Here is a 113,167-nt window from a genome sequence, read left to right as displayed (position 1 = left end):
AAGCGAATTGGCCAAGCCAACTGCAACCTTCCACGTTGCGTCTGGAGGAAATAGGTGCCGGCCCGTCCGGGACCGACATGGGGGAGTTGCGAATGGCGCTCGGAATAGAAGCCGATCTTATCCTCATCAATGGCCGGATCTGGCGCGGCCGGGAGGAGGGCATCAGCGAGGCTCTCGCCGTGTGGCAAGGCAAGGTTCTCGCAACCGGGAGCGATGCGGACATTTCGGGCCTGAAGGGGCCGCGCACCGAAGTCATCGATCTCGAAGGCCGCTTCGCCACCCCCGGCCTCATCGACAACCACCTGCATCTCATCGCAACCGGCATGGCCATGGGCTGGGTCGACGCGACGCCCGCCAGCGCGCCGACGCTTGCCGCCCTGTTGGGCCGGATTTCCGACCGCGCAGCCACGACGCCGAAGGGCGGCTGGGTGCGCGCCCGCGGCTATGACCAGGTCAAGCTCGACACCGGGCGGCACCCGACGCGCGACGATCTCGATCGCGTGGCCCCCGATCACCCGGTCCTGCTGACACGGGCCTGCGGTCATGTCTCGGTCGCCAACTCCCGCGCTCTGGAGCTTGCCGGCATCACCGAGGCGACGGCCGTGCCGGAAGGCGGCGTAATCGGCCTCACGGAGGGCCGGCTGAACGGCTTCCTGGCGGAGAACGCCCAGAGCCTTGTCAGGGCCGCCATGCCGGCGGCAACGACCGAGGACCTGATCGACGGGATCGAGCGGGCAGGGCGATATCTGCTCTCCTTCGGCATCACCAGCTGCATGGATGCGGCCGTGGGGCAGGTCTCCGGTTTTGCCGAAATCCAGGCCTATGAGATGGCCAAGCTTTCCGGCCGGCTGCCAGTGCGCGTCTGGTTGACCCTGCTCGGCGATCCCGGCGTTTCCATCGTCGACGATTGCTGGCGCGCGGGCCTTCTTTCCGGCGCCGGTGACGACATGCTGCGCGTCGGCGGCGTCAAGGTCTTCCTCGACGGCTCGGCGGGCGGGCGCACCGCCTGGATGACGAGGCCCTACAGGGGCGAGCCGGACAATATCGGCGTGCAGATGCTGCCGGATGCGGAGGTCGAGGCGGTCGTCAAGGCGTGCCACGACCGCGGCTATCAGATGGTCTGCCACGCCATCGGCGACGGCGCGATCGAGCAGCTCATCACGGCCTACGAGAAGGCGCTTGCCGCAAATCCCGATCCCGATCGCCGCCATCGCGTCGAGCATTGCGGCTTTTCCACACCGGATCAGAATGCGCGCATGAAGGCCGCCGGTATTCTGCCTGCGCCGCAGATGGCCTTCATCCACGATTTCGGCGACAGCTACATATCCGTGCTCGGGGAGGAGCGCGGCCGGTCATCCTACCCGATCGGCACCTGGATGCGCATGGGCCTGAAACCGTCGACCGGCTCGGATTCACCGGTCTGCTCGCCGGATCCGTTCCCGAACCTGCACGCGATGCTCACGCGCCAGACGGGCAGGGGCACGGTGTTGGAGGCATCCGAACGGCTGAGCCGCGAGGAGGCATTGCAGGCCTACACCGAATACGGCGCCTATTCGCAGAAAGCCGAGGGGGTGAAAGGGCGGCTCGTGCGCGGTCAGTGGGCGGACATCGCCATCTTCGACAACGACCTTCTGGCCGCCGCGCCCGAAACCATCCTTTCGGACACAAAGTGCGTGCTGACCCTGCTTGCGGGCCGCGTCGTCCATGATGCGCGCTGACGGCCTGCCGGACTGAACCGAAACGATGCCGAGAACGGCACGAGAGGGAGAACGAAATGCTGAAGAGATTGACACTGGCCGCAATGCTCAGCCTCGGCGTGGCTGCCGGGGCGCTTGCCGCGGGCGAGCGCCATGGCGGTACGCTCGTCTTTACCGCACCCTACGGCTCGAGCTTCGCCACGCTTGACGTGCAGTCGAGTCCCAACACGCAGGAAGAATTCATCACGCAGGCCATCCACCGTGCGCTCTACAGCTGGGATTCGAACCAGAACAAGCCCGTCCTGGAACTGGCGTCCTCGGAGGAGGTTTCCGAGGACGGCAGGGTCCACACCTACCACCTGCGTAAAAACGCCGTGTTCCACAACGGCAAGCCGCTGACGGCCGACGACATCATCTACAGCTACAAGCGCATCGCCAACCCGGAAAACGCCTTCCCCGGCGCAAGCTTCATCGCCGTTATCAAGGGCGCCGAGGACTATATCGCCGGCAAGGCCGACGAGATTTCGGGGCTGAAGAAGATCGATGACCATACGCTGGAGATCACCTATGCCGGTACGATCAATCCCGGCTTCCCGCTGATGCAGAACACGACGGTCATCTACCCTTCGAATGTCGAGGACGAATCGACCTTCGGCAAGAATCCGGTCGGCCTCGGCGCCTTCGTCTTCAAGGAGCACGTGCCCGGTTCGCAGGTCGTCGTGGAAAAATTCGACAAGTACTACGAGGAGGGCAGGCCCTATCTGGACCGCATCAACATCGTGCTGATGGCCGAGGACGCCGCGCGCGACGTCGCTTTCCGCAACAAGGAAATCGACGTGTCGATCCTCGGCCCCACCCAGTACCAGGCCTATCAGGGCGAGGAGGGGCTGAAGGATCACCTTCTGGAAGTCGCCGAGGTGTATACCCGCAACATCGGCTTCAACCCCGCCTTCGAGCCCTTCAAGGACAAGCGGGTGCGCCAGGCGATCAACCATGCCATCAATGCGCCGCTGATCATCGAACGCCTCGTCAAGAACAAGGCCTACCCGGCCTCCGGCTGGCTGCCGATTTCCTCGCCCGCCTTCGACAAGGACAAGGCGCCCTACGCCTACGATCCGGAGAAGGCAAAGGCGTTGCTCGCCGAGGCCGGCTATGCCGACGGCTTCGAATTCGAGGTGACGGCGAGCCCGAACGAAAGCTGGGGCGTGCCGATCGTCGAAGCCATCCTGCCGATGCTGAAGAAGGTCGGCATCACCGTGAAGCCGAAGCCGGTCGAAAGCTCCACGCTTGGCGAGGCGGTGACGACCAACAACTTCCAGGCCTTCATCTGGTCGAACCTCTCCGGCCCCGACCCGCTGAACGCGCTGCGTTGCTACTATTCGAAGACGGCGCAATCGGCCTGCAACTATACCAGCTATGCAAGCCCGGAATTCGACAAGCTCTACGAGGCGGCACAGCAGGAACGCGACCCGGCCAAGCAGAACGACCTCCTGCGCCAGGCCAACAACATCGTGCAGGACGACGCTCCGGTCTGGTTCTTCAACTACAACAAGGCGGTGATGGCCTACCAGCCGTGGATCCATGGCCTCGCTCCGAACGCCACGGAACTGGCGATCCAGCCCTATGACGAAATCTGGATCGACGAGACGGCGCCGTCATCGCGCCAGTAAGACCTTGAGGGGGAGGGGGTAGCTGCGGCTGCCCCCTTATCGATTGTCGCCGCCCGTACGGGCGGCCAGAACGGGACCGCTCATGCTTCGTTTTACCCTGCGCCGCGTCCTGCAGATAATACCCACGGTCGTGGTGGTGGCGTTGCTCATCTTCGTCATCTTCAGCGTCGTACCAGGTTCCTTCGCCGCAAGCCTCTTCGCCGATGGCAGGCGTGCCGCCGACCCGCAGATGATCGCCCGCCTCAACGAGGAATTCGGGCTGAACAGGCCGTTGATGGAGCGCTTCGTGACCTATGTCACGGACCTTGCGCAATTCGATCTCGGCACCAGTTTCCGCACCCGTCAGCCGGTGATCGATCTCATCAACGACCGTATGTGGGCCTCGCTGCAACTGGCGCTCGCCGCCATGGTCTTCGCCCTCGTCATCAGTGTGCCGCTCGGCTTCGTTGCTGCGCTAAGGCCCGGCTCCGTGCTCGATACGGTGACCATGATCGGGGCGGTGTCCGGCCTCTCCATGCCGCAGTTCTGGCTGGGTCTCCTGATGATGTATCTCTTCGCACTGCAGCTGAACTGGTTGCCGAGTTTCGGTTACGGCGACGGGTCCTTCCGGAACCTGATCCTGCCCGCTGTCACGCTCGGGGTCACGCCCCTTGCACTTCTCGCGCGCACCACGCGGGCCGGCGTCCTCGATGTCCTCAACGCCGACTTCATCCGCACCGCCCATTCCAAGGGCATGAGCGAGGCCAAGGTGGTGCGCTGGCATGTGGCGCGCAACGCGCTGGTGCTGATCGTCACGACCGTCGGCCTGCAATTCGGCTCGCTGATCGGCCAGGCTGTCGTGATCGAGAAGCTCTTCGCCTGGCCCGGCATCGGTTCGCTTCTGGTCGATAGCGTGGCGAGCCGCGACATTCCCGTGGTGCAGGGCACGATCCTCGTCATCGTGCTCTGGTTCCTGGTCATCAACACGGCCGTCGACCTGATCTATGCCGCGATCGATCCGCGCATCAAGCAGGAGTGACGGGAATGCGCCTCGGTTTCAACTTCTGGCTCGGTGCCGGACTGACGACGCTGGTGATCCTCGCCGGCATCCTCGCCCCCTGGATTGCGCCCTTCGACCCCGTGCTCGACGCGGACCTGATGAACTCCGAACTGCCGCCGGACGCCACCTTCTGGTTCGGCACGGACGGGCAGGGGCGGGACGTCTACACCCGCATCCTCTACGGCGCGCAGATCTCGCTGACGGTCGGCATCGTCTCGCAGGTGATCAACTCGATCATCGGCGTCACGCTCGGCATGACCGCCGGTTACTGGGGCGGCTGGTGGGACGATCTGGTGAATGGCTTCACGAACGTCATGCTCGCCATTCCCTCGCTGATCTTCGCGCTGGCGGTGATGGCGGTGCTGGGTCCCGGCCTGCCGTCGCTGCTCATCGCGCTCGGTCTCACCAACTGGAGCTGGACCTGCCGCATCGCCCGCTCTTCCACACTCTCCCTGAAGTCGCTGGGCTATGTGCAGGCGGCGCAGACGCTCGGCTACGGGGACCTGCGCATCATGTTCACGCAGATCCTGCCCAACATGATGGGACCGATCCTCGTCATGGCGACGCTCGGCATGGGCTCGGCGGTGCTTTCGGAAGCCGCACTCTCCTTTCTCGGCCTCGGCATCCAGCCGCCGTTCCCGAGCTGGGGCTCGATGCTGACGGATGCGCGCCAGCTCATCCAGCTCGCGCCCTGGGTGGCCATCTTCCCCGGCCTTGCCATCTTCCTCTCGGTGCTCGGCTTCAACCTTCTCGGCGACGGCCTGCGCGACAGCCTCGACCCGCATATGAGGACGCGCACCCCATGACCGCGCTTCTGAACATCAAGGAACTCCACTTGGGCGTCGCGGTCGGCCGCTCCGTCAATCGTCCGCTCCTCAAAGGAGTCTCCTTCCAGATCATGCCGGGCGAGGCCTATGGTCTCGTCGGCGAGTCCGGCTCGGGCAAGTCGGTGACTTCGCTCGCCGTCATGGGGCTTCTCAAGAAGCCGCTCGCCGTTTGCGGCGGCGAGATCCTGTTCAAGGGGCAGAATCTGCTGGCGCTGCCTAAGCGCGAGATGCGGCGCCTGCGCGGCAACCGCATTGCCATGATTTTTCAGGAGCCGATGACGGCATTGAACCCGCTCTCGACCATCGGCCGGCAGATCGCCGAGATGTTCGTGCTGCATCAGGCAAAGAGCTGGGACGATGCGCAGAAGCTCGCGGTCGACGCGCTCGCCAGCGTGCGCGTGCCCAATCCCGACCGGCGGGTGCGCAACTATCCGCACCAGATGTCGGGGGGCTTGCGCCAGCGCGTGATGATCGCCATGGCGCTCGCCTGCAATCCGGACCTCCTGATCGCCGACGAGCCGACCACGGCGCTCGACGTCACCGTGCAGGCCGAGGTGCTGCGGCTGATCAAGGAACTCTGCGCCGAGCGCGGTACGGCGGTTCTCTTCATCAGCCACGATCTTGGTGTGATCGCCAGCATCTGCCAGCGGGTCGGCGTCATGTATGCCGGCTGCCTCGTCGAGGAGAACGAGACACGGGCGCTTTTCGCGGCACCCCGGCACGAATACACCCGTGGGCTCCTCGGCGCCCTGCCGCGCTTCGGCAGCCGCGGTCTGCACGGCCGCCAACGGCTGGTCGACATCGATAGCATCATTGCCGACCGCTCGAAGCTCACCGAGACCCGCTTCATCGCGCCGCGCAGCGCGGAAGAGGGGGGTCAGCCATGACCGACCCTCTGCTCGAGGTGGACGACCTGCATGTCCGCTTTTCCGTTGCCGGCGGAGGGCTGCTCGGAACCGGGCGGCGCATGCTGCATGCCGTCAACGGCATCGGCTTCTCGCTCGCCAAGGGCGAATGCCTGTCGATCGTCGGCGAATCCGGTTGCGGCAAATCCACCACGGCGCTCTCGATCCTCGGTCTTCAGGAGCCGACCGAAGGCACGATCCGCTTCCGCGGTCAGCCGCTTACCGGGCCGGGTGCGCCCGGACGCATGCAGCGCGCCAAGGCGGTGCAGATGGTTTTCCAGGACCCCTATGCCTCGCTGAACCCGCGCCAGTCGGTACGCACCTCGCTCGCTGCGCCGCTCAGGCTGCACGGCATCACGGCCGCATCGGAGATCGCCGACCGGATCGAGATCATGCTCGCCAATGTGGGGCTGACGCCCGAGCAGGCGAACCGCTATCCGCACGAGTTCTCCGGCGGTCAACGCCAGCGCATCGGCATTGCCCGCGCCCTCATCCTCGAACCGGAAATCGTCGTGCTGGACGAACCGGTATCCGCCCTCGACGTGTCGATCCGCGCACAGATCATCAACCTGCTGCTGGACCTGCAGGAAAAGCTCGGCCTCGCCTACCTGATGATCAGCCACGACCTGAGCGTGGTGGAGCATATGAGCGACCGGGTGCTGGTGATGTTCTTCGGACAGGTCGTGGAGGAGGGCGGCTGGCGGGAGATCTTCGAAAGGCCCGCCCATCCCTATACGCGCCGGCTCATCGCTGCCATTCCCGATCCGGATGCGGCGCTGAACCCGCGGACGAAAGACCACTTTGCCGATGTGCCGCTTCCTGCCGGTCGCCGCGTCGCACTTGACGGCAGCACGGCACCGGACGTCTTTGCCGCGCCCCCGCCCTCCGAACTCGTCGAAATTGCGCCCGGCCATCGGATGAGATTGGTGCCAGTCGTCTAGAGAAATTCCGGGAAAGCGGAAATTCTCTAGTCCAGCGTAAAGCCCTGTCGCCCAAAATTGCGACGCGACTGCAAAAGAACTAGATTGCTATCATTGAAAGCGAATGCAAGGGTTTGACTATGGCGATCCTGACGGTTCGGAATGTGCCAGATGAAGTGCATCGCGCATTGCGCGTGAGAGCGGCGATGCACGGCCGCAGCACCGAGGCGGAAGTGCGGGAGATTCTGGAAAGTGCAGTGAAGCCCGAGCAGCGCGTTCGCATGGGCGATGCCCTGGCTGAGCTCGGCCGGCGACTGGGCCTGACCAATGACGATTCCGCAGTGTTCGACGAGGTACGTGACAAGGCGCCGGCGCAGCCGATGAGATTTTAATGATCTCGTCTCCGAGGCGATGAAGCCGGCCGCCGATCCGGCCGTGCGCTCCTGGTTGAACGAGCAGGTCGCTGAAACCCTTTATCTGGCCAGTGTGACCTTGGCCGAACTGCTGTTCGGCATCGGTGCGCTGCCGGATGGTCGGCGCAAGAAGGCTCTGGCCGAAATGTTTGAGGGCGTGCTCGAACTGTTCGGCGATCGCGTATTGCCGTTCGATATCGGAGCTGCTCGCTACTATGCCGGGCTTGCCGTGACCGCTCGAGCCGCCGGCAAGGGATTTCCGACGCCCGACGGATATATTGCCGCCATTGCCGCCTCCAGGGGATTCCTCGTCGCGACGCGCGATATCAGCCCGTTCGAAGCGGCTGGACTTACCGTGGTAAATCCTTGGCACCACCGATGAATCAGAAACCTCATCCACTGGTGCTTCGGATCGTTTCAGGCGGCGGCTAGAGAGCAGCAGATTGGTGAGCCGGGGGCCGTCGCTTTCAGCGGTGAGCAGAGCGTCTGCAACGCGTGGAAAGTTCGTGTGCGCCCACCGGCTCTAGCCTCCCCGTGTCGATACCTGCGTTTACTGTCCGATCGGAAGGCCCTGGAATTGCTCTACCGTTTCATCGAGCTGCACCCACTTATGTTTCGATTGCACGAATACTGACATGGCAGGCGGGGCGAAGTTCGGGTCGGCAAATGACCCTACCGCCACCCCGATCCAGGACGGCGAAGCATCGGCTTTCCAATAGAGGGTCGAGCCGCAGCTTGGGCAAAAATGCATCCGGACCTTGCGACCGCTCTCGGCAGTACGAATGTATTCCGTAGACACGCCAGATATTTCGACACAGTCAATCGAGTAGAACGCATTCGCGCTGAAAGGTGCACCAGTTCTTCGCTGACAGGCGAAACAGTGACACAGCGCGGTCAGTCGTGGCGGTTCGTTAAGCATCAATCTTAGAGCGCCGCAGGCGCATTGGGCAGTGGCCATGGAAACTCCTCCCGCTTGCACGGTGAGATTGCGTTTATTGAGGGCTGAAGCGCGGGCCCGAACCGCAATTCATTGCGGTGGACGATGCGAAGGGCTGGACCTGATGCAATTTCAGGATCACAGAAACTCGACTGTAGATCTCTAAAGCGCCGCGGTCTAGATGTGAGCTTTCGATAGGGTGCAGGAAATGGGGGCGGTCAACGGTACCGCCTGGATGACGTGGCCAGTCCGAGAATGTGCGAGTCAAAAATGTCGGGAACAAAACCGCGTCCGGTGCGTTGATGTCGGTTAAGCAATTTTGCGCACCTGGGGTCGCGCGTCGAGCAGAGTTGTCCCTCCATGACTCCGGCTGAGATTCAATCGATCCCTTGAAGAGCCGCGAGGGACTTGTTTTCATGTCGAATGTCGAAGAATTTCCGCTTACCGGTCGCGTATTGACCGAATACGAAGCGCTGATCACGTCAGCTCCAACTGCGCTCGATGCTATCCCGGGAGCCGTTTATGTCTGTGATCACGAGGGATGGCTCGTGCGCTACAACGCCGAGGCAGCCGAGCTTTGGGGTAGACAGCCATCGCTTAGCGCACCGCGAGAGCGGTTTTGCGGGTCCCAACGTCTTTTCCTTCCGGACGGCGCGCTCTTGGAGCATCAGGACTGCCCTATGGCTAAGGCGGTCAAGAACGGTGTCTCCACGCGCAACGCCGAGGTGATCATCGAAAGACCTGACGGATCCCGCATCTTTGCGCTCGTGAATATTCGCCCGCTCAGAGACCATCGGGGAGCAATTCAAGGGGCGATCAATTGCTTCCAGGATATTTCGCAACAGAAGCGGATCGAAGCGGAGGTCATCCGCAAGAGCAAGGACCTGGAGGACTTCTTCGAGAACAGCGCGATCGGGCTGCACATCGTCAGCGCCGCGGGGATCATCCTGCGGGCGAACAAGGCAGAGCTGGAGCTCCTCGGATATCCGGCGGACGAGTATGTAGGCCGGCACATCGCTGAATTTCACGCAGATCCGCCTGTCATCGGCGACATTCTTGACCGCCTGTCCTGTGGCGAAAAACTCGATCGCTATCCCGCCCGCTTGCGCGCACGCGATGGCTCGATCAAGCATGTGCTGATCACATCCAACAGCCGCTTCGATGACGGAAAATTCGTCAACACCCGATGCTTCACGACCGATGTTACCAGCCTGTACGAATCGGAAGACGCACGACGTGAGAGCGAGGAACGACTTTCAGCCACCTACCAGGCGGCGACGATCGGGATCGCTGAATCCGATGCGAATGGCCGCCTGCTGCGGGTCAATGACGCATTCTGCACCATGCTGGGCCGCTCGCGCGAACAACTCCTGACTATGACGTTCCTCGACTATACGCATGAGGATGACCGCGGTGAGGAAGCCCGCTCCTATGCGCGGCAGGTCAACGGAGAGATTGATACTTATGCAATTCGCAAACGTGCCGTGAAGCCCGACGGTACGGTCGTTTATCTCGATGTTTACAGTTCGACTGTCCGCGATCACGCCGGTCGTTTCCGTTATGGCGTGCGGGTTCTGCTTGATGTCACCGAAGCGAAACGCATGGACGACCGTCTTCGCGAAAGCGAACAGCATATGCGTGATTTGCTCGAGGCGCTGCCCGCCGCCGTCTACACCACAGATGCCGAAGGTTGCATCACTTTCTTCAATAAGGCGGCTGTCGAGATGGCCGGCCGCACCCCACAGATCGGAGATAAATGGTGTGTCACCTGGCGTCTCTACAGACCGGACGGCACCTACCTGCCGCACGACCAATGTCCAATGGCCGTGGCGCTCAAAGAAGACCGACCGGTCCGTGGCGAACAAGCCGTGGCGGAAAGGCCGGATGGGACCCGTGTGCCGTTCATACCGTATCCCACTCCGCTGCATGATGTCGCCGGCAAGCTCGTTGGGGCGGTCAACATGCTGGTGGACATCTCCGATCGCGAGAAGGCTGCGGAATATGCAGAACGGCTCGCGGCCATTGTCAGGTTCTCGGACGATGCGATCGTAAGCAAGGACACGCAAGGCATCATCCAGACTTGGAATAGAGGTGCCGAACGCCTGTTCGGCTATTGCGCCGAGGAAGTGATCGGAAAGCCTATAAACATCCTCATTCCGCCCGACCGCCAGGACGAGGAGCCCGGCATTCTTGAAAGGATTCGGCGAGACGAGCACATCGACCATTATGAGACGGTACGGATTCGAAAGGACGGAACCCTGATCGATGTCTCCTTGACGGTTTCCCCTTTGAAAGACGCCCGCGGTCGCGTCGTCGGCGCGTCAAAGATCGCGCGCGATATTACAGAAAGGCGACGCAGCGAAGAACACCGCAAGCTCCTGGTCAACGAACTGAACCACCGCGTAAAGAACACGCTCGCCACGGTGCAATCGCTGGCTGCGCAAACCTTCCGTGGTCTAAACGCAAGCCAGGATTTTGGCCGGTTCCAAAGCCGGCTCGTCGCATTGGCGAGGGCGCACGACGTGCTTACTCGGGAGAGCTGGCAGGGTGCGGATCTTCAAGAGGTCCTGCTCGCGACGATCAATCCAATCTGCGTGGAACCCCAGCAGCGCGTTGAGGCCTCCGGTCCGCCAATCCGGTTGCGGCCGAAAATGGCACTGGCATTGTCGATGGCTTTTCATGAGCTTTGCACAAATGCTGCAAAATACGGGGCGCTCACGAACGACGGCGGTCTCATCAAGGTCAGCTGGCATGTCAGCGATATTGAGAGTGCGTCTCACCTGCATCTACAATGGGAGGAGATTGGTGGTCCATCTGTCATAGTCCCAGCGCGGACGGGTTTTGGCACCCGCCTGCTCGAACGTGCTTTGGCTCGCGAACTCGGCGGCAAGGTCGATCTTGTGTTTGCGCCGAGCGGCGTGCGCTTTCACATCGAGGCGCCACTGGCATGACGTTCAAGCTTCTACAGGCCTGACGCATGACAGCGCGCAGACTTCGGGTACTCGTGGTCGAAGACGAATCCATGATCGCCATGCTGATTGAAGATAGTCTATGCGAACTCGGGCATGAGGTCGTCGCTATAGCCTCTCGGATGCAGGAGGCGCTCGATATCGCGCGGAAAGGTCAGTTCGACATCGCCATCATCGACGTCAATCTGGACGGGGAGCCCAGTTATCCGGTCGCGGACGTTCTGGCGGAACGCAACGTACCCTTCATTTTTGCCACGGGCTATGGCAGCAAAGGCCTGGATACAAGGTACTCGAACATCCCCTTGCTCACGAAGCCGTTTCTGGACAGCGAACTGGAAACCGCGCTGGTGCAGATTTCAAAGGAAGTCTAGCGAGCAGAGGCCTGAAGATGTTGACGCGCAGCTTGCCGCAGCCGCGCAGTCGACGTGCACGTCAAATTGGTGGAGGTGATCGGTGACTGACGATCCCTATCAGATACTCGGCGTTCCGCGTACCGCCAAACCGGATGAGATCCGCAAAGCCTACCGCAAGCGCGCAAAGGAGCTGCACCCGGATCTGCATCCAGGCGACAAGCAGGTGGAAGCCAAATTCAAGGCGCTTTCCGCAGCCCACCATTTGCTGAGCGATCCCGAGCAGCGGGCCCGGTTCGACCGGGGCGAGATCGATGCATCGGGGGCAGAACGGCCGCAGCAGCACTTTTACAAGAACTACGCCGATGCAGACCACGCGCGGCGGTATGGGTCAGCGGGCGGAACCGGTGAATTCGAGGATGTGTCGGACATCTTCGCGGATGTTTTCGGGCGGGGCGGGGCAGGGGCTCGTTTCAAGGCGCGTGGGCAGGACCGTCATTATCACCTCGAAATCGAATTCCAGGACGCGGCAAACGGCGCCCGCCGCCGCATCACCTTTCCCGACGGGAACACGCTCGACTTGGCCATTCCTGCCGGCACACGTGACGGCAGCACGCTCAGGCTGAGGGGCAAGGGGACACCGGGGATTGCTGGCGGGGAACCCGGAGATGCCTTGATCGAAATCAGCGTCCGTTCCCACTCCGTCTTCCGTCGTGAAGGCAACGACATCGAAATGGATCTGCCAATTACGCTTTATGAAGCCGTGCTTGGTGCAAAGATCGAAGTGCCGACGATCTCCGGCCGCGTATCGATGACCATCCCTAAGGGTTCAAATACGGGCGACATCCTGCGTCTCAAGGGCAAAGGGGTGAAGTCTCAACACGGCCCCGCCGGGGATCAGCGTGTTACGCTGAAGGTCGTTCTGCCGACGACGACCGATCCCGATCTCGAGCGTTTCATGGAAACGTGGCGGCAGAGCCACGCTTATGACCCGCGCGAAGCTCTACGGAGGGCCACATGAAATTGACGGAGAGGCAAGTCCTTGAACGGTGCGACGCTGTAACCCTCAAACAGCTGCGCCAGTGGGTGCACAGCGGCTGGATCGTGCCGGCTCAAGGCGAGAGCGGGCTCTCATTTGACGACGTCGACGTCGCTCGAATCCGCTTGCTTTGTGAGCTCCGGCGCGACATGAACGTCAACGATGACGCTGTGCCGATCATCCTTGCGCTGCTGGATCAGCTCTATGGTCTAAGGCGGGAGCTTAGAACAATTGCAACGGCGCTGTCGAAGCAGCCTGATGAGGTACGCCAGCAATTGAAGCAGTCGCTCTTTTCGCATATTGGCCAGCAGCATTAGCCTGCGGCATCGCGATTTGTTGTCGCAAAGGCGCTGCAGACCGCTGGCCCAGGAGCGCTCTACCGGCCGCACTTTCCGAGAAGGTCGTCGCCGAATGGTGCGACCTCCGTCAGGCTGAACCACATAGAGGTTCGGCGATCTCCCGATAATTCGAAATGGCTAATATATAGGGCAACTCCGTTATGATATTCAGTTTGCTTCAGCAGCGAACCTCAAGGAGGCAAGCATGTTTCGGTTGGGCATTGGGTTCGCATGTTTCGCCACCTATGCTTTTGGGCTACAGCCGCTCGGGGCCGCTGCTGCCGACGATCCCGAAATTGCGCGGGGGGAATATCTCGTCACGATGGGCGGCTGCAACGACTGCCACACACCGGGATATTTTTTTGGAAAACCGGACAGCTCACGCTTTCTCGGCGGGTCGGATGTAGGCTTCGAAATTCCCGGAGAGGGTGTTTTCATCGGTCGCAACATCACGCCCGACAAAGAGACCGGCATCGGCAGCTGGACCACGGAGCAGATTGTGACTGCCATTCAGACCGGGCAGCGCCCCGACGGCCGCATGCTGGCGCCGATCATGCCGTGGCACGCATTTGCGCAACTCACAAAAGAAGACGCAGGCGCAATTGCAGCATTCCTTCAAAGCCTGAAGCCGGTAAGTCATCAGGTGCCGGGCCCGTTCAAGCCAGGGGAAAAGGTATCAACCTTTATGTTCAGGATCTTGCCGCCGGGCGAAACCGCGGCCGCAGCGCCAAAATAGCCGTTGCACGCGGCTCCGAAGTCTTCCAGCGCCCCCGCCGTTCCCTTGGGCTCAGCCTTTGTGTTTACCACCCTGTGGGCTGCTCTTCTCGGCATTCTTGAGCTGATTGGTGAAGCTCGTCTCTACCTTCACCGGCGCCTTTTCCTTTTTCGGCTTCCGCGCCTCGCGGTTGCCTCTCACTTGTCCTTTAGCCATCGATGCGATCCTCTTGACGTTGAATTTGATGAAGCCGACCCGCCATATGGGCGGCCCCAATGAGAAACAGGCCGTGGCGTCCTATATGCTCTCAAATGAGCCGGTCGTCATCAGCCGCTTGAGGCGCGCGACGCCGCGCTCCCGTTGTGTCCGATTTCTTGTTCTCTTCCTTCGCGGCTTCGCTTATTTGCTTGGTACGATTGGTTTCGGCTTCCTTCAGTGAGGGCTGCGGGTCGGGCTTTCTCTCGAAACGGATCATTTGACGTTCTCCTGATCTGGCAGATTGAAGCGCTCCAAACAAACACGGGAGCGCTTTTCAGATTTTGCGCTCAGATGGCGAGAGCGGTGGCGCAACCTTGAACGCTGCGGCTGTCGGGTGAGGTTTGGCCGGGCATCGTCGCCCAACCGCCGGCCTCTACGAATTGACGCTTCTTGTAGCCGTCGGTGATTGCCTTGAACTCGATCAGTTTTGCGGCCGCGTCCGGCGCGGCGTTGAACCGCTCGACGCATATGGCGGATGCCAGTTCACCGCGCGCGATGTCGGCTGCGGCCGCTGCCGCCGTGCGAGACGTGCCGCCTGTCACCCAGCCGCCCCAGTTGAAGCCGACGATCATCGTTGCGGCCGCCGTCGCGGCGCACGCCCATACGAGGATCGCTTTGGATGGCTTGTAATTGTCGAATTGCTGGGTGATTGACGTCTTGCTGCTGTTCTGCATGGCCATTGGAAGCCTCCCCCTCCGTCGTTGTTCGCGTTTCGCCGCCTGACCACCGGGCCGAACGGTTCAGGCACTGCTCTCAGTATCCCATACTGCCCATGGCGCCGTTTCCGGTGCCTTGGGGAGACTCCCTCTCGGGAATATCGGCGATCATGGCTTCGGCGGTGATCAGAAGAGCCGCGATCGAGCCGGCGTCCCGCAAGGCTGTCCGCACGACCTTGGCGGGATCGACGATGCCGGCCCTGATCATGTCGACATAGGTTTCCGTCTGCGCGTCGAACCCCTGATTGTGATCGCTGCCGTCGATAAGTTTTCCGACAACGATCGAACCCTCGACGCCGGCATTGTCGGCGATCTGGCGGATTGGTGCTTCCAGTGCCCGGCGCACGATCGAGATGCCTGCCGCTACGTCGGCGTTCTCGTCGGTGAGACCGACAAGAGCCGATTTTGCCCGTAGTAGCGCCACTCCGCCGCCGGGAACGATGCCTTCCTCGACCGCCGCGCGCGTAGCGTTCAGGGCATCGTCGATGCGATCCTTCTTTTCCTTCACTTCAAGCTCGGTCGCGCCGCCGACGCGAATGACCGCGACGCCGCCGGCGAGTTTCGCCAGCCGCTCCTGCAGCTTTTCCTTTTCGTAGTCGGACGCCGTCTCCTCGATCTGCGCCTTGATCTGGCTGACGCGCGCCTGGATGGAGGCTTTGTCGCCGGAGCCGTCAATGATTGTGGTCGTGTCCTTCTCGATCAGCACCCGCCTGGCGCGGCCAAGCATATCCAGCGTAACGTTCTCAAGCTTGATACCCAGATCCTCGGAGATCGTCTGGCCGTCCGTCAGGATGGCAATGTCTTCCAGCATGGCCTTGCGGCGGTCGCCGAAGCCGGGAGCCTTGACGGCCGCAATCTTCAGGCCACCTCGCAGCCTGTTGACGACGAGCGTCGCCAGCACTTCGCCTTCGACGTCTTCGGAGATGATCAGCAACGGTTTCCCGGTCTGCACCGCGGCCTCAAGGATCGGCAGGATAGCCTGCAGACTGCCGAGCTTCTTCTCGTGGATGAGGATATAGGGATCCTCCAGTTCCACGCGCATCTTCTCGGCGTTGGTCACGAAATACGGCGAGAGATAACCGCGATCGAACTGCATGCCCTCGACGACGTCGAGTTCGGTATCGGCCGTCCTGGCCTCTTCGACGGTAATGACCCCCTCGTTGCCCACCTTCTCCATCGCCCTTGCGATCATTTCGCCGACGCTGGCGTCGCCATTGGCGGCAATCGTGCCGACCTGCGCGATCTCGCTCGACGAGATGACCTTCGTGGCGCGCACCTTGATTTCCGCGAGGACGGCGGCAACGCCAAGATCGATGCCGCGCTTTAGGTCCATTGGGTTCATGCCCACCGAAACCAGCTTAGCACCTTCGCGAAAGATGGACGCGGCGAGCACGGTGGCCGTCGTGGTGCCGTCGCCGGCAAGGTCATTGGTCTTTGAGGCTACCTCGCGCACCATCTGCGCACCCATATTCTCGAACTTGTCTTCAAGCTCGATTTCTTTGGCGACGGACACGCCGTCCTTGGTGATGCGTGGAGCGCCATAGGACTTGTCGATGACGACATTGCGGCCCTTCGGGCCGAGCGTCACCTTGACGGCATTGTTGAGCAATTCCACGCCGCGAAGCAGGCGATCGCGGGCGTCAGTGGAGAAGATGATTTGTTTGGCGGACATTGTCTTTGGCCTGTTCGGGCTTGAGATAAGGGATCGAAATTCGAGGGATCAGGCAGCATTGGCGGTTGCGACGGTATTTGCTGCGACGATGCCCATGATGTCGGATTCCTTCATGATCAGTAGGTCTTCGCCATCGATCTTGACCTCTGTTCCGGACCGTTTACCGAACAGGATCGTGTCGCCGATCTTGACGTCGAGCGGGATCAGCTTTCCACTTTCGTCGCGGGAGCCGGGACCGACGGCGATCACTTGGCCCTCTTGGGGCTTTTCCTTGGCGGCGTCGGGGATGATGATCCCGCCCTTGGATTTGATGTTACGTTCGGCGCGTCGGATGACGACGCGGTCGAGGAGCGGGCGAAATGTCATGGGATTCTTTCTGCGACCGGCGTATAGGGCGGCTGCAACTCCTAAATAGCATCGACGGCAATCGATTAATAGGAGTGCCAAGAAATATTATTCGAAGCTGAATATGACCTGAAATCGGTGTCTGCAATTACGCGAATTGTTTTCCGGGAGAAATGGAATTAATATTTTGAAATACCTAAATTACCCTTTTCCGCGGCAAGATAGTATTCAGGATGACTAGGAGACTGTGCGTTCGTTAGTTAAAAACACTTCGAGGCGTACCGGTGTACTCACTCATTTGGCCTAGCGGCGGGTGCACCGGTATGGAAAGAAACGCGACCACCTAGAGTTATCTACCAAAGGTTGTCTTCGATTTTTCTGAAAACAAAAGGTTGACGCGGTCGCCGCTCTCGTCTATGAGAGGACATCGATACTTTGTTTGCCGATATTTGTTTTGCTGCGCTGTGCGCGTCTCTTGACGAACTTCCCTCTCTCAAAAGTCGAAACCCCGCTGTGCGTCGCCCAGCGGTGATCTATGTTGCTAAGAAAGGGTTCGTTATGACCACTGGCACAGTTAAATGGTTCAATTCCACCAAGGGCTTCGGCTTCATTCAGCCCGACGACGGCAGCGCCGATGTGTTCGTTCACATCTCTGCTGTTGAACGCGCGGGCATGAATTCGATCGTCGAAGGTCAGAAGCTCGGCTTCGAGCTCGAGCGCGACAACAAGTCGGGCAAGATGTCCGCAGGCCAGCTCCGCGCTGCCTAATGCTTTTTCGCCGCTGATGACCACGGATGTACTGGCATCGCGGCAAGAGGTTCGAAGAGGCCAGGCGAATGTCTGGCCTTTTTCCGTTGAGGCGGTCTTCGCGACCAAACGATATCAAAGGAACAACGATTGAGACACCCGAACGACAACGGCTTTGCCGAACGACGCAATGCCGCGGCAGATGCAAAGCGCCAGCTTCTGACAAAATTTGCATCCGCTCCCAAACCGACCGACCCTGAAATGCAGGAAAAACTGGCTGCGCGCGAAGCGGCCAACCGTGCCAGGGAGGCCCGCCGCGCCGAGCGCGAAGCGCTGAAGACAGCCGAGAACGAGCGAATCCTGGCAGAAGCCGCTGCGTTGGCCGCGGCTGCCGAGGCCGAGCAAAGGGCTGAAGCCGAAGCCCGCCAGGCAGAAATTGCCGATCGGGTCTCGCGCGTCGTCGCCGACGAAGCGGCCCGCAAGGCTGAACGCGACCGCCGCTATGCGGCCCGCAAAGCCCGCCGGGCGTAACACTTCAACACCTGCTCCCGTTCCACGGGCGCAGCCCATTGCCCTGGCGGATGATCACGGGGCGAGCGAAAAACGGACCGGTTATAATGAGCGCACATGTCTATCCACCCGCTTCACTTGTTGAGGACAATGCTGGAGCGTGGTTGAAGACGCTGGCGAAATACCGGCAGCCCCGTCTGGGGCGTAGCGCCTTCGAACTGTTCGTCACTCTCGTTCCTTTCGCCATCTTCTGGGCAGCGGCCTCCTTTTCCCTGGCCAACGGCTTCTGGCCCGGGCTGATCGCGATCCTTCCTGCCAGCGCCTTCCTGCTCCGATTGTTCATGATCCAGCACGATTGCGGCCACGGCTCGTTTTTCGCCCGTCGGGGGCTCGATGACTGGACCGGCCGCGTGCTCGGGGTCCTGACCCTGACCCCTTACGACTATTGGCGGCGTGCACACGCCGCCCATCATGCGACTGCGGGCAATCTCGACCAACGCGGGGTTGGTGACATCACCACGCTGACCATTGCCGAGTACCGAGCCCTTTCGCCGACGAAGCGCCTCGGCTACCGGCTGTACCGGCACCCGCTCGTCATGTTCGGCATCGGGCCGGCCTGGCTCTTCCTGTTCAAGCAACGCCTGCCGTTCGGGATGATGAACTCGGGTGCTCTGCCTTGGATTTCGACCATGGGGACGAATCTTGCGATCGTTACGCTGGCCGGCTTGATGGTGTGGGCCGTCGGGTTGGGACCTTTTCTCCTGATCCATCTTCCGGTCGTGCTGCTCGCAGGTGCAGCCGGCGTTTGGCTCTTCTATGTGCAGCACCAGTTCGAGGAGACTCACTGGTCGGCGGGCGAGGATTGGCGGTTTCCTCAGGCGGCGCTGCATGGCGCCTCCCATTACGATCTTCCGCCGGTGCTGCGGTGGCTCACCGGCAATATAGGCATTCATCACGTGCACCACCTGTCCAGCCGGATCCCCTATTACCGTCTGCCGGAAGTACTGCGTGACCATCCGCAACTTGCCGGCATCGGACGGATCACCTTGTGGGACAGCCTCAAATGCGTCCGGCTCGTGCTCTGGGACGACCGGCGCCGGAGGCTGGTTTCATTCCGCGACGCCGCAGGGTCGCTGCGCCGCTCCCTTACCGAAGATGTACGAAAGACGACGACATGATTGAATTGACGCCAACGCAGATCCGGGGCCTTAAGCTTGCCAAGGACGGTGACGTGCATCCCCAGGGTGGGAAGAGGTGGACGCACCTGAATGCCCAGGTCACCTATGCAAGGAAGGACCGGTTCAAGGAACGGCCGCAGAAGATCAAGTTCCTGACGACCGCGACCCTGAACGAGCTGCGCGAGCACAACCTCGTGAAGGCGCTCGATACGGATGTTCCGCCCGAGGAGTCGGCTCACGGCATTACCATGGCCGGCAAGATGCTGCTTCTGAAGATCAAGTGAGCACGCCCCAGAAGAAGCATGGGGCGCGTGCGTGCGCTACCGATTTTGCTCGACGGCCGTGGAGATAGCTGCGAGGGCCGCCGCGCTTGCAGCCCCCGCAGCGGCGGACGTCAGCCTGCCGTTAAGGCATCATGCCGCGGTACCGCTCACGCTCCCGTTCGACCTGATCGAGCGTGTACGGATCGGCATTTTCGTCGAAACGTGACCATCCTTCCTGGGCATAGATGCTTCTGCGGGCCGCAGGATCCACGATTTTGCGCTGTTTCAGGATCGCTTCTGCTCGGGGTGCGACACTGTCTTCGACCCTTGCCGTGACCAGAGTGCCCCCCCTGCGAACGCCTTCGGCGTAGACATGGGCGTCTTCTTCATCGACGCCGGATTCCGTCAGCGCACCTATCAGGCCACCAGCTGCGCCCCCGGCGATTGCGCCGGCGGCCGCACCGGCCGCGGTGGAGGCAAGCCAGCCGGCAGCCACCACTGGGCCAACTCCAGGAATGGCCATAAGGCCAAGCCCCGTCAGAAGGCCAACGACGCCGCCTCCGGCAGCGCCGAGGCCAGCTCCGGCACCGGCCCCTTCGGCCGCGTTCGAGCCGTCCGTCGAGTAGCGATCTCCCGTGTTGTTCGCGACGATGCTGATGTTGTCTGAAGGAACGCCTGCCGTTTCCAGATCGCTTACGGCCTCGCGAGCATCTGCATAGTCGTCAAAGAGCCCTGTTACGGTTCTCATATTCGTTCTCCCTTTCCTTTGGTGTCTGTGGACTACTGCGCCGTTACGTTGCCCTGATAGTCGAGAGCGACCGAAACGGATTTGCCCTCCTTCATCGCAGTTGCCTGCCACACACCCTTGTCATCGAGCTTCAATCCGCTGACCTCGGTGTATCCGGCCTCTTCGATCCGTTCCTTCGCTTGCGCTTCAGTAAAGCTGTTCGCGCCTTCGACCGGTGCCGTCGGGTTCTCAGAATCGGGCGTTGCGACAGCAGGCGTTTCTCCTTCCGCTGAAGGCGTCGTCTGCGCGAGTGAAGTCGTGGCCACGGCGCTCATCAGTGCTGCCGCGGCAATGATCATATTTTTCATGTGGTTACCTCTTCAGAAGACCGCGATTGATCCCCCGTCGCAGAAACACGCCGGGCGCAGAATGGTTCCCGGCGCGATGCTCCGGCCGCCATGCTGGTGGGCGGCTTGGCTTTGGCACCGGAAATGGCAACTGCTGCGGTTCCATGCAACGGAGCATCTGCTGGGCGGCGCCAAACACTGCCCTACCTACTTGCGAACAAGGTTCTTGCCTGCTGGTCGCAACCAGGTCGACCGCCGGGTGATGTGGTGGAGGGTGTGGTGCTGAAGTTCTCGCGTGGCGTTGACCAGGATCGTGCAGCCGCCGCAGGCGGCCTGCAGCAAATCGCGTTTGCGCGCAGCGCAGCAGCCGCGGCGCAGCCGTCACGTCTACCGACCCTCGTCGCAACCGCTGCCACGGTTGCCGTCCTCTATTTCGCCCGGGACGTCTTCCTGCCGCTGGCCATCGCCATTCTGCTCACCTTTGCGCTCGCGCCGCTGGTTTCGAGGCTGCGTCGAGTCGGTTGTCCCCGTTCGGTGGCCGTCGTCGGGACGGTGACGACGGCTTTTCTGTTCCTGTCCGCATTCGGCGCGGTCATAGCGATGCAAGTGAGCGAGGTGGCTCAGAACCTGCCGACCTATCAGTACAACATCGTCGAGAAGGTCAGGACCCTGAAGGAGACCGGATCGGAAAGCCAGATTTTTGAACGGATTGGCCGCGTCATAGAGAGGATCAGCACGGAGATCAGCCGGCCCGAACCCGAGGTGCGCGCCTCACCCGAACCGGCGCCGGAGACCCAGCCGTTGCTCGTGGAGATTTTCTCTCCGCAGCGGCCGGTCGAAACACTGAAGAATATCATCAATCCTCTGCTTGGGCCCTTGGCGACGACCGGCCTCGTCATCGTCGTGGTCATCTTCATGCTGTTCGAGAGGGAGGAGCTGCGCGACCGTTTCATTCGGCTGGTCGGCTACGGCGACCTGCATCGAACGACCGAAGCACTTCAGGACGCGGGCGCTCGCGTCGGCCGGTACCTGCTCATGCAGTTGGTCGTGAACATCACCTACGGCATTCCGCTGGCCATCGGCCTCTCGCTGCTCGGTATCCCCAATGCGGTCCTCTGGGGGATGCTCGCCATCGTGTTGCGCTTCGTCCCCTATATCGGGCCGGTCATCGCTGCGGCTCTGCCGTTGTTCCTGGCGTTTGCCGCGGCACCTGGATGGAGCCTGCTCGTCTGGACGGCGGCCTTGTTCATTGTCCTCGAGCTCGTGAGCAACAATGTCGTCGAGCCTTGGCTTTACGGTTCCCGCACCGGTTTGTCGCCGCTTGCGATCATCGTCGCGGCGATCTTTTGGGCATGGCTCTGGGGGCCGGTCGGACTGGTGCTGTCGACGCCGCTCACCGTGTGCCTTGTCGTTCTCGGTCGCCACGTCCCGCAATTCGAGTTTCTGGAGATACTGCTGGGCAACGAGCCCGTGCTCGATCCGAAGGAGCGCCTCTATCAGCGTCTGCTCGCCGGAGATCCGGATGAGGCGACGGACAATGCGGAAGACATGCTGGAGGAGAAGTATCTCGTCGAGTTCTACGACACGGTTGCTATTCCCGCACTGCTCCTGGCGGAGCGGGACCGCGCACGGGGCGCCCTGACGAACGCCCAGGCGGCTCAGATTGCCCAGAGTGCGAACACCCTCATCGCCAATCTCGAGGAGATTGCCGGCGAAGAGGAGGAGGAGGAGGAGGAAACGGGCGCGGAAGCGCAGGAAAATGGTGATGATGATGCGGACGAATATGATCTTCCCCTCGGCGACGGCAAGTCCGTCCTGTGCGTCGGAGGGCGCAGTGATCTCGATGACGTTGCCGCATCGATGCTCGCCCAGACCCTATGGATCCAGGGCGCGGAGGCGGCTCACGCCGGTCACGACGTCCTCAAGGCGGGCAATATAAAGGCTCTGAAGCTCGAGGGGCGAAACGCCGTCGTCCTGAGCGTTCTCGACCAGGATTTCATGAGACATGCCAAGTTTACCGTGCGTCGGCTGAAACGCATGGCCCCTGCGGCGCGCATCGGGATCGTTCTGTGGCAAGAGGATGGCCGGCCGGAAACAACAGAAAGAGACCAGCTCGTTGAATCGCTGCAGGCGGATTTCGTGGTATTCGGGATGGGCGACGCCGTCCGCGAGGCGCTTTCAGACGAATTGCCTCGGTCTTTGAAACTCGCCCATCCGAAGATCGCACCCGGATACGCCATGCGGAGAAGCAAGCGTGCGGATAGGGAAAGCACGGTCAAAGCGGACTAGATCGTGAGATGCCGAAGGGCACGTGCGAAGCTTACGCCGTTTTAAGACGTTCAGCTCAATGATGAGCAGCCCTGTCAGGAGGAGTGCGGATGAGGTTTGTGGCTGGCAAAGTCGCGGTTTTCAGGTGGATGCTGCCCTTGGCCATCGCAATGGCGTTGATGGGAGGCATATACCTGGCCGTCCGCTGGTCGGCGCAGCAATCGGACGCTGTGGCGGTGAAGCGGCAGCAACACCTCGTCGAGCTTGTCATCTCCAAGATGCAAGGCAGCATCGCCCATGATCAGGAGAGCGTCACCGTCTGGGATGACGCCGTCAGAAAAGTTTCGCAGGAATGGGATTCGCGGTGGGTTGATTCCAACCTGGGCAGCTGGATGAACAGCTATTTCCGACACGACGGCGCATTCGTGATCAGTCCGGACCGTAAACCGTTATACGCCTTTCTTGCCGGCCGGACTGACGAAGCTTTCAGCAACATAGAACCCGAAGCAATGCCGCTAATCGCCAAGCTGCAAGAGAGGCTCGCAGCAGGCGACGAGGAAGGAACGAGCGAGCAGGTGCTGTCCATCGGCGAGAGCGATCTCGTACGCATCGGGGGCCGCCCGGCGATTATCAGCGTGAAGCCGATCGTGTCGGACACCGGTGATATCGTTCAGGAGCCCGGCAGGGAATTTCTGCACTTGGCCGTCCGCTTTCTCGACGGCGATCTCCTGACCCATCTCGGTGAGGATTATGGTTTCGAGGACCTGCGCTTTTCTGTTTTGCCGGAACTCGGTCGGCAGCGGTCCTATGCTCCTATCGTTTCATCGTCCGGAGAAACGATAGGGTATTTCTCCTGGCTCCCGTTCAGGCCCGGTGCCGATGTGATGAAGGCCACGGCGCCGGTGCTTCTGGTCGCCGGCGCCCTCCTCTTTGCCCTCACCAGCGCGCTCAGTATCGTATTGCGGAGGCGGTCGAGACGTCTGCAGGAAAGCCAGGCGGAGCTCAACCATCTGGCGCGTCACGATCCGTTGACGGGCCTCGCCAACCGTGCGTCTTTCAACGGTCTGCTGGCGCGCGTCGTCGCTACGTCGACAATCGATCAAGCCAATGCTCTCCTGTACCTCGATCTCGACCGCTTCAAGCAAGTGAACGACACACTCGGCCATCCTGTTGGCGATCGGCTGATGGTCGAGGTCGCGAAACGGCTTAAGGAAACCGCTGCTGGTGCCGCCATTTCCAGAATTGGTGGCGATGAGTTTACCATCATCGTCGAACGCACCCGCCAGGATCAGGTGGAGAAGCTCTGTGACTCGCTGATCGCTTCGATCCGCCGGCCTTTCGAGATAGACGGACAGCCGATTCTCATCGGACTTTCGATAGGTGTGGCCGTCGCGACCGGGAATGGCGCCGACCCCGTCGAGATCACGCGGAAGGCCGATATCGCGCTTTACCACGCCAAGTCGGCCGGGCGGAACCGATACGCAGTGTTTGGCCCTCACATGGACGAACTGATCAGGACGAAGCGGGATCTGGAACAGGATCTGCGAGCGGCCCTGGATGCCGGCAATCAGCTCGAGGTCTTCTACCAGCCCGTATATTCGGCGCAGTCCCATGAGATAAGCTCGCTGGAAGCTCTTATTCGCTGGCGGCATCCGAGCAAGGGCAACATAGCACCGGATGCCTTCGTTTCGCTTGCGGAGACTGCCGGCCTCATCGATCGGCTCGGCGCTTTCGTGCTGAAGGAAGCCTGTTCTACGGCGCGCGAATTTCCGGGCCTCGACATCGCAGTGAACGTCTCCGCGGTCGAGCTTGGACAACGGCATTATGCCGCCCAGGTTCTCTCACTGCTGCGGCAGTTCGGGGTCGAGCCGTCGAGACTGGAGCTCGAGATCACCGAAACGGCTCTCCTCGACGAAGCCGGCGTCTGCGAAAAAAACATCACGGCGCTACGCGAGTTCGGCGTCAAGTTCGCACTTGACGATTTCGGTACGGGCTTCTCGTCATTTGGGCGGCTGCAGCGCCTGGAGGTCGACCGGATCAAGATCGATCGCTCTTTCGTCCACGCCTTCGACCGGCCCGGTGGCGGCGTGGCGGTCGTGCAGTCCATCGTCGGTGTCGCACATGCGAAAGGCCTGCGCATCACCGCCGAAGGCGTGGAGACCGAGGAGCAGAGCGAAATCCTGCGCAAGCTTGGCTGCGACGAATTGCAGGGCTTTCATTTGTCCAGACCGATGCCGAAGAGTTCACTTCGTCAGCTTCTTGGGACAGACAAGGCTCAAGGAACCTCCTTCTAGAGCACTTCCAGGAAACGTGTGTAACGGTTTTCCGTCCGGAAGTGCGTTGGACCAACGGGTTAGAGCATTTCAACGTTTCCATAAAACAGTGAAATGCTCAGCTAACGGCGGTCCGAGCGTCTGCACAGGGACGGAGACGCTCTTGCCGCAAACCGGGCCGCAGTCCGGTGGAGCCTCAACCGCGCCGCGCCGCCTCGATTGCAGCGACGTCTATTTTTTTCATGTCCATCATCGCCTCGAACGCTCGCTTTGCTTCGTCGCCGCCGGCCGCCATCGCGTCGGTCAGCACGCGCGGAGTGATCTGCCAGGAAATTCCCCATTTGTCCTTGCACCAGCCGCAGGCGCTTTCCTTCCCGCCATTGCCGACGATGGCATTCCAATAGCGATCGGTCTCTTCCTGATCGTCGGTGGCGATCTGGAAGGAGAAAGCCTCGTTGTGCTTGAATGCGGGCCCCCCGTTGAGGCCGATACAGGGAATGCCCGCAACGGTGAAGTCGACCGTCAGCACGTCGCCCTCTTTGCCCGCGGGGTAGTCACCGGGTGCGCGGTGCACGGCACGCACCGCGCTGTCAGGAAAGATCTCACAGTAGAAACGAGCGGCAGCCTCGGCGTCCTTATCGTACCATAGGCAAATCGTATTCTTCGCCATTGCGTGGTCCTTTCGCTTGGAAACATTCGGATTTGGGCCGCAAGCGGCCGACATTGGGAAATCACCTGCCCGGCCGCCAGTGAACGTAGAGCTACCTCACGGAAGAGGCTCCCATTATGCGCTTCGAAAGTCGCACGGGATCACCAAGTATTCAATGCGCCCGCAAGAAAAGCCGGGCACATCGGCCTCGCAACGCTGCAGCGTCTTCACACAGCGCCGATGGCGCGGCGTTGTGAGTGGCCGGTCGGTGGGCTTGGCCCTTCCCATGCACGTCTTACACCGGACGACGCTGCTGAGCTCAGGACTTCGTCTTGCAAATCGCTCGCGCGTTCAACAGACCCCAGCCGAAGACAGGATCCTTTCCCGGTTCTCCGAGATCTTCGGCGTGTCCGGTCAGCCTGTCGCGGAGCAATTCCGGAGCGAGGTCCGCTTCAGATGCTTTCATCATCGCCACCGCCGCGGTCACGAACGGGGCGGCGAAAGAGGTTCCCGTCTTCGGACGCGCGCCGCTGACCGAAGCTGCTGTCCAGACCGCCACGCCAGGGGCGGCGAAGTCGATATGCTCCCCGCGTCCGGCGCGCCGGTAGGGCCGTTTGCGCCTGTCGGTCGCGGTGACGGCAATGACCTCTTCATAGGCAGCCGGATAGACGGGCTTGGCTCTCGGACCGTCATTGCCCGCGGCGGCGACCATGATGATTCCGCGCTCCCCCGCCTTTTTGACCGCCTGTTCGAGCAGGAGATTGGGCGGGCCGGCAAGGCTGAGATTGATCACCTGAACCTGACGCCCAACGAGGAGGTCGAGTGCGCGCGCCAGATCGAAGGCGGCGGAGCGGTCGTCTTGCCGCCCCGCCCGGTGAAACGCGTCCACGGCGATGAGCTTTCCACCCGGTATCAAGCCCGGCGTGCGGCTCGTGGCTGAGCCCACGAGCAAAGCCGCGACCGCCGTGCCGTGCTGCCTGCCGGACTCCGGCAGTTCTTCGTCGACGAGGCGGACGATCTCTACGTTGCGAGCCTCGAATGCGATGTGATCGGGGTTGATCGCCGTATCGACAAGGCCGATACGCACGCCGGCCGCGCAAGTGCCAGGCCAGGTTTGAGCCGAGGGCCAGCCGATCACGTCGCGTGCCAGGCAGTCGCTTTCGACGCACGGGGCATCGGGATGCTGTTCCGGCCGGAAATAATGGTTGAAGTCGATCACCGCTTGAGGCGCCAGGGCGCGGGCCTGCTGCCGAGCGGCTTCCAGTGTCAGGCCTTGGGGAATGCGAAGCTTGATCACCTCGGCGTTGAAGGAAGCCATCGTGTTCCGTTCGAGGAGCTCGAAGCCTGCGGCCGCCAACCCGCCGAGTTCCGTCGAACTGAAACCCAGCCCGACGATCTCATCGGGCGCTCGTATCGGTGCGGCGGGTGCGGCTGCGCGCGAGCGCCGCGGGGCGGTCCGACGTGGCAGGAACTCTCGGAATGGAAACAGGCTCTTGCCGCCACTCCATCCGGCGCCGGCGCCGTAGGAGCCGGAGCGGCCGGAACCGCGCGAGCCGCGGTTGCCGTCATTCCCACCGTCATCGTCGTCGTCATCGTCGGCCAGGGCAAGACCGGTTCCGAGCACGTCACGCACGATCATGTTCCCGGGAGCCAGGACGTCGCCGGATAAGAGTGCGATTGCAGCAATGGGCGCGAGCAGCGCCAGTTTCGACGTGGTCAGCATCTGAAAACCTCAATCGGCTAGGTCAGGCGGATAGGAGGATAGCGCATTCCTTTGGACGGTGAGACCGCTACCTGTAGATTGTGTCAGAACGGCTGAGTCGTCGGTCTATTCCCTCTTCTAGCCAATTACGGAGTTTCGGGACATGAGCAGTGCGGTGAAGGATGTCGGCGAACGCCTCATGGCGTTCCTGCCCAATCTGCGCCGCTTCGCCATCTCGCTTTGCGGCTCGCGTGATGTCGCCGATGATCTTGTGCAGGCGGCCTGCGAGCGGGCACTGGCCAGTGCCGAGCGCTTCGAGCCGGGCACGCGCTTCGACGCTTGGATATTCCGCATCCTGCGCAATCTCTGGATCGACCAGGTGCGCCGGCAGAAGACCGCAGGCGTGCAGGACGATATCACCGAGCGTCATGACATCGCCGGTTCATCCGGCGAGCGTGAAGCCGAAGCGCGGCTGACCCTCAAAACCGTCGCGGAGGCGATCACCGAATTGCCGGACGAGCAGCGGGAGGTGGTTCTTCTTGTCTGCGTCGAGGAGCTATCCTATCGCGAAGCGGCCGATGTGATGGGCATTCCCATAGGCACGGTTATGAGCCGACTGGCGAGGGCACGTAAGAGTTTGGCCGAGGCTGCCGGAATAACACAGTCGACCGGACGTTCTCAGTCAATAAAGGGCACAAACGAATGACAGGAACGGACTTCTCCGACGAGACACTGATGCGGTTCGCCGACGGCGAGCTCGACGCCGGGACGATCGCCGAAGTAGAACGAGCGATGGAATCGGATGACGAGCTGGTCGCGCGTGTGGCGCTCTTCATCGAAACGCGCCACGCTGCCAAGACCGCTATGGAGCCGCTGCTCGATGAGCCGGTACCTTCCGGCCTTAAGCGTGCGGTCGAAAGAATGGTGACGGAGAAGACGTCGCCACCTCCTGTATCGGGCGCGGGCATCCTGCCTTTCCCACGCCGCGTTGCGAACGAATCTAACAGAAGGCGATGGCTCGCTCCCGTCGCTGCCTCGCTGGCGGCTGTCGTTGCGGGATTCGGCGGATATTGGCTGCGGGGAAGTGTCGAGGCACCGATCGAAGGTGGCTTGCGCGTTGCCGCCATAGGCAGTCCTGCGCTTGATGAGGCGCTCGCCACGGTCGCCGCAGGCGAGGAACGGCGGCTGCCGGGTTCCAAGCAACGCTTCCGGGCGATTGCGACATTCCGTGACAATGCGCAGGCGCTGTGCCGCGAGTTCGAGCTGGACTCGGCCGATGGCTCAACAGTGGTTTCGGTTGCCTGCCGCACCGGGGCCGAGTGGCGTGTGACCTTCGCCGTCATCGCACCCGTAGCGAGCGGCGGCTATGCTCCTGCATCTTCCACGGAAACGCTCGACGCCTATCTGACAGCGATTGATGCAGGGGCGCCGCTCGAGGCGGCGGAAGAGGCTAGAGCTCTCGGCGAACTCCGAGGTGCGCAACGGTGAGTGCATCAAAAATCGCGATCATGGAATAGAGGCGCGCACCGCCCGTTACTCCTGCGGACCGAAGAAGCGGTCCGGTTTTCATAAGGAGTAGATGAGATGACAAAGAACTGGACGAACAAGGCAATCGCCGCCGGCTTGGCGGCACTCGTGGGCTCTGCCGCCGAAGCAAGGGAATATACCTCCTCATTTCCCGGCGTGGAGCGCGCTTCGACGCAAACCTCCCAGACGACCGGCCGAACCGACGGCGAGATCAAAGTCGCCGGCAACAGCTCATCCAATTCGAGTTCCAACTCCTCGAGCAATTCGAGTTCCAACTCGTCGTCCAACAGTTCCTCGAATTCGAGCTCCAATTCATCCTCGAACAGCTCGTCGAACTCATCCTCCAACCGTTCGTCCAATTCGAGCTCGAACCGGTCCGACCGGTCGTATCGTCCGGGCAAGCTGTGGCACACAGGGCGCTGAGGTTGCGGGAAAGCTGACGGTGCGACAAGAGAGCGGGGGCCGGACATTCCGGCCCCCGCCTTTTTTACCGGACCTTTCAAAGCGTTTTAGGGTCTCGTTGGAAACGGTGAAACGCTCTAACCTCTGAAGCTGCGCACTTCCGGACGGCAAACCGTTACACACGTGTTCTGGAAGTGCCCTAGCGAGCGGCGCGCGCGGACTTTCGATACCAGCCTTCTGCGGCGATGGTGTTTCGGTGGACCGTCTCGCGCTCAACAGCTTCCACGCGGGTTTCGGCGCGGATTTCTGCTGTGACTGCCGCATCGGCACGGCGGAAGGGTATCACCTGCACAAGCGGCGTTCCCTTTTCGACGACGTGAAGGCCATCCGGTGCCGTCGCGAAGAACGGAAAATGGATATGAGCGCTATAGCTGTCCGTATCGACAATCCCGGCCACGCATTCAAAAGGCTGTCCCGGGCGGTTTAGCGGCGGCAGAAACAGGCAACTCCATCCGGGCGGCGTGCGGATCGACCAGTAATTGTGAAACTTGCAGGGCGGGGAGGGCTCTTTCGGATTTCCCGCCACCTGATGGGCGCCGTGGTTGCTGACCATTACCCGGTCGAACTCCCAGCCGGCCTCGACGCTGCGGCCGTCATCCTTGATGTCAAGGCGCACCGTCGCGGCGATCGGCAGGATCCAGCCAGTGGTCATGGCATCGAGAAAGGGCATGCAGCGTTTGACGGTCAGACCGTTGTTGATTGCCGACAGGTGCCCTTTGTCGACCGCCGGCAGCCGGCGGAACCAATCAGGCAGAACCGATTTGGCCGGTACCGGCCGCGCGATGACGCCGTCGTCTTCCGGATGGCAGACAAACTGAATGACCCGCGGATCTTTCTTTAGGAAACTTAACATCCCGCTTCTCCCGTTGAATGGCCCGGGAGTAACGGAACGGCGAGGCTTCTATTCCGTCGGGGAGAGAATGAGCAGAAACTCGATGTGTCGACACTGTCCGTTCCTGTCATCGCCCTATATAGTTCCGAGAAAACAGAGTGCGATCGCTCCTAAGGAGAGAGTGCCTCGTCCAAGCGGAGTTCGCCGGTGAGCGTTGCCTTCATCAAGGAAGAAAGTGCCGAGACGGCCTCGGAAACACTGCTGCCTGACCGGCCGGTCTCACCCCATCCGAACCTTGTCACCGCAAAGGGATTGAAGGATCTGGAATTGCACCTCCAACAGGCTCGCGAAGCCTACGATGCCGCAAGCACGATCGAGGACGTGAACGAACGGCGGCGACAGGCGGCGGGCCCCTTGCGGGATCTGCGCTACTTCGCGGAAAGAGTTCGAACGGCTCAACTCGTCTCCGATCCGGCTTCATTCGATGTGGTCGCATTTGGAAGCACGGTTACCTTCAGCCGTGATGACGGACGGGTGCAGAAATATCGGATCGTCGGAGAGGATGAAGCCGATCCCAAGGCCGGTTCGATCTCCTACGTGTCCCCCGTGGCAAGGGTTCTTATGGGCAAATCTGTCGGGGACATCGCGAGTGTCGGCGATCAGGAGCTCGAAGTGCTCGCCATCTCGTAGAGCGGGATGAGGAAAGTGTAACGGTTTTCCGTCCGGAGGTGCTTTGGATCAAATGGTTAGAGCATTTCAGTGTTTCTGTGAAACGTTGAATGCTCTGACCGATTAGAAGCAATCTCTCGGCGTGCGCGCGATGCCTACGCGCGCGCCTCGGCTCCTGCATAAAGACGCGCATATGTTTCGCGAAGGACGTTCTTCTGAACCTTGCCCATCGTATTGCGCGGCAGGTCGTCCACGAAGATCACCCGTTTCGGTTGCTTGTAGCGCGCCAGCCGGCCTTCCAAACCATCGAGAATGGCGCGCTCGTCGATCGTCGCACCCGGCTTCCGGACGACCACGGCCGTGACGCCTTCGCCGAAGTCCGGATGCGGCACGCCGATGACTGCCGTTTCCACGACCCCCGGCATTTGGTCGATCTCGGTTTCGACTTCCTTGGGATAGATGTTGTATCCGCCGGAAATTACGAGATCCTTGCCTCGCCCGACGATATGGACATAGCCCCGCTCGTCGATCTTGCCGAGGTCGCCGGTGATGAAGAAGCCGTCGGCGCGGAACTCCGCCTGCGTCTTTTCGGGCATGCGCCAATAGCCCTTGAACACGTTCGGGCCCTTCACCTCGATCATTCCCGTCTCGCCTTTCGGGAGTGGCCTGCCGCTCTCCGGATCGGCGACGCGAAGCGAAACACCCGGCAATGGGAAGCCGACGGTTCCGGCGATGCGCTCGCCGTCATAGGGGTTGGAGGTGTTCATATTGGTTTCGGTCATGCCGTAGCGCTCTAGAATGGCATGTCCGGTCATCTGGGCGAAAGTCCTGTGGGTCTCGGCAAGCAGCGGAGCCGAGCCAGACACGAAAAGCCGCATCCCGGCGGTTGCCTCGCGCGTCAGCCCCGGATTCTGAACGAGACGCACATAGAAGGTCGGAACGCCCATCATTGCGGTTGCTTGCGGCATCAGACGCAGGACTTCGTTGGCGTCGAACTTCGGCAGGAAAAACATGGAGGCGCCGGCCAGAAGAACGACGTTCGATGCTACGAAGAGGCCATGCGTGTGGAAGATCGGCAGGGCGTGGATCAGCCTGTCGTCGGCCGTGAAGCGCCAATGGTCGCGAAGCGTGGCGGCGTTCGAGAGGAGGTTGTCATGCGTCAGCATCGCGCCCTTGGACCGCCCGGTCGTGCCCGACGTGTAGAGGATGGCGGCGAGGTCATCCGGACCGCGATCGGCGTTGCGGAAATCCGGTGCATTGCCCCGGGCAAGGTCGATCAGCGAGCCGCCACCTTTCTCGTCGAGCGTCTCGACCTTGGCGCCGTGATCGGCGGCAAGCTTCGAGATCCCCTCCTTTGCAGCCGGCCCGCAGACGATGAGCCGAGGCTCGGAATCTGCGAAGAAATAGTCGAGTTCGGCAAGCGTATAGGCCGTGTTGAGGGGAAGATAGACCGCGCCCGCGCGCAGGCAGGCGAGATAAAGCATCAGCGCCTCGGGGCTCTTCTCCACCTGCACCGCCACCCGATCGCCAGGCCGCACACCGAGGCTGTCGAGCGCGGAAGCGATGCGGCCCGAATGCTCCAGCATGTCGCCATAGGTGCAGCCGCGGCCGTCGGCCGTCAGGATGAAGGCGGAGTCGGGGCGCGCTGCCCGGCGTATGGCGTCGAACAGATGGTTGCTCATGAAGTGAACTCCTTGTTGCCTTTCCTTCCTGGTGCGTCGGCTGATCGGACGTTCGGGGGAAAGGCGTCCGGACCTGGAACGAGGCTGCGTGAACTCCTGTCGGCCGGCACCAGCCGGCGGATGGCGGGTGCGGCGACGACCTCGCCGCGGGTCGCAAAGACCTCGTGGTTGGTCTCGATGTCGTCGAGCTTGTAGAGATAGTTGACCATCAGCCCGTGGGCCTGGCGCATTGCCCGTTCGGACCGGTCGCCCAGGAAATTGATGCGTTCGAGCCGTGCGCCGTTGCCGAGATGGAACCGGGCGACGGGATCGACTGTCTTGCCGTTGCGGTTGCGAGCCCTGAGGAAATACCAGGCGGCCGCAGCCGTCAGGCTTGGCTGGATGGCCGCCGCGGTCTCCGGCTGATCGGCCCAATCAGGCTCATCGAGCACCGCGAGCCTGCTGCGGTCGGTGGCGGACAGGGCGTTGGACGTTTCGGCCCGGAGTTCGCGCGACAACCAATCGGCAAAGCCCGGCACCGGCGACAGCGTCACGAAGGTGTCCAGGCGAGGGAGGTCGCGCCGCAGATCCTCCACCACCTGTTTGATCAGGAAGTTGCCGAAGGAGATGCCCCTCAGGCCTTCCTGGCAGTTCGAAATGGAATAGAAGACGGCTGTCGTCGCGTCGGTAGCGCGGATCGGAGCACGATCCTCCTTCAGCAGGTCCGCGATGTTAGAAGGCATTTCGCGTGTCAGCGCCACTTCGACGAAGATCAGCGGATCGTCGACCAGCTGCGGATGGAAGAAGGCGAAGCAGCGCCGGTCCTCCGGCGCAAGCCGCCGGCGCAACTCGTCCCAGCCGCCGATATGATGGACGGCCTCGTAACGAATGATTTTCTCCAGAATGTCGGCCGGCGTCGACCAGCTGATCGGCCGCAACACGAGGAAGCCCCGATTGAACCAGGATCCGAAGAGATGCGCGAAGTCCGTATCGACCGCCTCCAGATCGGGGTTTTGGGCTTTGAGCTCGAGCAGGTCCGCCCGCATGCGGACGAGGGTCGCGATGCCGTTCGGCGCAAGATTGAGCCTGCGGATCAATTCCTGGCGACGCGGTTCTGCCGCCATGCTCATCTCGAGCAGCGCCTTCGGCGTCGGATCGGCGCGATAGGCGTCGATCGCCCGCTCCAGCCGTTCGATATCAGGCCCGAAACGAGACAGCAGCGCCAGCATGAAATCGCGCCGCTTGTCCCGATCGAAGCCTTGCCAGCGATCCAGAATGTTCTTGGCCAGCGCCATGCCCGACGCCTCGCCTCGGCTCGACAGCAGCGTGTCGCAGAGCGCTTCCATGGTGCCGACCGGATTGACATCGCCGTTCCGGGCCGGACCGAGCGACAAGAATCGCCGGCCGCGCTCGGCAATGCTCTGCAGCATGTCGCTGAAAAATGACGTCGTGCTCATTGGACGGTTCCCAGCATCTGGTTCGGCAGCCACGTCGCGATGTCCGGAAAGACGCAGAGGAGAATGATCGCCAGGAACATGACGAGCACGTAAGGCAGGGACCCCCAGAGAATGTCCTTCGTCGGAATCTGCGGCGCAATGGCATTGATGACGAAAAGGTTGAGCCCGATCGGAGGCGTGATCAGGCCGACCTCCATGTTGATCGTCAGCACGATCGCGAACCAGTAGGGGTCGAAACCCGCCTGGGTGACGATCGGGAAGAGCATCGGTGAGGTCATCACGATGACGGCGACGGGGGGCAGGAACATGCCGCAAATCAACAGAAAGACGTTGATGATCAGCATCAGCACCCAGCGGTTGACCTCCATGTCCGCAATCGCAGCCGCGACAGTCTGCGTGATGAACAGCGACGACAGCGCGAAGGCGAAGAGCTCGGCAGCAGCCATGATCATCATGATCATGACGCTTTCCTTCATCGCCGACCCGAAGATGCCGGCGACCGGCCGAAACCGGAAGAGGCGATAGGCGACGATCACGACTGCCAATGTCAGGAATGCGCCCGCACCGGCTGCTTCAGAAGGCGTGGCGATACCGCCATAGAGTACGTAGAGCGTGCCGGCAATGATCAGCAGGAACGGCAGGATGCGCGGAAGGGCGGCCAGCCGTTCCTTCATCGAGTAGCGAACAAGGCGTGCATCGAATTCATAGCCCTTGCGTTTGCAATCGATGACGGCCCAGATCATGAACATGATCGTCAGCAGAATGCCGGGGACGATGCCCGCCATGAACAGCCGCCCGATGGAGGTCTCGGTCGCTATTCCGTAGACGATCAGCGTGACCGAAGGGGGAATGAGAATACCCAGCGTGCCGCCGGCGGCGATGGAGCCGCTCGCGACCGAAGCGGGATAGCCGCGCCGCATCATCTCCGGAATGCCCATCTTGCCGATCGCCGCGCAAGTCGCGGGCGACGAGCCCGTCATCCCGGAAAAGATGGCGCAAGCACCGATGTTGGACAGAATGAGGCCCCCCGGGATGCGGTTCAGCCACCGGTCGAGCGAGGTGTAGAGGTCAGATCCCGCCGGAGACGAGGCAACCGCCGCGCCCATGAGGACGAACATCGGGATCGACACATAGGCCAGATTGGCGATACCGGAAAACATCGTATCGCCGAGCACGTAGAAAATGCCGGCGCCGCTTTGCATGTAGAGGGCTGCGAAGGCGGCAAGACCTAAGGCGAAGGCGATGGGCATTCCCGTTGCCAGCAGCACGAAAAGACATGCAACGATCATCAGTCCAGAGACAGTCGGGCTCACTGAATGATCTCCTGTGGATGGCGGTCGGCGCCCGGGGCCGAACCCGGTTCGGCCGCGCCGGGGCCTATGGCTTCCGGGACTGCCGGGGCGGTGAGGAGCGTCAGAATCTGCGCGACATATTGCAGGCACAGCATGGCAAAGCTGACGGGTAGGGCAGCGAGCGGCACCCAAAGCGGCGGCGCCCAGACGCTGGAGTGTTTCCAGTTTCCCGCCCACGCGTCATGGAACTGAATCCACGTCGCAATCAGCATGACGACGCAAAACAACAGTCCGAGCAGGCCGGCGAGGATTCGCAGGACGTAGCGCGTGCGCTCGCCGACTAGCATCTCGACGACGTCGATGCCCACATGGCCGCCCTTGAGCAAGACGTATGGCGCGCCGAGAAACATGGCTGCGGTCGCGGAAAACACGACGAAGTCCGTCTGCCAGATCGTCGCCTGACGAAATACATAGCGCTGCATGATCATCTGGCAGACGACGAGCATCGCCGCAATGAGCAGGGCCGTCGCAATGGCCGCAAGGCCACGCGAAGCATTGCCGACAGCCTGTGTATAGGCTTTGAGCATCAGATCATCCCCGAGTTGCGCTGGAAGGAACGGCGCGCCGGAGCACGCCGTTCTGTCGGTCCGCCTTACTTCACGGCGAGCGCCTTTTCGATCAGCTTGTCGCCGCCGGGAACGTTGGCGGCGAAGTTCTTGTAGGACGATGCCTTGGCGAGTTCGAGCCAGGCATCGTAATCCTCCTTCGACATCTCGACGACTTCGACGCCTGCCTTCTTGTAGGTGTCGATCATGACCTGATCGCCCTTGCGGACCTCTTCGTTGAAATAGACTTCCGCTTTCTCGCCGGCAGCGAGGATCGCCTTCTGCTGCTCTTCCGTCAGGCCATCGAAGACGCGCTTCGACACCAGCACCGGTTCGTACATGAACCAGAGGGCGTTTTCCCCCGGCGCAGTGAGGCACTTGGCCTGTTCGAACAGGCGATAGGACACGAAACTCGCCGACGAGGTGTTCGCCGCATCCAGGACGCCGGTCTGCATGCCGGTGTAGATTTCCGAAGAAGGCATGGATGAGATCGAAGCACCGGCTTCCACGAGCATCTCCTCGAAGGCCGGCCCGGCGGCGCGGATCACCTGTCCCTTGATCGTGTCGGGGGAAGTGATGCAATTCTTCTTGGAGGCGAAGGCGCCGGAGAGCCACGCATCGGCGATCACCAAGGCGCCGGCATCCTCGATGACCTTCTTGATGTCCCCCATGAACTCGGAATCGTTAAGCCGCATGGCGCGATCGAAATTTCCCACGAGGCCGGGCATCAGGGTCGCGGAGAATTCCGGGTGGCGGCCCGAAGCATAGTCCAAGGGGAACGAAGTCATATCGAGCAGGCCCCGTGTGACCGCATTCCACTGATCGTTCGGCTTGTAGAGCGACGACCCCGGGAACACCTGGATTTCGAGGCCGACATTGGCGGCGGCGACCTCGCGGGCGATGAGTTGCACCATTTCGTCACGAATGTCGCCCTTTCCCCCGGGGAACTGGTGTGACGCCTTCAATACGGTCTGGGCACCCGCTGTGGAAGCGATCAAGCTGCAGATGGCCGCGACAGCGGAAGTCGTCAACTTCCGTCGAAAACTGCTCATTTCTTCCTCCCTGACATGCCGGCCTCCCGCCGGCTTTGTAGTAAGAGTGGATGCATCTTGCGTACCGTGTCAAGATTTTTGTATACAAGAGAAATGGTTGTTGCATACGGGACCGGATAAGGAATGAGCGAAAATATTTTCTACAAGCTGCGGGACGATATCGAGAACGGCATCGTAACGGGCGAGTTCGAGCCGGGTGAACGCCTGGACGAGACGCAACTCGCCATGCGCTTCGGCGTGTCCCGCACCCCGATCCGCGAAGCCTTGATGCAATTGAGCGCGATCGGGCTCGTCGAGATCAGACCGCGGCGCGGCGCCGTCGTCGTGGATCCAGCCCCGCAGCGCGTCTACGAAATGTTTGAGGTCATGGCTGAACTGGAAGGCATGGCCGGTGCTCTTGCCGCGCGCCGGCATACGGAGGAAGACAGCGCGGCTCTGTTGGCTGCCCACGAGAAATGCCGGGAAGCGGTCCTCAGCGAGGAGACCGATCGCTACTATTACGAGAACGAGATTTTCCATCGCGCGATATACACGGCGAGCCATAGCGGCTTTCTGGAGGAGCAATGCACGACCCTCCATCGCCGCCTTCGCCCCTATCGCCGCCTGCAGCTCAGAGTTCGCAACCGCATGAAGGTCTCGTTCAGGGAACATGGAGAGATCGTCGAGGCCATTCTCTCCGGCAATGCGGATGGCGCGCGGGAGGGATTGCGCAGCCATGTGGCGGTCCAAGGCGAACGCTTCGGCGACCTTGTCGCAAACCTCTCGAACCGTGACCGGCGGAGCGGTCGGCTCGGATAGGAACCGGACGATGAGGCATTCCGATCCCAATACAGTACCTGAGAATACAGGCTGCGCGGGCCACTAAAAATTGCCGGTTTTATTTAAAATTCCTGGGTGTTTATTGTGGGTTGGGGGGATTCTTGGTTGACCTTGGGGCAGGTTCTCGAAACACTCCCGGCGGTTACGGCCAACACGTAGCGTCACGAAAGTGCGACATTGTGCCGAGTGTCGTGGAGGAACACAGGAACCATGACAAGGTCAAGAGGCTCCCTTTTTGCGTTCTTCTGCTTCGTTGTGGCTCTGTGTACGGGCATTGGCGCCAGTCCCCCGGCCTCGGCAAACGGCGATTCGGTCGAAATCTCGTCGAATTTTTCCCGGTCGATCAAGGTTGCGAAGGGCAAGACGGTCACGATCAGGGCCGTGCAGCGATTCGATGAGATCGTCATCGGGGATCCGGAGATTGCGACCGTAACCCCTCTGACCGATCGTTCCTTCTATATTCTCGGCAATGAACTGGGCTCGACAAGCCTCACCATTTTCGATGCGGAAAAGAATCCGGTCGGCATTATCGACATAGAGGTGACGCTCGATACGAAATTGCTGTCCTCGACGATCCGACAGTCGGTGCCGGGCTCGAGCGTAAAGGTAACCTCGGCGAACGGAAGGATCGTTCTTTCCGGCTCTGCCACGGACGCGGTTGCGGCTACCCAGGCTGAGCAGATCGCATCGCGCTTTGCCGGCGACGAGGAGGTCATCAATTCCATTAAGATCACGTCGTCCCAACAGGTACAGCTGAATGTCAGATTCGTGGAGATCAACCGCGACGTCGGCAAGGAGCTTGGAACCCAGATCAGTGCCGCCTATGCCTGGTCGAACGGGAGTGTCGAGTTCAACTCCTCCCCGCGCGCGACATCCAATACGCCGGCCGGCTCGCTTATCGGCAGCCTCATCGGAGAGGGCTACTCGGTCGATGTGGCGATCGATGCGCTCGAAGACAGGGGTATGGCCCGGCGCCTCGCCGAGCCGAACCTGATAGCGCGTTCCGGTGAGACTTCGAGCTTTCTGGCCGGCGGCGAATTCCCTATCCCCATCTCGGAGCAGGACGGAACCATCACCGTCAGCTATAAGAAGTTCGGTGTCGGTCTGGATTTCACGCCGACCGTGCTCAGCGATGGCCTTATCTCCCTCGACATCGAGCCGGAGGTATCGGCGATCGACAACACCGCCTCCTACCGGGTGGGAAACATTGCGATCCCGGGCTTCTCCGTCCGCCGTGCCCGGACGTCGGTCGATCTCAAGAGCGGCCAGAGCTTCATGATCGCCGGCCTCCTGCAGAGCGAGAACAATCTCATCACCCAGCGCGTGCCGGGCCTCGGGCAACTTCCCATTCTCGGCGCGTTGTTTTCGTCCAAGGCTTACCAGCGCCGCGAGACCGATCTCGTGATCATCGTCACGCCTCATCTCGTCAAACCGATCGATCCCCTCAAAAAGGTCGCCAGCCCGTCGGATCGAACGAAACGGCCGACCGAAGCTGAATTCTTTCTCGGCAATATCGATGAAGTGGAGGTCAACGGCAGGGGCCGGTCTGCGTCGAGGCAGGCGCGTGTCGTCCGCGCACCGAGTTCCGGCCATTTTCTGGAGCTCCAATGATCCGCAGAAGCAGCAGGCCTAAAGGCTTTCACGGCTTTCTTTTTCTTGCGTCGATCCTGCTTTCCGGGTGCCAGAGCTACGAATTCGTCCGCAGCGAAACGATAGCCCTGTCCGCAGGCGATGCAATCGCGGCCAATAGCGCGATGCAGATGGTCGATCCGTGGCCGCCAAGGGTCAAGCAGACCAGCTTGGTCACGCCGGCCGACCTGGAACAATATAAGCCGCAGGACGCGGAGCAAAACGGGACGAACGGGGGAAATGGTGAGCCTTATCCGAACGACACCACGACGCAGTAGCAAGAGGGCGGCGATCAGCGAATGGAGATGACAATAGGCGAGTCCGGCCGGAGTGTGCTGGGCCGTCCGGGAGGAGAACGCCGGACCACGGAACTGGCCATGGCGATCGTCGCCGCTGTGCTTCTTTCGAGCTGTCAGACGTCGGAGGTGTTGTCGGGTGCCGAATTTGACCCGACATCCGCTCTGATGTCATCCGGAGACGTGAGCAAGTCCGATCTCGATCAGGGCAAGCTTCAATTCATGAACGGCAATTATGGGCTCGCCGAGAAGCACTTTCGAAAGGCGGTAGAGCTGCGGCAGGACAACGCCGAGGCGCTGATGGGATTGGCGGCCTGCTATGACCGCCTCGGCCGGTTCGATCTGGCGGACCGCGCCTATAGCCAATTGCTCAAGGTGGCCGGGCGCCAGCCACGCATCGTCAACAACATGGGCTACTCGCACTATCTCCGAGGCGAGAAGGCAAAAGCCCGCAAATTGCTGCTCGAAGCTCGTGCGGCATTACCGGGGGACGAGACGATCGAGGCCAATCTTGCCTTGTTGGACCGCAGTTGAGGGCATAGCGTCAGGCTCCCGCCGTCGGGCGATGTTGATCGGCTTCGCCTTCGCAGCTAGCTTCGACGGTCAGCAACTGGGTGACCGCCATGGCCAGTGACGTCCTTGCCCGTTCCTTCGGCAAAGAGGCATTCGGGCTCGACCCGCAGAATTACCACACGGCCCGGCCGCCCTATCCGGAGCTCGTCTGGGATGCGCTACGAAAGCGCGCAGGACTCCGAAGCGGTATTTCCATCCTCGAGATTGGAGCCGGAACCGGGCTGGCCACCGAACGCCTTCTTGACGATCGGCCCCAACGGCTTCTGGCTGTAGAGCCAGACAGGCGGCTAGCAAAGTTTCTTCGCGATCGATTGGACGAGGAAGAGCTCGAAGTGGTGGAAACTCCCTTCGAAAAATTGAAAGTTCCGGAAAAGAGTTTCGATCTCGTCGTCAGTGCGACGGCGTTTCACTGGATTGATGCCGTTCCCGGCCTGCGGCGCATACAGCGACTGCTGCGAGACGGCGGTAGCGTCGCTCTCATTTGGAACGTGTTCGGGGACGGTGTCAGGCCCGACCCATTTCATCGAGCAACGGCACACCTGTTCTCGGGCCATCGTACGAGCCCGTCCGGTGGCGGAACGACCCAGACGCCATACGGCCTCGATGTCGGAGCGCGACTGGCCGACTTGGAGGAGGCTGGATTTACGTCCGACGAGCCAGAGCTCATAGACTGGACCCTGTCGCTGGACCCGTCCGCTGTTCGACGCCTCTACGCGACCTACTCGAATGTCACGGCACTGCCGGAGGACGAGCGGGAAAGATTGCTCGGCGGACTGGAGAAAGTGGCCGAAACCGAGTTCGCAGGCGTTGTCACCAGAAACATGACCACGTCGGTTTACACGGGAAGACGAGAGTAACGGGGTGCAGGGGAGGGAGGATCAAACTCCCGGACCAGCCCTCACAAAGAGAGGGAGTGCTATGGCGTTGGATCGTGCCGACTTTTACGACGCAGAATTGGCGCGACACAATCGCCACCTGCGGGTTGCTGCCGACTTTGGCGCAGATGATCGGGTGCTCGATATCGGCTGCGGTGCAGGACAGACGACGCGCGAGGCCGCCCGCGCCGCGTCGCAAGGCGAAGCGATCGGTGTGGATATTTCCGCGGAGATGCTTGAGGAGGCAAGGCGACGGAGTGCCGCTGAGGGTCTGCGGAATGTGATGTTCGAGCAGGGCGACGCGCAATTTCACGGATTCCCGACCGGCAGTTTCGACCTTTGCATCAGCCGGTTTGGCGTGATGTTCTTTGCCGATCCGGCGGCGGCATTTGCCAATATCGGCCGGGCCATGCGCCCCGGCGCGCGCCTTGTGTGGATGGTATGGCAGAGCCGGGAGCGTAACGAGTGGTCGCGCGCCATCCGGCAAGCCCTGGCGCCGGCAATTGCGGTTTCCGCAGGTGCTGCCGACCCGTTTTCACTTGGCGATCCTCCGGTTGCCGCGGACCTTCTGAGATCGGCCGGCTTTACTTCGATCGACTTTGCGGACGTGCGAGAGCCGGTCTTCTATGGATCGGATGTCGATGCCGCGTTCGATGCACTCACCAGCCTTTATCTTGTGCAGGACGCTCTCGCGGCCGCAAATGAACCGCCGGACAAACCACTGCAGCGGCTGCGCGGCTTGCTTGAGGCGCATATGACCCCGAAGGGCGTATTTTTCGACTCTCGCGCGTGGATCATGACTGCCCGCCGGCCAGGCGGCGGAGGCTGACTACGCCAAGAAAGTCTGCGATCAGCAAGTGGTCTGCCAAGTGGACACTGTGTCGGTATCCGATGTCGGGAATGAGTGAGACGGCGAAGCGCGGTTGCCCGTTCCTTCGGCGATCTGGCGTGCCAAGATTTCGACCCCCCTGTACTATGAAAGAGACCACCGCTTCTTGACGTCTGCATTGTATAAGCTACAACTTGTCCTTGCGGCGTGACCACCTCTCCTCCTGAAGCGGGATGATCGTCATGTGTCAAAAATCCTCTGGATCGCAGCAGTCGACGCAATGTAAGGCTGCCGTGCATGCGGCGTCCCGTCCTGCAGCGTTGTTCCTTCTTGCGCATCCCGTTTTCACCTTGCTGCGCTCTGGCAGAGAAATGCTTGCGGCGGCTCTCGTGCTCGGACTTTGCGCGACCGCCAGCGCCGATGACGTGCTTTTCGAAAACGTCCACATCTTCGACGGAAAAAGTGCTGCTCTTTCGGCGCCGTCGAATGTTCTGGTCCAAGGCAATGTTATCGCGGAGATTTCGGTAAGCCCCATCGAAGCCGAAGGCGCTGAGCGCATTGCCGGCAACGGGCGAACGCTAATGCCGGGCCTGATCGATGCGCACTGGCATGCGATGTTGGCTGCTTCCACCCCGGCAGAGGCAATGGGCGACGTCAGCTTCGCCAGCATCGTGGCCGGCGATGAGGCGACGGATACGCTGATGCGCGGCTTCACCACCGTTCGCGACGTGGGCGGGCCGGCGTTCGGCCTCAAGCGGGCCATAGACCGGGGCATCATCCCCGGACCGCGCATCTATCCGTCCGGTGCCATGATCACGGTGACCAGCGGGCATGGCGATTTCCGCCAGCTCACCGACCTGCCAAGGAGGACGGGCGGCCTGCTCACCCCGATGGAGACGAGCGGGGGTGCCATGGTCGTGGACAGCCCCGACGAGGTGCGTCTGCGCGTCCGCGAGCAGTTCATGCAAGGCGCCGTTCTGATCAAGCTGACGGCGGGCGGCGGGGTGTCTTCACCCTTCAGCCCGCTCGACGTCACCACCTTTACCGAGCCGGAATTGCGGGCCGCCGTGGAAATCGCCGAGAATTGGGGCAGCTACGTCGCCGCGCACGCCTTCACCCCTGATGCGATCCGGAAGGCTATCGCTGCTGGTGTGAAGTGCATCGAACACGGCTTCCTCATGGATGAGGCCACTGCCAAGCTGATCGCCGAAAAGGACATTTGGCTGAGCTTGCAGCCACTTCCGGAATTGATGAGGACAGGCCTTCGCGAGGGTTCGGTCGAGCGTGCCAAGGCCGATGAGGTGTGGCCGGGTATCGGCAGGACGTACGAACTGGCAAAGAAATACAAGATCAAGACCGCGTGGGGCACGGATGTCCTGTTCTCCCGTGCACTGGCGAGGCAACAAGGAGCAATTCTTGCCTCACTCGTGCGTTGGTACACGCCTTCCGAAGCGCTCGTTATGGCAACGGGGACCAATGCCGAACTGCTGGCGCTGTCGGGCCAGCGCAACCCCTATCCGGGAAAGCTCGGCGTGATCGAGGAAGGCGCGCTCGCGGACCTCCTGCTCGTCGAAGGCAATCCGCTGGAGAATATCGACCTGGTGGCCGATCCCGCCAACAGCTTCAAGATCATCATGAAGGACGGCATGATCTACAAAAACACACTCGCCCAGTGAGCAACGACGGCCTGATGGCACCACCGAAGACTGCTGTCGTCGCATGCTACTGATGGACTGAGCAGATCGTCTGAGAGGTAGGTGCATGCCCGCCGCAAGAATGAAGATAATCTACACTACCCAAATTCTGATAGCGACTCTGCTCCTCCTCGCAATGCTCTCGATGGCAAGTTCGATATTTGCCCCAGTAGCTTTTGCGCTATTTATCATCGCGCTTGTGTGGCCGACGCAGTGCCGCTTGCAGGCTATGCTCCCTCGCCACTTGGCGCTCATCATCAGCTTCCTCTTGGTCGTGCTCGCCATCGTCGCGTTCGGCTGGCTCATAGCCTGGGCATTCGGGCATGTCGGCCGGTGGTTCATCGCGGATGCAGCGCGTTTTCAGCAGCTCTACGATCAGGTTCGCCTGTGGCTCGAGGAACACGGCGTAGCGGTTGGCATGCTCTGGTCAGAGAACTTCAGCGTTGGCTGGATCGTGCGTACTGTACAGGCCGTAAGCGGCCGGCTTAACAGCACCTTGAGTTTCTGGCTGATCGCGCTCGTCTATGTCCTGCTCGGGCTGATGGAGGTGGAGGCTTTCGGGCGCAGGCTCGAGGCCATGCGAAACCGGACGGGCAGTACATGGTTTCTTCGTGGCAGCCAACAAACCGCTATGAAGATTCGCCGCTACATGATGATCAGGACCGTGATGAGTGTCGTCACCGGGCTTCTGGTTTGGATTTTCACCCGCGCTGTCGGGCTGTCTCTCGCCGAGGAATGGGGCTTTATCGCGTTCGCTCTCAACTACATCCCCTTTCTTGGGCCGCTTGTGTCCACCCTGTTCCCGACGCTCTTTGCTCTTATCCAGTTCGGGACTGTGGAGACCGTCTTGATTGTCTTTACGGGCTTGAACCTCATTCAGTTCGTTGTGGGCAGTTATATCGAGCCACGAGCCTCAGGCAGCGCGCTGTCAATGTCCCCTGTCATGGTCCTGTTTTCCGTTTTCTTGTGGGGTTACTTATGGGGGATCTTCGGCGCCTTCATCGGCGTGCCGATAACGATCGCGTTGCTGACCTTCTGCAACCAGCATCCGTCCAGCAAGTGGCTTTCAGAATTGTTCGGTCTGGAGATCGCAACCGACGCTTCGACGCCCAGCGGATAATGCGGTCGTCATCGTCGGCCATGCTATGTGGGTCAAGCGATTACGATCGCGCCGATACCGTCCCGGCAGTCAGGTGGGTGGCGATGCCTGATTGTTTCCAGTTTTGTCCGGCCGGGGGAAAAATGCAAATCTCAGCCAAGCCACGCCATGCGCCAGAAAATCGATCCCCAGCAAGAGTGCAAGGAGCCAAAGGCCCGTCTTCGGGAACTCGGCCAGGACGACAAGTCCCGCGCCGGCCCCGAACGCTCCCGACAGCATCATAGGCCATCCTGCCTCACGCCAGTGGCTAATGCTGAGCAAGATCCTGACGGCGCCCGAGAGGATGAACAGCAGGCCGACCGTGTAGGTTTGCAGCAAGTCTTGTGTGCGCCCTGAGCGGGCCACCATGTTCGTGAGGACTTCCATCACGCCCGAGCCGGCGACGTCGGTTAGCATTAAGCCGAGGGCGATATATAAAAATCCGAGCAGCGTTTGCCATGACAGGCCACCCCACCGTCTCGCCCAGAAGGCATATACGATTTCGAACACGCCAACCAAGATGGCGGCGGTTCCGACGAAGGCCGGAGTGACGACTGGTGCAAACGCCACATCCCCCAGGACGACCAGTCCCGCCAGAAGCATTACGCCGCCAAGGACGACCCGAACAGAAGGCGGGGGGCCGCTCGGGTCGCCACCTGCATTGACCGGCATGGTGTCGTAAGATGCCATGGCTTCCTCGTGACTCCGGCTGCTCGTTGCAAACACTATGCTCCGAGAAGCGGTGCGATCGTCGGCAAACCTTCAAAGGCGTCGGCGCATCGATCCGCGGGCGGACTGACCGTCTGTATGGACCTTGCGCCTGCAGGCAGTGCCGGGCGGCAGATCGCACTATCGCCGTTCATTTCGGCGAAGGACGTGGCCCGCGATGAAAGCTATACCGATGAGCAGAAGGACTACTCCTGCCAATCCGATTCCGAACGAGCCATATCGGTAGCCGGACGCCGCGAGGAGGAAACCAATAATGATACTCCCGAATCCGATCAGCTTCATTTTCATCAGGTTGAAGTTTTCGCCGTATCCTGCCATGTGAGTATCCAATTTCTGCGCGTCCGGTTCAGTCGTCACCAACGCGAACGGCGTCTAAGCAGCGCTCGCTTTCTGCAAGGCGTCCCGCAGCAGTTGCTCCTTGCTTTCATCCAGTGAGGTTTTCAGGATGGTGCCGCCAAATGGCGATATGTCCTTCAGAACCTTGTCCTCAGTCATCTCCTTCACCAGCACGAACAGCGCCGCATTGCCGGGCTGAAGACCTCTGGCAAGTTCCTTCATGAAGTCGTCGTTGATGCCCACATCGCTCAGCGCGCCCCCGATTGCTCCGGAGGCCGCACCTACGGCCACCCCGATCAGCGGGTTGAGGAACAGCACACCGACGAGCAGTCCCCAGAAGCTTCCTGAAGCGGCACCGGCCGCAGTGAGGTTCATCAGTTGATTCAACTTGACCTTGCCTGCGTCAGTCTTTGTCGCGATCACGGCGTCGCCCAATGTGAGCAAGTATTCTTTCTGCAGTCCAATCAGGCGCTGTCGGACTTCTTCGGCTTTGTCTTCACTGGGATAAATAATGGCAATCAGGCTGGACATGACTAACTCCCATTTACGTTAGTTGCGAAGCTTAGCGGCAACCTGGCGCGCACCCTGAATGCCCAATGGTGCCGGTCGCGCAGGCGTTCACGGCCGTCCGGGAATAAGGTTGCAGGGGGCGCCAGGCGGCAGGTTTCATCGGCACCTTGCGATGATGATTGTCCCGTCGGGCTGTCTGTATCTGCAGTTGCCACGGTTGTAGGACGGAGTCGTTGCAGTTCCGACCGCGGCCCCGACCAGAGCTCCGCCAGCCGCACCCGCGACAGTGCTCGTTGTGTTCCCTCCAATCAACTGGCCCGCCACCGCGCCTGTTCCGGCGCCTATCAGAGCTCCGCCCAGGCCACGTTGGTTCTGTTCGGTGGCGCACCCACCGGCAAGCGCGGCCACAACCGCAAGCGAGAGAGGGAGTATCGTCCTTCGGGCCATGGCATTTCTCCTTGTGCGAGAGCGCCAATCTCTGGAAAATCGGGCTGAGAGATCAGACGATTCTCAGGGCAGGGCTAGAGGCGCTCCGGGCCAGCGACCACCGATCTTGGTCAGTAATCCACCGCATCACGGGTAATTGGGCAGGTCATGCAATGGCCACCGCCGCGTCCGCGACCGAGTTCGGCGCCCGTAATGGTGATCACTTCAATGCCGGCTCTGCGTAGAAGCGTATTGGTGTAGGTGTTGCGGTCGTAGGCCAGCACGACGCCGGGCGAGAGGCAGACGAGATTTGCGCCGCTGTCCCATTGCGTCCGTTCGCGCACATAGGCGTTCCCGCCGGTCTCGACCACGCGCATTTCCTTGAGACCCAGGGCGTCCCGCACCGTTTCGACAAACGAGCCACGATCCCTGTGCAGCTCGACGGAGCCCGGCTTCTCACCCGGTCTGTAGGAGAATGCCTCGATTTCGTTGACAATGTCGGGGTAGATAAGCACGCAGTCGCGGTCGGCGAAGGTGAAGACCGTGTCCAGGTGCATAGCCGCACGTAATTTTGGCATTGCGGCGACAATCACGCGCTGCGCGGCGCCTTTTTCGAACAGGGTTGCGGCGAGCTGGCTGATCGCCTGCCGCGACGTTCGCTCGCTCATGCCGATCAACACGTTACCTTTGCCGATCGGCATGACGTCGCCGCCCTCGAGTGTGGCGAGCCCCCAGTCCAGGGTCGGGTCGCCCCACCAGACATTGACCTTGCCGGCGAAATCCGGATGGAACTTATAGATCGCAGTGGCGAGAATAGTCTCTTCGTGACGCGCCGGCCAGTAGAGCGGGTTGAGGGTCACTCCGCCGTAGATCCAGCAGGTGGTATCACGCGTATAGAGCGTGTTGGGCAGCGGGGGAAGGAGATACTCTGCGACTCCAGCAGCGTCCCGGATCAAATCCAACATTTCGCCGCCAATAGCCTCGGGGAATTCATGGGTCGACAGTCCGCCTATCAGGGTTTCCGCAAGCTCCCGGTCGGGCAGCCCTTCGAGGTAGCTGCGGATCTCGTCAACGAGCTCAAGCCCGACCTGGTTGGGCACGACCTGGTTATCGAGTATCCACTTCCTGGCTTCGGGAAGTGCCACGGTCTGGGCCAGCAGGTTGTGCATCTCGACAACCTCGACGCCGCGGTCTCGCATCTTGGTCATGAAGTCGAAATGGTCGCGCCGGGCGTTGTCGACCCAGAGGACGTCGTCAAACAGGAGGGCGTCACAATTGCTCGGCGTGAGCCGTTGATGAGCACGCCCCGGCGCGCAGACCATGACCTTGCGTAACTGGCCGACCTCGGAATGCACGCCGAAAGTGTGCTGGGTCGAGCTTTCAGAAGACATGGCAAATCTCCTTTTCAGATCGTCAGGTAGCCGGTGGACAATCCGATGATCGCGGCGATGCAGCCGATGACTGCAGTCGCGAAAATCAGCCAGTCGATGGATGTGTTGAAAACGCGCTTGCCCCGCTCCCGTCTTGCCCAGAAATAGAGGATCGTGCCAGGGGCATACAGAAGAGCCGACAGCAGGACGAACTTGATGCCGCCCGCGACAATCATGAAAAATGTGTAGACGGCGGCGATGCTGGCGATGATCAGGTCGCGGGTGCGTTCACGCGGCCGGACCTCGTAAGTCTCGGCGCGTTGAGCCAGCATGAAGCCGAAGGCAGCCACGAACATGTAGGGGATCAGCGACATTGCGCTCGTCAAGTTCAGCATCAGCGCGAACGCATCCCGCGACCAATAGGTGCTGATGACGAACAGTTGGACGATGATGTTGGTAAGCCACAGCGCCGCTGCGGGCACCTTGTTTTGATTCTCGGTGCCGAAAAGACGGGGCATGTCGTCCGTGCGCGCGGCTACGTAGAGCACTTCCGCGCACACCAACGACCAGGCGAGATAGGCGCCAAGCACCGAGACGATCACCCCGATGCTGATGAAAACCGCACCCCAGGGGCCGACGACGGCAGCAAGCACTCCGGCCATCGAAGGCTGGCTCATGGCGGCGATCTCGGGGCGCGTCAGGGCCGCATAGGGCAGCAGCGTGACCAGTACCATCAGCGCGCTGACGCCGATGAAGCCCATGATCGTGGCCGTTCCGATATCGGAGCGCGTCTGAGCATAGCGCGAATAGTTGCTCGCCCCTTCGATGCCGATGAAGACGAAGACCGTCGCCAGCATTGTCGCCTGGATTTGTTGGAGGAGGCCTGCCTCCGACATCCCCTCGCCACCCCAGAAGTTGAGCCGGAACAGGTCGAGCTTGAAGAAAAAGAACAGGATGATGATGAAGGCAATAATAGGAATGACCTTCGCGACGGTCACGACGGTGTTGACAAACGCCGCCTGCTGGATGCCTCTCAAGATCATGAAGTGGAAGAGCCAGATACCGATCGAAGCGACGAGTATTGCGACGACAGTATTGCCGTCACCGAAGACCGGGAAAAAATTGCCAAGCGTGGACTTGATCAGTACCCAGTACGACACGTTGCCGATGCAACTGCCGATCCAGTAGCCGAAGGCGGATAGGAAGCCGGGATAGTCGCCAAAACCTTCTTTGGCATAGGCGAAAACGCCGGCGTCAAGATCGGGCTTGCGTTCCGCCAGCGACTGGAAGACGCGCGCCAGCATGTACATGCCGCCCCCTGCAATGCACCAGGCGATGATTGCGCCGAACGGCCCTGTTGCGACGCCGAATGTTCGCGGGAGCGAGAAGATGCCTGCGCCGACCATGGAACCGACGACCATGCCAGTCAGAGCAAACAGGGAAAGCTTCTGCGCCATCGCATTACTCCCGGATTCGCCGGTGAAGAGGCGTCTGCGGAGGTGCGGACGCGCGAACAACTCTGGAGATCGCTTGCTTGACAGGTGAAATTACGGATATTGCATGCGGCGTGGATTTTTGAAGATGCTATCTGCTTCTGGCGCCGCTTTATAGCGTACTTGAATTAATCACAATGTTAACGTGTAATACTCAAAATTGCAAGAGCGAAACGCTTTGCTGATGAAATCCTTACCCAAGGACATGAGATCTACATCGCCGCGCGTGACTTTCATACGGTTAAAGAACACTTCAACGTTTTGTGTTACTTCATTTTTTCTCAATCTATATAGTGATGCGGCCGGTCAGGAGACTGTAGATGCCGGCAAGGCATCCGGCCACTGCAGCTATGAAGACGAGCCATTCCCGAGGGCCGAACACCGGCTTCTTCTGTTCTCGCCTTGTGTAGACGAACAGGACCGTTCCAAGCGCGTAGAGAATGGCGGAAAGCAGCAGGAACTTCAGGCCGCCGGCATAGATCATAAATGCCGTGTAGACGGTGGCGGCACCCGCGAAGATCAGATCGCGGAACCGCTCTTTAGGTCGGATGTCATAGGTCTCGCCGCGCTTGGCGACAAGGAAGCCATAGGCTGCCACCAGCAGGTATGGAACCAGAACCATTGCGCTCGTCAGGTTTACCATCAATCGAAACGCATCTTCGGAAAACAGGGTGCTGATGAGGAAGAGCTGGATCACGCCATTGCTCAGCCAAAGAGCCGCCGCCGGAACCTTGTTGCTGTTCTCCCTGGCGAGTACGCTCGGCATGTCTCCGTTTTTGGCGGCGCAGAAGAGCACTTCGACGCAGATCAGCGACCATGCGAGATACGCTCCGAGCACGGAAACGATCAAACCGGCACTGACAAAGACGGAGCCCCATGGCCCGACGACGGATTCCAGAACGGAAGCCATCGATGGTTGGCGCATGCCCGCGATTTCGGGTCGTTCCAGGACTCCGTAGGGCAGTAGGGTTACCAGCACCATCAGTCCCAATACGACTACGAACCCCAGTGTCGTGGCCACGCCCACATCGGAGCGCTCGCGCGCGTAGCGCGAATAGACGCTGGCGCCCTCTACGCCGATGAACACAAAAACGGTGACCAGCATGGTCGCACGAATCTGCTCGAAAAGGCTCGCCTCGGGCATGTCCGCGCCGCCCCAAAAATTGGTGCGAAAGAGGTCGGTCTCGAACGCACCGAGCAGGATGACTATGAAGATCAGAATGGGCACGATCTTTGCCACGGTGACGACAGTGTTGATGGCCGCGGCCTCTCTGATCCCTTGCAAGATCATGAAGTGGAAGCCCCACAGCGCGACAGAGGAGACAAGCACGGCCGCGATCGTGTTGCCGTCGCCGAAGATCGGGAAGAAGGCGCCCAGAGTGGCCTTGATCAACACCCAGTACGACACATCGGCGATGCAGCCGACCAGCCAATAGCCGAGAGCCGAAAGGAAGCCGGCATAGTCGCCGAAGCCGGCGCTCGCATACGCGTAGACGCCTGCGTCGAGGTCCGACTTGCGTTCCGCGAGCACCCGGAACACGTGAGCCAGAGTGAAGATGCCCGCCCCTGCGACGCACCAGGCCACGATCGCACCGAACGGACCAGTCGCACTGCCGAAGGTGCGCGGCAGTGAAAATATGCCCGCTCCCACCATGGAACCGACGACGAGTGCGGACAGCGAAGCGAGCGAAAGTTTCTGAGCAGTGCTGGTCATGCGGCTCCGATTGCGTCACGGTTGCCTGATTAAAAGCACTTACTGATGAGCTGACCCTACGTGTTAGGGCCGAAAGGTTGTACCTCCTGCTTCAAAACTTCAAGCTGTAAAATCTAGGGGACCCGGCTGGAGATAGTTGTGATAATCTGCGTCTGTCGCCAGTACCCAATGATCCCGGGTGGTCTAGCGGATTAGCGGCTCGTCAGTTCCGGTCCCTTCGCGGCGGTGGATCGGCGTTGTCTCCTTTTTGCGCCTCCACAAAACGAATGATGTCGTCGACCATGCGGGCGTCCCACAGATCGTTATGGCCGGCGTCGTAGATGAGCATCTGCTTGGGCTCGGGAGCGATTTGATACAGAGCTTCGCCCGAAGACAAGGGGATGATGGTGTCATGCCGGCCGTGGATAAACAGCTTCGGTTGCCTCACCTCTGCGATTTTCAGATCTGAGCGGAAGGGATCTTTGGTGAGGAGCGCAACCGGAAAGAACGGATAGTAGGTCTGAGCGAGCGAGAGGACCGACAGGTAGGCAGACACGAGGATAGCCGCGACTGCCGGCCGTTGCCCAGCCGTATTGACTGCCACACCGCTTCCTAGCGACTGGCCCAGCACGACGATCTCGTTTCCCGAACGTTCAGCAAGCCAGTCGAAAGCGGCAATGCCATCAATCAATAAGCCATGCTCGTTCGGCGTCCCAGTTGATCCCGGATAGCCGCGATAGGAAAGCGCGAGCAAGCCGATGCCGCGTGCGGCAAGAGCCTGGGCGAAGAAGCCATAATTGCTGACCCGGTCGGCATTTCCGAGGAAGAACAACACCGACGGCTGGCCGGGCTCGCTCTGGCTATAGAGGCCATGAAGCGTTTCTCCATCGCTCGTTTGGATGTACACGTTCTGCCCCCAGCTCGCCCGCTCGGGCGCCAAACTTGCGCTTGCACCGGGGAAAAGGAGCGCGCGCTGGGACAGATACGTCACGCCGACAAGCGAGATGTATGCGAAAGCCGCCAACAGCGGCAAGATCAGCAGGAGTTTAGTGGCATTCACAGTTGATGCCCGCTTGCTCGTCCGCTCCATTGAGATCGTCGGGTTAGTATGCCCAAATGGGACCTGCCATCACAACGTTCTTGTGTCGCCGGTGAGTCTCGACCCTGCTTACGCCGGCGGATGCGTCCTGGGGAATGTAAAATTTCCTTCACTCCGACATGGAATAAGCCATTCTTGCGATCAACTGTTGGCGTGAACTGCGGAGGCGTGACATGAGTAAGTCGAAAGACGAGGTAGAACGCATCGATTGGCTCGAAGCGGAGCTTGCTGACACAATCGACGAGGATTACGAGCTCGAGCTTTCAGAGCCGGCCTTATCCGAGGAAATACGCAAGATTTACCGTAAAGCGCACCCTCCGACGCTTCCCCGCATGGACTATTTCCGCGCGCTCCTGGCGTTGCAGGCGGAGCTAATCAGGCTGCAGGACTGGGTCGTCTACCACAAGGAGAAGGTCGTCGTAATCTTCGAGGGACGCGACGCGGCTGGAAAGGGCGGCGTCATCAAGCGCATCACCCAGCGACTCAATCCGCGCATCGTGAGAACGGTGGCACTGCCGGCGCCGTCCGATCGCGAGAAGACTCAATGGTATTTCCAGCGTTATGTGCCACATCTTCCGGCCGGCGGCGAAATCGTCCTCTTCGACCGCTCCTGGTACAACCGCTGCGGCGTCGAACGCGTCATGGGCTTTGCGACCGAGGAGGAGGTCGAGCAGTTCTTCGACGACGTGCCGGAATTCGAACGCATGCTGGTGCGCTCCGGCGTTCGGCTGGTCAAATATTGGTTCTCGATCACCGACGAGGAACAACAACTGCGCTTTCTGACGCGCATCCACGACCCGCTGAAACAGTGGAAGCTCTCGCCGATGGACCTGCAATCGCGCGTGCGTTGGGAAGCCTATACCAAGGCCAAGGAAGAGACCTTCGCCCGTACCAACATTCGCGAAGCGCCATGGCACATCGTCGAGGCCAACGACAAGAAGCGGGCGCGGCTCAACTGCATCGACCATCTCTTGAAGCAAATCCCTTATGAGGATGTGCCGCACGAGGATATCACCTTGCCGGAGCGCATTTTCAATCCCAACTACGAGCGGAAGGTCCTGCCTCCGGAGCTTTATGTTCCCGCGAAATACTGACATCCCGGATATAAACGCGCGAAAACATCCGGCGAGTCGGCGGGGATGGTCGCAAACCCCGCGTGGGGAAATTCACCGCAAATTGCTCTTCGGAAACAGAACGCGATCGGGTTCTGCGTTCATTCGCGCCAGCATTTCCTTGATCAGGCGTGTTTTGGTGCGCCCCGCTTCCTTCGGCGGCACGAGATAACGCACGATGGCCTCGAGCCAGGTGTTTTCGCTGACGCGAAAATGAACCACGGGATGCTCCTTCACCTCGAGTTCGTCCACCGGCGTATTCGAGAGGATGTGCTTATAGATCTTCACCTTCTGGCTCATGATGTCGCCGACCTGCTCTTCCACGACCTCTCTCATGGTCAGCGCCACGAACTCCAGATCGCTTTCATAGGCGAGCTGGAACTTGATTTCGTTCCAGACGTACGGAAACAGCGGCCAGGAATAGTTGAAGACCGGCGTCTCGAACACGGTGGAGTTCGGAAACTTGATGATGCGTCCGCTCGGATGATCGGTCCAGAGGTACTCGCCGCCGAATTCCCACAGCGTCGTATCGAGATAGCTGACATCGATGACATCGCCATGGGCATCGCCGATACGAATTCGGTCGCCAACGCGATATGGCGCCCTGGCCAGGATATAAATCCAGGCGATGAAACTGGAGATCGGCATTTGCAGCGCAAAGCCGAGAATGAGTGAAATCAGGCCGAGCGAAACGACCGCGGCGTACCAGTTTACGAATAAGACCGAAATCGCCACGAAGACGATGGCGACCACGACGACCAATCGAAAAATACGTTTCAGGTTGAAACGCGAGACACGGTTGGGAATTCGGCCAATGAGAAAGACTTCAATTAGGTTCGCAACGGTCAGCATAATAAAAATGAGAAGGCCGCCCTTGACGTAATTCATCACGCGGAGGCGTAAGGGCGCGTCAAACCAATCCAGGCGCCAATTGATCAGGACTTGGACGCCAAAAAGCAGCAAGGCAGCGGCCGCGAAGCCAACCGTCCACCAGACGTCTTCCTTGCGAAGGCTGAAGCGAAATTTTTCCTCGGGCCTTTTCGCCTTCTGTTGCATGGTTTTTGGATCAGCGGTCTGTTGCGCGACCCGTTCGAGCCGGGAAAGGTTCTCCTGTTCCTTGTCGCGTCGTTCCATGGGTTCACCCCGGTGTCGCCATCCCCGTCCACACAGTCTAAGGCAGCGAGCAACCCATTATATCATCATTGAACGCCGAAGTGGGCACCATCCATGTTCAGCACTGGCCGAGCCGATGGCTGCAGTCCGCAATGACACGCAAGCTGCCATCGAAGGCGGCAAGGTTGGAGCTATTCGCAGGCCGATCCCGAACGTTGGAAATGACTCGCGTTCTCTGGGGACCGGGCGTTAACTGAGTTATCGTGACAGAGGAGGCTGACATGGCCATGTATCTCACGCGCTTCAGCTACACGCCCGAGACGTGGGCGCGAATGATCGAAAACCCGGAAGATCGCCGTGAGGCGGCACGTTCGTATATCGAATCCGTCGGCGGAAAGCTCCATGGGTTCTGGTACGCCTTTGGCGAGCATGACGGTTGGAATCTGTGGGAGGCGCCCGATAACGTATCGATGGCGGCCGTCTCCCTTGCCATCGGCGCAGGAGGCGCGCTCAGCTCTATCGAAACCACTGTCCTCCTCAGCGTCGAGGATACGATGGAAGCCCTTGGAAAGGCAAAGTCGATTGGTTATCGTCCCCCTGGAGCCTAGGCGTGGTGCACTCTTCCCACCCATATTGAAGGTGAGTGGCGCTTCGTGACTTCTCCGTTCGCCGTCCGAGTTCTCGTTGAAGTGCCGCCAGTTCCACGGCGTTGATGCACGGCAGCATGCTTAGTGCCTGACAGGAGATTGCCATGCCCTCCATGCTGAAAAGCATCAGCCTAGCTGTTTTGCTTTTGTCGTACACACTGACTGCCAACGCTGCTTCGCTCGTCATTTCTCCGACCTCGGTCGAGCGTGTTGCACCGGATCGAGCGGCGGTTTTGCATCTTAGAAACCAGGTGAGCCGCCCGGTCGACATCGAGGTGCGGGTACTTCGTTGGAGTAAGGAAGGCGGAGTAGAACAACTGAAGCCGACCAACGATGTCGTTGCAAGCCCGCCATCAGCACGGCTGCCGCCGCACGGCAACCGCATCGTCAGTGTGGTACGCGTCAGCAAGGAGCCGCTACGCTTGGAGGAGAGCTACCGGGTGTTGATCGACGAGTTGCCCGATCCAAAGGGGAGTAGGTCGGGCGCCGAAAGCGTGGCCGTGCAACACGTTCTGCCAGTCCTTTTCCGCACTCCGGACCCTTCGGCGTCGGAAGTTGATTGGAGTCTGGCACGGTCGCGCGGCTGGCTCATGCTCGTGGTTGAAAATAATGGGGCCAGGAGGCTCAGGCTGTCTGATGTGAAGCTGATGCAGGGCGGGGAAGTCATCGCCCGACGTGACGGGTTTGTCGGATACGTGCTGCCGGGCCTGACGAGGCAATGGCGAGTCGGCACGGAGGACAGTTATTCGGGCGGCCTTGTGACGCTTTCAGCGAAAAGCAACGGCAGCGCGATCGATGCACAGCTTGGCGTCAGCGGTCGCTAGGAACTTGATTCGAGCTTGTTCATCTCGATGCGCGGCAGCGGTCAAGGACGAGCCGCGAGGCTCACGGTAACCGGTCTGGGCTGAGGATGAGCTGCGGAAAAGCAGTTCTGAAACCACGTCCGAAGTGCTGCGATGTCATTGCGCTGTTCCAGCCCCAGGGCGCAGGCAAAATGATAGGCGTCGCCGGCAAGTGTTTGCGAGAATGGGGCTTCCAGCAAACCAGCAGCAAGTGCATCGGCGACAAGGACTCGACTGGCGATGACCACGCCCTGGCCGGCAATGGCCGCCTGGACGGCCAGCATGCTATCGGGAAATCGGGGGCCGGCACTGGTATCGAGGTCGGCGATGCCGGTCTGTTCACACCAGCGATTCCAATCGGGTTTCGGCGTCGGGCGACTTCGCCCGTCGATGTGGATCAGCGTGACGCGCCGCAGGTCCTCAAGTTGCGACAGACCGAGTCCTGGGCTGCAAACCGGCGTCATCACATCGCTGCAAAGTTGCGTGCTGGCTGCGCCGGCGAATGGACCACGCCCGTAACGTATCGCGGTCTCGATGCCCCCGGCGCGCAAGTCCTCGATCGTGTTCGACGTGTGCAGCCGCAGGTCGATCGTCGGAAGGGCTTGGCGCAGCGCATCCATTCGCGGCACCAGCCAGTGACTCAGAAATGCTGTCGTCGACGTCAGGGTGACTGTTGTCGGCGCCGATTCTGCCAGCAGTCGTGCGACGGCCCGTTCGATTTCGCCAAAACCGGAGGCCGTCGCCTCGTAAAGCGTCTTACCCGGCGGCGTCAGCGTCACGGCTCTGGGCGTCCGGTCCAGTACGCGCAGGCCCATATAAGCTTCGAGCTGTTTGACCTGATGGCTGATTGCCGTAGGCGTGACCAAAAGCTCTTCGGCTGCGGCCTTGAAGCTGGCGCGGCGCGCGGCGGCTTCAAAGGCGCGAAGTGCGGACAAGGGAGGCAGGCGCAAACGTTGCATGCTGAATCCAGTTCATCTTAGAGCTGAGAATTTCGATTTTTATCCTTCAATAAGAAAAAGCTACAGTGATGAACGCTACGCTACACTAAATCTAGCTCATTCAAGTCGGGGTACAAAATGGTTGAATTGGTCGCAGGTCTCATCGATGTATTTGCGGATGTGCCGCTGTCGGGCAATCCGCTGGCCGTGGTACAGGACGCCGACGACCTGACCGACGACCAGATGCGACGGATCGCACGCGAATTCAATCAAGCCGAGACCACATTCCTCATGCGGAGCACACGGGCGGACTGGAAGTTGCGATCGTTCACTGCGAGCGGTGCAGAGGTGTTCGGTGCGGGTCACAATGCCCTTGGGGCGTGGCTCTGGCTCGGGGAGAATGGCGATCTCGGTTCGCTGACCGCGGCCCGGACCTTTCAGCAGCAGATCGGCAGAGATGTTCTGCCGATCGAGCTCGAGTCGGTCGGCGGTCGCATCCATGGCCGCATGCGCCAGATGCCCTTGAGCCTGTCGGACCCGCTCGAAGACGTCGCACCTCTGGCTGACGCTCTCGGCCTGGATCCCGGAGACATTTTGCCCGACCCTCCTGCACGTCCGGCCTATACCGGAGCCACGCACCTTATGGTGCGCGTTCTGAATGCGGATTCCGTAGACAGAGCGCGGCCGATCGCCGACAAATTGCTCGCCGTTCTCGAGAAGACGCCTGCGGAGGGCTGCTATATCTATGCACTCGATACCGATGCGCCGGATACGGCTTACGCTCGGTTTTTCAATCCCTCCGTTGGTCTCTGGGAGGATGCTGCGACGGGAACCGCGGCTGGCCCGCTGGCGGCCTATCTTGCCGCCACGGGAAACCTTACGAACGACGAACTGGTCATCGAGCAGGGCACCAAAATGGGCCGCCGGAGCATTCTGCGAATCCGGCTTGCTCCCGTGCCGGAACTCTCCGGCGCCGGGGTCGTCGTGGTCAAAGGAGTGATCCGGCTTTAGGGCACTTCCAGGAAAAGTGTGCAGCGGTTTCCCGGACACGGCGAAGCGCCATCGACAGAGCGCCTCCGTGTTTCAATGAAACAGGGAGGCGCTCTGAACCTGCCGGAAGTCTGCCGTCAAAGCACGGATACGTTTTCCGCCTTCGACTTTCCGGTCTTGCGATCTTGACCGACCTCGTAGCTGACCTTGTCACCCTCTTTCAGCGAACCGCCGTGCTGCAAGGCAGACACGTGAACGAAGACGTCCGTTCCGCCATCCTCAGGCGTGATGAAGCCAAATCCCTTGTCGTCGTTGAAAAATTTAACAGTACCTGTAGGCATGATAGTCCCTCCTAGCTCGCGCACTTTTGGCTCGCGTGCCGAACCTACAGCGCGAACGCTTTCCGATCAACGTCAGCAGCCGTTCTGATCGTTTTCACATGTGACTACATCACGGAATGGAGAAAAATCCCGCGGAGGTAGACGTGATGGGGCCCTGCGAGCGTCGGCGAAGTTGCGGGTTACCGTTACTTTGCCGCTCAAGGGCCGGAGCGGTGCGCAAGGCTCGCACGGCTGGCTGGGCCTTGTTCCGTCGGAAACAGCGCCGATACGAGAAGCGATGCTAAGAATAGGGAATGTCACCGACTAGGAGCCCGGGCAGAAACGCCAGTACGCGTTGGCGATCGGCCTTTGACATCCTGTCCTAGTAGCCACGAACTACAGCTTGCGGGACACAACGCGATTGCGGGTGCAGTCCGGGTCTTGTCGGCTACTCGAAGTAGGCAATCAGCTCAGGTGCAGAACTCGCTTGAAAAAGGAGTGTTCGTGCGATGGCCAGCAGCGCTGACAACAGTTTGTTTCGCTTCACGCATCTTCGTGCCGCGAAAAGTCGACTCCGACACCCTCAGTCCGGCGAGTCGCCGACAACATGGGCGCCGACCATCCACACGCCTGCGCCGACCTCCGTACGGCCAAAGCCACCCATCGGTTTGCCGACGTTCGATCCGGTACGCGAGTCCAGAGATCTGGTGAGCGCCAAGCGCGAATTCGAAAAGCTCGATCCGCTCCGCGATCTCAATCTGTCGGTTGACCGCGGTCTGTTCACGTTGCAGGCCAGTGCCATCGATCGTCTGTCTCCAAGGACGAAGTCGACGCTGGAAAAGCTCGGTCTGTCTTCGGCGGGCACCCACATCGGCGAGCTTGTCGCCGCGATCGATGGCGCGCTGACGCCGCCTCAACCGACGGATCTGCCCGGAGATCCGCCTGCCCCGAGTCCCGGTCCTGCCGAACTGCGCGCGGTCGGTGTAGCCGATCTGCTGGTGGTGAAGCAGCAAATCAAACGTTACGAAGCCGGCGAAATCGCGCACATCGAAAACGTTCTCAACGGCGAATCCAAGCTCCGTACGCACCGCCAGCTCAACCGAACCGAAGAGGTGATCAGCGCGCTCAAGGAACAGGAGCACGAAAAGGAGACGGAGCTGCAGACCACCGAGCGCTTCGAGCTCAATCGTGAAACCACGCGGACACAGAAGGCCGATCAGAAGGTCGGCTTCGGGCTCTCACTCTCCGGCAAGTACGGCCCGACGGTCGAGTTCGAAAGCAAGCTCGATGTCAGTAATCAGACCAGCGAGGAAAATGGCCTTAAGAATTCCGTCACCTATGCCAAAGACGTCGTCGAGCGCTCCAAGGAACGCATTGTCGAGCGCGTTCGCGAAGAACGGCGACTCACCATCCTGCGCGAGGTCGAAGAAGTCAACGAGCATCGCCTCACCAATGAGAGCGGCGAGCATAGTGCCGGCATCTATCAGTTCGTCGACAAGATCTATGAGTCGCAGGTGTTCAACTATGGCCTGCGCCAGATGTTCGACTTCATGATTCCAGAGCCTGCGTCGTACCTGTGGCACCTCGAGCAGATGCCGCAGCCAGATCCGGAGTTGCCGATTCCGCCGATCAGATTGGAGGTCGAAGCACCGGACGCGAGCCACATCGATGAGGGCAACTATCTGCGCCTTGGCGCCCGTTACGGCACAAGGGGACTCAAGGCGCCACCGCCGATTTTTCTCGTGAGGAGTGCGAGCGTCACCCAAGGCATGGGCAACGACTCAGAGGAGGATCAGCCTCGCAGCCGCAATCAAATCGAGGTCCAGATTCCAAAGGGCTATCGGCCCGTCTGGGCGTTGACGACGGTAATGGGGGTCACGGACGAGGACCCTCACTTCTCGCTCAGTGTCGGCAACGAGCACGATTACTGGCGTCCGGCTGCACAAGGCGAGCGGATCGATGTTGAAGAAGGCGACCTTCGCTTCTATCGGCCCAACGCCAACCGGGTAACGCTGTTCCCGAGCGACGGCGGAATTTACGCCGACGACGACAAGCTATACATCCACATTTTCGCGCACGAGACCGCGAACTACAGCGTGCACACCAAAGTCACCTTCCAGCGCAAGTCTGAGGCGCTGCGCGAATGGGCCACGTCGACCTACGACATGATCGCCGAGGCGTACTCCAATGTCTTGCTTGGGTATCAGCAAGAAGTCGAGACACTGAAACAGAAGAATGAAGCGGAAAAGGGCCTCGCATTCGAGTTCGGGAATCCCCCGTCCGTCAACGAACGAATTATCCGGACGGAGTTGAAGAAGCATTGCCTCGCGTTTATCCGCAACGAACACGCCGGCTTGTTGAGCACCGCGCACACCACTGGCGGCTCGGTATACCCTCCACTCTTCCACATCGAGGATGCCAAAGCCGACGGAGCGATGGTTCGCTTCTTTGAGCACGCCTTCGAGTGGGATCAGATCCAATACGTGTTCTACCCCTATTTCTGGGCACGACCGGGGGGATGGGCCGACCGATTCCGCGCACGGAACATGGATCCCGAGCTCGAGGAGTTCCTGAAGGCAGGCTATGCGCGCGTCGTCGTGCCGGTGCGAGTCGGGTTCGAAGCGGCTGTTTCCTATTTCATGCAAAAGGGCGACGTGTGGAACGATGAGGGCGAGCCGACGATCGATCATCCCCTCTACAAGCCGATTGTCGATGAAATCAAAGAGCGCACGGGAGGCAACCTCGGCGAAGTGCCGGTCGGCGATCCATGGGAAACGCGGCTGCCGACGACTGCCGTCCTGGTGCGCAAGGGTCACACACTGCCCGAATGGGAACGCGTTTCGCCGACTGAGTGGAACTGGAAGCCCAAGGTCTAGAGTTCAAGGCAACGACTGCAGTGTGCGGAAGGCGCGATTATGGTGAAGGGCTCGAGCGCCATCACTTTCTACAGGGAGGTGGACGACGCGATTGCGAGAAATCCTCCGAACGTGGGCGATCTCGTCGTCCTTAAAAAGCTGTGCGAAGCCGTCGAGGCCGACGACAAGTCGGCTGTCGCGCGATTAACGCGGGAGCTCGTCAATCTGTCCGGTGTCGAGGATCCTCTACATGCGATCTCTTACGAGCTTTTTCACGCGGTAATGGCCCGCATCCTCCTGAGTGGATGGTTCGAAGAGCTCGATCTCCTCATCAATTGGCCCCAAACCCGGTTTGGCACTAAGAACGAGCGAGTCGCGGATAACTGGAACGGCATCGTCACGATCGTGAAGGAGCAGCCTCGATCAGTGGGGCTCTTGACTGAACAGAATCGCGAGAAGGAGTGGCAGCGAAGTTTGAACGGCCTCGACGGTGCGATGCGACACTTCGCCAAGGTAGACTTGCCCCCGGCCGCCAGGATGGGTGCGCCGCCAGAAGGCCTCACCCTCTACGAGAGGATTCTCCCTGAGCAACTGCTGGAGACGATAGAGCAGTTCTATCGCATCTTGCAGATACTTTTCCAGCAGATGCTCGAACTCGCAGTGGTGAAACTGGAGAGAGATAATAATGACGCGGCCGGGCTGCGCAAGTTGCAAGATCTTCAACTGTCGCTGTGGATTCTTCTCAGTCCAAAGGACATTCAGAACGACGTGAAAATCAAGACAGTGCTTGATGAGCAGAAGGTTCAGAACAACCGCCGCACCATGATTCTCAACAAGATGATACGCGTGGCCGAATTCCGCTATGGACGTAGCGGCGCAAGGCCCCACCGCTTCCTGGACGCGTTTCCACCGCACGACTCTCGCAGCGTGATCTTCAATTCACTGGACCGTGAAGATAGGGAGGAGCCGTACGTCCGAGGCGAAAGGATCGGCAGCATCCAGGTGTCGAGGGATCGTCAACTTGCTTACTTCCTGGTTACTTACGGACACACATGGGATCCGAACCAGCGTCTGACGCAGGCGCACTTGTTTCGCCGCGCGCTGATCAAAGGTCGACATGGCGGGAGGCTCAGGCTCGTGGAAAACGACGAGTTGATCGCGTTCTTGTATAGCTTCTTCGCAGAGACACTCGCTGAGTTCACGCGCCAAGCCCCGACGGCAGTGGACAAGAGCAAGGCAGGCGTCAATGCTTGGCGTGCGACCGTCGACATGGCCAGCGTGTATTTCGGGCAAGTAACGACTCACTCCAGACTGAATCTGACTGAAGGTCCGCCGAACTATCTGACACATACGTTCCCGCGGAACCTCATCGGCCGATTGCTTCAGGACTGCGGTGTTCATGCTGTGAGATCAGCTTACATTTTGTTGTCAGTCTTGAATCGGATCAACGGGGTACATGCGGAGCTTGCCGGTCCGATTCGTGCGCGTTGGGTGCGTCTGCCGCTTCACGTCGGAATGCTGATTCAAACCGGCAATTTCGGGGTCGTCGTACAACATAACGAGTACGCCTCGGTGACCGACAACGATGAATTGAGCAGCATCAGGACTGCGTGGGAGCGGCAGCCTCACGAGAGCGACCCCTCGGATCCCAACGATGCTACGCTCAAGTTCCACGAGGATCTCACGGCAAATGGTTTCAGCAGCGATCTCGATATGCCGATCAGCTCGATTCCGATCCTTGAGGCTGGAGAGCCTGTTACGACGCACACCATCTGGAACTCGTATCAAAAGAAGGTTGTACCGTCACAACTGTTCACGCGTCTGGTTGGTGCGAGCAACGCTCCGCAGTACCAGTTCGACGTTCGCTACTTACGGCTCTCAGAGCTGGAGCGTGAGTGGTACAACAGGCATGTGCTCCGGTTCTGGAACACGGAGTGCTTCGCCATTTGGGAGAGCTGGGCGAGCGTTCTGACCAGTACCAAGATCAGTGACAAAGAATACGAAAAGCACAAGCAGGCATATATGAAGGGGCTGAACGAAGCATTGGATAGAGTTGAAGACAGCTACGAGCAGCAGATTCGACCCAAGAAGGACGAACTGAGCGACGCCCTTCGCGCCGACAGCAGGCTCCTGCTGCCAAGAGTGCGCATCGTCTCGGCGGCGCGCCTGGAAACCGTTTTGCCGGCGGTCGAGAAAGTCGTGGATCATTTAAACGAGATCTCGCAGCCGGGTTTCAGGCTCAAGCCGGATTTCGCTCCGCCTTTCGCGAGGAAGGAGGAAGTGCTTTTAGAGGTGCCATAGGGCGGGTGCGCGGCACCCCGCCAACTCAGTTCGAGGTCAAATGCCTTGCCTGGCTTAATCATGCCGGCGGGGAGCCGATCCACAGTCGTGCCTCCGCAACGCCGGCAGGTCCTGTTACTCAATGCAAGCCATCTCGCTCGATTCCAGCGACCTTGGATCAAAGCCGCCCGTCCTGGAAATTGATACTTGTCAACGGCTGCGATTCGGGGAAATCTCCGCCGGCTTCCCGGAGGACGACCATGGCCGAGACTAGTCACACGCCTGAGCAGGCAAGCCGCCGTGAGTGGGTTGGCCTGTGCGTCCTGTCGATCGCATGCCTGATCTATTCGATGGACCTGTCGGTGCTGTTCCTCGCGGTGCCGGCGATCGTCGCGGACCTCGATCCTTCCGCATCGCAACTGCTCTGGATAAACGACATCTATGGCTTCATGGTCGCGGGCTTTCTCGTGACCATGGGAACGCTGGGAGATCGAATCGGGCGGCGACGGGTATTGCTGATGGGCGCTTTTGCTTTCGGCGTCGCATCGGCCTTCGCGGCTTTTGCAAACACGCCGGAGCAACTCATTCTGGCAAGGGCTCTGCTTGGCATCGCGGGTGCGACGATCGCGCCCTCCACTCTGTCGCTGATCGTCAATCTCTTCAAAAACGAGGCGGAGCGAAACAGGGCGATCAGCATCTGGGGCACGGCCTTTGCGCTGGGCGGCCTCGTTGGCCCCCTCATCGGCGGAATTCTGCTACAGTATTTCCACTGGGGATCGGTATTTCTCATCAACATACCAGTCATGCTCTTGCTTCTGGCCGTCGCCCCGTTTCTGCTGCCGGAATACAGGAACAATGATGCCGGCCGACTGGATCTGTTGAGTGTCGTGCTTTCGCTCGCCACGGTTCTGCCGATCATCTACGGCTTCAAGCATATGGCTGCCGACGGTTTCCAGCTTGCCCAGGTCGTCTATATCGGACTGGGGCTTCTGGTCGGCCTCCTGTTTGTGAGGCGCCAGCGGCGCCTCAGCGACCCATTGGTCGACCTCGCACTCTTCCGGGTGCCAGCCTTCACGGCCTCGCTGATGGTAAACCTCGCCGGTGTCTTCTTCGTCTTCGGCGTCTTCCTGTTTCAGAACCTCTTCCTGCAGCTTGTGCTCGGTCTGTCGCCATTGAAGGCTGCGCTCTGGTCCGCGCCATCGGCCTTCGTCTTCGCAGTCATGTCTTTTCAGGCCTACCGTTTCACCAACCGCTTCGGACCCGTCAGAACCGTGCTTGGCGGGCTTTTGATCAATGCGGCGGGAGCTGCTGCTATGGCTGTCGCCGCCTACGCCGAGAGCTTGATCGGGATCCTTGGCTCCAGCATGATCATCGGCTTCGGCTTCGTTCCTGTCGTCCTGACCACGACCGGCTTGATCGTGGGAACTGCACCGCCCGAACGGGCAGGCTCGGCTTCGGCCATATCGGAAACGAGCGCAGAATTTGGAGGCGCACTGGGAATCGCGGTGCTCGGCAGCTTGGCGACCCTGGTCTATCGTATGGCGATGAACCGCGCCGACCTGAGCGGCCTCGATCCCGTGCAAGCCGAGGCCGTTTCTGCTACCCTTGCCGGCGCAGTCGAGACAGCTCGGTCGATGCCGGGTTCAACGTCAGCCGTCTGGCTTGAGACTGCGAAAAGCGGCTTCTCACTTGGTTTCTCCATATGTTGCGTCGTCGCAACGGTGACGCTCCTTCTTCTCGCGATCGTCGCCCGGCGGGTATATGCCAGCGCACAGATCGATGAGAGCACATTGGCCTCTCATTAGGTCCCGATGATTTAGGAATGGCGAGGATGCGGTCTCGCCCAAACCTTTTGGCCTCGGCGGCGTTTATCCTCCTCAATCGAAGGAGGCATCAATGAAATCCGAAACCGGGCAGAAACAGCGCGACATCCAGAAGCAGGTTGAAGAGGCCGACAAGAAGGAAAAAGCGAAGGCCTCAGGAGCCATGCAGGCGGGCGCTCGCCGTTATCCGGAGCCGCCATTTCCGAAGGTGCATCAGGACAAGCCGGGCTCAGAGGCTGATCTTCCCGTCGCGCCAATGTACGATGCCCCGTTTTACAAGGGTTCAGACAAGCTGAAGGACAAGGTGGCGCTGATCACGGGGGGTGACTCCGGCATCGGTCGGTCGGTGGCGGTCCTCTTTGCCCGTGAAGGGGCGGACGTCGCCATCGTGCATCTCGACGAATCTCAGGACGCAGACGAAACAAAGGCTGCTGTGGAACAGGAGGGGCGAAAGTGCCTTGTGATCAAAGGCGACGTCAAGGATGCGAGCTTCTGCCGAAAGGCAGTGGAAAAAACGGTCATGCAGCTTGGACGCCTCGACATCCTCGTCAACAACGCCGCCTTCCAGGTCCACACGCGTGACATCGAGGATCTGACCGACGAACACTTCGACGAAACGCTGAAGACGAACCTCTATGGCTACTTCTACATGGCAAAGGCCGCTATTCCGCATTTGAAGAACGGCTCGGCGATCATCAACACCGGGTCCGTCACGGGCCTTACCGGCTCGAAGGAGCTGCTGGACTACTCCATGACCAAGGGTGGAATTCATGCCTTCACCCGCGCTCTTTCGGGACATCTCGTTCCCAAAGGGATCCGCGTGAACGCCGTCGCGCCCGGCCCGGTCTGGACGCCTCTCAATCCATCGGACAAAGAGGCTGAAGATGTGGAGAAGTTCGGCTCCCAAACGCCGATGAAGCGTGCGGCGCAGCCAGAGGAAATTGCTCCGGCCTACGTCTTTCTCGCCTCGCCGCAAATGTCGAGCTACATCACCGGCGAGATTCTTCCGATCGTCGGCGGTTACTGATCTCGCCCTGCAATTCCAGCGCTGCGGTCGCCGCCAAATCTCTTCTATACGCTGCCGTATTGACGTGGCCGCGGCGGCATAGTATACGCTACCGTATACTGAATATGGATCAGCACCATGAGAACGGATGCAGGAGTCAATCGCCTTCAAGATGGACGCGCCGGCCGTAATGCACTTCTCATGGCATCCGCCCTCAATGCAGTTGCCGCCATTTACCACATCATTGGCGGGACGCCCGAGGTGATGTACCCCGTCTACTCGGCCAATCTGCCACCCGCCTCGGCCGGTGTGCTCGACATCTTGTGGTACCAGATGGCGGCGCTGATAGCGGGCGGTGCCGTGGCCACGTTGGTGGCGGCATTCCGTAGCGACTGGCGCTGGCCGGTAGCCTGGATAATCGGAGGCCATTTCCTGGTGGTCTCGGGTATTTGCCTGTTCTTCACCTTTGTCTGGTTCGGGAACCCATGGGGCCTTATTCAATGGGCGATCTTCGGCCCCGTAGGCCTCATCCTATTTTGGGCGGCCGCCCGGCCGGCGGAAACCGGAGCCGGCGCTCCAACCCTTTGAAACGACGCCCTTCCGGGCGGAAAAGCGTTACACACCTTCCTGGATGTGCCCTAGCTTCGGCAGACGGGACGAAGCGTGAGGCGGGTCGAATGGCAGATAGACGAGATGGTCCAACAAAGGCCGATTGGGTCGCAGCCGGATTATCTGCTCTGACAGCCGGAGGCATTGAGGCGGTCAGGGTGGAGCGTTTGGCCGTGATTCTTGGCGTGAGCAAAGGCCCGTTCTACTGGCGCTTCAAGAATAGAGGTGAGCTTCTCCAGGCGATCATAGAGTTTTGGAAGCGTGACTTCACCGCCAATCTAATCGAACAGACAAGTCACTTCGATACACCGCGTGAACGCTTGGAGGCGTTGGCAGAACTCGCCGTCGTATCGACGTCTGGTGCTTTGGACGTCGCGAAAACAGAGTGCGCGCTTCGGGCGTGGGCGGCACGGGACCCCTTGCCGAGGGCGGCAGTGCGGGAGGTGGACGCGATGCGCACAAAACACCTCACGGAGGAGTTCAAACTTCTTGGTGCGCCGCACCCACTGGCGGAACAACTTGCAAAAGCCATCTACCTGGCACTCTTGGGGCTTTATACGGTTCGCCAATACACGCCAGAGCTCGCCGACGAGCAATCATTTCTGACCGGCGTGAGGATCGCGCTCGACGCTGCACAGATACAGTCTCATTCGACCGACGTCAGCGCGGCGGAAAAACAGGCTTGAGCCAGACATGTAAACATAATTTTCCTTCTCTGACCGCCAAATCGCCTTCTGGTCGTCGACCGAGATAGCTCAGGCAGTTGCGGGCCAGCCCGACATGGTGATCCGCGATCAAAGGTCTACGGGCCACGCCCTTGTCTCTTCCAGCGGGTAGCCCGTCTCAAGAAGGGATTTGACGCTGGCGAAGAGATGAGGCCATCCCTTTGACATAGCAGCGATAGCAACGGAGTTTTCCACTTCGGATTCTTGGATGACCGTCAGCTTTACCGACGTGCCGATCTCTTCGAGGACGTAGCTAACCTTGGAATGCCCCTCCTGGCGGAGCTCCTCATGAAGTTCGTCGCGCCAGGAAATCACAAGCTTGTTCGGCCGATCCGCCTCAAGGACCTCTCCCGAATCTGCTGTCCGCCCATCCGGAGCAACCAGCCGCCAAGGAGAGCCCCGCGACCAGTCGCTTTCTTGCCAAGTGCCCGCCCAATACTGCCTGGTAACCTCCCTGGCAGTAAGGGCTTGCCAAAGAACGTCGGGGCTGCAGCGGATGTAGGTGGAATATGTGAAACGTTCTTTCATGGCCCGGTTCCTTTCGGTGGTATTCAGCGAGAGCCGGAAGTCGTCACGCCTCAGAACCGAGCGCCCTTTCCATTTCACGCTGAGCTTCGGCGTGAAGGGCCCAAAAATCAGGGATGCTTATTCCAGCGAGCCGTTTCTCAAGAACTGCAAGATGCGCGTGCCAGCCGCCACCGAAGTCGAGCGCGTCCTTAGAGCCACGAAGGCCGGTGTGGGTCAGGACTAGGCGCGTTGTTCCGCTGTCAATCTCGGTCAGCTCGAACGTGACTTCCCCCGCCTTGCCGTCCTCCCATGTGAAGGCCAGGAGCCGAGGTGGTTCATAGCGAATAATGCGTTCCTGCCAACGATGGCCAACATATGGCTTGTACCGGTCCGGCGTAGGAACGACCTCGTCCGAGAGACGGTCGTGATCCATCGTCAGCCCGAAGGCGCCGCCAACCTGCAGGTCCGTTGGACCCGACATGAACCAGCGCGCGCGCAGGTCTGGATCAACGAGGTACTGCCAAACGGTAGCGGCAGGTGCCGCCAGGATTCGTTCAAAGCGAAGCATGTCGGGCGAGATCTTGTCTGCAGTCATTGATTCTGCTCCTCCTTCAGGGCCTGTTCAAGCGCGTCCAGGCGAACGTTCCAGAACCGCTCCCACTGGGCGAGCCAGTCGTTCGCCTCTTTCAGATTTCCGGCGTTTAGCCGGCACATATTCTGGCGGCCAACCTTGCGCCGTTCGATGAGGCCGGCCCGCGTCAAGATCGCGACATGTTTTGCCGCGCCGGCGAGCGTCATCTGGTAGGGCCGGGCGAGTTCGCTGATAGGCTTCTCACCAGATGCCAAAGCGGCAAGCATTCCCCTCCGGGTGGGATCCGCAAGGGCAGCGAACGTCAGAGTCAGCTTTTCGTCAACCATATGGTTTAGTATTGCTGAAATAGGGTAATGTCAACCGATTGGTTGAGTATCACAGGTTCGCATCTTCGCGGAAAACAGTTCCTTCGACAGGAAAGGCCGTTCGACGGTCTGCCGCAGGCGGCACCGATAGTCGGCCGAAAATCTCGAGGAAAACCGGTAACGGGTATCGCTCTAAGGCACCTGGGAGCCCGCCACGGCGACATAAAGTGAATAAAGCGAGCGGGTTGCCGCAATGAACAGGCGATTGCGCCTTGGTCCGCCGAATGTGAGATTGGCGACCGTCTGCGGAACCAAGATCTTGCCGATCAGCTTGCCGGCAGGATCGAAACAGTGCACTCCATCTCCGGCGCTCGACCAAACGTTTCCGTTAGCGTCCGTCCGGATGCCGTCCGGGATTCCTTTGTCGATGACGCAGAAGACGCGTCCGTTCGCGAGCCGTCCGCCGTTGGTCAAGTCGAAGGCGCGTATGTGCCGAGGGAGGCGGTCATCGTGGCTTGCCGATGAATCCGCCACGTAGAGGGTCTTTTCGTCGGGCGAGAAGGCGAGGCCGTTCGGCTGGATGAAGTCCGTCACGACTGCGGAAAGCTCGCCGGTCTCCGGATCGAGCCGGTAGACGTTGCGCGTCGGCTGCTCCGGGTCTGCGCGATAGCCTTCATAGTCGGACATGATGCCGTAGGTGGGATCGGTGAACCAGATCGTGCCGTCCGACTTGACCACCACATCGTTCGGCGAATTGAGCCGCCTGCCTTCGAAACGATCGGCGAGCACGGTGATCGAGCCGTCCACCTCGGTGCGCGTGACGCGGCGCGTGCCGTGCTCGCAGGAGATGAGCCGTCCCTGCCTGTCGCGTGTATGGCCGTTGGTAAAATTGGACGGCTCACGATAGACGGAAACGCCGCCCTCCGGCGTCCATCGCAGAATGCGCTGATTGGGAATGTCGCTCCACAGGAGTTGGTTCGCATCGTTGAACCAGACGGGACCTTCCGCCCAGCGGCAGCCGGAATGGAGCTCGTCGAGACCGGCGCTGGTCACGATCATCTGCCGGAAGCGCGGGTCGTGGATTTCGTAGATGGAGGCCTCGGCCATGACAGTCTTTCCGTTTATCGCATGCCCCGGCGACCGCCGGCGAGCATGATGACGCTGATGATGATGAGGCCGGTCATGATGAGGCGAATGCCTGCGCCGAGCCCATAGGTGTTGAGCATGGAGACCACGAGGAACATGAAGAGCGACGCGCCCCAGATGCCGGGTACGTTGGAATCGCCGCCGGCGACCGCTGTGCCGCCGATCACGACGACGGCAATCGACATCAGAAGATATTCCGCGCCCATGTTGAGCGCCGCACCGCCGGAGAAGCAAGCAAGCAGATAGCCGCTGATCGAAGCGAGCACGGCGCAGAACAGGTAGGTGACGAAGCGCGTTCCGTCGACCGGTATGCCTGCCATGCGCGCGGCCGGCATGCTCTGTCCGATCGCCGAGATCCAACGGCCGTAGATCGTCTTCTCAAGCAGGATCCAGGCGAGGACGGAGATCAGGAAAGCGACGATTGCCACGTTCGGCACGCCGAGCGTACTCGTGGTGGTGAATTCCGCAAGCACGCTCGGGGGCTTGATCCGAAGACCGCGGTTCGTCCAGATCGCGCCGGACTGGACGATGAAGCTCATGGAGAGCGTTGCGATAATCGGCGGGATGCGCAGCGCCTTGATAAGCGTGTAGTTGCAAAGACCGACGCCAAGACCAATGAAAACGGCAAGGAGAAGGCCGGGCAGGATCATGCCGTTTTCGACATTCATCAACTTCAGTGCCACCGTACCGGCGAGCGTCATGGTGGCGGGAACCGAGAGATCGATGTTTCCGGGGCCGAGGGTGATGACGAACATCTGCCCGATGCCGACGATCACCGAGAAGGCCGCAAAGGTAAGCGCTGCCTGCGACAGTCCGAGCGTGCCGGCGCCGCCCGTCACCATGATCGTCAGGAACCAGACGACGAAGGCAGCAAGCCACGACCAGACCCAGGGTTTGCCGAACTGGCGGACGAGCGCGTTCATCGGCGTTTCTCCCGCTTCTCGAAGCGGTTCAGCATCAGGCGGAGCGCGAGCACGATGATCAGAATCGCGCCCTGGGCGCCAATCTGCCAGTCCGGGGAGATGCGCAGGAAGGAGAGGAACGAGCCGGCAAGCGTCAGCGTCAGCGCCCCGATGACGGCGCCGACGGGAGAGACGCGGCCGCCGATGAATTCGCCGCCCCCGAGGATGACGCCGGCGATCGACAGCAGCGTGTAGCGCAGCGCGATGTTGGCATCGGCCGAGGTGGTCAAGCCGACGAGGGCGATGCCTGCCAGGACCGCAAAGAGGCCAGCGAGGGCGTAGGCGGTCGCGCGCGCCGCGACGATCGACCAGCCGGCGCGCTCCACCGAGCGCTGGTTGCCGCCGACGCCACGGATCAGAACGCCGAGCGAGGACCGCTTGACGATGAAATGCGCAATGACGGCGATGATGATGCTGGCGACGATCGCCATCGGGGCCAGGGGCGGCTTGACGGTCATCAGCCACCGCACCCAGTCGGGCGCCTGCCCCCCCGGCGCCGGCAGCAACAGCACCGCAAGCCCGCCCCAGACGAAGCTCATGCCGAGGGTGACGACAATGGACGGCAGGTTTCGTAAATGGATGACGACGCCGATCGCCGCATAGGCTGCGACCGCGCCGGCGAGGATCAGGATGCCTATTGCCGGCGTGTCCCGCAGGAAAGTCGCGGCCACGCAGGCGACGAAGCTCACGAAGGCGCCCATCGAGAGATCGAGATCGTTTACCGCCATCACGAGCATTTGCGCGATCGTCGCGAGCGCGATCGGCACGGCCAGGTTGAACAGCAGGTTTAGGCCGATATAGCTCATGGCGCGTGGTTGAAGCCAGAATACCGCAGCCAGCAGCAGCGACAGCGATAGAGCGGGAATGACAAGGCGAATGGCCTCGGAGGACAGGCGAAACGTCATGCGGCTCCCTCGAAGGAGGCGGAGATAATGTTTGTCTCGTTGACGGCATCGCCGCCGAGTTCGGCCGTGATGCGGCCCTCGCGGAACACACAGACCCGGTCGCAGAGGCAAACCTCGTCCATTTCCGTCGAATACCAGATGAAGGTGCGGCCGCGCGCCGCCTCCTCGCGGATGATCGCGTAGACTTCCTGCTTGGTACCGACGTCCACGCCGCGCATCGGATCGTCCATCAGGACGATCGATGCGCGCGTGGCGAGTGCGCGGGCGAAGAGCACCTTCTGCTGGTTGCCGCCGGAAAGCGACAGGATGGGTTTGTCCAAATCGGGCGTGCGGATTTCGATCCGTTCTTTCCAGGTCGTTCCCCTCGTCTTTTCGGCGGCCTCGAGGACGAGGCCGCGGCGGGACATGTCACTGAGTGAGGCGATGGAGAAGTTTCGCAGGATGCTCCACAGTTCGAAAACCCCGTTGAGGCGGCGGTCGCCGGCGACGAAGGTGACGAGCGGATTGCGCTGCGGCAGCCAGTTGCCGGACCGGGCGGCATGCAGCGCGAGGAGGAGCTCGGTCTGTCCGTGGCCAGCCAGGCCAGCGAGGCCGATGATCTCGCCAGTGCGCGCCGTGAAGGGAATACCCGCTGCCGGATGGGACAGAACGACCGGCGCCGCGGATTGGTCGCGCACCGGACGCTGTCGGGTTTCCGCCTTCGTGACACTCCCCATTGCCTCCACCAGGCCGTGATGGTCGAAGCGGTGCGCCGGACGTTCGGCGACGACGCGGCCGTCCTTCATGACGACGATACGGTCGGCGGTTTCGAGGATCTCGTGCAGGATATGCGAGATGAAGATGACGGATCCGCCACCGGCGATGAAGCGGCGGACATGGTCGAGCATCTGACGGGCGAGGCTTGCATCGAGCGACGATGTCGGTTCGTCCAGGATCACCAGCCGCGGGGGAGTGCCGGCATCGGAAAAGGCTAGAGCGATTTCGACCATCTGCCGTTCGGCGATCGAAAGATCTCCCACGGTCCGGCCGCTGTCGATGCCATGGCCGGGGAAGACGGCGTCGAGGCTCTTCTCGATGATCTTCGCAGCCCGCGAACGCCAGCCGAAACCGCCGAGAGCGCGATGTACAAGACGGGTGTTCTCGACGATGGAGAGGTTGGGGCAGAGGGACAGCTCCTGAAAGACGCAACGCACGCCCCGGTCGCGGGCGGCATTGATGCCGTAGCGTTCCTGCCGCTCGCCGTCACTCGTGACGGTTCCCTGGTGTGGCGTAAGGCCGCCATTGATCACGCTGACGATCGTGGACTTGCCGGCCCCGTTATGTCCGACGAGCCCAACGCATTCGCCGGGCATGACACGAAGCGTGACGCCGTCGAGCGCCTTGACTGCGCCGAAGCTTACTTTGGCGCCGTCGACCGCAATGATCGCCTTCGCTACGTCGTCCATACTGCTCGCCATCATCTGCTCAACAAGACTGCCGCGCGGTCATCTACGGCCGCGCGGCAGCCCCCGGGAGATTTACTTTGCCGACTCGATGACCTTGATCGCGTCTTCCTGCGTGTACTCCACATTGGCGACGCCACCGGCCTGGGTATTGGCGAGGTTCGCTTCGAGATTGTCCTGATCTATGCGCAGGAAGGGAACGACGAGGTCCTTCTTGACCTCCTTGCCGTCTAGGATTTGCTGGGCGACCCAGAAGGCAAGGGTGGAGACGCCGGGCGCGATCGAGACCGACATGGTTTCATAGCCGTTCGCATCCTTCTGCTCCTTCCACCACTTCAGTTCATCCTCGCGATTGCCCATCACGATGATCGGCATCTTCCGGTCGGTCGCGGCGATCGCCTGCGCGGCACCGTACCCATCTCCGCCCTGCGTCACCACGCCGGCAATTTCAGGCAGGCTCGGCAGGATGCCGGCAACGGCCTTCTGCGCAACGTCCTGCGCCCAGTCTCCGTGCACGGAGCCGGCGATCTTGAACTGTGGGAACTGCTTGACGCCCTCATGGATGCCGGCCGAGATCTCGTCGTCGACGAATACGCCGGCAAGGCCGCGGATCTCGAGCAGATTGCCGCCGTCCGGAAGTTTGTTCGAAAGATACTCGACCTGACTGCGGCCCATTTCCTTGAAATCGACGGCGATGCGCCAGGCGCAGGGTTCCGTCACGATGCCGTCGAAGGAGACGACGGTAATGCCGGCATCGCAGGCCTCCTTGACCGCGCCGTTCAGCGCCGTCGGTGAGGCGGCGTTCAGCACAATCGCGTCGTAGCCCTGCAGGATCATGTTCTGGATTTGCGCGGCCTGTTCCGTTGCCTGGTTCTCGGCAGTGGTGAAGGCGTCGGCCGAAGCGACGACGCCGGCCTTTACGGCTTCCCCCGTCACCTTTTCCCAGCTCGTCAGCATGGCCTGGCGCCACGAATTGCCGGCATAATTGTTCGAAAGGGCGATCTTCTTGGCCGAGGTCTCGGCAAATGCGGAAGCCGGCATCGCGGCGCAAGCGATCGCGGCGGATGCCAGAAGCATCTTACGGATGGTCATGTCTCTCTCCCTCATGATCGCCTGGCAGGCGATCGCTTCACCCGCCCGGCCAATCGGGGTCGAGTGAGATTGTTCTTGCACTGAGCTTCCTCCTCTCAGTAAGGGCAGGATGCGGGAGATCGACGGGCCTGTACAGGCGCAAGGCGGCAAGATGTTTGCGGGTTTTGCGAAACAAGCTGCGGGTTTACGCAAGACGGCGGCGCTCCCGCGGGCGCTTACTGGCGAAGCGACTGCGGCGGGTTGAGGAGCCTGCCGCTTCTGGAGGAAACCACGATGCTGCATCCTGCACCCGCAGCCATGTTCGATCATTATCTCGGAATTTCCCGGTTGCTTGCGGGCCAGCTCGACTTTCGCTCGGCCATTCGCTCGGTCGCGGCAGAGGTCGCGCACATCATCCCGCACGACCATCTCGATGTCTGCGTGCTCCTCGAGGACGGCAACTATCACACCGCCTATGAGACGGGCATCGAGACCGCCTGGGGCGACCTTGCCGGCGCACCTGTCGTCAACAGTCCGATCCGCTCCCTCCTATGGGGCGACGTGGACTTCCTGCTGGCCGACGACGCAATGATCGACCCGCGCTTCCATTTCGAAGGCGCGTTCAAGCGGCCGATCGTCGAACAGTCGCTGAGGAGCCGCCTGCATGTACCGATGAAGGTGCAGGGCGCGATCATCGCGGCGCTTTCATGTTCCTCGCAGGAAGCGGGTGTCTACACGATGGAGGACGTCGAGCGGGCCCGCATTATCGCAGACCTGCTTACACCCTATTTCTTCGCGCTGCGGGCGGCCGAGCAAGCGCAACGGTCGGCGATCGTGGAAGCGGAAGCCCGCGCTCGTGAGGAGGGCCTGCGGCTGGGTGCGTTGAAACTCACCGAAGCATTGGAGCAGGAGCGCCAGCGCATCGGCATGGACCTGCACGACCAGACGCTCGCCGACCTGACGCGTCTCGCCCGCAGGATCGATCGGCTGTCGCGCAACGGCGAGGTGGCGCCGGAGGCACTGGAGCCCGTCTCCCGCTCCCTGCAGCATTGCATGCAGGATCTGCGGCAGATCATCGAGCAGGCAAAGCCCTCCGTTCTCCAGCTCTTCGGACTTAGCCAGGCGATCGAGCACCACCTGGACCGCTCGACTCGGGACGCGGGCTCGATCATCGAATGGGGCCTGGCCGACGAGACGAATGGTGCGCTGGAACGGCTGGAGCCGACCGTCATCGTCGCGCTGTTCCGCATCGCTCAGGAGGCGATCAACAATGCGGTGCGCCACGCTGCTCCGCTTGCCGTCAAGGTGCGGCTCGACGCCGACGACGACCGGTTGTCGATCGAAATTGCGGACGACGGAACCGGACTTGCCAAAACGCGGGGACGGATCGGCGAGGGAATCGACAACATGAAGACCCGGGCGCGACTGATTTCCGCGCGTTTCACGATCGGTCCGGGCCACAATAATCGCGGCACCGTGGTCCGCGTGGTGCTGCCGCTCACGCCGCACGACGCGGGCTCAATCGAGGAGGGGGCGGAATGAAGGTTCTGATCGTCGAGGACGACCCGCTGCATCGCTCCTACCTGCATGAGGCGGTCAACGCAGCCCTGCCGGAATGCGACACTGTGATCGAGGCGGAAAATGGAACTGTCGGCGAGAAGCTCGCTCGCGATCACAAGTCGGCGCATATCGTCATGGATCTGCAGATGGCGAGCCGCAACGGCATCGAGGCGGCGCGCACGATCTGGAAGGAGCGGCCGGAGACCCGCATCCTTTTCTGGTCGAACTATTCGGACGAGGCGTATGTACGCGGTGTCTCGCGCATCGTTCCGGATGGAGCTGCCTATGGCTACGTCCTGAAATCCGCGTCCGACGAACGGCTGAAGCTTGCACTGCGCTCGATCTTCGTCGAGAGCCAATGCGTCATCGACCGGGAGGTGCGGGGTCTTCAGCAGAAAAGCCTTGGCCAGACGAACGGCTTCACCGATTCCGAATACGAGATCCTCGTCGATATCGCACTCGGGCTTACCGACAGGGCCATTGCCAGGCGCCGCGGCCTGTCGCTGCGCAGCGTACAGAATCGCCTGCAGCAGCTTTACGACAAGCTCGACGTCTACCAGGCCGCGAGCGACGACAATGACGACGGCCGCTTCAATCTGCGTGCCCGCGCCATCACGATCGCCTTCCTGCGCAAACTCCTGAACTACAGCGCGCTGGAGCGGGCGGAAGCGGAACTGCAGGAGTGGTTGGACGGAAAATAGACTCGACAGGCAATGCGGAAGCTTCGACGATCGCAGCAGTTGAGATCGGGATCCGTCATCATACCGCGATTTTGTCTCCCTGGAGGAAAATCACAATTCAGAGCCCGCCGACCCTGGAGGAAGCGAAAGCGGGCTCGTGCCGGCGATCTTTCGCAGCGCGGCTTTCTAGATGATTGTGATGCTGCCGCCTCAGTGCCGCCCGAGGCCGGAGAATTTTTGGCGCTCGCGAATGTAAGCGATGGCGGCCGCTTCGAGGCTCGTGCATTCCTCTTCGGATTTGAGCAGGGCGGCGTCGTCTTTTGATGCCGCACATCGCAGGACGTCGCGGCGCAGGCAGGCGTGCTCGTAAACTTCGCACAGCTTCAAGAAAGTGAGGTCGTGAATCATCCAGGCACTGTCGCGCACATCAGGTACCGCCAACAGCAGTCGAGCCATTCCAGCCTTCTGTACGTCCATTGTTGCGCCCTGTTCCATCAACGAGGTTAATGCGCAATGGCTGCTGCTGAAAAATGGTTCCATAAGTGCGTCGAAGCGGCGGTTTCTCGATCATTGCGGGCAGAACAACCAGAGCCGCATAAGCCTCGGCGGCAATGACGGTCATTCCGAGGTTGCTTCAGGCCTATCGCCGGGTTCGATCAATGTTGAATTCTGCTCGATCGGCATTGCAGCCAAGGTCCTGATGTCCTCGGCCAGCGCGGCGAGCTGTGCCGCAATTTCCAAGAGGTCGGAAGCAGAATGTTCCTCGTCATTGTGTTTCATATCGCGGTCGTCCATGTCCCAATTTCCCAGGCAACGGGTGGTTGCACAGCCTCGCGAGGCAGGGTCGCCGTGGAAATCACAGGACCTCAGTCTAGCAGGGCACCAAACCGAGTGCGGAATCTAGCATGTCGTCCGTTTACGACGATGGGACATTGGTCCGAGGCCAAAGTGCCAAAGGTCCTACGCCCAAACCGGCTGTTAGGACGGAACGGGAAGCGCATTTGACCCTGGTTGGACTTTCACGGCATCTGCCTCTTGCTTTCGAGCAATCGGCATCAGGTGAGCACGACATATTCGGTCAGCTGGCTGATCGTCGTATCGGCCTTCTGCACGTCGAAGACCTTCGTGCCATGGCTCATGATCACGAACCTGTCGCAGACCTGATAGGCGTGGTACAGATTGTGGGTCACCAGCACGCTCGAGACATTCTCCGCCTTGAGCTTCAGCACCTGGTTCAACAGCGCTTCCGTCTCGCGTACGGAGAGCGCCGAGGTCGGCTCATCGAGGAGCAGCACGCGCTTCTTGAAATAGACGGCGCGGGCGATTGCGACCGCCTGTTTCTGCCCGCCGGAGAGGTTGCCGACGAGCGTATCCGGGGAATCGATGCCGGAGATGTGCACGGCGTTTTGCAAGACTTCCATGGCGATGTCGCGCATCTCGCGCTGCCTGAGGAAGCCGAAGCGGTCGGTCAGCTCACGGCCCATGAAGATATTGCGGGTAATCGAGAGTGAATCGACCAGCGCGGTGTGCTGATAGATCGTTTCGATGCCGGCATCGGCGGAATCCGAGCGGCAGGAAAAGGTCGTCTTCTTGCCGTCGACGCTGAGATAGCCGTCCGTCGGCTTGTGGATGCCGGAGATGAGATTGACGGTCGTCGACTTGCCGGCGCCGTTGTCACCCAAAAGGCCGACGACTTCCCCCTCGCCGATATGGAAGCTCAGATTGCGAAGCGCGGTCAGCGCACCGAAGCACTTCGAAATGTTGTGCAGTTCGAGAAGATTGGGGGTCGACATCACGCAAGACCTCGCCGCTCGATGAGATGGTTGAAGATTGCAGCCAGCACGATCAGCGTGGCGATGAACATGTCGAGGTAGAAGCCCGGTGCCCGCAGGAGAAGCAGGACGTCGGTAATCGTGTGGATGAGCAGCACGCCGAGAAAGATGCCGATGATCGATCCGCGCCCTCCGCGCAGCGACAGGCCGCCGATGACGCAGGCGGCGATGGCCTGAAGTTCCAGACCCGCACCCTGCCCAGGCTGCACGCTGCCAACGCGGGCTGTCGCAAGAATGCCCGCTACCGCAGCCATGCCGCCCGCAATCGCAAAGGCAATCAGTTTGACGCGGCTGGTGTTGATGCCGATCGCCTCGGCCGCAGCGCGATTGCCACCGGTCGCGAAAACGTGGTTGCCGAAGCGGTGGCGGTGTAGCAGCAGGTGAAAGCCTATGACGAAGAGGACGATCCAGATGAAGGCGGCGTTGACGCCGAACAGGGTGCCGGAAAAGAGGCTGGTGAAGACCGGCTCCGGATCGAAACGCACCTGGACGGCACCGTTGTAGAGCAGCACCGCGCCGCGCCAGAAGAGGAGCCCGCCGAGTGTGACGATGAAGGACGGCAGACCAAAGCGCAGGGTGATATGGCCGTTGAGGGAACCGATCAGCACGCCAGTCAGAATACCGATAGGTGCTGCGACGAAGGCGCTCAGCCCCGCATTGACGAGCGAGGCCATCAGCACGGCCGTGAACGTGTAGACTGAGCCGATGGAAAGGTCGAATTCACTGGCGATCATCAGTACGCCGGCTCCAAGCGCGAGGCATCCAAGCACGGGGATTGCCTTCATCAGGATCGTCAGGTTCTGCGGTGAGAGGTAGCGGAACTCGTCCGGATAGAGGAGCGCGCCGGCGATGCAGACGATCTGCAGGGTCATGAAGACGAGAAAGATCGCTCCCGCCGGCATGCCCATGATCTGTTTGAGGATGGATTGTCTCTGGGTCCGCGAGCGTGGCGCGGCACTTTCGGCTAGGACAGGAGTCACAGTCTGGCACCCGATCGTTGGGGAAGGGGGAACCGGCCGGCCGCGCCGGCGGGCTCCCTCGGAACGCGGTTAGCGGTAGCTGCCGATCAGCGGCTTGACCGAACCGATGCGCGACTTGTCGAGGAAGGCGCCCTGGCCCGTGTCGATATCGGTCGGTGTCAGCCCGTATTTTTTGGCAAGCGCGATCTGGGCGATCGGGTAGTAGCCCTGCAGATAGGGCTGCTGGTCCATGGTCGCGTACATCGCGCCGGATTCCACCGCATTTACGATCTCGACCGCAAGATCGAAACCGCCGAAGGGAATGTCTACGCCGGCGTCCTTGATGGCGCCCGCGCCGACGGTCGAGGTGACCGAGCCGGTGCCGAACAGCGCCTTCACGTTCGGGTTGGCAATGAGGAATTGCGCAATGATGTTCTGCGCTTCGGCGGGGTCGAGACCGGCTCGAACCGTCTCCACCTTGATGCCGTTTTCGGTCATCGCCTTCTCGATGCCGCCGCCACGGGCGACCGCAAAGCTCGCTTCCGGAATTTCGCGCGGGTTGAAGACGACGTCGCCGGACTTAAGGCCGAATTCCTTGATCATCCGGTTGCCGAGCTCATAGCCGGAGGCAAGCTCGTTCATGCCGACATAGGCCTGGCGACAGTTGCCCTTGGCGCCGTCGAGATCATCGTTGTTGAAGCCGATGACGATGATACCGGCCTTGACTGCCGCGCAGATGCTCTCGTCGAAAGCATCCGAACTGGAGATCGCGACGGCGATGCCATCGACGCCGCTGGCCGTCGCGCTTTCGATCAGGTCGTTCTGGCGCACCGGATCGTTGTTGGCATACTGCACGTCGAGGTCGACGCCGAATTGGGCGGCGGCGTCTTGCGCTCCCTTCACCACCGGATTAAAGAACTGCACACTCGGATCGAGATAGATGATCATCGTTGCCTTGACGTCTGCGGCGAGCGCGCTCGACGTCAACAAGGTGGCAAGGCCCGCAGCCAGCGCCGCGGTTCTGAGCCTGGTCAGTTTCATTGCGTGTCCTCCCTTTGGATGTGCATTGCGGGTCGCAAGACCCAAGTCTCGGCTGGCGGGCTCCGACCAAAGATCACGCCAGCCGAGATATTCCTCCTCCCGACCTAGACTGCGGCCGATTATGTGAACCAGGGCGCGGGGCGCCCGAGCGTCACGTGGACGCCCTTGAACTGGGAATATTCGTCAAAGCCATAGCGGCCGAGTTCGCGGCCCAGGCCGCTCTTCTTGTAGCCGCCGATCGGCAGCTCCGGCGTGCCGTCGATCACGCTGTTGATCCAGCATCGGCCGGCGCGGATGCGGCGGATGCTCTGCAGCGCGGTTTCAAGATTGGTCGACCAGACGCTGGCCGAAAGACCGAATTCGGTGGCGTTCGCCAGCGCTACGGCTTCGTCCGCGGTCTTGAAGGTCAGCGTTGAAAGCACGGGACCAAAGATCTCCTCGCGTGCGATCGACATGTCGGGCGTGACGCCGGCAAAGACCGTCGGTGCGTAGTAAAGGCCGGCCTCCCTGCCGGTCCTTTCGCCGCCGAGCAGCAGTTCCGCGCCCGATGCGATGCCGGCCGTCACATAGGAATGCACCTTTTCGGCATGCGTCTCCGAGATCATTGCGCCGATCCTGGTGCGTTCGTTCAGCGGATCGCCGAAAGTCACCTTGCGCGAGATGTCGAGCAGGCGCTCCATCAGCGCATCGCGGATGCCCTCCTGCACCAGAAGCCGGCTGCCGGAAATGCAGCACTGGCCGGCATTGTGGTAGACGCCATAGGCGACGCCGTCTGCCGCGGCGTCGAGATCCGCATCGGCGAAGACGATCTGCGGCCCTTTGCCGCCAAGCTCCAGCCCCACGCGCTTGACGCTGCGCGCCGCGATCTCGCCGAGCTTCGTGCCGACGCGGACAGAGCCGGTAAAGGCGACCATGTCGACGCTCGGGTCTTCGGCCAGCACCTGGCCGGCGGGATCGCCATAACCGGTGACGACGTTGAACACGCCATCGGGAATGCCGGCTTCGCGCGCCAGCTCGGCCATACGGATCGACGTACCCGAAGTGAACTCGGACGGCTTCAGCACGACCGTGCAGCCGCTGCCGATCGCCCATGGCACGCGTTCCGATGCGATGATGAAGGGGAAGTTCCAAGGCGTGATGATGCCGACCACTCCGACCGGCTCGCGCAGGACAAGGCCCAAACGATCGTCGCCGATATTGTTGTGGGTCTGTCCTTCCAGCGCTCGGGCCTGGCCGGCGGCATAGGACCAGAGATCTGCGCAGAAACCGATTTCGCCGCGCGCCTGCGCGATCGGCTTGCCGACCTCGAGGCTCTCGATCAGAGCCAGCTCCTCCTGTCTCTCAAGGATGAGGTCGGCGACCTTGAACATCAGGCGCGACCGCTCTGCGCCCGACATGCGCGGCCACGGGCCGGTATCGAAAGCCTTCCGGGCGGCCGCGACGGCCTTGCGCACGTCGTCGGCCGAGGCCTCCGGCCATGTGCCGACCGTGACGCCGGCGTGGCCGGGGCTCACCCGATCGATCGTCCTGCCTGAAGCGGCATCGACCGACTTGCCATCGACAAGCATGTGGTAGCGGGATTTAATACGCAGACGGGGATCATTGGAATCGGGTGCGATGAAATTGGACAGCAATAGCGTTCTCAGGCCGGCCCGCGCGGTGCCAGCCCCTCCCTGTTCGTCCGGTTTGCCGGATTTCTGTTGCGCCTGAATTGTATGGTACTGTATGGTGGTTCAAATTGGATGTCAACGGATGACGGCGGCGAAAGACATGAACCTCGAATCCCTGAAGATCGACACCGGCGAAACCGCCGCGGCCCAGGTCGAGCGGGACTTGCGCGAATCCATCATCCGGCTGGAGCTCGCCCCCGGAATGCGGCTCTCCGAACAGGAAATCGCCACACGCATGGGCGTGTCGCGTCAGCCCGTGCGCGAGGCGCTCATCGCGCTGGGCAAATCCAAACTGGTGGATATCCGGCCCAACAGGGGCACCGTCGTCGTGCGGATTTCAGCCAGACAAATGATGGAATCCCGCTTCGTGCGCGAGGCGATCGAAGTCGCGGTGGCGCGCCGGGCCAGCGAGACATTCGATAGCTGGACGCGGCGCAAGATCGACACGATCCTCGCTCGGCAAAAGGCGGCGAATGAGGCGAATGACCACAATGCTTTCCGCCGGGAGGACGAGCAGTTCCATATTGCGATCGCCGAGGGTGCAGGCTGCGGCCTCGCCTGGAACGCCATCTCCGACATCAAGGCACACATGGATCGGGTCTGCAACCTCCAGCTGCGCCATCCGGACTCGATGAAGAAACTGATTGCCGAACACGAGGCGATCATCACCGCCATCGACGCGCGGGATGCCGACGCGGCCGCGGCCGCCATGCGCAGCCATCTCAACGGCATTCTGGCCGACCTGCCGCAGATCGAGGCGGACAATCCAGACCTGTTCGAGTGACCGTTTTCCGGCGTCTTCCTTTGATCGTAGCCGACAAAAACATGCAGCAGATCAAAGCGCTACAGCGACTTTTGCCCGTCCGATAAGACGCGCGGTGCTGTTGCCGCTGCGGTCCCGCGTTCCCGGTCTGGCCTTGATACTCCAGGTGATCAACGATGACTTCTGTCGATCATCGCGACAATGGTCGCGAAAAGCTCCTCCTGCGCCTGCGCCGCCGTGATCTCCCCCGTAGAGGCGGCATCCGACAGGGCGTTAGCAGCGCCGAGCATAGCCCAGAACCCCGCCGGTCCGATGCCTCGCCGCCCCACGAAAGCCGCCAGTGCCCTTCGGCACTTCTCGATGAAAGCCAGTTGATAGTCTCGCTTTACTGCCTCCAACTCGGGGGAGCCCGCAAGGGCTGCGAGCACGTCGGGCATTTCCCGGCCCTGCGCGAGCACACAGTCGACGTATGAGGTTGCGATGACCTTGGCTCGATCTTCGAGGGTCGGGCCGCTCCCGTCGAGTGCGGCGTCGATCATCTCGGTCTGCCGGGCGTCAAAATCCCGATAGAGCGCTATCAGCAGGCCATTGCGCGTGCCGAAATGATCATAGACCACCGGCTTGGCGACAGCAGCTCCTTGCGAAAGCCTTGGGAGCGTCAGGGCATCCGAACCTTCTTCGCGCACAAGCTGCCACGCCACGTCGAGAAGCTGGCGCCGTCGCTGCTCGCGACTGAGACGGACACGCTTGGCGGGAGGCTGCATTTTCTTCGGCCTGCTTGACATCGCTATATACCAAAAGTAACTTACCGGAAGTATATAGTAACTGCCCTTCAATCGCAACCATCCACCGGCCTCGCGCCGGCGGCCAATCCGCATGCCTTCGCATGCGGTTCCCAGAGGATTTGTGCCCATGACCGATACTTCACTTCCACGATCCGCCGATCGAACCGCATGGCTGGGACTCATCGCCATTTTACCCCTGGTCCTGCTTGTGGCCATGGACGGGTCGATCCTTTATCTCGCTATGCCGCATGTCACTTCGGCCCTTCAGCCGACCGCTGATCAGGCGCTCTGGATCCTGGACATCTACGGCTTCGTGGTCGGATCGCTGCTGATCGTTTTCGGGAATATCGGCGACCGCTACGGCCGGCTGAAACTCATCATGACCGGCGCGGCGGTCTTCGGTGCAGGGTCGCTCGGCGCGGCCTATTCGCAAACGCCAGAGCTGCTGATCGCCTCGCGTGCCCTGATGGGGCTGGGTGGCGCAACACTCCTGCCGTCCGGCTTGGCCATCGTCAGCGCCTTGTTCCCCGATCCGCGACTGCGCGCTCAGGCTATCGGCATCTTTGCGGCCACTTTCGCAGCCGGCTTTGCGATCGGCCCGCTCATTGGCGGCATGCTGCTGCGGCAGTTCGCGTGGGGCGCCGTGTTTCTCATCAATGTCCCCGTTGTCATCGGCTTCATGATCGGCGCACCCATCCTGTTGCGCGAGGTGCGCTCGACCGTCGGCGGCAGCATCGACCTGGCGAGCCTCGTCCTGTCCTTCGCCGGCATCTTGCTGTTCACCTATTCGCTCAAGCATGCGGCCGCCTATGGCTTCACTCCGACACAAATCCTTGCCGGAGCCGCCGGCATAATGGCGCTGGCGCTATTCGTTCTCAGACAGGCAAGACTTGAATACCCGCTGCTCGACCTCGGTCTCTTCCGCGACCGCATCTTCTCTACCGCTATTCTGACGGGCCTTCTGTCGCTGGTCGTGTGGTCTGCTGCCGGGTATCTGTCGGGCGTCTACCTGCAATCGGTGCTGGGCATCGATGTGTTTGCCGCCGCGCTGTTGACCCTGCCGGGCGCGATCGTGCTGACGGCGACCTGCGTGGGCACCGCCCGCATCGTCGAACGGATGGGCCGGAAGACCGCACTTGTGGCAACGCATCTGCTGATCAGCGCCGGCGCTTTCCTGCTGCTTTTCACGACGACCGAGGCAGGCATTGCGGTCTTCGTCGCCTCCACCATGGTCGCCGGCGTCGGATATGGATTGTCCTTCAGCCTTGTGGCCGACATCGCGGTTTCGGCGGTTCCTGCGAGCCGGGCGGGTGCGGCGGGTTCGATTGCGGAGACCAGCAACGAACTGGGCAACGCGCTGGGTATTTCTCTGCTTGGATCTTTGGCGACACTGAACTTCCGGCTATTCGGCCCCGGTGTAGCGGGGACGCTCGATGAAACGCTCGATCAGCCCGGACTTGCATATCAAAGCCTGATTCAGGCTCAGGAAGCGTTCCTCACCGGCATGCATGTCGCGATCGGCACGGGCGGTCTCGTGACGCTCGCAGTCGGGGTCTTGGCATGGGTCTGGCTGCCGAGCAGGTTGCCGGAATGATGTTCCGTCGCGGCGTATGACGGTCCTGTGCGCCCGACGAAGGAAAGAGGAGATCACTTCGCCGTGAGGCTCGGACTTCGGCTTGAAACGGGACTGCGCCGCTCCAATTCCGTTCCAGCACGATTCGCGTGCATTCGGAGGGTGGCGATGGGCCTCTCATTCCCGAAAGCCGGTTTTGTCGCGCTCGTCTCAGCCGTGGCACTCGCCTGCGGCCTGCCCCTCGGTACGGCGCGGGCGGAACTGCTCGCGCGCGTGCCGACCGCACGCGAGATGGCGGTGTGCGGCGACGTATTGTTCGTCGGAACCAAGGGCTCCTCGGTCTATGCCGTGTCATTTTCCGGGGGCGGCGCCCGCAGGGTCGCCTCCGGATTTTCCAATGCGAACGGCGTTGCCTGCTCACGCGGCCGGCTGTTCGTCGCTTCGGGAAACAGCATAACGGCTTTCGAGATCGGCCGCGGCGGCACTTTGAGCGGCAGACGCGTTATTCGGCGCGACCTGCCGGATTCGGGCGCCCACGGCTATCGTTATGTCGCCGTCGGCCCGGATTCCCGCCTCTATGTCTCGCTCGGATCACCCTGCAACATTTGCATTCCCCGCGGGCTGCAAGGTACGATCGTCAGCATGAACCAGGACGGGTCCGACCTTCGCAGAGTGGCCTGGGGTGTGCGCAACTCTGTCGGCTTCGACTGGCGCGGCGGCACAATGTTCTTTACCGACAATGGTGCCGACAGAATGGGTGACGATATCCCGCCCGATGAGCTGAACGCTTTGCGGCCGGGCGGCTTTTACGGCTTCCCCTATTTCGGAGGCGAGGTGCCGCTCACAGGGTTCGAGGACGCGTCGCCGCCCGCGCGCCAGATTCCACCTGTCTTCAACTTTCAGGCGCATGTCGCAGCGCTCGGGATTCACTTCTTCCGCAGCCTGGGCGGCGATGCTCTGGTGGCCCAGCACGGCAGTTGGAACAGGTCGGTACCGGTCGGCTATCAGGTCGTGCGGGTCCGCTTCCGCGGCGGCCGCCCGGTCTCGGCGACCGCCTTCCTCAGAAACGTCGGTCGTCCGGTCGACGTCAAGGAAGCGCCGGACGGGTCCATCCTCGTATCCGACGACGCCGGCGGCGCGATTCACATCTTCAGGCGATGACGCCCCCACGCAAAGGGATTCGGGAGGTCTGAAGCGCCTTTCGCCTACTGGTGGTTGAACAACCGAAAATTGCTTATTCCCTAAATCACATCGTTCGGATATTGCGCCTGTGCCGATTGAGGTAAGACGGCGTTAGGAGAACCATTGTGAATGTCGACGAAAAACTGGAACCCATTCTAACCGAAGTCCTGAGGCGTAACGGAGGTGAACACGAGTTTCACCAGGCCGTGCGCGAGGTCCTGGAGAGCCTCGGGCGCGTGATAGCCAAACATCCCCGTTACGCCGAAAACGCGCTCATCGAGAGGATCTGCGAACCGGAGCGTCAGATCATCTTCCGCGTGCCCTGGGTGGACGACAAGGGCCAAGTCCAGATCAACCGGGGGTTCCGGGTTCAGTTCAACTCCGCACTCGGGCCGTACAAGGGCGGGATCCGGTTTCATCCTTCGGTGAATGTCGGAATCATCAAGTTCCTCGGCTTCGAGCAGACCTTCAAGAACGCACTGACCGGGATGCCGATCGGCGGGGGCAAAGGCGGCTCCGACTTCAATCCCAGGGGCCGTTCGGACGGCGAGATCATGCGCTTCTGCCAATCGTTCATGACGGAGCTTCACAGGCATCTCGGCGAATACACGGACGTTCCTGCGGGTGACATCGGTGTCGGGGGCCGGGAGATCGGCTACATGTTCGGTCAGTATAAGCGGCTTACCAACCGCTACGAGGCCGGTGTCCTCACGGGCAAGGCATTGTTCTACGGCGGTTCGCGCGCCCGGAAAGAAGCGACGGGCTACGGAGCCACCTATTTCGTCCAGCGCATGCTTGGAACCAGGGGCCTGGACTTCGACGGCAAACGGGTGACCGTCTCCGGATCCGGCAACGTAGCGATCTACACCATGGAGAAGGTGGTCGAGTTCGGAGGGAAGATCGTGGCGTGCTCCGATTCGAACGGATACGTTGTGGACGAGGACGGCATCGACCTTGAACTGGTTAAGGAGATCAAGGAAGTGCGTCGCGAGCGGATCTCGGAATATGCGCGACTGAAAGGCGCCGGGGCTCACTATATCAAAGCGGGCTCGATCTGGGATGCGCCCTGTGATGTGGCGATGCCTTCCGCGACTCAGAACGAGCTTACCGGGAAGGACGCAAGGGTATTGGTCAAGAACGGTGTTCTTGCCGTGGGGGAGGGCGCAATATGCCTTCCACGCCGGAGGCCGTCCGCATCTTCCAGGAGGCGGGTGTGCTGTTCGCCCCGGGCAAGGCCGCGAATGCAGGGGGAGTTGCCACCTCCGCTCTCGAGATGCAGCAGAACGCCTCACGCGACAGCTGGACGTTCGAGCAGACCGAGGCGCGTCTTGCAACCATCATGCAGGCGATCCACGATCGTTGCGCCGAGACCGCAGAGGAATATGGAGCTCCGGGAGACTATGTCCTCGGAGCAAACATAGCTGGCTTTGCCAGGGTGGCCGAGGCAATGGATGCCCTCGGCGTGATCTGAGGCGCAGGGGCGATAATGCCGCTCCGGCTGCGTGCCGCGGGTGCTTGCGCACTTGCGTCACCCGGCCGGGCGGCTTGACTTCCCTGATACCGCGGGCGATCATCCGGCCATGCTGACGAACCGCGACATATATCCGCCTAACGCTCTGGGGATCCGCCTGATCGCAGGATCGTAACCCGGATCCGGCCTCGTCGCCCGCCGGATCCTGGGTGAACGCGGTCAGCACAATTCTCGCTGACATGCGCGACAATCTTCCCGAATATTTCAACTGCATGCACGCGGAAATCCCGTGCCTGTTCCGGAGGTATCGCGAACGATGTCCAGCATCATGGTCTCCTCGAATCTGCCCCTGCCTTTCATTGGAGCGACGGACTATTCTCTTCTCAGCCGCCTGGCCTATCAAGCCTTGTCGAGGGACTTCGACATCGCCGCTGAAGGAGCGCCCTTGCGTTCTGCCAGACGACCAGGTGCCGCCCGACGTCATCAGGATAGGGTCCGTGGTCACTTGCGAGGTCGAGGGCGGAATTCGCCGGACCTTCTCTCTCGTCCATCCTGATGACGTCGATGCCGAGGAGGGGAGGATTTCCGTCCTGACGCCGGTCGGAGTGGCGCTTCTCGGTCTCCGGTCCGGACAGGCGGTCGAGTGGTTCTCTCGAGATGGGCAGAGAAACCGTCTGACGGTCGCTCGGGTCGAGGACGACGTGACGGGCGAACTCGCCCTCTGAGGCTTCCGGCGCTCAAAAGGACTCGATCGAGGACTCCATGCACTTGCCCGGTAGCAGAAAGCGGAAACCTAGAGGAGGTTGCCTCACCGCAGGCTCGTAGCCCTGTGTCGAACCGCTCGCGGTCGGCACAGGGAGTTCCTGTCTCGTCAGCACGAGCAAAGGCCGACCGCCATGGTTGCGCCGTTCGTGCCCCCATATTTGCTCGAGAGGGCAGGTCCCACGACCCGACGGAAGCTGGAGTGATGCGCAATGTCGAGAGAAGCTTTCTGCCAACTGACTGCAGGAGACCTAAACATCCTGATGTCCATGCTGGACGAAACCGGCCACACGGAATCCTTTACGATTCTACTGCGCGAGAAGTTGAACTACGCCAGCGTGTTCTTCCGTGAAGACATACCTGAGAATATCGTCACGCTGGACACGCAGGTAGCCTACACCGTCAACGGCGTGTGCTGCGGACCACATGTTGTGGTCCGCAGCACAGCGAGTAGACCTGCCGACTCCGCTATCTCCGTTCGGACGATGCGGGGTTTGGCGCTGCTTGGGCTGGCCGTCGGCGAGAGGACCGAGATCCTCGGAGAGGACGGCTGGCCCGAAATCCTCGCGGTCGAGCGCATCGTCCTTAAACCCGAGTCGGAGGCTCGCCTGCAACAGACGAGCAACGAACCCGTGCAACTGATCGACCACGCTCCGCAAGTGGTCAATTTCCGGCCGCGGCCCAGGAAAGCGGCCATTCCACATGACGATGATCCGGGTCCCACGGCCGCATGATCTTGAGGCAGCCGGTCATGGCTGTACAGGGCCAAAGATAGAGAGCAGCGATCTAACGCGACGGATCCGGTGATGTCCTCAGATCATCGAGAAAGTCCCGGCACCAGCGCGAGACGTCGTGTTCCAGCAAGTGATCCATCATTGTCTTCCAGCGATCCTTCCGCTCTTCCAGCGGCATGCTGAGTGCGCGCGCCATAGCGTTTGCGGTCCCCTCGATGTCGTAGGGGTTGACGAGCAGGGCACCTCTCAGATCACGGGCGGCTCCGGCGAAGCGCGAAAGCACGAGCACGCCCGGATCGTCCGGATCCTGCGCGGCCACGTATTCCTTCGCAACCAGGTTCATCCCGTCTCGAAGCGGTGTCACGAGGCCGACTTTGCCAAGCCGGTAAAGCCCTGCAAGAATATTCCGGCCCACCGAGCGGTTGATATAGCGTATGGGCACCCAATCGACCGCGCCGAGCGCGCCGTTTACCCTGCCGGCCTGTTCGGCCACAGTGCGCTGCATGGCTTCGTATTCCGGCACTTCGGAGCGCGACTTCGGCGTGATCTGCAGATAGGTGACACGCCCCTGCTGGGCCGGATTGGCCAGGATGAAGCGCTCGAATGCGTCGATCCGCTGCGTGATTCCCTTCGAGTAATCCAGGCGATCGACACCGATGATCAGGCTGCGGTGCTCGATGCTTTCTCGCGCTTTCCTGACGGTCTTGTTGGTCGATGCCTTCTTGGCGAATTCGGCAAAGGCCGCAGTCTCGATGCCGATTGCATAGATGCCGCCCTTGAACACGCGGCCATAGGCGCTGAAGCGGCCTCCGCCGAGTTCATCGCCGATGCCTTCCCGCCGGAGGCAGCCGGCAAAGTTCTCAAGATCATGATCGGTCTGGAAGCCGACGACATCGTAGTGCGACAGGCCGCGCATGATCTCCTCGTGAACGGGCATCGTGAAGAGCACGTCGGCAGGCGGCCAGGGAATGTGGAGAAAGAAGCCGATCCGGTTCTTCAAGCCCATTTGGCGCAGTTCCGCGGCGAGAGGGATCAAGTGGTAGTCGTGCACCCAGATCACGTCATCGGGCCTGATGAGCGGCGCCAGCCGGTGGGCGAAGAAGCGGTTGACGCGGAAATAGCCGGCCATCTCCTTGCGGCCGTATTCGGCAAGATCAAGCCGGTAGTGACAGATTGGCCAGAGAACGCGATTGGCAAAGCCTCGGTAGTATTCTTCTACGTCGGTATCGGTCAGATCCGTGAGTGCATAGGTGATATTGCCTTGCTGCAACTGAGCAAGCGGCTGCGGCTCGTGCTCTCCGCTCGATTGTCCCGACCAGCCCATCCAGATGCCGCCATGCTCTTCAAGGGCGACTTTCAGCGCGACCGCCAGCCCGCCGGCAGGCACAATGCCGCCCTTGTCAGGAACGGGTACACGATTGGAAACAATGACGAGACGGCTCATGCCGAGTTCCTTTCATTCAAGAAAATAATATAGACTTGGCGCTCAAACGTTCAGGGAGAGAACGCGTTTCCGACGCAGACGATCCCGACGGCGGGAAAATCGCCGAGAGGATGCAACCCGCGCGTGGAGCGGCGACGGCCGCTCTGGTGTCGAAGGCGTATTCAGCGCCGATCATTCGGGGGGCATGGACGAACTGGATGAATAACGGGTTTCTCGGCGGTGCGCGATGATGTCCGCGCCGCCGCACTTTCATGCCCCACCCGGCTTCTGGCTGGGAGCTATCCGTTGAATAAAAAAAGGCGGCCGGAGCCGCCACTTCATCATCAGGGATTTGAAACCTACGAACGCTTCCTGGAATTGCGCTAGAGCGGGATGAGGAAAAGTGTGTCGGTTTTCCTCATCCCGTGTCTCAACTTCTTGGAACCATTTGATCCAACGCACTTCCGGACGGAAAACACTTTTCCCGGAAGTGCTCTAGTGATTGTGGCGGGGCAGGTTCTTGGCGATCTGCCGGAAGTCTGCTGCACCTTCGAGCACCGCGCCGTCGGAAAGCTGGGTGACGGACTTGCGGTAGATGCGCTGCCAGGGCGTGGCATCGGCCGGTACGGCGGGAATGCCGTCCGCCTTGCGCCTTTCGATATCCTCGTCGGAAACCAGCATGTCGCAGCGACCCAGGTTGAAATCGATGCGGATCACATCACCGCTCCGCAGCCAGGCGAGACCGCCGCCGGCAGCACTCTCCGGCGAGGCGTTCAGGATGGAGGGACTGTCGGCTGTGCCGGATTGACGTCCGTCACCGATGGTAGGCAGGCTCCGGATGCCGCGTTTCAAGAGGTGATCCGGCGGCTGCATGTTCACGACTTCCGCCGACCCCGGCCAGCCGAGCGGGCCGGCGCCGCGGATCACCAGGATGGTGTTCTCGTCGATCTCGAGTTCAGGGTCGTTGATGCGCTTGTGGTAGTCCTCCGAGCCATCGAAGACCACGGCCTTGCCCTCGAAAACGCCCTCGCGGCCCGGCTCCTGAAGATAGCGCTTCCTGAAATCGTCGGAGACGACACTCATCTTCATGATGGCGAAGTCGAAGAGATTGCCCTTCAGTACCAGGAAGCCTGCCTTTTCCTTGAGGGGCTCGTCGAAGGGGCGAATAACTTCGCGATCCGTGGATTCGCGCCCTTCGAGGTTCTCGGCCATGGTTTTTCCCGTGACGGTGCGACAGCCGCCGTCGAGCTTTCCGGCCTTCAGGAGTTCCCACATGATTGCGGGTGTGCCGCCGGCGCGGTGATAGCGTTCACCGAGATAGGCACCCGCCGGCTGGATGTTGGCGAGCAGCGGGATATCGAAACCATGGACCTGCCAGTCGTCCGGATAAAGCTCGACGCCGGCATGCTTCGCCATGGCGGCAAGATGCGGCTGGGCATTGGTCGATCCGCCGATCGCCGAGTTGACGCGGATTGCATTGAGAAAGGCGTCCCGGGTCAGGATGTCGGAGGGCTTCAGGTCCTCGAAGACGAGTTCCACGGCGCGGCGTCCGGTACGATAGGCCATCTGCCCGCGCTCGCGATAGGCAGCGGGGATAGCGCCGCAACCGGTGAGCGACATGCCGAGCGCTTCGGCCATCGCGTTCATTGTCGAAGCCGTGCCCATGGTGTTGCAATGGCCGACGGAGGGAGCCGAATCGAGTGCTGCCTGCATGAACTCCTCGCGGTCGATCTCGCCTGCCGCGAGCTTGCGGCGCATGCGCCAGATCACCGTGCCGGAGCCGACGAGATCGCCTTCGTGCCAGCCGTCGAGCATGGGGCCGCCGGAGAGCACGATCGCCGGGATGTCGACCGTCGAGGCCGCCATCAGGGCGGACGGAGTGGTCTTGTCGCAGCCGGTGGTCAGCACCACGCCATCCAGCGGATAGCCGTAGAGAATTTCAACGAGGCCGAGATAGGCGAGGTTGCGATCGAGGGCGGCCGTCGGGCGTTTGCAGTTCTCGAAAATCGGATGCGTCGGGAACTCGATCGGAATCCCCCCGGCATCGCGGATGCCGTCGCGAACGCGCTTCGCCAGATCCATGTGCACCCGATTGCATGGGGTGAGATCGCTGCCGCTTTGGGCAATGCCGATGATGGGCTTGCCGCAACGCAATTCCTCCGGCGTCACACCGTAGTTCATGAAGCGCTCCAGATAGAGCGCCGTCAGATCGATATGGTCCGGATTGTCGAACCAGTCCTGTGAGCGCAGGCGGCGCTGGGGTTTGTCAGTCATGGCGGGACCTAATTCCTTGGGTTGAGCTTTTCGAGATGCAGAAGCAGTCCGCTGTGGTCCTGTTCGCCGCCGCCGGACTCGACGAAATCGGCAAATTCCTGCCGCACTTGCCTGGTCAGGGGAAGCTCGAGGGAGAGCCCATCCGCCATGGCCATCACGGCGTTCAGGTCCTTCAGCTGGTTGTTCGAAGCGCCACCGGGCACGAAGTTGCGCTCCACCATACGGGCGCCGTGCAGTTCGAGGATCCGGCTTTCGGCGAAGCCGCCGCGGATCGCGTCCCGAAAAGCCGCGCGCGAGGCACCGCCGGCTTCCACCAGGATCATGGCTTCGGCCACCGCGCCGATGGTGACGGCGACGATCTGTTGGTTGGCGAGCTTGCAGACCTGGCCGGCACCGCTCGGGCCAACGTGGGTTACGCGACCGAGCGCGGCAAAAACGTCCTTCAGGCTTTCGACCGCGGCGCCATCGCCGCCGGCCATGATGGCGAGCGTACCGGCGGCCGCGCCGACCACGCCGCCTGAAACCGGTGCGTCGAGGTGACGGATGCCCTTTTCCGCCAATCTGCGCGCATGTTCGCGGGCGATCTGCGGGGCTATGGAGCTGCAATCCACGACGATCGTACCTTCGGCCAGGCCATCGGCGACGCCGCGCTCGAAGAGGACCTCCGATACGGCCTGGCCGTTGGTCAGCATGGTGAAGGCGACAGCTGCGCCGGCGACGGCATCGGCCGGCGAGGCAGCGATTTCAGCACCGTCGGCGGCCAGCGGCTCGGCCTTGGCGGCGTCACGGTTCCACACCGTAACCGGAAAATCGGCACCGAGCAGGCGCCGCGCCATCGGTGCCCCCATCAAGCCAGTGCCGAGAAACGCAACCTTCGTCTTCCCGCTCACAGCTTCCCTCCCAGTTCGTCCTCGATGTGCACGCGGATAATCTCATCGAAACTCTTTTCGGCAGTGAAGCCAAGTTCGGTGGCGCGTTTGGCCTCGAAGCCCGGCGCCCAACCGGCGACCATCTTCATGATCATCTCGTCGGGTTCGCGGCGGATGAGCTTCACGGCCTCTTCGCCGGCAACGCGGCGCAGCGCTTCGATCTGCTCGCCCACGGTGGCACTGAGACCCGGCATGGAAAGGTTGCGCCGCGGGCCGACCTTTTCAAGGTCGATGGTCGCGCCATGGATGAGGAAGCCGACCGCCGAACGCGGCGAAGTGTGCCAGTGGCGGACATCCTCCGAAACTGGCAGCACGGCTTCCTGGCCGACCAGCGGCTCGCGCAGGATATTGGAGAAGAAACCGGAAGCCGCCTTGTTGGGCTTGCCGGGCCGGATGCAAATCGTCGGCAGGCGGATGCCGATGCCATCGAAGAAGCCGCGGCGGCTGTAGTCGGAGAGCAGCAGCTCGCAGATCGCTTTCTGGGTGCCGTAGCTCGTGAGCGGAGTAAGATGATAATCGTCCGGAATGGGGAAGGGGAGCGGCGCTCCGACCACGGCGATCGACGAGGTGAAGACAAGGCGAGGCTTGTAGCCATCCTGATCGTGAGCAAGGCGGATCGCATCGAAGAGATAGCGCGTGCCCTCGAGATTGATCCGGTAGCCCTTGTCGAAATCGAGCTCGGCTTCACCCGAGACGATTGCCGCCAGATGAAAAATGACATCCGGGCGCCCCTCGACGAGCTTCTCGGCTTCGCCGGAAGCGGAAAGATCGCCTTCGCGTGCAACGACGGTACCGGCAAAACCCTGCGGCCTTTCCGGTGTCACCACGTCCACGAGCGTCAGCTTCTCCACCGTCCTTCCGCCGAGAGCGCCGTCCTTGACGAGGCGCTGCGTGAGCTTGCGGCCGACCATGCCGGCAGCGCCGATGATCAGGATATGCATGAATGTCTCCTCCTTGAGTGAGGCCGCATGCGATCAGGTCTTCATGCGGGTCGAAAATATGTCTTGTACGGTTGTCTGATAACCTTATATGATTCGATTGAAAACAGGAGACTGGCGGTTCGAGCGAAAGAATCTCGATCGCGTGCAGGCATATAGCGGACGCTTTCGCAGAGACGCGCGAGGAGGGGCAAGGAGCATGACGAGCGCAGGCACGATAGAGGAAGCAAAGGGACCTGCGGAACTGCGCCTGGTGCTACGTCAGATGCTCGGCGAGGATATCGTGCTGAGCGAAACGGAGGAAATGCTCCGTTACTGCCGCGACTGGCATGGCGACGTAACCAGCGGCACCGTGGCGGTGATTCGCCCGCGCTCGACGGAGCAGGTGGCGGCGGCCGTGAAGGCCTGCCGTGAGCTTGGGCTTTCGATCGTGCCGCAGGGCGGCAATACCGGCCTCGTGCTCGGCGCGATCCCCGATGCTCCGGAGAGGCAGGTCGTGCTTTCTCTCTCTCGCATGAACCGCATCCGCAAGATCGATCCGGCCGACTTTTCGGCGGTGGTCGAGTCCGGCTGCATCCTGTCCGAACTCAAGGATGCGATTGCGGAGATGGGCATGTTCTTTCCGCTTGCACTCGGTGCGCAGGGAAGCTGCCAGATCGGTGGAAATGTTTCGACGAATGCCGGCGGCATCAACGTGCTCCGCTACGGCATGACCCGCGAATTGGTGCTGGGACTTGAAGTGGTCCTCCCGGACGGCAGCATCCTCGAAGGTCTGTCGACGTTGAGAAAGGACAATCGCGGCATCGACCTGAAGCAGCTTTTCATCGGTGCGGAAGGCACGCTCGGCATCATCACCGCCGTCTCCATCAAGCTGACGCCCTATCCGGATCACGTGGCCACGGCGCTGCTCGGTCTTGCCTCCCTGGAAGATGCCATCAAGCTCTATCGCCGGGCGCGTCGGGACTGCTGCGACCTGATGTCGGCCTTCGAATTCATGCCGCCGCTCGCCTTCACCTTGGCGCAGGAGGCGATGCCGGATTTGCCGATCCCGATCTCGGCGGAATATCCAGCCTATGTGCTGATGGAGATCTCCGGCTCCGGCCTCGTCGATGTCGACGATCTGATGCAGCGCTTCCTCGAAGGTGTGATGGAGGAAGGGCTCGTCCTCGACGGAACGATCGCCGCCTCGCAGACGCAGGCGCGCAATCTTTGGTTGATCCGCGAGGGCATGAACGAAGGCCAGGCGAAACGCGGCGCTCATATGCGCACCGATATCTCCGTTCCGCTCTCGCAGCTGGCATCCTTCGTAGACGAGGCGGAAAAGGCGGTCTCCGACGCACTTCCCGGCGCCGTCAGCGTTTCCTATGGCCATGTCGGCGACGGCAATGTGCATCTCAACGTCCTGCCGCCGGCCGGCAGTACGCCCGACGAGCGGATTGAATTGATCTACAAGGCCAAGACGGTCGTGAACGAGGTGCTCGATCGCTATACCGGAAGCATCAGCGCCGAGCACGGTATCGGGCGCCTGAAGCGACCGGATTTCGACGCCAGGCTGCCGGAGACCCGCCGAAAGCTGTTGACGGCGCTCAAGCATGCCGTTGACCCGGAGATGATCATGAATCCCGGTTGTCAACTGAGATTCTAAAAGGGAGAGCAATCTTGGCGGCAATGGATTTCGGCCAGATCAGCAGGAGCGAGCATTTGCCCGCGCGCATCGCGGCGAAGATCGGCAGGGAGATCACCGAAGGACGTATCGCACCCGGAGAGAAACTGCCGACGGAGCATCTGCTCGCCACGACCTTCGGCGTCAGCCGCTCGGTGGTGCGGGAGGCGATAGCTCAATTGAGAAATGAGGGCCTGGTGGAAACGCGCCAGGGCGTCGGTGCCTTCGCCACGGAAATCGAGCGCCGGCAATCGCTTCGTATAGAGCAGGGAGATCTCGCCAATCGGGGAAGTTTCCGGGATCTGTTTCAACTCCGTATTCCGCTTGAGGTGGAGGCGGCCCGGCTTGCGGCGATCCATCATACGCCGCAGGAATTGGGCAAGATCGACGAGGCGTTGCAGCAGATGACCGGCGCGGAAAAATGGACGGAGCAGGGGATCGTCGCCGACCTCGCATTTCATCGGGCGATTGCGGCGGCCACCCATAACGAATATTTCCTGCTTTTCATCGGATTCATCGCCGAGCGGATCAGCCTGGCGATCAACGCGGCACGCGCCGCTGCAATTCTGGAGGAGATCGTCGAAGTCACGATTGCGGAACATGTCTCTATCCGAGATGGCGTGGCGGCGCGGGATCCGGCCAAGGCCGAGGAGGCGATGCGCAACCATCTGAACGGGGCGGCGGCCCGCCTGGACCTGACGATTGAAAGCTTCTCGTCCTGAGGTTCGAGTCGGGCGGCGCGGCCCGTGAAGGGCGTATCAGACTTTACTTACCAACGGCCTAGACATGGGCAAAAAGTCATACTAGAAGCAGGTCATCCCGTTGTCAGACATCCTGACAATAGGAGACCCGTACCTTCGAGGTACGAGATGAGCGGAGGATTTCTCGTGAGTTTCGAACAGGCACTGAGCGCCGAATCAATCCAGCCTGCGGACGCATCCGGCGCGATGCTCGTCGGGCGCGTCTGGTCAAAAACCGCCGGCGGACCTTGCCCGGTCCTGATCTCGGATGGAGAGGTTTTCGACCTGACCCCACTCGCAGCAACGATTTCCGAGCTTCTTGAGATCGACGGTCTTGTCGACGCGTTGCGCGACCCGTCGCGCTTTGCCAGCCTCGGCTCTCTCGATGCATTCCTTCGTGGCGAGGCGGGCGATCTTCTGGCGCCTGCCGATCTGCAGGCCGTCAAGGCGGCCGGCGTCACCTTTGCGGACAGCATGCTGGAGCGGGTGATCGAGGAGCAGGCCAAGGGCGATCCGCTGCGCGCGCAGGAAATTCGCGGCCGGCTGGCCCCCGTCCTCGGCGACAACCTCAAAGGCCTCGTAGCCGGCTCCGACAAGGCCGCCGAGGTCAAGAAACTGCTCCAGGAGCTCGGTCTTTGGTCGCAGTACCTCGAAGTGGGTATCGGTCCCGATGCTGAAATCTTCACCAAGGCGCAGCCCATGTCTTCGGTCGGTTGTGGTGCTTATATCGGTATCCACCCCAAATCCGACTGGAACAATCCGGAGCCGGAGGTGGTGCTTGCCGTCACGTCGAAGGGCAGGATCGTCGGTGCGACGCTCGGCAACGACGTCAATCTTCGGGACTTCGAAGGCCGCTCCGCACTGCTTCTCAGCAAGGCGAAGGACAATAATGCGTCCTGCTCGATCGGCCCCTTCATCCGGCTCTTCGACGGTGCTTTCACGATCGAGGACGTGAAACAGGCGGAAGTCTCGCTTCTCGTCGACGGCAAAGAGGGTTTCAAGATGACCGGCGTCAGCCCGATGTCGGCCATCAGCCGCAGCCCGGAAGACCTCGTTTCGCAACTTCTCAACGACAACCACCAGTATCCGGATGGCGTGGTCTTCTTCCTCGGAACGATGTTTGCGCCAGTGAAGGATCGTCGGGGCGCCGGGCTCGGTTTCACCCATGAAATCGGAGACCGGGTCGAGATCTCGACGCCGCGCCTCGGACGCCTCGTAAATTGGGTCGATCATAGCGACCGCTGCCCGAAATGGAGCTTCGGCCTGGGCGCTCTGATGAAGAACCTGGCCGAACGCGGGCTCTTGCAGGCGAAACGGGAGGCCTAGATGCAAAAAGCGATCGATACGTTCTATAAACTGCTCGAGCTGCTTTTGATCGTGCTGCTCGCAGGCATGGCGGTGATGGTGTTCCTGAACGTCGTGCTGCGCTACGGCTTCAACTCCGGCATCAACGTCTCGGACGAGATGTCACGGTATTTCTTCGTGTGGCTCACCTTCATCGGCGCGGTTGTCACCTTCCGTGAAAATTCGCATGTCGGGGTCGAGACCTTGGTCTCGCTGTTCGGCCGCAAGGGCCGCATCATCTGCATGATCCTCTCCAATATCGTCGTCATCGCCGTGTCGGCGATCTTCTTCTGGGGTACCTGGAAGCAATCGCCGATCAATGCCTCGATGGCCGCACCCGTTACCGGCATCTCGATGCTGTGGGTCTACGGGATCGGATATTTCACCGGAGCGGGCGTGGTCCTGATCGCGCTCGAGCGCCTTTTCCGCCTGCTGACGGGGCGCGTCACGGAAGAAGAAATCGCCGCCTTCGCCGGTGAAAACATGTCTCTCGAGCAGCTGGCGGAGCGCACTTAATGACCCTTGTCGTCTTCATCGTTTCGTTGCTCGGCGCCATGGCAATCGGCGTGCCGGTTGCCTTCTCGCTGATGTTCTGCGGCGTCGTGCTCATGTGGTACATGGGCATGTTCAACACCCAGATCATCGCTCAAAACATGATCGCGGGCGCCGATACCTTCACGCTCCTCGCCATCCCGTTCTTCATTCTCGCCGGTGAATTGATGAACGCCGGGGGATTGTCGCGTCGCATCATCGATTTCGCAATCGCCTGTGTCGGTCATATACGCGGCGGTCTCGGCATCGTCGCCATCATGGCGGCCGTGATCATGGCGAGTATCTCGGGTTCGGCGGCAGCCGACACTGCGGCACTTGCGGCAATCCTGATCCCGATGATGGCGAAGGCCGGCTACAACGTTCCCCGGTCCGCGGGCCTGATCGCTGCAGGTGGTGTCATTGCCCCCGTCATCCCCCCATCCATGGCCTTCATCGTGTTCGGAGTGGCGGCGAACGTCTCGATTACGCAGCTCTTCATGGCAGGCATCGTGCCCGGTCTCATCATGGGTATCGCCCTTGTCGGCACGTGGCTGCTGGTCGTGCGGAAGGATGATATCCAGCCGCTTCCACGCACCCCGGCGAACGAGCGGCTCCGCGCCACCGGGCGGGCGCTTTGGGCTCTTGGCATGCCGGTCATCATCCTCGGCGGCATCAAGGCCGGCGTCGTGACGCCAACCGAAGCTGCTGTGGTCGCCGCAGTCTACGCCCTCTTTGTTGGCATGTTCATTTATCGGGAACTCAAGCCGCGTGACCTGCCGGGTGTCATACTCCAGGCGGCGAAGACCACCGCTGTGATCATGTTCCTCGTTTGCGCCGCGCTCGTTTCTTCGTGGCTGATCACTGCAGCGAACATACCAGCGGAAATCACCGGCTTCATCTCTCCGCTGATCGACCGCCCGACGCTTCTGATGTTCGTCATCATGCTGGTCGTATTGGTGGTGGGCACCGCACTCGACCTTACGCCCACGATCCTGATCCTGACGCCGGTGCTCATGCCGATCATCAAGCAGGCCGGAATTGATCCTGTCTACTTCGGTGTCCTGTTCATCATGAATACCTGCATAGGGCTGCTGACCCCACCTGTCGGCGTCGTATTGAACGTCGTCAGCGGCGTCGGCCGGGTTCCGCTCGGCAAGGTAATTGTCGGCGTGACGCCATTTCTGATCGCTCAGATACTCGTGCTTTTCCTTCTGGTCCTGTTCCCGGACATCGTCATCGTGCCCGCACGCTGGCTCCATTAGAAGGGCTTTAACCCGCAACCCCTCACCAACAATCCAAGGGAGGATACCCCCGTGAGAAAACTGCTTCTTGCCACGACTGCCATCGCTTTCGGTCTTTCGGCCGCGGCGCCGGCTTTCGCCGAGTTCAACGACCGCAACATCCGGGTGTCGAACGGCATCAACGAAGACCATCCGGTCGGTAACGGCATCAAGGCGATGCAGGCCTGTCTCGATCAGAAATCCGGTGGCAAGCTGAAGCTCACCGCTTTCTGGGGCGGCGCGCTCGGCGGCGACCTTCAGGCGACGCAGGCCCTGCGCTCCGGCGTGCAGGAGGCCGTCGTCACCTCTTCCTCGCCGCTCGTCGGCATCATACCGGCACTCGGCGTATTCGATCTGCCGTTCCTCTTCGGCAACGCTCAGGAAGCCTACACGGTGCTCGATGGCGATTTCGGCGACATGATGAACGAGAAGCTGGAAGCGGCCGGCCTGGTCAATCTCGCCTACTGGGAAAACGGCTTCCGTAACCTGTCGAACTCGGTTCGTCCGGTCACCAAGTGGGAAGACTTCGAAGGGATGAAGGTTCGCGTGATGCAGAACAACATCTTCCTCGACACCTTCCAGAACCTCGGTGCCAACGCCACTCCGATGGCTTTCGGCGAAGTCTTCTCGGCGCTCGAAACCAAGGCGATCGATGCGCAGGAAAACCCCTATGTGACGATCGATACGTCGAAGTTCTTCGAAGTGCAGAAGTACGTGACCGAGACGAACCACGCTTACACGCCCTTCCTCTTCCTGTTCTCGAAGCCGATCTTCGACAGCTATACGCCGGAAGAGCAGGCAGCACTGCGTGAATGCGCAGTGGTCGGTCGCGATGAGGAGCGCAAGGTCATCCAGGAGCTCAACAAGAAGTCGCTGGAGAAGATCAAGGAAGCTGGTCTCGAAGTGAACACCCTGTCTGCTGAAGAACAGGCTCGCATCCGCGAGAAGTCCATGGTCGTCTATGAAAAGCACAAGGCTGAGATCGGTGCCGACGTGGTGGACGCCATTCTCGCCAAACTGGAAGAGATCCGCAAGTAAACAAAAGCACAGGCTGCGTCACGGAGCGTGGCCTTGCTCTACGCTTCCAGGAGACCCGCGGCCGCCCGGCCGCGGGTTTTATCCGGTTAGGATGATTGTCCGGTAGGGGCGGATCGATATAGCTTACAGAGCGATTCTTCACTTCAACCTGCAGGCATATGGAAACGTCGCTTTATCTCCCCGTCAAAGGCTTTCTCGAAAAGGCAGGTTACGTCGTCAAGGGCGAGGTCGACGGCTGCGATCTCGTCGGCCTGAGCGACGACGATCCGCGCGTGGTCGTGATCTGCGAACTGAAGCTGCGCTTCAATCTGGAGCTCATACTGCAGGCCGTCGATCGCGCCGCTGTCGCGGACGAGGTCTGGATCGCGGCTCGGGTCTCGGCCAAGGGAAAAGGGCGCGAGGCCGATAAACGCTACCGCGATCTCTGTCGCAGGCTCGGGGTCGGCATGCTCGGCATTTCCGATGCCGGCGACGTCAGCGTGATCGTCGGCTCCGTATCGCCGATGCCGCGAACCAATCCGAAACGGCGTTCGAAGCTCATGCGCGAACACCAGAGGCGGCGCGGCGATCCCGCAATAGGCGGGAGCACACGCGCGCCTGTCATGACCGCGTACCGCCAGCAGGCGCTCGGCTGTGCGCTGGCGCTGGAATCAGGCCCGCTGCGCGTGCGTGAAATCAGATCCGGCGTACCGGATGCCGGGAAGATACTGCTTTCGAATGTCTATGGCTGGTTTGAACGGCTCGACAGAGGCGTCTATGGCCTGACGGAGGCCGGACGGGAAGCACTGCAGCGGTGGCCGCAGCAGGACACGCAGGCGAAAACGGCCGTCCCGGCCTGATTTTGCCGACGCGCTGAGCGCATGTGGGGTGCTCCACCGCATTATCGGTGGGTATGAGCATGGGGGAGGTGTTCACAGGCCAAGCGGCGCTTTAGAGTTGGAGCACCTTAACGATGGGGACCGGATGACCTCTCAGCTCGACATGTTTGCCCGAGATGTGCGACCAGCAGCCGCGAGAACCGAGCGAAGCCGGGCCCGGCGGCAGGCATCGACCTCCCTTTCCGAAACCGAGATGCTCGCCGCGTTGAAGGCGACGGGTCGCTACAGGATATTGCGAAAGCTTGAAGCCCGCACGGTCGTGTCCGACGTGAGACCCGGCTTCCCCCTGAGGGGCGTCATCCTCGACACCGAGACAACCGGCCTCGATGCCCGTAGATGCGAGATCATCGAGATCGGGCTGGTCGCGTTCACCTACAACGCAGAGGGTGAGATCGGCGATGTGGTCGCTGTTTATGGCGGTTTGCAGCAGCCGACCATTGCCATTCCACCCGACATCACCCGGCTGACCGGTATTACCGATGCCATGGTCGCCGGCCAGTCGATCGATATTGCTGCAGTCCAAGCGATCGTTGGGCCTGCGGATCTCGTCATCGCCCACAATGCCGGCTTCGATCGGCCGTTTTGCGAGGCGCTTTCGGATGTGTTTGTCCGCAAGGCCTGGGCATGCTCGGTCTCCGAAGTCGATTGGAGCGGCCGAGGTTTCGAAGGCACCAAGCTCGGCTATCTGATCGGTCAGAGCGGACATTTCCATGACGGGCATCGGGCCGTGGATGACTGCTTTGCTCTCCTCGAGGTACTTGAGCAGTCTACGGACGGTGCCAAGCTGCCGCCCTTTGCCGAACTTTACCAAGCGAGCCAGCGTTCACGGGTCAGGATTTTCGCGGAGAATGCGCCGTTCGACCTGAAGGACGTGCTGAAGGCTCGCGGGTACCGCTGGTCTGACGGCAGCGACGGCCGCCCAAAATCATGGTGGACAGAGGTCGCCGAGGAGGAGCTCGAGGTTGAACTCGGCTTCCTTCGGAAAGAGATCTATCGCTGGGACGAGGCAGATCCTCCGACGCAGCGGCTGACGGCGTTCGACAGATACAGAGCGCGAAGATAATCGAGCATCGCGGTCGAGCGTGCCCAACCCATTCGGTGGGGGCCGCCGCTCCGTACCATCCTACGCCGAGCGAAGACCGTAAAGCCTTCCAATATCCTCCCGCATGAATGGCACCCGATCCTTGTCGACCTGTTCCTGATAGGTCCGGGCATATTGATGGCCGGAATAGACGGCGGCGGCGATCAGGCCTGGCGCGAGGCAGTCGCCGAGGCGGGTGACGGTCTTGATGCCGGCATCGGCCCACTCGTCTTCGCGTGCTTTGAGTTCCAGCCACAGCGTTTCGTCCGGCAGGCGGGCGGTGACCGGGACGAGAGTGGCGCAATCGACCGGACGGGTCCTGCCGCTGTAGACGCAGGACAGTTCCAGTTGGTCGTTCGTCCGACCGGCGAGGGCCATGGCCGTGACGATCTCGACGCCAAGATCGATGAGGCGCTTCTGGATACGCGCCTGCTCCAGCGTATTCCTGCTCCAGGGCGAGACCTGGGTTTCGGGGGTCACGAAGGTGACCGTGCGTCCACTCCTGGCGAGCAGTTCGGCAAGCACGCTGCCCATGTAGAAGCAATCGTCGTCGAAGACGATGACGGGACCGTCGGCGGGCACCGCCTCGGCGCCCCCGGAGAGAATTGCGTCGGGAGAGACGAGGATGCCTTTCGACAGAAAATCGAGCGGCACCCGGTGGGTGCGGCCAACGCCGTCGGTGCGCCAGCTCGCTCCGGTCGCGATCGCCACATGGGGGATGCCGTATTGCAGTATGTCGGCGGCCGAAAGCGGACTGTGCAGGTAAAGCTCGGCATTGACGCGGGTGCTGAGTTGGCCGATGCGCCAGTCGCGCACGCGGCCCCAGGTCGCAAGACCGGGTAACCGACATTCGCGCGCAACGCGACCGCCCCATTCGCCGCCGCCTTCCGCCAGCACGACATCGACGCCGCGCTGGGCAAGCGCCCGTGCCGCTTCCAGGCCCGCCGGTCCGCCGCCGATGATGAGGGCGGGTTCGGGAGTTTCGGACACCGCGATGGTCTCCGGATGCCAGCCCTTGCGCCATTCCTCGCCAACCGTGGGGTTCTGCGTGCAGCGCATCGGCACGTTGGTATTGTCGCCGGAAGTGCAGATGTTGCAGCCGATGCATTCGCGGATGTCATCGATGCGCCCTTCCTCGATCTTCTTCGGGAGGAAGGGATCGGCGATCGACGGGCGCGCGGCCCCGATGAAGTCCAAAATGCCCTGCTTGATAACCCGCACCATGCTGTCCGGCGACGTATAACGGCCGACGCCGACCACCGGCTTGGTGGTGACGGATTTGACGAAGCGGATATAGGGCTCCTGGTAGCCCTCCTCGGAGAAACGAGCCGTCTGGCTATCGTTCGACCAGTCGGAGAGATTGACGTCCCAAAGGTCCGGAAGTTCGCCGAGCGCCGAAATGATGTCTTTCCCCTCGCCCTCGCAGGTGATCCCGGAGGGGCCCATCAGTTCGTCGACGGCAAGGCGCACCGCGAGCGCACAGGTGTCACCGATCGCCTCGCGCACATCATCGAGAATCTCTCGGAACAGGCGGAGCCGGTTTTCGAAGGAGCCGCCATATTCGTCGCTGCGGTCGTTATGGCGGCGTGACAGGAAGTGCTGCAACACGCTCATGTCGTGGCCGGCATAGAGATAGACGATGTCGAAGCCGGCCTTTTTGGCGCGAAGCGCGGCATTGCGATACCAGCGGCGCATGTCGCTGATGTCGGCCTTGTCCATTGCGCGCGCCTGGACGGGATCGAGGCTGTCGCTGACGGCGTGCGAGGGAGCGAGCGGGATCATCCGGCTGAAGCGGTTGGCGACGTGAAGGCCGTTGTGCACGAGCTGGATGGCCGCGAGGCTGCCATGGGCGTGGATACGTTCCGTGACGGCGGAAAGGGCCGGCAGATCGCCGTCGTCCCAAAGACGAGCTTCGTTGGCTGGTGTCAGGTCCGACGTCGGGTGGATTTCCGCCTCCTGGGTGGAGACGACCGCCCAACCGCCTTCCGCCTTCGTGCCGCGCAGCTGGGCTTCCGCATTGGGGTAGCGGTAGCCCATGCCGGAACAGTGGGGCACCTGATAGAAGCGGTTGCGCGCTGTGACCGGGCCGATCTTTACGGGTTCGAAGAGAATATCGAAGCGGGTGTCTCGGGACATTGCCTTGGATCCTGAAGGGAGCTGCGGTCCACCGCGCCGGAGCGCCGCGGTTGGGGTGGCGGCAAGATATCGGGAACCTTCCGTCAGGCAAGAGATTTGTTATACGAGTGTATAATATTATGCTGCGGCGTAGTTTTTGATGTGGTCCGCGGTTCGCATCCCTTCAATGCGGCCGACATGGACCAACGCACCAGCGCCGAACTTCTTCGGCGCTCGCGGCGAGCATTTCGCCCCAAGGCGCTTTTCCGGATTCACCGGGTTGGTCTGGCCACCAAATCGTGAAGCTGCCGGCCGAGTATGCCGTCGGTATCGGCAAGATCGAGCACGACGCTCATGTGGTTGAGATCAGGAACCGGGAGCAGTTCGGCACTTTCGTCCTGCGCACGCAGCAGCTCACATAGTCCGGCCGCCTGACTGTGGAATGGCGTCGTCTCGTCCGCGCCATAGGCGATGACGCGCGTCGGGCAGGGGAGCTGCGAGCTGGTGAGAGGGGACCATGCGGCAGCTTCCATCGGTGTCATTTCCGCTTCGTGTCGAAGGAAGCTGTCCGGTATGCCCGACAGGTCGTAGATTCCGCTTAGAAGCAGCAAGCCTTGAAGTGTCGGCAGGGAGGGCGGATAGGCTTCCTCGGGCCCGGTTGCTGCGAGGAAGGAAGCAAGATGCGCGCCTGCCGAATGACCGCTGACGGTCAGTCGCGCAGGATCCGCGCCGAAATCGCTTGCGTGGGCCTGAAGCCAGAGCACCGATCGCCGAACCTGATCCACTAGCACGTCCAAGCGGCTGCGAGGCATCAGGTTGTATTCGACCAGGGCCGCAATGCCGCCCGCCGCAAGAACCGGTGCAACGACGAAACGATAGTTGATCTTTTCGCCGGAGCGCCAATATCCGCCGTGAACGAACACATGCAGGGGCGCGCCGGCCTGTAGGCGCTCCGGCAAGATGACATCGACGACCTCGCGGGCGCCGGCGCCGTACGGTATGTCTGCCCTCACATCGGCGCGCGCCGATAAGGCCCGGCTGCGTTCGGCGAACTCTGCGGCGATGGCGTCGAAATCGGGCACGAAGTCGCGAATGCGGTAAAAGTCCTGTGCTGTCATCGTCTGCCCCGCCGATCAATAATCAACTGCATAATATTTCGGCTCCATGAATTCCAGAATGCCGGTCACGCCGCCTTCGCGGCCAAGGCCGCTCTGTTTAACGCCGCCGAAGGGAGCGGCGGGGTCTGACATCAGGCCCCTGTTGATGCCGAGCATGCCGGTTTCGATGTGCTTTCCGACCGTCATCGCACGTTTGAGATCGCGGCTGTAGATGTACGCGGCGAGGCCATACTCGGTATTGTTTGCGAGGCGGATCGCCTCGTCGTCGCTTTCGAACTTGTAGACAGGCGCGACCGGTCCGAAGATTTCCTCACGTGCGATCGACGCGTTTACGGGGACGTTTTCGAGTACCGTCGGCGGATAGAAGTACCCGTTTTCCGTAAGCGGTTTGCCGCCGGTCGTTGCCCGCGCACCCGCGGCGAGTGCCTCTGAGACGAGCCGGTCGATCTTGCGGACGGCGTTTTGCGTGATCATCGGTCCACATTGCGTCTCGGGATCGTATCCGGGACCGATCTTCAGTGACATCATCCGCGCCGTGAGGCCGGCGACAAACGCATCATGGATGCCCGCCTGGACATAGAAACGATTGGCGGCAGTGCAGGCTTCTCCAGCGTTTCGCATCTTGGCGATCATCGCACCGTCGAGTGCCGCTTCGAGGTCCGCGTCGTCGAACACGATGAAGGGCGCGTTGCCGCCGAGCTCCATCGAGCAGCTGACGACCGACTTGGCGGCTTCGGCAAGCAGAACGCGGCCAACGCCGGTCGAGCCGGTGAATGAAAGCTTACGAACCCGCGAATCGGCGAGCATCGCATTCGCTATTCCGCCTGGATTGCTTGTGGTCAGCACGTTGACGACGCCAGGCGGAACGCCCGCCTCTTCGCCGAGTCTGGCCATGGCGTAGGCCGTCAACGGCGTCTCCGAGGCAGGTTTCAGGATCACCGTGCAGCCGGCGGCAAGGGCGGGCCCGATCTTGCGCGTCGCCATAGCGGCGGGGAAATTCCAGGGCGTGATCAGGACGGCAATGCCGATCGGCTCATGGTCAACGAGGATATTGTGCGACCCGGAGGGAGTGCGCCGGAATTCGCCCGGAATGCGGGTCGCCTCTTCAGCGTACCAGCGGAAGAATTCGGCGGCATAAGCGACTTCGCCGCGTGCGTCGACCAGGGCCTTGCCGTTTTCCAGTGCGATGAGAGTTGCAAGCTCCTCGGCGTGCTGTGTCATCAGCTGATACCAGCGTCTCAGGATTTCCGAGCGCTGGCGAGCCGGAGTGGCGCGCCACCCTGCGGCAGCGGCATGCGCGGCATCGACTGCGCGCTGTGCGTCCTCGATGGAGGCGTCGGCGACCTCGGCCAGCAGATTGCCGGTCGAAGGGTCGAGAACGGTTATTCCCCTACCGCTTTGCCATTTGCCGCCGATGTAGAGGCCCGCGGAATGCAGGGCGGGATCGGCGTAGCCGGAAAACTTGGCATGGAAGGTCATGGAGGGTCCTTTCGACTCAGTTCAGGCGCGAGCGGTCGCCGCAATGGGCGGCGGCGACGAGGTTGCGCATCTCGTGCGGGTTCAGGGGGCGGGGATTGTTCTGGATGAGGCGTGCGATACCCGAGCTTTGTTCCGCCACCCAGTCGATCCGGTCTTCCTCGAGGCCGAGATCCCGCAGCGTGGCGGGAATGCCGATGCGTTCGAAGAGCGAAACGAGGGCAGGGATCACTTCATCCGGTCCGCCGAGCCCGGCCGCATGCGCGATCTGCGCGAGTTCGTCGCGGATGAGCGGCGCATTCCAGGTCATGACATAGGGCATGAGACAGGCGACCCCGAGGCCATGGGCCGTATGGGTGAGCGCGCCGACGGGGTACTGGATGGCGTGGGCCGCGGCAGTGCCCGCCACCCCGAAAGCAAGACCGGCGAGCGTTGCGCCGAGCATCACCTTTTCGCGCGCGCCGGCGTCGGCGCCGTCCTTGCAGGCCCTCTCCAGCCCCTGCCACAGGAGGGTAATGGCGCCAAGGGCAAAGTGATCGGAAAGCGCGTTCTTACCGACGAAGACGCGCTGCTGCGCGATACCGGGGACGGGCTCGCGCCGGATGGCCGTAAAGGCTTCGATCGCATGCGTCAGGGCGTCCGCGCCGGCGATTGCAGTCAGGCCGGATGGGCAGGAGAGTGTGAGTTCGGGGTCGCAGATCGATACCGCCGGGATCAGGTGCGGGCTTGAAATGCCAACTTTCAGGCTACGTTCGGCATCCGAAAGCACGGCGACGGGCGTCACCTCCGAGCCGGTGCCGGCGGTGGTGGGAATGGCGATCAATGACATCACCGGGCCCGGGACGGCATGTTCGCCATAATAGTCCTGTGGCCGCCCGCCGTGGGTAAGGAGGAGGGCGACGCATTTCGCCATGTCGAGACAGGACCCGCCACCGATGCCGATGACGAGGTCCGGCGCAAAGCCCCTGGCCGCGGCAGCGCTCGCGATGGCCGATTCCACGGGAACGTCCGGCAGGGTGGAACTGTCCACCATCGCCTCAAGCCCTGCCTCCTCCAGTCGCCGCACCAGCGTAAGCAGGTCGGCATCCACTGCAAGGCGCGTGTCGGTGACGATCAGCGCGCGCCGGCCGAGCTTGGCGGCGATGCCGCCAAGGGCATGGCGCTGCCCGGCGCCGAAAAGCAATTCGCCAGGCGCCCTTAGTGTGCCGAATAGGTTCATTGCGTATGTCCTCCGATGAATTCAGCGACCTCGAGGGCCGTAAGCTGGTCGAAAAGCGTCCGCGGCAGTTCGATGCCAGTCTTCGCTGCTGCAGCGCGGCGTACTCGTGCCCCGTCTCCCGGAATGGCGACTGGTTGCGCAGGGTCGAGCGGGCGGGATAGGCGCAGGCGGTCGAGATAGGCGGCAAGTTCCGGTGTGTTACCCGCGCCTGCCGAGGGATCGATCAGAATGAGAAGGTCGCCTTTATTGGCGGGATGAATGTCGTCGAGCGTTCCATGCACATCAGGCGCCAGATTGGATCCGGCAAGCGCCGCGACAAGAAGCTCGATCGCAAGGCCCAGACCATATCCCTTCGCGTCGCCGAACGGCGCGATCGCCCCTGCCTGTGCCGCGTGCGGATCGGTTGTGGCGCGACCGTCTCGGTCCACTGCCCAGCCGGCCGGGATCGCGAGACCGCGAATCGCATGGTTGTTGATTTTGCCCATGGAAACGATGCTGGTTGCGAGATCCAGCACGAAAGGGCGGTCACCCGCAGGAATGCCGATCGCGACCGGATTGGTGCCGACCATGGCTTGCGTTCCGCCGAATGGGTGCACGAGCGCTTCGCTGGTCGACATGACAATGCCGATCAGGCCGTCTCTTGCGGCGGCCTCCGCATAATAGGCAAGCATTCCCAGGTGATTGGCGTTGCGGATCGCGGCAATGGCGAGTCCTGTCTCCTTAAGGGTGCGTTGCATGACGCGCAGGGCGTTCATCATCACGACCGGGCCCAGGCCGCGTTCGCCGTCGACGCTCAGAAATGAGTGTCTTCGCCAGACTCCCTTTCCACGCGTCGTGGGGTTCGCGAGCCCTTTATCGAGCCGGGTCAGAAGCAATGGCAGGCGTTGCAGGCCGTGGGAGGGCAATCCGCGCAGCTCGGCCTCCAGGAGGAGATCTGCCTGAAGACGAGCGGAGTCGGCGGGAACACCCCGCTTTTCCAGCAGAGCGACGCTCAGATTCCTCAGGCGGGAGGGCGGCAGCCTCATTCGATAATCCTATATCAGATCATATACGATATTGTATTTGACATGCGATATGTTATTTGCAACAAAACGTCGTATGTCAATAAGCAGTCGGAGAATGGCAGTGGCAGTTGCAGCGGAGAGGTCAAGCAGGGGGGCTGGTATTCGCCCGACGAGTGTGGTCGAAGGCGTTTATGACAGCATCTATCACCGGCTGATGTCCCTCGATATTGCGCCTGGTGCACGCATTCCGATCGATGTCCTCGCTCGCGAACTCGGCGTATCCCAGACACCGATCCGCGAGGCGCTGAGCCGCCTGGAACGCGAGGGCCTCGTTCGCAAAGAGCATCTGATCGGCTATAGTGCAGCCCCGCAATGGACGCGCAAGCAGTTCGAAGACCTCTATGCTTTTCGCCTGTTGGTCGAGCCCGAAGCTGCCCGGCTTGCCGCCGTCAACATGACTCCGGAGGCGCTCCAGCAGCTCGAGAATTCCGCGGCCGACATGGGCCACGGCGAGGCGCCGGTCGATCGTAACACGCGCTACTCCCGCTTTGCCCGCGCCGATGCGCAGTTCCATGACGCGATCCTGAAGATCGCCGGGAACGACGTGATCCGCAGCACGCTGTCGAACCAGCATGTCCATCTGCACATCTTCCGGCTGATGTTCCACATCCGGGTGACTGAGGAGGCGCTCGAAGAGCATGAGAGCCTGCTGGCTGCCTTCCGGGCGCGCGATCCGCAGGCCGCATACTATGCCATGCGCGTCCACATCGAACGCTCGCGCGATCGTTTGCTTTCGGCGTTCGAATGAACGCCGCTCTGCCTTCCAATGCGGTAGCGCCGCCAAACCCCGCTGTTGCCGCACTCGCGGCAGAGGGTCTTGGCAAAGCCTACGGTCCGATTACCGTCCTTTCGGGCGTCACGCTCGAGGTTCGCGCCGGGGAGGTTCACGCCATTATCGGTGAGAACGGCGCCGGAAAATCGACGCTGATGAAGCTCCTTTCCGGCCATGTTGCCCCGACGGCCGGCCACCTGCTCCTGGAGGGCAAGTCGGTTGAGTTCCGAAACGCGGTGGAGGCGGAAAATGCCGGCATTGTACTCGTGCACCAGGAAATCCTGCTCGCTGCGGACCTCACCGTTGCGGAAAACCTGTATTTGGGTCGCGAGGTCGGCCGAGGTCTGCTGGTCAATGACAAGGCGATGACCAGTCGTGCCGCCGAACTCCTCGCGCGGGTCGGTTCAGCGGCCCGGCCGCGCGACCGTGTGGGTGAGCTGCCGCTCGCCCAGCGCCAGCTCGTGCAGATCGCGCGCGCCCTTCTGGACGAGCGAAAGGTCGTCATTTTCGACGAGCCGACTGCGGTTCTCGCAAACGACGAAGTGGCGGCGCTGCTCGACATCGTTCGCAGCCTGCGCGATCACGGGGTTGCGGTGCTCTACATCTCCCATCGCCTCGATGAGGTTCAGGCGCTTGCCGACCGCGTCACCGTGCTTCGGGACGGCCGCATGATCGGGACTTGGCCGGCGGCCGGCCTCGGCCAGCGTGAAATGGCGGAGCTGATGGTCGGGCGGGAGCTGGAAATGCTCTATCCGCATAAGCGGCCAACCGCGACTGCGGCTCCGATCCTGTCAGTCACCAACCTTGCCGTCGACCACGGCTCGCAGAAGGTCTCATTTAGCGTCAGGCCCGGCGAGGTGCTGGGTATCGGCGGCATGATCGGGGCGGGTCGTACCGAACTGATCGAGGGCCTGATGGGTCTTCGTCCGTCAGAGGTTGAAAGCATTGTCCTGAACGGCCGGCAGATCGGGAGCCGTTCCGTCGGCACCTTAATGGACGCCGGCCTGGTTTACCTCACCGAGGACCGCAAGGGCAAAGGCCTGCTCCTGGAGGAGAAGCTCGGTCCCAACCTCACCCTGCAGGCGCTGGACACGATCAATCCGGGTGTCCTTCTGGACAAGCGGGGAGAGCTTTCCCGCCTTCGAAAGGCGGTGGCCGATTACGACATCCGCGTTCGCTCGCTACGCCTCGAAGCCAGCCAGCTTTCGGGTGGGAACCAGCAGAAGCTGCTCCTTGCCAAGGTGATGATGGCCGACCCCTCGGTGATCATCATCGACGAGCCGACGCGCGGGATCGATATCGGCAACAAGAGCCAGATCTATGAATTCATCGACGGGATGGTGCGCGCCGGCAAGGCCTGCATCGTCATTTCGTCGGAAATGCCGGAACTGGTGGGTCTTTCCGACCGCGTTCTGGTGATGCGTGCCGGGAGGATCGTCGCTGAGCTGAGCGGCAATGAAATCAATGAGGAAAATGTCGTCTACGCCGCCACGACCGGTGGGCGCGCGGACGTCGGGGAGGAGAAACATGACCGCAGCGACA

At 61.3% G+C, this 113,167-nt stretch carries 112 protein-coding genes and 1 pseudogene (2 of these 113 only partly in view); 60 read left to right on the top strand and 53 right to left on the bottom strand.

The window, feature by feature from the left end; translation table 11 throughout:
• The first annotated feature begins 92 nt into the window (after positions 1–92).
• The 8 genes from BHD07_RS11080 (at position 93) to BHD07_RS11045 (ending at position 7,853) form a co-directional block, all read left to right on the top strand.
• Positions 93–1,718 carry an amidohydrolase gene (locus BHD07_RS11080; protein WP_338279984.1) on the top strand — a complete coding sequence of 542 codons (1,626 nt, stop codon included), beginning with the start codon at positions 93–95 and terminating at the stop codon, positions 1,716–1,718.
• Positions 1,719–1,774: 56 nt separating this feature from the next.
• Complete coding sequence (locus tag BHD07_RS11075) at positions 1,775–3,367, top strand: ABC transporter substrate-binding protein (protein WP_338279982.1); 1,593 nt, start codon at positions 1,775–1,777, stop codon at positions 3,365–3,367.
• Between the two features lie 82 nt (positions 3,368–3,449).
• Positions 3,450–4,385: an ABC transporter permease gene (locus tag BHD07_RS11070; RefSeq protein WP_338279980.1), complete on the top strand. Its 936-nt coding sequence runs from the start codon at positions 3,450–3,452 to the stop codon at positions 4,383–4,385.
• A 5-nt stretch (positions 4,386–4,390) separates the two neighbouring features.
• Complete coding sequence (locus BHD07_RS11065; RefSeq protein ID WP_100674058.1) at positions 4,391–5,212, top strand: ABC transporter permease; 822 nt, start codon at positions 4,391–4,393, stop codon at positions 5,210–5,212.
• Positions 5,209–6,120 (top strand): ABC transporter ATP-binding protein, encoded by a 912-nt coding sequence (locus BHD07_RS11060; RefSeq protein ID WP_338279976.1) that lies wholly within the window; start codon positions 5,209–5,211, stop codon positions 6,118–6,120. The genes BHD07_RS11065 and BHD07_RS11060 overlap by 4 nt, the downstream gene beginning before the upstream one ends.
• Positions 6,117–7,079, top strand: coding sequence for an ATP-binding cassette domain-containing protein (locus tag BHD07_RS11055; RefSeq protein WP_338279973.1), 963 nt, complete (start codon positions 6,117–6,119; stop codon positions 7,077–7,079). The genes BHD07_RS11060 and BHD07_RS11055 overlap by 4 nt, the downstream gene beginning before the upstream one ends.
• A gap of 119 nt (positions 7,080–7,198) precedes the next feature.
• Entirely contained in the window at positions 7,199–7,450 is a 252-nt protein-coding gene (locus BHD07_RS11050) for a FitA-like ribbon-helix-helix domain-containing protein (protein WP_338279971.1), read from the top strand.
• A 19-nt stretch (positions 7,451–7,469) separates the two neighbouring features.
• Entirely contained in the window at positions 7,470–7,853 is a 384-nt protein-coding gene (locus BHD07_RS11045; protein ID WP_338279969.1) for a type II toxin-antitoxin system VapC family toxin, read from the top strand.
• 168 nt (positions 7,854–8,021) lie between these two features.
• On the opposite strand, the gene BHD07_RS11040 is transcribed toward BHD07_RS11045, so the two are convergent.
• Positions 8,022–8,429, bottom strand: a complete 408-nt coding sequence (locus BHD07_RS11040) for a GFA family protein (RefSeq protein WP_275598669.1) — start codon at positions 8,427–8,429, stop codon at positions 8,022–8,024.
• Between the two features lie 395 nt (positions 8,430–8,824).
• Between BHD07_RS11040 and BHD07_RS11035 the strand changes: the two genes are divergently transcribed.
• From BHD07_RS11035 to BHD07_RS11015, 5 genes are all read left to right on the top strand, one after another.
• Positions 8,825–11,359, top strand: coding sequence for a PAS domain S-box protein (locus BHD07_RS11035; protein WP_338279966.1), 2,535 nt, complete (start codon positions 8,825–8,827; stop codon positions 11,357–11,359).
• A 26-nt stretch (positions 11,360–11,385) separates the two neighbouring features.
• On the top strand, positions 11,386–11,748 hold the full coding sequence (locus BHD07_RS11030; RefSeq protein WP_338279964.1) for a response regulator: 363 nt from the start codon (positions 11,386–11,388) through the stop codon (positions 11,746–11,748).
• An 82-nt stretch (positions 11,749–11,830) separates the two neighbouring features.
• Positions 11,831–12,748 (top strand): DnaJ C-terminal domain-containing protein, encoded by a 918-nt coding sequence (locus tag BHD07_RS11025; protein ID WP_338279962.1) that lies wholly within the window; start codon positions 11,831–11,833, stop codon positions 12,746–12,748.
• On the top strand, positions 12,745–13,083 hold the full coding sequence (locus tag BHD07_RS11020) for a chaperone modulator CbpM (protein WP_338279959.1): 339 nt from the start codon (positions 12,745–12,747) through the stop codon (positions 13,081–13,083). The genes BHD07_RS11025 and BHD07_RS11020 overlap by 4 nt, the downstream gene beginning before the upstream one ends.
• A 226-nt stretch (positions 13,084–13,309) precedes the next feature.
• Complete coding sequence (locus BHD07_RS11015; protein WP_338279957.1) at positions 13,310–13,840, top strand: cytochrome c; 531 nt, start codon at positions 13,310–13,312, stop codon at positions 13,838–13,840.
• A gap of 51 nt (positions 13,841–13,891) precedes the next feature.
• On the opposite strand, the gene BHD07_RS11010 is transcribed toward BHD07_RS11015, so the two are convergent.
• The 5 genes from BHD07_RS11010 to BHD07_RS10990 all read right to left on the bottom strand — a co-directional run bounded on the left by BHD07_RS11010 (position 13,892) and on the right by BHD07_RS10990 (position 16,831).
• Positions 13,892–14,035, bottom strand: coding sequence for a hypothetical protein (locus BHD07_RS11010; protein WP_003525318.1), 144 nt, complete (start codon positions 14,033–14,035; stop codon positions 13,892–13,894).
• A gap of 91 nt (positions 14,036–14,126) precedes the next feature.
• Positions 14,127–14,294, bottom strand: coding sequence for a hypothetical protein (locus tag BHD07_RS11005; RefSeq protein ID WP_102764042.1), 168 nt, complete (start codon positions 14,292–14,294; stop codon positions 14,127–14,129).
• A 70-nt stretch (positions 14,295–14,364) separates the two neighbouring features.
• Positions 14,365–14,757 (bottom strand): hypothetical protein, encoded by a 393-nt coding sequence (locus BHD07_RS11000; protein ID WP_338279937.1) that lies wholly within the window; start codon positions 14,755–14,757, stop codon positions 14,365–14,367.
• A 73-nt stretch (positions 14,758–14,830) separates the two neighbouring features.
• Complete coding sequence (gene groL / locus BHD07_RS10995) at positions 14,831–16,465, bottom strand: chaperonin GroEL (protein ID WP_338279934.1); 1,635 nt, start codon at positions 16,463–16,465, stop codon at positions 14,831–14,833.
• A gap of 48 nt (positions 16,466–16,513) precedes the next feature.
• The gene (locus tag BHD07_RS10990; protein WP_338279932.1) at positions 16,514–16,831 is read right to left on the bottom strand and encodes a co-chaperone GroES; all 318 of its coding nucleotides are present in this window, start codon (positions 16,829–16,831) and stop codon (positions 16,514–16,516) included.
• A gap of 537 nt (positions 16,832–17,368) precedes the next feature.
• On the opposite strand from BHD07_RS10990, the gene BHD07_RS10985 reads away from it, so the two are divergent.
• The 4 genes from BHD07_RS10985 to BHD07_RS10970 all read left to right on the top strand — a co-directional run bounded on the left by BHD07_RS10985 (position 17,369) and on the right by BHD07_RS10970 (position 19,529).
• Positions 17,369–17,578, top strand: coding sequence for a cold-shock protein (locus BHD07_RS10985; RefSeq protein WP_011970048.1), 210 nt, complete (start codon positions 17,369–17,371; stop codon positions 17,576–17,578).
• 129 nt (positions 17,579–17,707) lie between these two features.
• Positions 17,708–18,088, top strand: coding sequence for a DUF6481 family protein (locus BHD07_RS10980; protein ID WP_127710398.1), 381 nt, complete (start codon positions 17,708–17,710; stop codon positions 18,086–18,088).
• Positions 18,089–18,174: 86 nt separating this feature from the next.
• On the top strand, positions 18,175–19,245 hold the full coding sequence (locus BHD07_RS10975; protein WP_338279930.1) for a fatty acid desaturase: 1,071 nt from the start codon (positions 18,175–18,177) through the stop codon (positions 19,243–19,245).
• Positions 19,242–19,529: a hypothetical protein gene (locus BHD07_RS10970; protein WP_018096482.1), complete on the top strand. Its 288-nt coding sequence runs from the start codon at positions 19,242–19,244 to the stop codon at positions 19,527–19,529. Before BHD07_RS10975 ends, BHD07_RS10970 begins: the two co-directional genes overlap by 4 nt.
• Before the next feature lie 121 nt (positions 19,530–19,650).
• Here BHD07_RS10970 and BHD07_RS10965 read toward each other — a convergent pair whose 3' ends face one another.
• Together BHD07_RS10965 and BHD07_RS10960 are read right to left on the bottom strand one after the other, a co-directional pair.
• The gene (locus tag BHD07_RS10965; RefSeq protein ID WP_102762051.1) at positions 19,651–20,256 is read right to left on the bottom strand and encodes a general stress protein; all 606 of its coding nucleotides are present in this window, start codon (positions 20,254–20,256) and stop codon (positions 19,651–19,653) included.
• Positions 20,257–20,288: 32 nt separating this feature from the next.
• Positions 20,289–20,603: a PepSY domain-containing protein gene (locus BHD07_RS10960; protein WP_018096480.1), complete on the bottom strand. Its 315-nt coding sequence runs from the start codon at positions 20,601–20,603 to the stop codon at positions 20,289–20,291.
• Positions 20,604–20,861: 258 nt separating this feature from the next.
• Between BHD07_RS10960 and BHD07_RS10955 the strand changes: the two genes are divergently transcribed.
• Positions 20,862–22,871: an AI-2E family transporter gene (locus BHD07_RS10955; protein WP_338279923.1), complete on the top strand. Its 2,010-nt coding sequence runs from the start codon at positions 20,862–20,864 to the stop codon at positions 22,869–22,871.
• An 89-nt stretch (positions 22,872–22,960) separates the two neighbouring features.
• Positions 22,961–25,144, top strand: coding sequence for a putative bifunctional diguanylate cyclase/phosphodiesterase (locus BHD07_RS10950; RefSeq protein ID WP_102762053.1), 2,184 nt, complete (start codon positions 22,961–22,963; stop codon positions 25,142–25,144).
• A 175-nt stretch (positions 25,145–25,319) separates the two neighbouring features.
• On the opposite strand, the gene BHD07_RS10945 is transcribed toward BHD07_RS10950, so the two are convergent.
• Together BHD07_RS10945 and BHD07_RS10940 are read right to left on the bottom strand one after the other, a co-directional pair.
• Complete coding sequence (locus tag BHD07_RS10945; RefSeq protein ID WP_102762054.1) at positions 25,320–25,793, bottom strand: VOC family protein; 474 nt, start codon at positions 25,791–25,793, stop codon at positions 25,320–25,322.
• 298 nt (positions 25,794–26,091) lie between these two features.
• Positions 26,092–27,495, bottom strand: coding sequence for a S8 family serine peptidase (locus BHD07_RS10940; RefSeq protein ID WP_102762055.1), 1,404 nt, complete (start codon positions 27,493–27,495; stop codon positions 26,092–26,094).
• 142 nt (positions 27,496–27,637) lie between these two features.
• On the opposite strand from BHD07_RS10940, the gene BHD07_RS10935 reads away from it, so the two are divergent.
• Positions 27,638–28,180 (top strand): RNA polymerase sigma factor, encoded by a 543-nt coding sequence (locus tag BHD07_RS10935; protein ID WP_102762056.1) that lies wholly within the window; start codon positions 27,638–27,640, stop codon positions 28,178–28,180.
• Positions 28,177–28,962 carry an anti-sigma factor family protein gene (locus tag BHD07_RS10930; protein ID WP_338279916.1) on the top strand — a complete coding sequence of 262 codons (786 nt, stop codon included), beginning with the start codon at positions 28,177–28,179 and terminating at the stop codon, positions 28,960–28,962. Before BHD07_RS10935 ends, BHD07_RS10930 begins: the two co-directional genes overlap by 4 nt.
• Before the next feature lie 5 nt (positions 28,963–28,967).
• On the opposite strand, the gene BHD07_RS10925 is transcribed toward BHD07_RS10930, so the two are convergent.
• Together BHD07_RS10925 and BHD07_RS10920 are read right to left on the bottom strand one after the other, a co-directional pair.
• Positions 28,968–29,360: a hypothetical protein gene (locus BHD07_RS10925; protein ID WP_338279915.1), complete on the bottom strand. Its 393-nt coding sequence runs from the start codon at positions 29,358–29,360 to the stop codon at positions 28,968–28,970.
• 242 nt (positions 29,361–29,602) lie between these two features.
• Positions 29,603–30,316, bottom strand: coding sequence for a DUF6065 family protein (locus BHD07_RS10920; RefSeq protein ID WP_338279914.1), 714 nt, complete (start codon positions 30,314–30,316; stop codon positions 29,603–29,605).
• A gap of 186 nt (positions 30,317–30,502) precedes the next feature.
• Here BHD07_RS10920 and greA point away from each other — a divergent pair, with 186 nt between their 5' ends.
• A complete protein-coding gene (greA, locus tag BHD07_RS10915; protein ID WP_275598162.1) occupies positions 30,503–30,985 on the top strand; it encodes a transcription elongation factor GreA in 483 nt (160 codons plus the stop codon).
• A gap of 134 nt (positions 30,986–31,119) precedes the next feature.
• Here the strand turns inward: greA and BHD07_RS10910 are convergent, their stop codons facing one another.
• From BHD07_RS10910 to BHD07_RS10890, 5 genes are all read right to left on the bottom strand, one after another.
• Positions 31,120–32,646 carry a malonate--CoA ligase gene (locus BHD07_RS10910; RefSeq protein ID WP_338279911.1) on the bottom strand — a complete coding sequence of 509 codons (1,527 nt, stop codon included), beginning with the start codon at positions 32,644–32,646 and terminating at the stop codon, positions 31,120–31,122.
• The gene (locus BHD07_RS10905) at positions 32,643–34,082 is read right to left on the bottom strand and encodes a malonyl-CoA decarboxylase (RefSeq protein ID WP_338279909.1); all 1,440 of its coding nucleotides are present in this window, start codon (positions 34,080–34,082) and stop codon (positions 32,643–32,645) included. The genes BHD07_RS10910 and BHD07_RS10905 overlap by 4 nt, the downstream gene beginning before the upstream one ends.
• Positions 34,079–35,395, bottom strand: a complete 1,317-nt coding sequence (locus BHD07_RS10900; RefSeq protein ID WP_100673558.1) for a TRAP transporter large permease — start codon at positions 35,393–35,395, stop codon at positions 34,079–34,081. The genes BHD07_RS10905 and BHD07_RS10900 overlap by 4 nt, the downstream gene beginning before the upstream one ends.
• Positions 35,392–35,961, bottom strand: coding sequence for a TRAP transporter small permease subunit (locus tag BHD07_RS10895; RefSeq protein ID WP_338279905.1), 570 nt, complete (start codon positions 35,959–35,961; stop codon positions 35,392–35,394). Before BHD07_RS10895 ends, BHD07_RS10900 begins: the two co-directional genes overlap by 4 nt.
• Before the next feature lie 65 nt (positions 35,962–36,026).
• Positions 36,027–37,031 carry a TRAP transporter substrate-binding protein gene (locus tag BHD07_RS10890; protein ID WP_338279902.1) on the bottom strand — a complete coding sequence of 335 codons (1,005 nt, stop codon included), beginning with the start codon at positions 37,029–37,031 and terminating at the stop codon, positions 36,027–36,029.
• Between the two features lie 123 nt (positions 37,032–37,154).
• Between BHD07_RS10890 and BHD07_RS10885 the strand changes: the two genes are divergently transcribed.
• The 8 genes from BHD07_RS10885 (at position 37,155) to BHD07_RS10850 (ending at position 44,866) form a co-directional block, all read left to right on the top strand.
• Positions 37,155–37,829: a GntR family transcriptional regulator gene (locus tag BHD07_RS10885; protein ID WP_338279900.1), complete on the top strand. Its 675-nt coding sequence runs from the start codon at positions 37,155–37,157 to the stop codon at positions 37,827–37,829.
• 231 nt (positions 37,830–38,060) lie between these two features.
• A complete protein-coding gene (locus BHD07_RS10880) occupies positions 38,061–39,461 on the top strand; it encodes a type II and III secretion system protein family protein (protein WP_338279898.1) in 1,401 nt (466 codons plus the stop codon).
• Entirely contained in the window at positions 39,458–39,757 is a 300-nt protein-coding gene (locus tag BHD07_RS10875; protein ID WP_102762064.1) for a hypothetical protein, read from the top strand. Before BHD07_RS10880 ends, BHD07_RS10875 begins: the two co-directional genes overlap by 4 nt.
• A 21-nt stretch (positions 39,758–39,778) precedes the next feature.
• Entirely contained in the window at positions 39,779–40,309 is a 531-nt protein-coding gene (locus BHD07_RS10870) for a tetratricopeptide repeat protein (protein ID WP_018096463.1), read from the top strand.
• An 89-nt stretch (positions 40,310–40,398) separates the two neighbouring features.
• Positions 40,399–41,205, top strand: a complete 807-nt coding sequence (locus BHD07_RS10865) for a class I SAM-dependent methyltransferase (protein WP_338279895.1) — start codon at positions 40,399–40,401, stop codon at positions 41,203–41,205.
• A 61-nt stretch (positions 41,206–41,266) separates the two neighbouring features.
• Positions 41,267–42,052: a class I SAM-dependent methyltransferase gene (locus tag BHD07_RS10860; protein WP_102762065.1), complete on the top strand. Its 786-nt coding sequence runs from the start codon at positions 41,267–41,269 to the stop codon at positions 42,050–42,052.
• Between the two features lie 371 nt (positions 42,053–42,423).
• Positions 42,424–43,728, top strand: coding sequence for a metal-dependent hydrolase family protein (locus BHD07_RS10855; protein WP_102762066.1), 1,305 nt, complete (start codon positions 42,424–42,426; stop codon positions 43,726–43,728).
• Positions 43,729–43,813: 85 nt separating this feature from the next.
• Positions 43,814–44,866, top strand: coding sequence for an AI-2E family transporter (locus tag BHD07_RS10850; protein WP_102762067.1), 1,053 nt, complete (start codon positions 43,814–43,816; stop codon positions 44,864–44,866).
• A gap of 69 nt (positions 44,867–44,935) precedes the next feature.
• On the opposite strand, the gene BHD07_RS10845 is transcribed toward BHD07_RS10850, so the two are convergent.
• The 6 genes from BHD07_RS10845 to BHD07_RS10820 all read right to left on the bottom strand — a co-directional run bounded on the left by BHD07_RS10845 (position 44,936) and on the right by BHD07_RS10820 (position 49,712).
• A complete protein-coding gene (locus BHD07_RS10845) occupies positions 44,936–45,574 on the bottom strand; it encodes an HdeD family acid-resistance protein (RefSeq protein WP_102762069.1) in 639 nt (212 codons plus the stop codon).
• Between the two features lie 159 nt (positions 45,575–45,733).
• Positions 45,734–45,931 carry a hypothetical protein gene (locus BHD07_RS10840; RefSeq protein ID WP_338279888.1) on the bottom strand — a complete coding sequence of 66 codons (198 nt, stop codon included), beginning with the start codon at positions 45,929–45,931 and terminating at the stop codon, positions 45,734–45,736.
• A gap of 54 nt (positions 45,932–45,985) precedes the next feature.
• Entirely contained in the window at positions 45,986–46,480 is a 495-nt protein-coding gene (locus BHD07_RS10835; protein WP_275598172.1) for a DUF1269 domain-containing protein, read from the bottom strand.
• A gap of 135 nt (positions 46,481–46,615) precedes the next feature.
• The gene (locus BHD07_RS10830; protein WP_338279885.1) at positions 46,616–46,906 is read right to left on the bottom strand and encodes a glycine zipper 2TM domain-containing protein; all 291 of its coding nucleotides are present in this window, start codon (positions 46,904–46,906) and stop codon (positions 46,616–46,618) included.
• Between the two features lie 110 nt (positions 46,907–47,016).
• A complete protein-coding gene (gene arcA, locus BHD07_RS10825; protein ID WP_127710362.1) occupies positions 47,017–48,276 on the bottom strand; it encodes an arginine deiminase in 1,260 nt (419 codons plus the stop codon).
• Between the two features lie 14 nt (positions 48,277–48,290).
• On the bottom strand, positions 48,291–49,712 hold the full coding sequence (locus tag BHD07_RS10820) for a basic amino acid/polyamine antiporter (RefSeq protein ID WP_102762076.1): 1,422 nt from the start codon (positions 49,710–49,712) through the stop codon (positions 48,291–48,293).
• Positions 49,713–49,815: 103 nt separating this feature from the next.
• Here BHD07_RS10820 and BHD07_RS31870 point away from each other — a divergent pair, with 103 nt between their 5' ends.
• Complete coding sequence (locus tag BHD07_RS31870; protein WP_146032676.1) at positions 49,816–49,866, top strand: twin-arginine translocation signal domain-containing protein; 51 nt, start codon at positions 49,816–49,818, stop codon at positions 49,864–49,866.
• 168 nt (positions 49,867–50,034) lie between these two features.
• Here BHD07_RS31870 and BHD07_RS10815 read toward each other — a convergent pair whose 3' ends face one another.
• Both BHD07_RS10815 and BHD07_RS10810 read right to left on the bottom strand, forming a co-directional pair.
• Positions 50,035–51,462: a basic amino acid/polyamine antiporter gene (locus BHD07_RS10815; protein ID WP_338279880.1), complete on the bottom strand. Its 1,428-nt coding sequence runs from the start codon at positions 51,460–51,462 to the stop codon at positions 50,035–50,037.
• Positions 51,463–51,664: 202 nt separating this feature from the next.
• Positions 51,665–52,501: an alpha/beta hydrolase gene (locus tag BHD07_RS10810; protein ID WP_338280907.1), complete on the bottom strand. Its 837-nt coding sequence runs from the start codon at positions 52,499–52,501 to the stop codon at positions 51,665–51,667.
• Between the two features lie 212 nt (positions 52,502–52,713).
• Between BHD07_RS10810 and ppk2 the strand changes: the two genes are divergently transcribed.
• Positions 52,714–53,634: a polyphosphate kinase 2 gene (gene ppk2 / locus BHD07_RS10805; protein ID WP_018096460.1), complete on the top strand. Its 921-nt coding sequence runs from the start codon at positions 52,714–52,716 to the stop codon at positions 53,632–53,634.
• Between the two features lie 72 nt (positions 53,635–53,706).
• Here ppk2 and BHD07_RS10800 read toward each other — a convergent pair whose 3' ends face one another.
• Positions 53,707–54,786, bottom strand: coding sequence for a mechanosensitive ion channel family protein (locus BHD07_RS10800; RefSeq protein WP_018096459.1), 1,080 nt, complete (start codon positions 54,784–54,786; stop codon positions 53,707–53,709).
• A 260-nt stretch (positions 54,787–55,046) separates the two neighbouring features.
• Here BHD07_RS10800 and BHD07_RS10795 point away from each other — a divergent pair, with 260 nt between their 5' ends.
• Together BHD07_RS10795 and BHD07_RS10790 are read left to right on the top strand one after the other, a co-directional pair.
• Positions 55,047–55,373, top strand: coding sequence for a GYD domain-containing protein (locus tag BHD07_RS10795; RefSeq protein WP_338279877.1), 327 nt, complete (start codon positions 55,047–55,049; stop codon positions 55,371–55,373).
• 143 nt (positions 55,374–55,516) lie between these two features.
• Complete coding sequence (locus tag BHD07_RS10790; RefSeq protein ID WP_338279875.1) at positions 55,517–56,236, top strand: fimbrial biogenesis chaperone; 720 nt, start codon at positions 55,517–55,519, stop codon at positions 56,234–56,236.
• A 41-nt stretch (positions 56,237–56,277) separates the two neighbouring features.
• Here the strand turns inward: BHD07_RS10790 and BHD07_RS10785 are convergent, their stop codons facing one another.
• Positions 56,278–57,213: a LysR substrate-binding domain-containing protein gene (locus tag BHD07_RS10785; protein ID WP_338279873.1), complete on the bottom strand. Its 936-nt coding sequence runs from the start codon at positions 57,211–57,213 to the stop codon at positions 56,278–56,280.
• Positions 57,214–57,330: 117 nt separating this feature from the next.
• Between BHD07_RS10785 and BHD07_RS10780 the strand changes: the two genes are divergently transcribed.
• Positions 57,331–58,203 (top strand): PhzF family phenazine biosynthesis protein, encoded by an 873-nt coding sequence (locus BHD07_RS10780; RefSeq protein WP_338279871.1) that lies wholly within the window; start codon positions 57,331–57,333, stop codon positions 58,201–58,203.
• Positions 58,204–58,319: 116 nt separating this feature from the next.
• Here BHD07_RS10780 and BHD07_RS10775 read toward each other — a convergent pair whose 3' ends face one another.
• Entirely contained in the window at positions 58,320–58,523 is a 204-nt protein-coding gene (locus BHD07_RS10775) for a cold-shock protein (protein ID WP_018096455.1), read from the bottom strand.
• 488 nt (positions 58,524–59,011) lie between these two features.
• Here BHD07_RS10775 and BHD07_RS10770 point away from each other — a divergent pair, with 488 nt between their 5' ends.
• The 6 genes from BHD07_RS10770 to BHD07_RS10745 all read left to right on the top strand — a co-directional run bounded on the left by BHD07_RS10770 (position 59,012) and on the right by BHD07_RS10745 (position 67,761).
• Positions 59,012–61,378, top strand: a complete 2,367-nt coding sequence (locus BHD07_RS10770; protein ID WP_338279869.1) for a hypothetical protein — start codon at positions 59,012–59,014, stop codon at positions 61,376–61,378.
• Positions 61,379–61,417: 39 nt separating this feature from the next.
• Positions 61,418–63,658: a hypothetical protein gene (locus tag BHD07_RS10765; protein ID WP_338279867.1), complete on the top strand. Its 2,241-nt coding sequence runs from the start codon at positions 61,418–61,420 to the stop codon at positions 63,656–63,658.
• 239 nt (positions 63,659–63,897) lie between these two features.
• Positions 63,898–65,442: an MFS transporter gene (locus tag BHD07_RS10760; protein WP_338279864.1), complete on the top strand. Its 1,545-nt coding sequence runs from the start codon at positions 63,898–63,900 to the stop codon at positions 65,440–65,442.
• Between the two features lie 91 nt (positions 65,443–65,533).
• On the top strand, positions 65,534–66,487 hold the full coding sequence (locus BHD07_RS10755; RefSeq protein ID WP_338279862.1) for an SDR family oxidoreductase: 954 nt from the start codon (positions 65,534–65,536) through the stop codon (positions 66,485–66,487).
• Positions 66,488–66,604: 117 nt separating this feature from the next.
• On the top strand, positions 66,605–67,054 hold the full coding sequence (locus BHD07_RS10750) for a hypothetical protein (RefSeq protein ID WP_338279860.1): 450 nt from the start codon (positions 66,605–66,607) through the stop codon (positions 67,052–67,054).
• Between the two features lie 89 nt (positions 67,055–67,143).
• Positions 67,144–67,761 (top strand): TetR/AcrR family transcriptional regulator, encoded by a 618-nt coding sequence (locus tag BHD07_RS10745; RefSeq protein WP_338279858.1) that lies wholly within the window; start codon positions 67,144–67,146, stop codon positions 67,759–67,761.
• Between the two features lie 108 nt (positions 67,762–67,869).
• Here BHD07_RS10745 and BHD07_RS10740 read toward each other — a convergent pair whose 3' ends face one another.
• The 8 genes from BHD07_RS10740 to BHD07_RS10705 all read right to left on the bottom strand — a co-directional run bounded on the left by BHD07_RS10740 (position 67,870) and on the right by BHD07_RS10705 (position 74,751).
• Positions 67,870–68,328, bottom strand: coding sequence for an SRPBCC family protein (locus tag BHD07_RS10740; protein ID WP_338279856.1), 459 nt, complete (start codon positions 68,326–68,328; stop codon positions 67,870–67,872).
• Between the two features lie 43 nt (positions 68,329–68,371).
• Positions 68,372–68,902, bottom strand: coding sequence for an SRPBCC family protein (locus BHD07_RS10735; protein ID WP_324764727.1), 531 nt, complete (start codon positions 68,900–68,902; stop codon positions 68,372–68,374).
• Positions 68,899–69,225 (bottom strand): ArsR/SmtB family transcription factor, encoded by a 327-nt coding sequence (locus BHD07_RS10730; protein ID WP_100673531.1) that lies wholly within the window; start codon positions 69,223–69,225, stop codon positions 68,899–68,901. The genes BHD07_RS10735 and BHD07_RS10730 overlap by 4 nt, the downstream gene beginning before the upstream one ends.
• Before the next feature lie 171 nt (positions 69,226–69,396).
• Entirely contained in the window at positions 69,397–70,311 is a 915-nt protein-coding gene (locus tag BHD07_RS10725) for an SMP-30/gluconolactonase/LRE family protein (protein ID WP_275598189.1), read from the bottom strand.
• 14 nt (positions 70,312–70,325) lie between these two features.
• Complete coding sequence (locus tag BHD07_RS10720; protein ID WP_018096450.1) at positions 70,326–71,273, bottom strand: ABC transporter permease; 948 nt, start codon at positions 71,271–71,273, stop codon at positions 70,326–70,328.
• Positions 71,270–72,217, bottom strand: a complete 948-nt coding sequence (locus BHD07_RS10715; protein WP_338279851.1) for an ABC transporter permease — start codon at positions 72,215–72,217, stop codon at positions 71,270–71,272. Before BHD07_RS10715 ends, BHD07_RS10720 begins: the two co-directional genes overlap by 4 nt.
• Positions 72,214–73,662, bottom strand: coding sequence for a sugar ABC transporter ATP-binding protein (locus BHD07_RS10710; RefSeq protein WP_338279848.1), 1,449 nt, complete (start codon positions 73,660–73,662; stop codon positions 72,214–72,216). The genes BHD07_RS10715 and BHD07_RS10710 overlap by 4 nt, the downstream gene beginning before the upstream one ends.
• Before the next feature lie 72 nt (positions 73,663–73,734).
• Positions 73,735–74,751, bottom strand: coding sequence for an ABC transporter substrate-binding protein (locus BHD07_RS10705; RefSeq protein WP_026168754.1), 1,017 nt, complete (start codon positions 74,749–74,751; stop codon positions 73,735–73,737).
• Positions 74,752–75,024: 273 nt separating this feature from the next.
• On the opposite strand from BHD07_RS10705, the gene BHD07_RS10700 reads away from it, so the two are divergent.
• Together BHD07_RS10700 and BHD07_RS10695 are read left to right on the top strand one after the other, a co-directional pair.
• Positions 75,025–76,272 carry a sensor histidine kinase gene (locus tag BHD07_RS10700; protein ID WP_338279845.1) on the top strand — a complete coding sequence of 416 codons (1,248 nt, stop codon included), beginning with the start codon at positions 75,025–75,027 and terminating at the stop codon, positions 76,270–76,272.
• Complete coding sequence (locus tag BHD07_RS10695) at positions 76,269–76,991, top strand: response regulator transcription factor (protein WP_018096445.1); 723 nt, start codon at positions 76,269–76,271, stop codon at positions 76,989–76,991. Before BHD07_RS10700 ends, BHD07_RS10695 begins: the two co-directional genes overlap by 4 nt.
• A gap of 189 nt (positions 76,992–77,180) precedes the next feature.
• On the opposite strand, the gene BHD07_RS10690 is transcribed toward BHD07_RS10695, so the two are convergent.
• From BHD07_RS10690 to BHD07_RS10660, 7 genes are all read right to left on the bottom strand, one after another.
• Positions 77,181–77,447: a hypothetical protein gene (locus BHD07_RS10690; protein ID WP_026168753.1), complete on the bottom strand. Its 267-nt coding sequence runs from the start codon at positions 77,445–77,447 to the stop codon at positions 77,181–77,183.
• Positions 77,398–77,592: a hypothetical protein gene (locus tag BHD07_RS10685; protein WP_275598190.1), complete on the bottom strand. Its 195-nt coding sequence runs from the start codon at positions 77,590–77,592 to the stop codon at positions 77,398–77,400. Before BHD07_RS10685 ends, BHD07_RS10690 begins: the two co-directional genes overlap by 50 nt.
• The gene (locus BHD07_RS10680; RefSeq protein ID WP_100673526.1) at positions 77,589–77,765 is read right to left on the bottom strand and encodes a hypothetical protein; all 177 of its coding nucleotides are present in this window, start codon (positions 77,763–77,765) and stop codon (positions 77,589–77,591) included. Before BHD07_RS10680 ends, BHD07_RS10685 begins: the two co-directional genes overlap by 4 nt.
• 260 nt (positions 77,766–78,025) lie before the next feature.
• Positions 78,026–78,763: an ATP-binding cassette domain-containing protein gene (locus BHD07_RS10675; protein WP_100673525.1), complete on the bottom strand. Its 738-nt coding sequence runs from the start codon at positions 78,761–78,763 to the stop codon at positions 78,026–78,028.
• Positions 78,763–79,782 carry an ABC transporter permease gene (locus BHD07_RS10670; RefSeq protein ID WP_338279839.1) on the bottom strand — a complete coding sequence of 340 codons (1,020 nt, stop codon included), beginning with the start codon at positions 79,780–79,782 and terminating at the stop codon, positions 78,763–78,765. Before BHD07_RS10670 ends, BHD07_RS10675 begins: the two co-directional genes overlap by 1 nt.
• A gap of 69 nt (positions 79,783–79,851) precedes the next feature.
• Entirely contained in the window at positions 79,852–80,802 is a 951-nt protein-coding gene (locus BHD07_RS10665; RefSeq protein WP_102762095.1) for a sugar ABC transporter substrate-binding protein, read from the bottom strand.
• 119 nt (positions 80,803–80,921) lie between these two features.
• Positions 80,922–82,436, bottom strand: coding sequence for an aldehyde dehydrogenase family protein (locus BHD07_RS10660; protein WP_338279835.1), 1,515 nt, complete (start codon positions 82,434–82,436; stop codon positions 80,922–80,924).
• Positions 82,437–82,554: 118 nt separating this feature from the next.
• Here BHD07_RS10660 and BHD07_RS10655 point away from each other — a divergent pair, with 118 nt between their 5' ends.
• Complete coding sequence (locus BHD07_RS10655; protein WP_180980745.1) at positions 82,555–83,256, top strand: GntR family transcriptional regulator; 702 nt, start codon at positions 82,555–82,557, stop codon at positions 83,254–83,256.
• A 149-nt stretch (positions 83,257–83,405) separates the two neighbouring features.
• Here the strand turns inward: BHD07_RS10655 and BHD07_RS10650 are convergent, their stop codons facing one another.
• A complete protein-coding gene (locus BHD07_RS10650; protein WP_275598193.1) occupies positions 83,406–84,020 on the bottom strand; it encodes a TetR/AcrR family transcriptional regulator in 615 nt (204 codons plus the stop codon).
• 127 nt (positions 84,021–84,147) lie between these two features.
• Between BHD07_RS10650 and BHD07_RS10645 the strand changes: the two genes are divergently transcribed.
• The 5 genes and pseudogenes from BHD07_RS10645 to BHD07_RS10625 all read left to right on the top strand — a co-directional run bounded on the left by BHD07_RS10645 (position 84,148) and on the right by BHD07_RS10625 (position 89,742).
• Complete coding sequence (locus tag BHD07_RS10645; RefSeq protein WP_338279830.1) at positions 84,148–85,614, top strand: MFS transporter; 1,467 nt, start codon at positions 84,148–84,150, stop codon at positions 85,612–85,614.
• A gap of 147 nt (positions 85,615–85,761) precedes the next feature.
• Positions 85,762–86,754 (top strand): PQQ-dependent sugar dehydrogenase, encoded by a 993-nt coding sequence (locus tag BHD07_RS10640; protein ID WP_275598195.1) that lies wholly within the window; start codon positions 85,762–85,764, stop codon positions 86,752–86,754.
• Between the two features lie 146 nt (positions 86,755–86,900).
• Positions 86,901–88,246, top strand: a pseudogene (gene gdhA / locus BHD07_RS10635) (NADP-specific glutamate dehydrogenase).
• 497 nt (positions 88,247–88,743) lie between these two features.
• Positions 88,744–88,971, top strand: coding sequence for a GreA/GreB family elongation factor (locus tag BHD07_RS31865; protein WP_445190479.1), 228 nt, complete (start codon positions 88,744–88,746; stop codon positions 88,969–88,971).
• A gap of 300 nt (positions 88,972–89,271) precedes the next feature.
• A complete protein-coding gene (locus tag BHD07_RS10625) occupies positions 89,272–89,742 on the top strand; it encodes a transcription elongation factor GreAB (RefSeq protein ID WP_275598197.1) in 471 nt (156 codons plus the stop codon).
• Between the two features lie 52 nt (positions 89,743–89,794).
• Here BHD07_RS10625 and otsA read toward each other — a convergent pair whose 3' ends face one another.
• The 4 genes from otsA to denD form a co-directional block, all read right to left on the bottom strand.
• Positions 89,795–91,186 (bottom strand): alpha,alpha-trehalose-phosphate synthase (UDP-forming), encoded by a 1,392-nt coding sequence (otsA, locus tag BHD07_RS10620; protein WP_338279826.1) that lies wholly within the window; start codon positions 91,184–91,186, stop codon positions 89,795–89,797.
• Between the two features lie 474 nt (positions 91,187–91,660).
• Positions 91,661–93,439, bottom strand: a complete 1,779-nt coding sequence (locus BHD07_RS10615; protein ID WP_338279824.1) for an IlvD/Edd family dehydratase — start codon at positions 93,437–93,439, stop codon at positions 91,661–91,663.
• Positions 93,440–93,447: 8 nt separating this feature from the next.
• Positions 93,448–94,329 (bottom strand): NAD(P)-dependent oxidoreductase, encoded by an 882-nt coding sequence (locus BHD07_RS10610; protein ID WP_338279822.1) that lies wholly within the window; start codon positions 94,327–94,329, stop codon positions 93,448–93,450.
• Positions 94,326–95,309 (bottom strand): D-erythronate dehydrogenase, encoded by a 984-nt coding sequence (gene denD / locus BHD07_RS10605; protein ID WP_338279819.1) that lies wholly within the window; start codon positions 95,307–95,309, stop codon positions 94,326–94,328. The genes BHD07_RS10610 and denD overlap by 4 nt, the downstream gene beginning before the upstream one ends.
• A gap of 196 nt (positions 95,310–95,505) precedes the next feature.
• Between denD and BHD07_RS10600 the strand changes: the two genes are divergently transcribed.
• The 8 genes from BHD07_RS10600 (at position 95,506) to BHD07_RS10565 (ending at position 103,843) form a co-directional block, all read left to right on the top strand.
• Complete coding sequence (locus tag BHD07_RS10600) at positions 95,506–96,951, top strand: FAD-binding oxidoreductase (RefSeq protein WP_338279817.1); 1,446 nt, start codon at positions 95,506–95,508, stop codon at positions 96,949–96,951.
• Between the two features lie 14 nt (positions 96,952–96,965).
• On the top strand, positions 96,966–97,691 hold the full coding sequence (locus tag BHD07_RS10595) for a FadR/GntR family transcriptional regulator (protein ID WP_338279816.1): 726 nt from the start codon (positions 96,966–96,968) through the stop codon (positions 97,689–97,691).
• Between the two features lie 147 nt (positions 97,692–97,838).
• The gene (locus BHD07_RS10590) at positions 97,839–99,035 is read left to right on the top strand and encodes a fumarylacetoacetate hydrolase family protein (protein ID WP_338279813.1); all 1,197 of its coding nucleotides are present in this window, start codon (positions 97,839–97,841) and stop codon (positions 99,033–99,035) included.
• A complete protein-coding gene (locus tag BHD07_RS10585) occupies positions 99,036–99,569 on the top strand; it encodes a TRAP transporter small permease (RefSeq protein WP_018096421.1) in 534 nt (177 codons plus the stop codon).
• Positions 99,569–100,846 carry a TRAP transporter large permease gene (locus BHD07_RS10580; RefSeq protein ID WP_338279810.1) on the top strand — a complete coding sequence of 426 codons (1,278 nt, stop codon included), beginning with the start codon at positions 99,569–99,571 and terminating at the stop codon, positions 100,844–100,846. The genes BHD07_RS10585 and BHD07_RS10580 overlap by 1 nt, the downstream gene beginning before the upstream one ends.
• 51 nt (positions 100,847–100,897) lie before the next feature.
• Positions 100,898–101,902, top strand: a complete 1,005-nt coding sequence (locus BHD07_RS10575; RefSeq protein WP_100673505.1) for a TRAP transporter substrate-binding protein — start codon at positions 100,898–100,900, stop codon at positions 101,900–101,902.
• 158 nt (positions 101,903–102,060) lie between these two features.
• Positions 102,061–102,741, top strand: coding sequence for a DUF2161 domain-containing phosphodiesterase (locus BHD07_RS10570; RefSeq protein WP_338279808.1), 681 nt, complete (start codon positions 102,061–102,063; stop codon positions 102,739–102,741).
• Between the two features lie 124 nt (positions 102,742–102,865).
• Positions 102,866–103,843 (top strand): 3'-5' exonuclease, encoded by a 978-nt coding sequence (locus tag BHD07_RS10565; protein ID WP_338279807.1) that lies wholly within the window; start codon positions 102,866–102,868, stop codon positions 103,841–103,843.
• A gap of 60 nt (positions 103,844–103,903) precedes the next feature.
• On the opposite strand, the gene BHD07_RS10560 is transcribed toward BHD07_RS10565, so the two are convergent.
• The 5 genes from BHD07_RS10560 to BHD07_RS10540 all read right to left on the bottom strand — a co-directional run bounded on the left by BHD07_RS10560 (position 103,904) and on the right by BHD07_RS10540 (position 110,814).
• Positions 103,904–105,997: an oxidoreductase gene (locus BHD07_RS10560; RefSeq protein WP_338279803.1), complete on the bottom strand. Its 2,094-nt coding sequence runs from the start codon at positions 105,995–105,997 to the stop codon at positions 103,904–103,906.
• Positions 105,998–106,248: 251 nt separating this feature from the next.
• Positions 106,249–107,094, bottom strand: a complete 846-nt coding sequence (locus BHD07_RS10555) for an alpha/beta hydrolase (RefSeq protein WP_338279802.1) — start codon at positions 107,092–107,094, stop codon at positions 106,249–106,251.
• 15 nt (positions 107,095–107,109) lie between these two features.
• Positions 107,110–108,573, bottom strand: a complete 1,464-nt coding sequence (locus tag BHD07_RS10550) for an NAD-dependent succinate-semialdehyde dehydrogenase (protein WP_338279800.1) — start codon at positions 108,571–108,573, stop codon at positions 107,110–107,112.
• A 16-nt stretch (positions 108,574–108,589) separates the two neighbouring features.
• On the bottom strand, positions 108,590–109,789 hold the full coding sequence (locus BHD07_RS10545; RefSeq protein ID WP_324764703.1) for an iron-containing alcohol dehydrogenase: 1,200 nt from the start codon (positions 109,787–109,789) through the stop codon (positions 108,590–108,592).
• Entirely contained in the window at positions 109,786–110,814 is a 1,029-nt protein-coding gene (locus BHD07_RS10540) for an Ldh family oxidoreductase (protein WP_338279798.1), read from the bottom strand. The genes BHD07_RS10545 and BHD07_RS10540 overlap by 4 nt, the downstream gene beginning before the upstream one ends.
• A 94-nt stretch (positions 110,815–110,908) precedes the next feature.
• Here BHD07_RS10540 and BHD07_RS10535 point away from each other — a divergent pair, with 94 nt between their 5' ends.
• Positions 110,909–111,601, top strand: a complete 693-nt coding sequence (locus tag BHD07_RS10535; protein ID WP_324764701.1) for a GntR family transcriptional regulator — start codon at positions 110,909–110,911, stop codon at positions 111,599–111,601.
• Positions 111,598–113,167, top strand: the 5' portion of a protein-coding gene (locus BHD07_RS10530) for a sugar ABC transporter ATP-binding protein (RefSeq protein ID WP_338279795.1). 20 nt of this gene lie beyond the right edge of the window; 1,570 of the gene's 1,590 nt are visible here — the first part of the coding sequence; the start codon lies at positions 111,598–111,600; its stop codon lies off the right edge, out of view. The genes BHD07_RS10535 and BHD07_RS10530 overlap by 4 nt, the downstream gene beginning before the upstream one ends.
• On the top strand, positions 113,153–113,167 hold the beginning of the coding sequence (locus tag BHD07_RS10525; RefSeq protein ID WP_324764699.1) for an ABC transporter permease. It continues 981 nt past the right edge of the window; the window shows 15 of its 996 coding nt (coding positions 1–15); it begins with the start codon at positions 113,153–113,155; its stop codon lies off the right edge, out of view. Before BHD07_RS10530 ends, BHD07_RS10525 begins: the two co-directional genes overlap by 35 nt.

This window comes from Sinorhizobium sp. KGO-5 (genome assembly GCF_036245905.1).
Lineage (GTDB): Bacteria > Pseudomonadota > Alphaproteobacteria > Rhizobiales > Rhizobiaceae > Sinorhizobium > Sinorhizobium meliloti_A.
Note: the sequence above shows the minus strand (reverse complement) of the source record. Positions and strands in the feature narration are given on the sequence as shown.

Bases quoted from the DNA above. Each gene is read 5' to 3' on its own strand.
- BHD07_RS11080 (WP_338279984.1), top strand. From the start codon at position 93: ATGGCGCTCGGAATAGAAGCCGATCTTATCCTCATCAATGGCCGGATC.
- BHD07_RS11075 (WP_338279982.1), top strand. From the start codon at position 1,775: ATGCTGAAGAGATTGACACTGGCCGCAATGCTCAGCCTCGGCGTGGCT.
- BHD07_RS11070 (WP_338279980.1), top strand. From the start codon at position 3,450: ATGCTTCGTTTTACCCTGCGCCGCGTCCTGCAGATAATACCCACGGTC.
- BHD07_RS11065 (WP_100674058.1), top strand. From the start codon at position 4,391: ATGCGCCTCGGTTTCAACTTCTGGCTCGGTGCCGGACTGACGACGCTG.
- BHD07_RS11060 (WP_338279976.1), top strand. From the start codon at position 5,209: ATGACCGCGCTTCTGAACATCAAGGAACTCCACTTGGGCGTCGCGGTC.
- BHD07_RS11055 (WP_338279973.1), top strand. From the start codon at position 6,117: ATGACCGACCCTCTGCTCGAGGTGGACGACCTGCATGTCCGCTTTTCC.
- BHD07_RS11050 (WP_338279971.1), top strand. From the start codon at position 7,199: ATGGCGATCCTGACGGTTCGGAATGTGCCAGATGAAGTGCATCGCGCA.
- BHD07_RS11045 (WP_338279969.1), top strand. From the start codon at position 7,470: ATGAAGCCGGCCGCCGATCCGGCCGTGCGCTCCTGGTTGAACGAGCAG.
- BHD07_RS11040 (WP_275598669.1), bottom strand. From the start codon at position 8,429: ATGGCCACTGCCCAATGCGCCTGCGGCGCTCTAAGATTGATGCTTAAC.
- BHD07_RS11035 (WP_338279966.1), top strand. From the start codon at position 8,825: ATGTCGAATGTCGAAGAATTTCCGCTTACCGGTCGCGTATTGACCGAA.
- BHD07_RS11030 (WP_338279964.1), top strand. From the start codon at position 11,386: ATGACAGCGCGCAGACTTCGGGTACTCGTGGTCGAAGACGAATCCATG.
- BHD07_RS11020 (WP_338279959.1), top strand. From the start codon at position 12,745: ATGAAATTGACGGAGAGGCAAGTCCTTGAACGGTGCGACGCTGTAACC.
- BHD07_RS11015 (WP_338279957.1), top strand. From the start codon at position 13,310: ATGTTTCGGTTGGGCATTGGGTTCGCATGTTTCGCCACCTATGCTTTT.
- BHD07_RS11010 (WP_003525318.1), bottom strand. From the start codon at position 14,035: ATGGCTAAAGGACAAGTGAGAGGCAACCGCGAGGCGCGGAAGCCGAAA.
- BHD07_RS11005 (WP_102764042.1), bottom strand. From the start codon at position 14,294: ATGATCCGTTTCGAGAGAAAGCCCGACCCGCAGCCCTCACTGAAGGAA.
- BHD07_RS11000 (WP_338279937.1), bottom strand. From the start codon at position 14,757: ATGGCCATGCAGAACAGCAGCAAGACGTCAATCACCCAGCAATTCGAC.
- groL (WP_338279934.1), bottom strand. From the start codon at position 16,465: ATGTCCGCCAAACAAATCATCTTCTCCACTGACGCCCGCGATCGCCTG.
- BHD07_RS10990 (WP_338279932.1), bottom strand. From the start codon at position 16,831: ATGACATTTCGCCCGCTCCTCGACCGCGTCGTCATCCGACGCGCCGAA.
- BHD07_RS10985 (WP_011970048.1), top strand. From the start codon at position 17,369: ATGACCACTGGCACAGTTAAATGGTTCAATTCCACCAAGGGCTTCGGC.
- BHD07_RS10975 (WP_338279930.1), top strand. From the start codon at position 18,175: ATGAGCGCACATGTCTATCCACCCGCTTCACTTGTTGAGGACAATGCT.
- BHD07_RS10970 (WP_018096482.1), top strand. From the start codon at position 19,242: ATGATTGAATTGACGCCAACGCAGATCCGGGGCCTTAAGCTTGCCAAG.
- BHD07_RS10965 (WP_102762051.1), bottom strand. From the start codon at position 20,256: ATGAGAACCGTAACAGGGCTCTTTGACGACTATGCAGATGCTCGCGAG.
- BHD07_RS10960 (WP_018096480.1), bottom strand. From the start codon at position 20,603: ATGAAAAATATGATCATTGCCGCGGCAGCACTGATGAGCGCCGTGGCC.
- BHD07_RS10950 (WP_102762053.1), top strand. From the start codon at position 22,961: ATGAGGTTTGTGGCTGGCAAAGTCGCGGTTTTCAGGTGGATGCTGCCC.
- BHD07_RS10945 (WP_102762054.1), bottom strand. From the start codon at position 25,793: ATGGCGAAGAATACGATTTGCCTATGGTACGATAAGGACGCCGAGGCT.
- BHD07_RS10940 (WP_102762055.1), bottom strand. From the start codon at position 27,495: ATGCTGACCACGTCGAAACTGGCGCTGCTCGCGCCCATTGCTGCAATC.
- BHD07_RS10935 (WP_102762056.1), top strand. From the start codon at position 27,638: ATGAGCAGTGCGGTGAAGGATGTCGGCGAACGCCTCATGGCGTTCCTG.
- BHD07_RS10930 (WP_338279916.1), top strand. From the start codon at position 28,177: ATGACAGGAACGGACTTCTCCGACGAGACACTGATGCGGTTCGCCGAC.
- BHD07_RS10920 (WP_338279914.1), bottom strand. From the start codon at position 30,316: ATGTTAAGTTTCCTAAAGAAAGATCCGCGGGTCATTCAGTTTGTCTGC.
- BHD07_RS10910 (WP_338279911.1), bottom strand. From the start codon at position 32,646: ATGAGCAACCATCTGTTCGACGCCATACGCCGGGCAGCGCGCCCCGAC.
- BHD07_RS10905 (WP_338279909.1), bottom strand. From the start codon at position 34,082: ATGAGCACGACGTCATTTTTCAGCGACATGCTGCAGAGCATTGCCGAG.
- BHD07_RS10895 (WP_338279905.1), bottom strand. From the start codon at position 35,961: ATGCTCAAAGCCTATACACAGGCTGTCGGCAATGCTTCGCGTGGCCTT.
- BHD07_RS10890 (WP_338279902.1), bottom strand. From the start codon at position 37,031: ATGAGCAGTTTTCGACGGAAGTTGACGACTTCCGCTGTCGCGGCCATC.
- BHD07_RS10885 (WP_338279900.1), top strand. From the start codon at position 37,155: ATGAGCGAAAATATTTTCTACAAGCTGCGGGACGATATCGAGAACGGC.
- BHD07_RS10880 (WP_338279898.1), top strand. From the start codon at position 38,061: ATGACAAGGTCAAGAGGCTCCCTTTTTGCGTTCTTCTGCTTCGTTGTG.
- BHD07_RS10875 (WP_102762064.1), top strand. From the start codon at position 39,458: ATGATCCGCAGAAGCAGCAGGCCTAAAGGCTTTCACGGCTTTCTTTTT.
- BHD07_RS10870 (WP_018096463.1), top strand. From the start codon at position 39,779: ATGGAGATGACAATAGGCGAGTCCGGCCGGAGTGTGCTGGGCCGTCCG.
- BHD07_RS10865 (WP_338279895.1), top strand. From the start codon at position 40,399: ATGGCCAGTGACGTCCTTGCCCGTTCCTTCGGCAAAGAGGCATTCGGG.
- BHD07_RS10860 (WP_102762065.1), top strand. From the start codon at position 41,267: ATGGCGTTGGATCGTGCCGACTTTTACGACGCAGAATTGGCGCGACAC.
- BHD07_RS10855 (WP_102762066.1), top strand. From the start codon at position 42,424: ATGCTTGCGGCGGCTCTCGTGCTCGGACTTTGCGCGACCGCCAGCGCC.
- BHD07_RS10850 (WP_102762067.1), top strand. From the start codon at position 43,814: ATGCCCGCCGCAAGAATGAAGATAATCTACACTACCCAAATTCTGATA.
- BHD07_RS10845 (WP_102762069.1), bottom strand. From the start codon at position 45,574: ATGGCATCTTACGACACCATGCCGGTCAATGCAGGTGGCGACCCGAGC.
- BHD07_RS10840 (WP_338279888.1), bottom strand. From the start codon at position 45,931: ATGGCAGGATACGGCGAAAACTTCAACCTGATGAAAATGAAGCTGATC.
- BHD07_RS10835 (WP_275598172.1), bottom strand. From the start codon at position 46,480: ATGTCCAGCCTGATTGCCATTATTTATCCCAGTGAAGACAAAGCCGAA.
- BHD07_RS10830 (WP_338279885.1), bottom strand. From the start codon at position 46,906: ATGGCCCGAAGGACGATACTCCCTCTCTCGCTTGCGGTTGTGGCCGCG.
- arcA (WP_127710362.1), bottom strand. From the start codon at position 48,276: ATGTCTTCTGAAAGCTCGACCCAGCACACTTTCGGCGTGCATTCCGAG.
- BHD07_RS10820 (WP_102762076.1), bottom strand. From the start codon at position 49,712: ATGGCGCAGAAGCTTTCCCTGTTTGCTCTGACTGGCATGGTCGTCGGT.
- BHD07_RS10815 (WP_338279880.1), bottom strand. From the start codon at position 51,462: ATGACCAGCACTGCTCAGAAACTTTCGCTCGCTTCGCTGTCCGCACTC.
- ppk2 (WP_018096460.1), top strand. From the start codon at position 52,714: ATGAGTAAGTCGAAAGACGAGGTAGAACGCATCGATTGGCTCGAAGCG.
- BHD07_RS10800 (WP_018096459.1), bottom strand. From the start codon at position 54,786: ATGGAACGACGCGACAAGGAACAGGAGAACCTTTCCCGGCTCGAACGG.
- BHD07_RS10795 (WP_338279877.1), top strand. From the start codon at position 55,047: ATGGCCATGTATCTCACGCGCTTCAGCTACACGCCCGAGACGTGGGCG.
- BHD07_RS10790 (WP_338279875.1), top strand. From the start codon at position 55,517: ATGCCCTCCATGCTGAAAAGCATCAGCCTAGCTGTTTTGCTTTTGTCG.
- BHD07_RS10785 (WP_338279873.1), bottom strand. From the start codon at position 57,213: ATGCAACGTTTGCGCCTGCCTCCCTTGTCCGCACTTCGCGCCTTTGAA.
- BHD07_RS10780 (WP_338279871.1), top strand. From the start codon at position 57,331: ATGGTTGAATTGGTCGCAGGTCTCATCGATGTATTTGCGGATGTGCCG.
- BHD07_RS10775 (WP_018096455.1), bottom strand. From the start codon at position 58,523: ATGCCTACAGGTACTGTTAAATTTTTCAACGACGACAAGGGATTTGGC.
- BHD07_RS10770 (WP_338279869.1), top strand. From the start codon at position 59,012: ATGGCCAGCAGCGCTGACAACAGTTTGTTTCGCTTCACGCATCTTCGT.
- BHD07_RS10765 (WP_338279867.1), top strand. From the start codon at position 61,418: ATGGTGAAGGGCTCGAGCGCCATCACTTTCTACAGGGAGGTGGACGAC.
- BHD07_RS10760 (WP_338279864.1), top strand. From the start codon at position 63,898: ATGGCCGAGACTAGTCACACGCCTGAGCAGGCAAGCCGCCGTGAGTGG.
- BHD07_RS10755 (WP_338279862.1), top strand. From the start codon at position 65,534: ATGAAATCCGAAACCGGGCAGAAACAGCGCGACATCCAGAAGCAGGTT.
- BHD07_RS10750 (WP_338279860.1), top strand. From the start codon at position 66,605: ATGAGAACGGATGCAGGAGTCAATCGCCTTCAAGATGGACGCGCCGGC.
- BHD07_RS10745 (WP_338279858.1), top strand. From the start codon at position 67,144: ATGGCAGATAGACGAGATGGTCCAACAAAGGCCGATTGGGTCGCAGCC.
- BHD07_RS10740 (WP_338279856.1), bottom strand. From the start codon at position 68,328: ATGAAAGAACGTTTCACATATTCCACCTACATCCGCTGCAGCCCCGAC.
- BHD07_RS10735 (WP_324764727.1), bottom strand. From the start codon at position 68,902: ATGACTGCAGACAAGATCTCGCCCGACATGCTTCGCTTTGAACGAATC.
- BHD07_RS10730 (WP_100673531.1), bottom strand. From the start codon at position 69,225: ATGGTTGACGAAAAGCTGACTCTGACGTTCGCTGCCCTTGCGGATCCC.
- BHD07_RS10725 (WP_275598189.1), bottom strand. From the start codon at position 70,311: ATGGCCGAGGCCTCCATCTACGAAATCCACGACCCGCGCTTCCGGCAG.
- BHD07_RS10720 (WP_018096450.1), bottom strand. From the start codon at position 71,273: ATGAACGCGCTCGTCCGCCAGTTCGGCAAACCCTGGGTCTGGTCGTGG.
- BHD07_RS10715 (WP_338279851.1), bottom strand. From the start codon at position 72,217: ATGACGTTTCGCCTGTCCTCCGAGGCCATTCGCCTTGTCATTCCCGCT.
- BHD07_RS10710 (WP_338279848.1), bottom strand. From the start codon at position 73,662: ATGGACGACGTAGCGAAGGCGATCATTGCGGTCGACGGCGCCAAAGTA.
- BHD07_RS10705 (WP_026168754.1), bottom strand. From the start codon at position 74,751: ATGACCATCCGTAAGATGCTTCTGGCATCCGCCGCGATCGCTTGCGCC.
- BHD07_RS10700 (WP_338279845.1), top strand. From the start codon at position 75,025: ATGCTGCATCCTGCACCCGCAGCCATGTTCGATCATTATCTCGGAATT.
- BHD07_RS10695 (WP_018096445.1), top strand. From the start codon at position 76,269: ATGAAGGTTCTGATCGTCGAGGACGACCCGCTGCATCGCTCCTACCTG.
- BHD07_RS10690 (WP_026168753.1), bottom strand. From the start codon at position 77,447: ATGGACGTACAGAAGGCTGGAATGGCTCGACTGCTGTTGGCGGTACCT.
- BHD07_RS10685 (WP_275598190.1), bottom strand. From the start codon at position 77,592: ATGACCGTCATTGCCGCCGAGGCTTATGCGGCTCTGGTTGTTCTGCCC.
- BHD07_RS10680 (WP_100673526.1), bottom strand. From the start codon at position 77,765: ATGGACGACCGCGATATGAAACACAATGACGAGGAACATTCTGCTTCC.
- BHD07_RS10675 (WP_100673525.1), bottom strand. From the start codon at position 78,763: ATGTCGACCCCCAATCTTCTCGAACTGCACAACATTTCGAAGTGCTTC.
- BHD07_RS10665 (WP_102762095.1), bottom strand. From the start codon at position 80,802: ATGAAACTGACCAGGCTCAGAACCGCGGCGCTGGCTGCGGGCCTTGCC.
- BHD07_RS10655 (WP_180980745.1), top strand. From the start codon at position 82,555: ATGACGGCGGCGAAAGACATGAACCTCGAATCCCTGAAGATCGACACC.
- BHD07_RS10650 (WP_275598193.1), bottom strand. From the start codon at position 84,020: ATGTCAAGCAGGCCGAAGAAAATGCAGCCTCCCGCCAAGCGTGTCCGT.
- BHD07_RS10645 (WP_338279830.1), top strand. From the start codon at position 84,148: ATGACCGATACTTCACTTCCACGATCCGCCGATCGAACCGCATGGCTG.
- BHD07_RS10640 (WP_275598195.1), top strand. From the start codon at position 85,762: ATGGGCCTCTCATTCCCGAAAGCCGGTTTTGTCGCGCTCGTCTCAGCC.
- BHD07_RS10625 (WP_275598197.1), top strand. From the start codon at position 89,272: ATGTCCATGCTGGACGAAACCGGCCACACGGAATCCTTTACGATTCTA.
- otsA (WP_338279826.1), bottom strand. From the start codon at position 91,186: ATGAGCCGTCTCGTCATTGTTTCCAATCGTGTACCCGTTCCTGACAAG.
- BHD07_RS10615 (WP_338279824.1), bottom strand. From the start codon at position 93,439: ATGACTGACAAACCCCAGCGCCGCCTGCGCTCACAGGACTGGTTCGAC.
- denD (WP_338279819.1), bottom strand. From the start codon at position 95,309: ATGCATATCCTGATCATCGGCGCTGCCGGCATGGTCGGCCGCAAGCTC.
- BHD07_RS10600 (WP_338279817.1), top strand. From the start codon at position 95,506: ATGACGAGCGCAGGCACGATAGAGGAAGCAAAGGGACCTGCGGAACTG.
- BHD07_RS10590 (WP_338279813.1), top strand. From the start codon at position 97,839: ATGAGCGGAGGATTTCTCGTGAGTTTCGAACAGGCACTGAGCGCCGAA.
- BHD07_RS10585 (WP_018096421.1), top strand. From the start codon at position 99,036: ATGCAAAAAGCGATCGATACGTTCTATAAACTGCTCGAGCTGCTTTTG.
- BHD07_RS10580 (WP_338279810.1), top strand. From the start codon at position 99,569: ATGACCCTTGTCGTCTTCATCGTTTCGTTGCTCGGCGCCATGGCAATC.
- BHD07_RS10570 (WP_338279808.1), top strand. From the start codon at position 102,061: ATGGAAACGTCGCTTTATCTCCCCGTCAAAGGCTTTCTCGAAAAGGCA.
- BHD07_RS10565 (WP_338279807.1), top strand. From the start codon at position 102,866: ATGACCTCTCAGCTCGACATGTTTGCCCGAGATGTGCGACCAGCAGCC.
- BHD07_RS10560 (WP_338279803.1), bottom strand. From the start codon at position 105,997: ATGTCCCGAGACACCCGCTTCGATATTCTCTTCGAACCCGTAAAGATC.
- BHD07_RS10555 (WP_338279802.1), bottom strand. From the start codon at position 107,094: ATGACAGCACAGGACTTTTACCGCATTCGCGACTTCGTGCCCGATTTC.
- BHD07_RS10550 (WP_338279800.1), bottom strand. From the start codon at position 108,573: ATGACCTTCCATGCCAAGTTTTCCGGCTACGCCGATCCCGCCCTGCAT.
- BHD07_RS10545 (WP_324764703.1), bottom strand. From the start codon at position 109,789: ATGAACCTATTCGGCACACTAAGGGCGCCTGGCGAATTGCTTTTCGGC.
- BHD07_RS10540 (WP_338279798.1), bottom strand. From the start codon at position 110,814: ATGAGGCTGCCGCCCTCCCGCCTGAGGAATCTGAGCGTCGCTCTGCTG.
- BHD07_RS10535 (WP_324764701.1), top strand. From the start codon at position 110,909: ATGGCAGTGGCAGTTGCAGCGGAGAGGTCAAGCAGGGGGGCTGGTATT.